The sequence below is a fragment of the Pseudomonas triclosanedens genome, assembly GCF_026686735.1.
Taxonomy (GTDB): Bacteria; Pseudomonadota; Gammaproteobacteria; order Pseudomonadales; family Pseudomonadaceae; genus Pseudomonas; species Pseudomonas triclosanedens.
This window is the reverse complement of sequence record NZ_CP113432.1, coordinates 1,993,114-2,108,456: the sequence shown is the minus strand read 5'-3', so window position 1 is coordinate 2,108,456 and position 115,343 is coordinate 1,993,114. Positions and strand designations below refer to the sequence as shown.

Below are 115,343 nucleotides of genomic sequence, written 5' to 3'. Positions count from 1 at the left end.
CCAGGGTCTTGCGCGACCAGGCTCTTGATCGCATTGAGCTGCGCATCGTAACCCTCGGACGGGCTGGGCAGCAGAATGCTGGCGGGGCCGCCGAGGCTGACGCGGTCGTCCGACAGCTCGCCTTCCAGGCCCCCCAGGTCGCCAATGCCGCCCTCGCCTCCGGCGGGCACCAGGGCCTTGCTCTTGTTGCCCGACAGGTTGTTCAGCACCGGGCGCAGCACACCGAGCACCAGCACCAGGATGAAGACGATGCCCAGCACCTGCTTGACCACATCCCAGAACCACGGCTGGGTGTAGAACGGCGGCGAAACGATCTCTTCGCCCTGCTCCGCGGCGAACGGCGCGTTGATCACGCTGACGCTGTCGCCACGGCTGGCGTCGTAGCCCACCGCATCCTGCACCAGGCGGGTAAAGCGGGCGAGCTCGTCCGCGCTCCACGGCTTGTGGCTGACCTCGCCGGTCTTCACATCGGTGATGACGCGGTCATCCAGCACCACGGCGACGGAAAGCCGGCGCAGGCGACCCTGCTGCTGCTTGGTGTAGCTCACCGAGCGGTCCAGCTCGTAGTTGCGGGTATTCTGCTGGCGCTTGTCGGTCGGGTACGGCGCCAGCTCCGGCTTGCCGGTCTTCGGATCGATGATCGGCTGGCCGTTGGCATCCTTCAGCGGCTGGCCCGGCGCCACGTAGTCGGACGGCGCGTTCTGGGTGGCCTGCTGCGGCGCGGTGGTGGGCGCCGGCGGCTGGTTGGACAGCGCACCCGGCACGCCCTGCGGGCCGTTGCTGTTCTGCCGTTCCTCATTGTTGCTCTGCTCGCTGCGCAGCGCCGGCTGGTCCGGGTTATAGGACTCGGAGGTGGACTCCACCGCGCTGAAGTCAACGTCGGCCGACACCTCGGCCTTGTAGCGGCCATTGCCCAGCACCGGTTGCAGGATGCTGTGCACGCGCTGGGTGAACAGGCCCTCCATGCGGCGCGTGTAGTCGAACTGCTTGCCGGCCATCGTCAGCTCGGACAGTTCCTGCTGGTCGGACAGCAGGTTGCCCTTCTGGTCGACGACAGTGACCTGGGACTTGTTCAGTTCCGGCACGCTGGTCGCCACCAGATTGACGATGGCCATCACCTGGCTCGGCTCCAGGCTGCGCCCCGGATACAACTCGACCAGCACAGAAGCGCTGGGCTTGCGGTCGTCGCGGACAAATACCGAACTCTTCGGAATCGCCAGGTGCACGCGGGCGCCCTTGACGTTGTTCAGGCTGGAGATGGTGCGGGCCAGTTCGCCTTCCAGGCCGCGACGGTAATTGGTCGCTTCCATGAACTGGCTGGTGCCCAGGGCTTGTTCCTTGTCGAGAATCTCGAAGCCGACGTTGTTGTCGGTCGGCGCGACGCCGGCGCTGGCGACCTTCATGCGCGCACGGCCCAGATCGTCGGCCTTCACCAGCAGCGCGCCGGAGTTGGGCTCGACTTTGTAGGCGATATCGGCGGCGCTCAGGGCCTCGACAACCTTGTTGGCGTCGACACCATTCAGGCTGCCGTACAGCGGCTTGTAGTCCGGCTGCTGCGACCACAGCACCATGCCGAAGCCGATGGCGATGCTCGCGGCCAGACCGACCAGCAGGCCGACCTGGCGCAACACGGGCATGTCCGCAAGGTTTTCGAGGAAGGCCAGGCCCAGCAACGGCTTTTTCGGTTCGCCGAGCTTGGCAGGGACCTGACTGTCTACGGTGGCTTCAGCCATGACCTGCTACCTCAGACCGGCATCTGCATGATGTCCTGGTACGCCTGGACGAGCTTGTTGCGTACCTGGGTCATGGCCTGGAAGGACACACTGGCTTTCTGCGAGGCGATCATCACGTCGGTGAGATCGACGCCGCTCTGGCCGACTTCGAAAGCGGTAGCCATGTCAGTGGCGACCTTCTGGGTGCCGTTCACCTTGTCGACCGCCTGATCGAGCATCTGCGAGAAGCTCGGCGCACCGGCTTCGGCCACTGGCGCGGCCTGCGCCCTGGACTTGGCCATCGCCTCCATTTGCATGGAGCGCATTTCCAGCAGCAGACGATTGAATTCGACACCCTGACTCATTACCTACCCCTCCGACTGGCCGCGGTTTTTTGACGCCGCGCGGCGCTTTGCACAGGAGTTTGCAACTTGGGTGCCAGGTTTCAACGATGCCGCCAATACAGGTGGAAAAGCCTCTGCGGCGGGCATTTCAGCCCCGTTGACGATACAGGAGGGACAGCCATCGACAACCAGCGCCGACGGCTATCAGACGAATGCCGGGCACACCCCATCAGGTGCTGCGTGCGCAACAAGAAAAGGCCCGCACGAGTGCGGGCCAATAAGGGGAAAGCGGCAACTATCAACTGGCGTAGAGATACGCCTCCACGTCCATGCCCGCATCGCGCATCTGCGCCAGCTTGTAGCGCAGGGTGCGCGGGCTGATGCCCAGGCGCTCGGCGGCCTCCTTGCGGCGGCCGCGCTCGCTGCGCAGGGTGTCGATGATCATCTGGAACTCGCGGCGCTTGAGGTCTTCACCCAGCGCTCCGGCCTCCTGGACGGACGGCGCCGGAATCTCGACGCTGGCCGGAACCTGCGGCGCGGCGGCAGGCGCCACGGCAGCCAGGGCTGGGCGTGGAGCCAGGCCGATCGGCGCGGCCAGACACAGGTCGGCGGCCTGGACCTGGCCGCCCTGCTGCAGAATCAGTGAACGCTGGATGGCGTTGTCCAGCTCCCGCACGTTGCCCGGCCAAGGGTGCGCCAGCAACGCGGCGCGGGCATCGGCGGAAAGGCTGACCGGCGCATGGTTCATCTTGCGCACGTACTTGGCCAGCAGGCGCTCTGCCAGCGGCAGGATATCCGCCGGACGCTCGCGCAGCGGGCGCCAGGCCAGAGGGAAGACCGAGAGCCGGTAGTAAAGGTCCTCGCGGAAACGTCCCGCCGCCACCTCGCCGAGCAGGTCACGGTTGGTGGTGGCGAGCACGCGGATGTCCAGGCTGATCGGCCGGCGCGCGCCGACGCGCTCCACCTCGCGCTCCTGCAGCACGCGCAGCAGCTTGGCTTGCAGGCCGAGCGGCATCTCGGAGATTTCGTCGAGCAGGATGGTGCCGCCGTCGGCCAGCTCGAACTTGCCGGGCTGGGCAGCAATGGCGCCGGTGAAGGCCCCCTTCTCATGGCCGAACAGCGTGGCTTCCAGCATGTTGTCGGGGATCGCCGCGCAGTTGATCGCCACGAAGGGCTTGGCCGCGCGCGGCGATTGCTGGTGGATGTACTGCGCCAGCACTTCCTTGCCGGTGCCGGACTCGCCGGAGATCAGCACCGTGGAATCGCTACGCGCGACGCGGGCAGCCAGCTCCAGCAACTGCTGGCTGGCCGGTTCGAGCGCCACAGGACCGTCACCCTCGGAACTGCCCACAGCACCCAGCGCATGGCGTGCCACCAGCTCCAGCAACGCCTTCGGCTCGAAGGGCTTGACCAGATAGTCCGCCGCGCCCTGGCGCATCGCCTCGACCGCACGATCCACCGCACCGTAGGCAGTCATCAGCAGCACCGGCAGTTGCGGGTAGCGCGCACGGATCAGGCCGAGCAACTGGTGCCCGTCCATGCCCGGCATGTTCACGTCGCTGATCACCAGGCTGAAGGCTTCCTTCTCCAGCGCCGGCAGCGCAGCCTCGGCGCAGTCGACGGCAACGAAGTCGTGCCCGCCGAGCATCAGGGTATCGGACAGGGCTTCTCGCAGAGCGCGGTCGTCTTCGACCAGCAGGACTTTGGCGGCCATGTTGTTCATTCCTCGTGAGCGATAGGGTGAGCCACGATCAGCGGCAGAATCAGGGTGGCGCAGGTGCCGCGAGCGGCGCGCGAACGCAGGCGCAGTTCGCCCTGGTGGGCCTTGGCGACGGCCTTGACCACCGCCAGCCCCAGGCCGGTGCCAGTGGTCTTGGTGGTGAAGAACGGCTCCCCCAGGCGCGCCAGGGTTTCGTCGCTCATGCCCGGGCCGTTGTCGCTGATGGACAGCCGCAGGCTATCGCCGCGGGCATACAGATGGACTTTCAGGCGCACATCGCGCCCGGCGGCCTGGATGGCGTTTTCCACCAGGTTGAGCACGGTGCCGACCAGGGTGTCGCGGTTGCACAGCAGCTCGCCGGCACGGGCGTCGCACTGCCAGCGCACGTTAAGGCCGCTGACGTGGGATTCGGCGGCGGCGCGCAGGCTGGCAAACAGTTGCGACGGAGCCAGGCGGTCGGGCAAGGGCAGCTCGCCACGGGCGAACACCAGCATGTCGCGCACCTGGCTCTCCAGCTCGTGCAGGCGTTCCTTGATGCGGCCGGCGAAGCGTTGCTGCTGCTCCAGCGGCAGCTCCTGCTCGCTCAGATGGCTGGCATAGAGCATCGCGGCGGACAGCGGCGTACGGATCTGGTGCGCCAGCGAGGCAACCATCCGGCCCAGCGCCGAGAGGCGTTCATGGCGGGCCAGTTGATCCTGCAGGCGACGGGTTTCCGTCAGGTCGTTGAGAAGAATCAGTTGGCCCGGCTCGCCGTTCAGCGAGCGGATGGCGATAGACACGCGGCGTCCGTCGCGCAGGGAAACTTCGTGGCCGTCGTCGGCACGGGGAGCGAAGCTGCGGGCGATCACCTCGCGCCAGAGCATGCCCACCAGCGGCTTGCCGAGCAGCGCGCAGGCCACCGGGTTGGCATCGCGCACCACCCCCTGGGCATCGAGCACGATGACGCCGCCGGGCAGTACGTCGAGCAGGCTCTGCAAGCGGTTGGCCAGGCGCTCCTTCTCGGCCAGTTCCTGCATGCGCTGGGCGCTGACCAGCGCCAGCTGCCCCTTCAACTCCGTAACGCGCGCCTCCAGCAGGCTGTAGGACTCGCTGAGCTGGCTGGACATCTGGTTGAACAGTGCGAAAGCCTGTTCCAGGTTCGCGCGGCTGCTCTCCTCCACCGTGCCGCTCGTTTCGACTGGGGCCTGGGAAGGAATTTCGGACTGGCGTTGGGCGACTGGCATCATGCGGTTCTCTCATCCGTCCGACGTCGTAGAACTGTCGGTCAGTTGAGTCTTAGCAAACCGCGTGCCTAAAATTTAATCGTTACATTTCAATGAGTTAGAAAAATGAGTGTGGCGGAGGCGTCAATCCTCCGCCATCTCCTCTTCGCGGCGGCTCATGCCGTACTTGCGCATTTTCTCCACCAGCGTGGTGCGGCGGATGCGCAGGCGTTCGGCGGCACGGGCGACGACACCGCTGGCATCGTCCAGCGCCTGCTGGATCAGACCCTGCTCCAGGTTGGCCAGGTAATCCTTCAGGTCGATGCCCTCGGCCGGCAGCATGGCCGGCGAGTCGAGGCCCGGCAGGCCGGCGGTGATCGCCGCGCGCTCTTCCAGTTCCTCGCGCAGGCTGCTCGCCAGTTGCTCGTCCTCGTCATCGACGTGGCGGAACTTCTTCGGCAGTTCGCCTACGCCAATCACGCCATAGGGGTGCATGATCGCCAGGCGCTCCACCAGGTTCGCCAGCTCGCGCACATTGCCCGGCCAGTCGTGACGGCAGAGCGACATGATGGCGGCGGAGTTGAAGCGAATCGATCCGCGCTTCTCGTGCTCCATGCGCGAGATCAACTCGTTCATCAGCAGCGGGATGTCCTCCACGCGCTCGCGCAGCGGGGCCATCTCGATGGGGAAGACGTTGAGTCGATAGTAGAGATCTTCGCGGAAGCTGCCGTCCTCGATCATCTTTTCGAGGTTCTTGTGGGTGGCGGCGATGATGCGCACGTCCACGTTCTGCGTCTTGTTGCTGCCGACGCGCTCGAAAGTGCGCTCCTGCAGCACGCGCAGCAGCTTGACCTGCATCGGCAGCGGCATGTCGCCGATTTCGTCGAGGAACAGGGTGCCGCCGTTGGCCAGCTCGAAGCGGCCGGCGCGGCTGGTGATGGCGCCGGTGAAGGCGCCCTTCTCGTGGCCGAACAGCTCGCTTTCCAGCAATTCCGCCGGGATCGCTCCGCAGTTGACCGGCACGAAGGGCGCATCGCGGCGCTTGGAATGGTAGTGAAGGTTGCGCGCCACCACTTCCTTGCCGGTACCGGACTCACCGAGGATCAGCACGCTGGCGTCGGTGTCGGCGACCTGCTGCATCATCTGCCGCACCTGCTGGATCGCACGGCTGGTGCCGACCAGGCTGCGGAACAGGTTGGGCTCGCGCTGGCGGCCGCGCTCGCGGGCCTGGTCGTACATCTCGCGGTAGACCTGGGCACGGTGCAGGGAATCGAGCAGCTTGTTGTAGCTGGGCGGCATCTCCAGGCTGGCCAGCACGCGGCGGCGCAGCTCTTCGGGCCAGTCGCCGGGGGCCGGCTCGCCGATCAGCAGCACCGGCAGGTATTCGTCCCAGGCCGCCAGTTGCTTGAGCAGCTCCAGCGATCCGCCCTTGCTTTCCACGCTGCCAACCAGCACGCACAGGACATCGCGGCTGCCGTTGGGTAACGCATCGACAGACTGGCGCCAGTCGCGGCTGCAGCATGAGAGTTGGTCTTCGCCGAGGAAGCCGATGATGACCGAGAGATCACGGCACCGTTCCTGGTTGTCATCGATCAGGAGAATCTTGGTTTCGCGCCACATCTTTAGCTTGTCATCCCGGGGCTTTGAGGCCGTCGTACGGCTGCTGACACGAGGCTGGCGATGGCACAATTTCCTCGTGCTCGCCAGCATTTGGCCATTAGTAAAGTCAAAAATGTGGCAAGAGTCAAATTTATGGCGTGTTTTTTTTGATGCTGCCCGACGAAGGGTGTTGACCCGGATCATGGCATTCGAACTGTGAGGCAGTTCGCACAACGCGGTGGCGGCCCGAGGGCCGCCCAGGGAAAGCTGACCCGAACGGATCAGCCGAACATCTGGTAGACCTTGGCTCCCTGGCTGGAGCGACGCACGGCGGTCAGTTCCTCGCCAATGGCGGTGCGCTGCGCGGTGCACACTTTCACCAGTTCGCCATAGAGCGCAAGCAGCTGCTCCATCGTGTCGCGCAGCGCCTGCTCGTCACGCCCGGCGTCCTGCATGGCCACCTCAACCTGCTCACGACACACGCGATCCAGTTCGCCTATGGCGTCCCAGTCCTTGTTGTGCATCGCGGCGGACAGCGCGGCGCGAGTCTCGTTCAGTTGTTGCATGGCCTGATTCATGGCTCTTCCTTCTTTCAGGCGGCGATCGCGTCCCAGCCCGATTTCACTTCGCGCAGCAGGCCCGACACCTCGTCGAGGATCGCGGTATCGCCAGTGCGATTTGCCTCCAGCAGACGCTCGGTCATGTAACCGTAGAGTCTGTCGAGGTTATACGCCAATTCGCCGCCCTGCTCCGGGTTCAGCGCCTCGCGCAGACCGCCGACGATACCGATGGCCTTGCTGATCAGTTCGCCCCGTTCGGCCAACTGGCCACGCTCGATGGCGCCGCGCGCCTGCGCCATGCGCTCCAGACCGCCCTGCATGAGCATCTGGATCAACCCGTGTGGCGACGCTTCGGCGACGCGCGACTCCAGGCTGACTTGCTGGTATTGCTTCATGGCTCTCATGGCGTACATGGCAGGCTCCTGCTGGGAATTCATCTACTGACCAAGGTATCGGCCAGTAACGCAGGAGCTTGAAGGCTTCTTGAGGATTTTTTGTCACGCCCGGCCGGCAGCCGGGCGCGACGCCAGGGCAGGCCGATCAGCTCTTGGCGAACGGCAGGCTGGCGAGCTGGCTGGTCAGGCTGGTGGTGGTCTGGGTCAGCTTGCTCACCAGCGAGTCCATCGTGTTGTACTGCTTGTACAGGCGTTCCTGCAGCGCGGTCATGCGCCGATCCAGGGCGTCCTGCTGATCGTCGACGCTGTTCAGGGTCTTCTGCAGCACGCTGCTGCGCTGGTCGAGGATACCGTTGGTGTCGGTGTAGGGCTTGAGCTTGTTGTCCAGACGGGTAGCCAGGCCCTTGTCGCCGGTGAACAGCGAGGCGACGGCTTCGAAGTTGTCGCCGACTGCCTTGTCCAGCTTGTCGTCGTCCACTTCCAGCGTACCGTCGGCCTTGGTGGTGATGCCCAGGTCGGCGAGCACGCGAATCTTGCTGTCGCTGTCGCCCTGGGTCGCGACCAGTTCGTTGCGCACGGCACTGACCAGCGAGCGTGCGCTGGCGTCACCCAGCAGCGCCCCGGTAACTGGGGCCTTGTCCTCGCCGACCTTGGTCACCTTGGTCTGCGCGTTCACGAAGCTCATCAGGGTGTTGTAGGAGTCGACGAACGCCTTGATGTTGGTCTTGACTGTCGCCTTGTCCAGGTCGACGGTCACGGTGATCGGCTTGTCGACCTCAGTCTTGGTCTTGAGGTCGAGGGTGACACCTTCGATGGCTGTCGAGACGCTGTTGGTGTCGCTCTTCACCTCCAGGCCATCCACGGTCAGCAGAGCGCTCTGGGCATGGGTGATGAAGCCGCCGTCGCCGTTGTTCTTCTGCGCATCGGTCAGCTTGGACAGGTCCGGAGCGGTGGACGGATCGAACGCCAGCTTGCTCAGCGACTGGGTACCGCCCGAGCCACTGTCGGTAACCTCGATCTTGAGGTCCTTGCCTTCGCCGGTCTTGTTGCTGGAGACCACCAGGCGCGAGCCCTGCGCATCGTTGACGATGGTGGCGGTGACGCCCTGGCTCTTGCCGGCCTTGTTGATCGCATCGCGAACGCCGGCCAGGCTGTTGTTGCTGCTATCGATGGTGATGTCGTCGAGCTTCACATCACCCAGGGAAATCTTCAGCGTGCCGCTGTTGAAGGTCGAGCTGCTGTCGGCCGGCACCGCGCCCAGCGCGATCTTGCTGGCGGCGGCCAGTTGCTCTACCTGGATCTGGTAGGAGCCGGCAACGGCTTTCTCGGTGGCGCTGCCCTTGAGCACGTCGTTGTTGGACGATGCGAAGCTGCGCGCCTGGAACTGGTTGATGGTGTTGAGCTTGCCCAGCGCGGTCTGGAAAGTGCTGATGGCACTCTTGAGCCCACCGATAGCGGTGATCTGGGTGGTGGTTTTCTTCTCCAGGGTATCGATCTGGTTCTGCTTGGGTGCCTTTTCGGCATTCACCAGCGAACTCACGATGCTGTCGATATTGAGCCCCGAACCCAGGCCGGTAATACCTGCCATCTCCCACCTCCGTCAAAAAATCATTCGCTGTCGCGCGGTTGCCCGAAATAGAGCAATTGCCGTACCAGCTTCACCAATCCCGCGTCATGCCTGGGCTTCGAACATCAGGCTGCGCATATCGTCGAGTCGAGCGGCAAGTTTCAGCACTTCCTCGGAAGGAATTTGCCGCACCACCTTGCCGGAGTCGCCATCGATGACCTTGACCACTACATCACCGGTCGTGTCGTCGATGCTGAAATTGAGATTGCGGCGTACGCCCTGCACATGCTTCTGGATATCCGACACGGCGGCGTCCAGCCGCGCGCGCGAATCGCTGCGCTCCGTCGGCTCACCCTCCCCTTCCTGCCGGCCGGCAGCGGGGGTTGCGGGGAGCGCGGGATCGCTGCGCGAGGCGCTCTTGAACGCCGAAAGCCCGGCTATGTTTCCAACGTCCATCGTTCACTCCTTCGAAAAGGCAAAAAGGAGGAAGGGTTGCCCCTTCCTCCTGTGGTCGGATCGAAGACCCGCCAACCTTTAGCGGAGCAGGCTGAGTACAGACTGCGGCAGCTGGTTGGCCTGGGCCAGGATCGCGGTACCGGCTTGCTGCAGAACCTGGTTCTTCGACAGGGTTGCAGTTTCCGAAGCGAAGTCGGTGTCCTTGATGCGGCTACGGGCTGCGTCGACGTTCTCGGAGATGTTGGTCAGGTTCGAGATGGTGTTGTCGAAGCGGTTCTGCACAGCACCGAGGTCGGCACGCTGGGCGTCGATGGCGGCCAAGGCGTTGTCGATCACGGCAATGGCGTTCTGGGCGCCATCGGCGGTAGAGATGTCGATGTTGGCGACAGTGCTCTTCTGGGCAGCGCTGGCGTTACCGAAGATCTGCGAAGCTTCGGTGCCGGTGCCGCTGACCGAGTAGGCGGTCGGCGAGTTCAACTGGACATAGCCGGTGACAGTGCTGGTGGCAGCAGTCAGCACGTCGTGGGTGGTAGCCTCGAACTTGCCGTTGGAGCCACGTACGGCCACGTCGACGGTGCCGGTACCTGTCTTGTTGCTGAAGGACACGTTCTCGCCAGTGGCGGAGGTGACGGTCAGCACGCCCTTGTCGTTCACGCTGGCGGTGATGCCGAGCTTGGAGGCGTTGGAGTTCAGCTGGTCAGCCAGGTCCTGGGTGGAGGTAACGCCTGCCAGGTTCACGGTGTTGTTGCCGACTTTCACGTCGAAGCTCAGGCTGTTGCCGGTGGTCACGTTCACAGCAGCGGTGAACTCGGTACGGGCACGGGCGGACAGGTTCGGGATGGAGCCGTCGATCTTGTCGGCGATGACCTTGGCGCTGTCGCCGTCGGCGAGCTTGATGGCCTTGGTCTGGCCGCCGCCAACGATATTGATGGTGCCCGAGGCGGTGCCGCTGGCAGAAGCAGTGCCCGCTACGGTAGCGGCAGCGGTGGCGCCTTCGCTGCCGACCTGGTAGGAGCCGATGGCGCTGGCCGAGGCGTTCTGCAGGCTGACGTCGATGGTTTCGTAGGCGTTGGAACCGACCTGGAAGCTGGAGGTGCCGAAGGAACCGTCGAGCAGCTTGCGGCCACCGAAGGTGGTGGTGTCGGCGATACGGGTCAGTTCGGCCTGCTGGGCGGACACTTCCTTCTGCAGGGCGGCACGGTCGGCGTCGCTGTTGGAGCCGTTGGCGGACTGCAGGGAGAGGTCACGAATACGCGACAGGATGTTGGTGGACTGCTGCAGGGCACCTTCAGCGGTCTGCGCCAGGGAGATGCCATCGTTGGCGTTGCGGGTGGCAACGTTCAGGCCGCTGATCTGGTTGGACAGACGGTTGGAGATCTGCAGGCCGGCGGCGTCGTCCTTGGCGCTGTTGATGCGGTTACCAGTGGACAGACGCTGCAGCGAGGTGCTCAGCGCGTTCGAGGAACCGTTGAGGTTACGCTGGGTGTTCAGGGAAGCAATGTTGGTATTGACGGTAAGGGCCATGATGGTCTCCTTCAGTGGTCCTGTTCGTTCCTGAGCTTGCGATATCTCGGCCTGCTTGCTCAGGTACCCCAAGAATTCGCATTCGTCCTTTGTATCGGCGCCCCCGCGAAGAGCTTTAGAAAAAAACAGGAAGATTTTTTTCCTCTTGCTTTTCAAGCCCTTGCATACCGCACGCGGAGGTCTTCAGGCGACTTGCCAGATCAATTTAGGCACTTGCGTACCGACATCCGGAGCATCGGCGCAGGCAACGGAATCTTTAGCCCCCAACGCACCCGGCGGCATGAAAAAAGGGACCTCACGGTCCCTTCGTTCAGTGCAACGATGTCAGTCGGGCAACCAGACCCTGGCCCAGTCGTGAAGATTCGCCCCATCGAGCATCCAGTTCCGGCGTACCGCTTCCCGCAGGGCATCGCCGGCTCGCGCGGCGGCATCCAGATCGGCGAGGTGCGCGCGGATCGCATCGACCCAGTCGCGGTAGCGGTTCTTCACCAGGGTCACCGGCAGGTCGCCTCGGTACGGCAGGATGTCGCTGCAGATCACCGGGAAGCCGAGCACACCGTATTCGAGCAGGCGCAGGTTGCTCTTGCACTCGTTGAACCGGTTCTGCTCCAGCGGCGCCAGGGCGAGATCCAGGTTCAACGACGCCAGCCGAGCCGGGTAATCGGCGATGGCCACACCCGGATGCCATTCGTGGATATAGGGCCGCAGCTTGTCGGGGCAGAGGCCGAAGAACACCCATTCCACTTCCCCGGCCAGGTCGCGAACCACATCGGCAATCAGCTCCAGATCGCCGCTATGCCCTACTCCGCCGGCCCAGCCGACACGCGGTTTGCGGCCAACCCGACGCTGACTGGAAAGCCCACCCCACCAATCCACCGGCAAGCGGTTGGGCATCACGCGGATGTCAGCATGCAGGTCGGCGAAGGCTTCCGCCAACGGCGCGGTGGAAACCACGAAGCGGTCCATCATCGATACCGCGCGACGCAACGAACGCAGCACATCCTTCGGCATCTCCTCGCGGTGCAGGTTCTTCATCGGCAGGTTGGGCAGGTAGTCGTCCAGCTCGTAGACGCGGAAGGCGCCGGTCAGGCCCCGCGTCCGCTCGATCGACGCCAACTGCGCATCCGATGTCTGCCGCTGATACACCACGACATCGGCCTCGAAACGCGCCAGCTCCACTGCATCGAGCAGGTTCTCGCTCAGCGCGCCCTCGATCAGGTCCTGGCGCAGCAGGCTCTGGAACGGCTGGCGCACACGGTAATGCCCGCAGCCGAAGTGGTCGGCGGGATAACACAGCACGCGCGGGCGCAGCGGCTGGCTGAACGGCTGCCACGCCAGGTTGCGGGTCAGCTCCACCTCGAAGCCAGCGCGGCCCAGGCTGAGGTTGCGGTTATATGCCGGGTCGCGCGCGAGCAGCGGCAACCACTTGCGGTACATCGCCTGCTGCTCGCCCTGGAAGCGCTGCGCCTTTTGCGCCTGGGTTGCCGGGTCGACGTGCTTCTGGCTCACGCTGCCCTCGTGCAGTACCTCGGCGTAGGGCGTCCATACCGCGAGATAACCGGCCTCGCGCGCTTTCAGACAGAGGTCGACATCGTTATACGAGACCTTGAAATCGACCTCGTCCATGCCCTGCACGTCATCGTAGAGGCTGCGGCGAATCATCAGGCAGGCGGCCGTGACGGCGCTGTAGTTCTGGTCCACCAGCAGGCGGTGCATGTAGCCGGGCGCGTTGTGCTCCGCGCCCATGAACGGATGGTCCGCCGGGCCATTCAGCCCCAGCACCACGCCGCCATGCTGGATGCGTCCGTCGGGGTAGTAGAGCTTGGCGCCAACCACGCCGACTTCGGGCCGCCGCGCGTGGTTGAGCAGTGCATCGAGCCAGCCGCCATCGATGATCGCGGTGTCGTTGTTCAGCAGCACCAGGTACTCGCCACGCGCCTGCCGCGCGGCGAAATTGTTCATCGCCGAGAAGTTGAACGGCTGTGGATAACGCAGCACTCGCACCTGCTCGCTATCCAGGGCATCGATACCGGCCAGCCACTGCACCGCATCTGCGTCCTGGCTGCCGTTGTCGATGATGAGCAGCTCGTAGTGCCGGTAGCGGGTCTTATCCAGCAGGCTCTCCACGCAGCGCTGCAGCAGCGGCAACTGGTCGCGGGTAGGTACGAGGATGGAGACCAGCGGCTGCTCCGGGTAGTCGTAGGTGACCCGGTTGATCATCGGCAGCACGCCCGGCTCGATGCGATGCGGCACCCCCAGGCGCTGGAGGTGTGCGGACACCACGCGCGGCACCTCGGCGACCACGCGCTCATCGGTCAGCCATTGCCCCAGGGAACGCTCGCCATGAACCAGCACTTCGGCGATGTGGCCGATGCTGTCCAGCCCCCTGGTCTCCGCCGCGCGCAGGAACAGGTCCACCGTGGCCAGACGCCCATGCTCCGGGTTCAGGCCACCCAGCTCGGACAGCGCCCTCGCGTCGAGTGCCACGCAGGCTCCGACATAGGGATAGCTGCGCAGCAGATCCAGATTGAAGTCGGGCTTGAACACCGGCGCGCTCGGCACGCCGTCCACGAGTTGGTCCTGATCGAAGTAACAGCAGGCCATGCCCGGCTCCGCCTGGGCACGCTCGGCCAGCAGCACCAGCGCATGGTCGACCAGTTGATCGCCAGCCTCCAGCAGTACCAGCCAGCCCGAAGGCGCATCCTGAAGCCCGGTGTTGATGCGTTCGACCCATTCCTCGCCCTGCGGGCAACACTCGATGGCCAGCCCGGCGACCCGCCGCGGCGCTTCCGTCAGGCCGTGCACGCGCACCGCGAGATTGAAGCCACCCTGCTGTCGGGCCAGGCTGGCGAGCGTGCGCTCCACCGCCTCGACCGCACCGTCTGCCGCGAGGATCTCGATACGGAAATCGAAGGCTGGCGCCAAGTGCTGCACCAGCGCTTCCACTGAGGGAGCGGACTCGTCCACCACGCGCTCCGCGATCCAGCGGTCGTAGCTGAAGCACGGCGCGTCGGAACGGGGCTGCGCCAGCCAGTCACGAGCGAGCATCGAGCGCTCGCCGTGGGCACGCGGCTGGTCGCCAAGTGCGGCATAGATGGCTGCGAGAACACCTGGCAGCTCCGGGTGATCCGGCGTGGCCAGGGAAACCTGCAGCGCCAGCGCATAAGCCTTGCCGGTGCCCAGCAGCGGGCGGCCGCAGTACTGCTGATCGAGTTGCAGGCAATGCCGGGCCAGACTCAACCGGGCAGCCCCCACTTCCAGCTCGTGGCCGGCAGTACCCGGCGCATGCACGAAATCGAAGATCTTCTCGATAGGCCACAGATCGATGGCGCTGAGCGCCACCATCAGCGTCTCGTAGCGCGCATTGGCACGAACGCCGTCTAGGTTGGTGATACTGCTCAGGTTGCTGTCGTGCAGACGGTACTTGACCCAGACCTCGTCGACACGCACCAGTTCGTGCCGCGCCAGCAGGCGTACCCACAGGTCGTAGTCCTCCACTGCACGCAGCTCGGAATTCCAGGCGCCCTCGGCCAGCAGTACGTCGCGGCGGGCGATGGTGGACGTCGCGCAGAGGAAATTGCCGGCGAGCAGCTCCTGGCGCATGGACGAGAAGTCCTTGTTGAACACCGTCTCCACCTGGAGCTCCCTGCCCTGCGCATCGATGGCGCCGACCCTGGAGAAGGCAGCCGCGACATCCGGGCGGCTGTCCAGCAACGCCACGCCCTGCTCCAGGCGCTGCGGCGTCGCCACGTCGTCGGCGGCCAGGAAGGAGATGTAGCGACCCCGGCACAGTTGCAGCCCCAGCCGCGCCGAGCGCGCCTGGCCGCCGTTCTGTTCGAGGAAATGCGCGCGAATCTTCTGCGGATAGCGCTCGACGTAGCGCTCGATCAACGCCCGGCTGCCGTCGGTGGAAGCGTCATCGACGATCACCAGCTCCCAGTCCTGCCAGGTCTGGGCAAGGATCGAGTCGATCGCCTCGGCAATGTAGCGCTCGTAGTTATAGGACGGGATGAAGACACTGACCGTGGGCTGACTCATGCGCTGCGCCGCTCGTAGAACTGGTGAATGACATCGACGACCCGGTCGACCTGGGCATCATCGAGATGGGAGCCCATCGGCAGGCTCAGCACGCTGGCGGCCAGCCGTTCGCTGACCGGCACCGCGCAGGCGGCCGCAGGCGTCCCCTGATAGGCAGGCTGGCGGTGCGGAGTCGTGGGGTAATGGATCAGGGTCTGCACCTCATGGGCAGCCAGGTACGCCTGCAGGGCATCGCGCTCCGCGCTGCGCACCACGTACAGATGCCACACCGGCTCCGCGCCCTCCGCGGTGGCCGGCAGCCCGAGTTCCGCCAGGCCGGCGAGCCCCTGCGCGTAGCGCGCGGCGATCTGCCGGCGACGCTGGTTCTCGGCTTCCAGCGCATCGAGCTTGACGTTGAGAATGGCCGCCTGCAGCTCGTCCAGGCGCGAGTTGCAGCCCAGCTCCTCGTGGGCATAACGCACCCGCGAGCCATAGTTGCGCAAGCGTTCCACCCGCTCGGCGAGGGCATCGCTCGCACATACCACCGCGCCGCCATCACCCAGCGCGCCAAGATTCTTGCCGGGGTAGAAACTGAAGCCGGCCATGTCGCCAAAGCTGCCGCACACCCTGCCGTGCAGCCGCGCGCCATGAGCCTGCGCGGCATCCTCCAGCACCGCCAGACCGTGGGCGCTGGCGATGTCCAGAATAGCGGGCATATCCGCGGGATGGCCGTAAAGGTGCACCGGCAGGATCGCACGGGTACGCGGCGTGATCGCGCGCTCGATCAGCATCGGGTCGAGGTTGGCGGAATGCTCGCAGACATCCACCGGCACCGGCTCGGCCCCTACGGCAGTGACCGCAAGCCAGGTGGCGATAAATGTGTGGCCGGGCACGATGACCTCATCGCCCGGCCCGATGCCCAGCGCACGCAAGGCCAGCGTCAACGCGTCCAGGCCATTGCCGACGCCTACCGCCCTGCGACCTCCGCAGTAGTTGCCGAAGGCGGCTTCGAAGGCCTGTACCTCGCGCCCGAGCACATACCAGCCGCTGTCGAAGCAGCGCTCCATCGCCGCCTTGATCCGCGACTCGTAGCGGGCGTTGATGGCGTGGAGGTCGAGGAACGCTACCTTCATGCCGGCTTGCCGAGCACATCGTGCTGAAATTCCGCGTAGTCGCGGTAGTAGTCGGCCTCGTCGAACGGTGCGGAGGCCAGCACCATACACACCGAGCCGGAGGAGAAGTTGTCGATCTCGCGCCACATCATCGGCGGGATGTACAGGCCGTAGTAGGAGCGGTTGAGGTGGTACTTGAAGCGGGTCTTGCCGTCGTCGAGCAGGATGTCGAAGCTGCCGGACATCGCGATGATCAGCTGGTGCAGCTCGCGATGGGCGTGGCCACCGCGATGGGCACCGCCCGGCACATCGTAGAGGTAGTAGACACGCTTGATGTCGAACGGCACATGGTTGCCGCCCTCGATGAAGGTCAGGTTGCCCCGCGGGTCGAGGATGCGCGGCAGGTCGATGATGCGTACGTGTTGCAAGGACATGCTCAGCCCCGCCTCAGACAATGGAATTCATGAACGATGGTGTGGGCGCCGAAGCCTTCCTTGAAGTCGATCAGCCCCTCGTTGAGGCGAAGCCCCTGGGCTTCGCTGGAAATGCCGAAGTCGAACCACGGGCTGCGGGCGAAGACATCCGAAACCAACATGGTGAACAGCAGGTCGAGGGCGCCGCTCTCGCGCCCTTGCGCAGTGGACGCAATGTATTGGGCGTGCGCCACCTGGCCGCTGTCGTAGATTACGCTGCCGGCCAGCCAGCGCTCGCCGGCGAAGCAGCCGAACAGGCGGATGGCCTGCGGGAATCGCGAGGCGAGCAGCTCGATTTCCGCCTCGCTGTGCACCGGAGCCGTGTCGTGGCGGCTGGCAAGATTCTCCCGCAGCACAGACCAGAAGCCGCGCCAGTCGGTGCTTTCACGCACCTCCAGAACCTGCTTGCGGGCCTTGCCCAGGCCACGCCGGCGACGGCTCGACAGATCCAGGTCTGCCGGTGCCAGGCAACTGCTCGGGTCGCACCGATAACGCTCTGCGCCGAAGCGGAACAGCGCATAGCGATCCTCTTCGCACGGGCGCACGTGGTAAATGGCCGGCACGCACTTGTAGCGCAGCTCGGCTACCTCCAGCGCCGACAGGCTGTCCAGCAGGCACTCGAAAATATCCATCACCTGCCGCTGCCCGGTTTCCGGCGCCAGCAGCAACCCGCCGAAGGTGAGGCCGGCATGGCTGTGCAGCACACCATCCTGGCGGTTGGCCGGCAGGATGGCGCTGATGCGCTCGTCGCCATCGACGAACAGCAGTGAGCAATCCTCGAAACGGCCGGCGTGGTAATCCATGTAGCCGCGCTGGAACAGGAACACGCCATTGCGTGCGGCACGCACGGCATCATCCCACAGGCCGCGATGCAGGCTGGCGTCATAACGGACGGCCTTCATGCGTCGTCTCGCACGGCGACGCCGATGCCGTCGCGGCCGAAGTCGTTGCCGTTGTAGAAGCAGTAGGTGCGCTGGCCCACACGCAACGCGGCGGCATACATGATCGCCTGGCTGTCCCAGCCTTCAGCCGACACATCCAGCCCCATCGCGGCATCGTCGCGCCGCCAGTCCAGGCCATCCACGGACGTTGCGAAACCCAGCCGGTAAGCCCCGAGCGATGCGCGGCGAATCGAGTAATACAGGTGGTATCGGCCTTCTTCGCGCATGACCCAGGGACGCCCGAAACCGTGTTCGTCGCGCTGGGGATCGAGCGCCATGCACAACTGGCCGGTATCGCCCCAGACAAGGCCATCGGGCGACTCCAGGTAGCGCAGTTCGTAAACCGGCATCGGCTTGCCCTGCACCTGGGTCCACTGGCTGCCAGCGATGTACCACATGCGGTAGCCGCCGGCCTCGCGCTGCACGAACGGCCCGCAGCGGAAGAACAGCTCCTTCGGGCTGCGCTCAAGCGCGGGCGTCTCGCGCCAGCGGCGCCAGGTCTGGCCGTCGTCGTCGCTCAGGGCGATACCGGTGAGCAGCCGATAGCGAATCCGCGTACCCAGCTCGAAGCCTACGTAGTACATCAGCCACTGGCCCGGTACGGGGCCAGGGACGACCGAGCACACCACCGCGCCGTTCTCATCGAAGGTACCCGGACGGCCAGCATCCAGCAGCGGCTCGGCGCAGACATGCAGTACCTGCGTGGGGTCGTCGAGCGCTACCTCGACATAGCCGGGCCGGCCGATACCCTGCCCGTCCAGGCAGGACACGTAGAGGCGGATACGATCCGCCAGCAGCACCGGGGTTGGGATCATCGCGTGGCTCACCGCCCAGTCGCCAACGCGCGGCGATGGAATCAGCCCCAGCTTGCGCCAGCGCATCAGTCCCTGACCTTGAAATAGCGGCGTGCGCTGGGACCTGCACTGCCGGGCGCAGTCTTCACCAGACTGTCCTCCTCGACATCCTTGGCCACCAGCGCACCGGCACCGATCAGGCAGTCGTCACCGATTCGGATGTTGTTCACCAGCGTGACATTGACGCCGAGGAAGCAGTTAGCGCCGATCTCGCAGAATCCCGACACCACGGCATGGGAGGCGATGAAGCAGTTGTCACCGATACGGCTGTGGTGGCCGATGTGGTTGCCACTCCACAGCACCACGTTGTCGCCAATGCCAACGAAGGGTTGCACGGTGTTGTCTTCGAAGATGAAGCAGTGCTCGCCCAGCGTCACGTTGCGCCAGAGGAAGGCGCGCGAACTGATGTAGCTGGCCGGCGTGTAGCCACGAGCCTTGGCATCGAGATACAGGCGCGTGCGCAAGCGGTTGAGCTGGGTGTAGGTGGCCGCGGCGAAGAACGCATGCTGCGCTGGCGCAAAATGCGCTTCCAGATCCTCGAACGGCACCACCGGCAGGCCGAACAGCTCTGTCTTGCGCAGGTAGTCGCGCTCCACGGTGAAACCCACCACCTCGTACTCCGAATCGTGGGTGAAGTATTCGTAGGCGATCTCGGCGAACGCGCTGTCGCCAGCGATGATCAGCTTGTGGCTCATGGCCGTGCTCCGGGGCGCTGGAACAGCAGGTCTTCACGACGGTTGGCCATTGGCAGCGAAGACGGCTGCGGCACCAGCCAGGCGTCGAAGCCGGCGGCGCGCGCACGCGCCATCAGGCCCAGAAGCACCGCATCGTCGATCCGGCCCGGCTGCAGTCGATTGAAGTGGACCTCGGGGTCTTCGTCGCGCCCGCTGTACTGGCGGTGGTAAGCCTTGCCGCTGTCGGAGGCGAGGAAGCGCTGGAGCATACCCGAACTGGGCAGGTCGCCGATCAGCAGGCGGCCACCAGGCGCCAGCAGGGCCAGTGCCTGGTCGAGGAAATCGAACGGCCTACCCTCGGCGAAGACGTACTGGAACACGCTGTAGCAGAGCACCGCGTCGAAACCGCCGCGCCAGCCATCGAGATACTCGCCCAACTCCTCGGGGAAGCGCCCCGCCACCTTCTGGCTGCCCGCCGATTCGGGCAGGGCCGCCAGCACCTCGGCGGAGTCGTTGAGCAGCAGGCGCTGCTCAAGCACCCGGGCCTGGCGTTGCATCTGCAACGCCAGCTCGCCGCAACCGGCGCCGATATCCAGCACGACTGCGGCAGGACGGTCGAGCGCCGGCAGCTTGGCGCGCACGTCGGCGAGAATCACCTGGGCAAACCCTTCGCGATACTCGTTGGGAAAGCCGATCTTCTGGTGCAGGCTCAGGTCGTCGCGCGACGCCAACTGGCGGAAGTCGTCGTAACCCAGTTGGCGATAGTCGGCGAAACGGTCCTTACTCATCGACGCTCCGCGGTACTCAGTTGAGGTAGTTGAACAGGCTCAGCCCGCTGATCTTCACGTAGCTCTGCTGTGCCGCCTGGAGGATGGTGGACTGCATCGACAGGCGCGACAGCGCTTCGGCGTAGTCCAGGTCCTGGAGGTCGGAGATCACGCCGGTGTTCACCAGCTTCACGTCGTCGATGAAGGTCTCGGTGGAGTCGATCACGTTGAGCCGCGCGCCGATCTTGCCCTGCCCGGAAAGCACCTGAGTGTTCACCGAGTCGAGGTTGGAGATGGCCACGGCGGTGGCGTCGCGGATCCGGTAGTTGCCTTCCTGGTCGTCGGTCGCGCTCGACAGTGCCTTGCGCAGGTCGGCGACCACGTTGAGCAGCCCCTTCTTCTCGGTGGACGGGTCGCGGTTGATGGTGAAGGTGTCGCCAGTCGCGGGCTTGCCATCGATCTGCACCTTCACGCCACCGTACTCGATGAAGTCGTTGGTCTGCGGGTTGTCGTCGATGGCCCCGGTCTTCAGCGGCGTGTAGCTGCCCGGCAGGGCCGGGTCGTTGAGGTCGTAGACCTCGTAGTTCTTGTCGTCGAGGAAGCGGATGCCGATGCCATCGGTGGCGGCCGGCGGCACGCTCGAGGGGAAGGTGCCGTCGTAGGCCTGCTTGTCGTTCACCAGCCCCAGCGAGATGCGCCCGGTGCCGGTGTTGGTGCCGCCACTGCCGGTGGTCACGCGGTTGACGTTGTTGGCGCTGTCGAACAGCAGCTTGCCGCTGTCGCTGATGCCGAGGAAGGTGCTACTGGCGATCTGCACCTGGCGCTGGCTCTCATCGCCCTGGTAGGTATAGGTGCCGTCCGGGTTGCGCACGAAGGGCTGGGTGTCGCCCTGGCTGCCGGAGAACAGGTACTTGCCGCTGGCGTCCTTGCTGTTTAGCAGGTTCATCAGCTCGTCCTCGCGCTGCGCGAGTTCGGTGGCCAGCGAGTTCTTGTCGGAGGAATCCTGCGCGCCGTTGCCGGCCTCGACGGCGATCTCGCGGATGCGCTGGATGACGTTGCCCACCGATTGCAGCACCGCCTCTTCGGAAGTCAGGCTGTTCTTCGCCGCCGTGATGTTCGACTTGTACTGGTCGTTGAGCGCCTGCTCCTGGCTCAGTTGCAGCAGGCGCACCGAGGCGACGGGATCGTCGGCCGGAGTGAGGATGCGCTTGCCGGTGCTGATCTGCTCCTGGGTGCGGGTGACGCTGGAGTAGTTGCGCTGCAGGCCGCTGACCGAGTTGTTGTATGCCTGGATGGTGGAAATTCGCATGGTCGAGTCCTCTATCAGCGGAACGCGCCGATCAGCGTATCGAACAGCGAGCGGGCGACCTGGATCACCTGCGCCGATGCGCTGTAGTACTGCTGGAACTGGATGAGGTTGGCCGCCTCTTCGTCCAGGTTCACGCCCGACAGCGAGTCGCGGCTGTCCTGCGCCTGCTTGAGCACGGTGATGCTGGCGTCGGCATTGTTGCGCACCTGCGCAGTCAGCGTGCCGATGCGCTCCACCAGGCCGCCATAGGCGTCGTTGAAGCTGGCGCCGGTGCTGCCGGTGCCGCCCACCGTGGCCTTGCTCTGCAACGCGGAAAGCGCCAGGGCGTTGCTGTTGTCGGAGATACCCTTGCTGTTCATGCCCAGGGTGAAGCTGTCGCCGGCCTGGGGCACGCCGCTCAAGGTGAATTCGTAGCTGTAGCTGTTGCCGGTGCCCGGGTCGGTGTAGTCCAGGCGCATGGTGTTGGTCTGCCCGGAGGTCAGCCCGGTGGTCGAGGGCGACAGGTAGCTGAGCGTCGCGCCCGGCGGCAGCGTACCGGTCAGGGAGTTGGTGGCGGCGTCGAAGCTCAGCGTCAGGCCGTTGGCGCCGAACAGATTCTGCAGGTCGCTGACCACTACCGGAGACGGGCCGTTGGTGAGCTTGGGCTGGCCGATGGCGCCCGAGCCACGGTTGTTGGTGGTGGCTTCGCTGCGCGCAGTGCCGGCGAAGGCCAACTGGTCGGCCTTGGTCAGCACCGTATCGATGTCGGCGGCGCCACGGCGGGTCGGCTGCAGGGTGAAGCCGTCGCCGGCCGGCGGCAGCGAGTTCATGGTCACCTGGAAGCCCTGGTCCGCCCCGCTGCCGTCGGCGAAGCTGAGGGTGTAGGGGCCGGTGCCGGTCACGGTGACGCTGATGGCGGCGTTGTCGCTCAGGCGGCGCGCGGTGAAGTTGCTGCCGTCGTACTCCAGGCGATAGTCACTGGCGCCCAGCTTGCTGGTGTCAGTGATGTTCAGGTTGGGGCTGACGGTGCCGGTGTTGGTGGACTGCGCCAGCACCCGCAGCGCGGTGATGGTCGGGTCGTTGATGTCACCGAACAGCTTGCTGCCCGCGTTGCCGGCCAGGTCCAGGCCCTGCCCGAGCTGTTTGTTGACGGCGTCGGCGAAGGTCAGCGCGATCTGTCCGAGCTTGTTGTACGAGGCATCCAGCGCGGTGTCGCGGTAGGCGATCAGGCCGCCCATCTGGCCGCCGGAAATCTGGTTGGTGATGGTCTGCACGGAGCTGCCGCTGACCAGTTGCACCTGGAAACGGGTCGGGTCGCTGGTGCCTGGCACCACTTGCAGGGCCGAGGTGGTGTTGCCCACGACCAGAGGCTGGCCGGTGCCGATGAACAGGTTGACGGTGTTGTCGTCCTGCGGCACCGCCTGCACGCCGATCAGCTCGGAGAGCTTGCGAATGGTTTCTTCGCGGGCGTCGATCAGGTCGTTGGGCTGGCCGCCGGCGGCCTTGGCCTTGGCGATGGCGTCGTTGTAGCTGGCCACGCTGGACGCCAGGGAATTGACCTGGTTGGCCAGCGAACCGAGCTGCTGGTTGATCAGGCTGTTCTGCTTGTCCAGTTGGTCGTACAGCGTGTTGAACGACTTCGAGATGCCCTGCGCCTCGGCCAGCAGCGCCTCGCGACCCTCGGTGGCGGACGGGTTGGCAGCGGCGGTCTGCAACGCGGCGAAGAACTTCTGCAGCGCCGGGCTGATGCCAGTAGTGGTATCGGACAGCAGCGAGTCGAGCTGCTCGATCTGGCCCTGGAAGGCGTTCAGTTCATTGGCCTGGCTGGTGGCGGTGCGCACCTGGGAGAACAGGAAGTCGCTGGCGAGCCGGCGCACGTCCACCACCTGGCTGCCCGAACCGATGTAGCCAGCACCACTGTATTGCGGGATGCCGGTCTGCTGTACCGATTGCTGGCGGGAGTAGCCGGGCGTGTTGACGTTGGTGATGTTGTGACCGGTCACCGTCAACGACGTCTGGCTGGAACGCAGGCCCGACAGGCCAATGGAAAGTAGATCGCTCATCGTTCTTGGTCCTTATCCCAGGGGCGGGGTGTCCGCCGCGGCGACCGCCTGGTACACCTGCATCTGCTTGGCGATCTGCGCGACCTTGCGCGCATAGTTCGGATCGGTGGCATAGCCGGCGCGCTGCAGTTCCTTCATGAACTGCTCGGGGCGCTCGGTGGAGCCCAGCGCGTCCGAATAGCGGTCGTTGTTCTGCAGGAAGCTCACGTAGTCGTTGAAGCTCTGCTCGAAGGAGTCGTAGGAGCGGAACGCCGCGACTTCCTTCACTTTCTTGCCGTTCTCGTATTCGCTGGTCAGCGCTCGCGCGGAGTCGCCGCCCCAACTGGAGCCGGCCTTGATGCCGAACAGGTTGTGGCTGCTGGAGCCGTCCTGGTCGCGAATGATGGATTTGCCCCAGCCGGTTTCCAGCGCGGCCTGGGCCACCAGGTAGCGCGGATCGACGCCGATGCGGTCGGCGGCCTTCTGCGCCATCGGCATCATGGTGGCGACGAACTCGTCGGCCGAGGCGAACGCCGACTTGCCCGGCGCCAATGGCGGCTGGGCGTAGCGGCGGCCGCTGACGTCCTGGGCACCGGCGGCGGCATCGATGGCGTCCACGGCGCTGGCGTAGGACCTGGCGGTCTGCCAGTCGTTGCCGGCCAGCGGACTGCCCCGCTCCGGCGCTGTCGCAGCGCCCGGCACGATGCCAGCCATCACGCGGTCGGCCAGCTTGCCCGGCAGGGCCAGGCGGCGGGCGTTGAGCAGCTTGGAGTCGTCACGGCCCTCCTGCGGCTGCGGCAAAGCCTTGCCACTGGCGTTGACGCCACTGGTGGAGGGCCAGGTGGAGGTGCTGTGGAGCTTCGAGTTGGCGCCGGCGACGTTGGCGAACGGGTTGCTCGCGCCAGCGCGCTTGCCGCCATTCATCTGCGACAACTGACGGGTCATGACGTCCGACAGACCGATGCCGTGCCCTTTGGTGGAGAGGCTCACGGACAACTGCTGGTCGTACATTTCCTGGTATTGCTTGGTGGTCGAGCTGTTCATGTAGTTGCCTTCGGCGAGTACGTCATTGGCCGAGCGCATCGACTTGAGCATCTCGTTCATGAACAGCGATTCGAATTCCTGGGCGACCTTGCGGATGTTGGCCTGGCTGTCGCGGCCGGCGCCACTCTTGAGTTGCGCCAGGCGGTTGAGGTCGGTATAGGCCCCGGAGTTGGTGCCGGAGGTACCAGCGGAAAGCAGCTTCGCGTCCATTGCAGCGCCCTCAGATCACGATCAGGTCGGCTTGCAGCGCGCCGGCCTGTTTCAGGGCTTCGAGGATCGCCATCAGGTCGCTGGGCGCGGCGCCCACCTGGTTCACGGCGCGTACGATTTCATCCAGCGTGGTGCCGGGGCCGAACTTGAACATCGGCTTGGCTTCCTGGTCAGCATTGACCCGCGAGCGCGGCACCACGGCGGTCTGGCCGTTGGAGAACGGGCCCGGCTGGCTGACGATGGGGTCTTCGGTGATGGTCACGGTAAGGCTGCCGTGGGTCACGGCGGCCGGCGACACGCGCACGTTCTGGCCGATCACGATGGTGCCGGTGCGCGAGTTGATGATGACCTTGGCTACCGCCTCGCCGCTCTGCACTTCGAGGTTTTCCAGGACCGACATGTAGTCCACGCGCTGGTTCGGGTCCAGCGGCGCGCTGACGCGCACCGAGCCGCCGTCGATGGCCTGGGCCACACCCGGACCGAGCAGTTCGTTGATGCGGTCGACGATGTGCTTGGCGGTGGTGAAGTCCGGGCGGTTGAGGTTGAGGGTCAGGCTGTTGCCCTGGTCGAAGCCGCTCGGCACCGCGCGCTCTACCGTGGCGCCGCCGGGGATACGGCCGGCCGACGGTACGTTGACGGTGATCTTGGAGCCGTCGCGGCCCTCGGCGTCGAAGCCGCCCACCACCAGGTTGCCCTGGGCCACGGCGTAGGTCTGGCCGTCGATGCCCTTGAGCTGGGTCATCAGCAGGCTGCCACCACGCAGGCTCTTGGCGTTGCCGATGGAGGACACGGTGATGTCGATGGTCTGGCCCGGCTTGGAGAACGGCGGCAGGTCGGCATGGATCGATACCGCCGCGACGTTCTTCAACTGCACGTTGCCGACGTTGGCCGGCACCTTGATGCCGAACTGGGCCAGCATGTTGTTGAAGGTCTGCAGGGTGAAGGGCGTCTGGGTGGTCTGGTCGCCGGTCCCGTCGAGGCCGACCACCAGGCCGTAGCCGATCAACTGGTTATTGCGCACACCCTGGATGGTGGCGATGTCCTTCAGGCGCTCGGCATGGGCGGCGGGCATCGCCAGCAGCACACAGAGCATCGCCAGGACATGGAAGCGGACTCTCTCCGCGATCTTTGCCAGCGCACTTCCAGAGACAATCATCGTCATCACCCTCAGAACGGGAACAGCGGGCTTAGGAAGAAGCGGTCGAACCAGCCAGGCTGGCTCGCGTCGGCGAATGCGCCGGTGCCCGAGTAGGTGATGCGCGCATCGGCCACGCGGGTGGACGACACGGTGTTGTCGGTAGCGATATCGTCGGCGCGGATCAGGCCGGCGATGCGCACCAGTTCGTTGCCGGTGTTCAGGGTCATCCATTTCTCGCCGCGCACCGCCAGGATGCCGTTGGGCATGACCTCGGCCACGGTGACGGTGACCGAACCGGTAAGGCTGTTGCTCTGCCCTGCCTGGCTATCGCCCTTGGCATCGCGGGAGCCGCCGTATTCGGCGCTCAGGCTGAGGTCGCCGCTGCCGACCGGGTTGTTGGTGGTCAGGCCGCCGCCGAACATCGAGGTCAGGCCCAGCTTGGTCTTGCTGTCCTTGGAAATGTCGGAGTTGGCTTTCTTGCTGGCCTGGGTCTTCTCGTTGAGGGTGATGGTAATGATGTCGCCGACACGGAAGGCCTTGCGGTCGCCATAGAGGCTGTTGTCGAAACCGGCCTGGTAGATCGAACCGTTGTTCTGCGCGGCAGGCATCGGGGTGCGCGGCAGCACCGGAGCGTAATAGGGGTCGTCCGGCTTCGGCGGAGGACTTACGCACCCGGCCAGCGCGGCGATGGCCAGCAGCGGAAGGAGGTGGGAACGGTTCATTTACATCTACCTCTCGGGGAGAGCGACTACGGTTTCAGCGCGGGCCCGAGGGCCCGCTATTCACTACAAGTTCTGGGTCACGAAGGACAGCATCTGGTCGGCGGTGGAGATGACCTTGGAGTTCATCTCGTAGGCGCGCTGGGTGGTGATCATGTTCACCAGTTCCTCGACCACGTTGACGTTGGAGTTTTCCAGGGTGTTCTGCTGCACGGTGCCCAGGCCATTGAGGCCCGGCGTGCCGACCTGCGGCGCGCCGCTGGAGCCGGTTTCCAGGAACAGGTTGTTGCCGATCGCCTGCAGGCCTGCCGGGTTGATGAAGTCGGCGGTCTGGATGTTGCCGATGATCTGCGGCTGCGGGTTGGCGTTGGTGGTCACGGAGACGGTGCCGTCCTGGCCGACGGTGAAGGTCTGGGTCTCGTTCGGCACGACCACCGCCGGCTCCAGCGCATAGCCGTTGGCGGTGACGATCTGACCGTCGGAATTCAGGTGGAAGCTGCCGTCACGGGTGTAGCCGACGGTGCCGTCCGGCATCAGTACCTGGAAGAAGCCGCGACCGTTGACCGCCATATCCAGCGGCTGGTCGGTGGTCTGCAGGCTGCCTTCGGTGAAGTTCTTCTGAGTGCCGACGATGCGCACACCGGTGCCCAGCTGCAGGCCGGAAGGCAGTTGGCTGTCCTGGGTGGAGTTGGCGCCCGGCTGACGTTTGATCTGGTACAGCAGGTCCTGGAACTCCGCGCGGTCGCGCTTGAAGCCCGTGGTCGAAACGTTCGCCAGGTTGTTGGAAATGGTGGTCAGGTTCATGTCCTGGGCCGAAAGACCCGTCTTGCTGACCCACAGTGCCGGAAGCATCGTCGTTCTCCTCGGGCGCCGGATTCATGGCGCCTCGATCTGGTGATTAGCTAAATTGCAAAACCCGCGCCATTGCCGCCGAATCGTCTTCGGCAGTGCGCATCATCTTTACGTGAAGCTCGAATTGGCGGGACAGAGAGAGGATCGAAGTCATCTCTTCCACCGCGTTGACGTTGCTCGCTTCGAGGAAACCCGACTCGATCCTGGCGTTGGCATCGGCCTGCGCCGCCGGCTGTCCGGGCTGCTGCTTGATGCGCACGAGGCCATCGGCGCCCTTCTCCAGTTGCTTCGGATCCGGGGTGACCAGCTTGATGCGGTCCACCTCGGCGACGACGCTGGGGTTGTCGCCCAGGCCGCGAATGCTGATGGTGCCGTCCTCGCCGATATCGATCTTTTCCTGCGGCGGCACGGCAATCGGCCCACCGTTGCCGATCACCGGCAAGCCATCGCCGGTGCGCAGCTGGCCGAGGGCGTCGATTTCCAGGCTACCGGTGCGCACGTAGGCTTCGCCGCCATCGGGAGCCTGCACGGCGATCCAGGCGTCGCCCTTGGCGGCGACGTCGAGGTCACGGCCGGTTTCCTGGAGGCTGCCAGCGGAGAAGTCGGTGGCCGGACGCTCGCTCATCGCGTAGACCCGCGCCGGGAAACTGTCGCCGAACACCTGCATCGAGCGTGCCTGCTCGAAGTCACGGCGGAAGCCGTTGGTAGAGATGTTCGCCAGGTTGTTGGCATGAGCGCGCATGGCCAGGGTGTTCTGGCTCGCTCCGCTCATCGACACATACAGCATCTTGTCCATCGAATCCTCCAGGCCCGCGCAGATTGCCGGTCGCGGGTGTCATGAAGGCTATTCAGCAAGCGCCGTGCCAGAGTCGAAAAAATCTTACAAGCTGCTGTTTTTAAAGGATTTTAAAAAAGAAAAGGCTCCCGAAGGAGCCTGTCGAGGCCGGTGGCGGCGAGGGTCTGCCGCCACCGGCAAAGGGGATTTGCCGCCCGTATCGCCGCGGCATTGCCGGCGCCCCCATTCGCCCGTGGCCTTATATAAGGTCGCGGGCAATGGCCTTAGCGCAGGTTGATGATGGTCTGGGTGACGGCGTCTTCGGTCTGGATCGTCTTGGCGTTGGCCTGGTAGTTGCGCTGCGCCACGATCAGATCCACCAGTTCGTTGGACAGGTCCACGTTGGAGGCTTCCAGCGCGCCGGACTGCAGGGCGCCGAGGGTGCCGGAGCGCGGAGTACCGATCACCGGCTCGCCGGACTCGGAGGACTGCACCCAGGAGGTCTTGCCGATCGGCGTCAGGCCCTGGACGTTGGCGAAGTTCGCCAGCACCACCTGCCCCTGCACCTTGGACTGACCGTTGGTGTAGCGCGCGAAGATGTTGCCCTGGTCGTCGATCTCCAGGCCCGAAAGCTGGCCGGTGGTGTAGCCGTCCTGGTTGACGCTGTTCACCGCGAAGGCGGTGGCGTACTGGGTCGACTTGCGCAGGTCCAGCGTGACGCCGCCAGCGTTGGCGGTGGCGCCGTTGGCGCTCCAGGTCGCCGGCGTCTTGCCGTCGGAGATCGCCGGAACCCAATCGCCCATCACCAGGGTGCCGTCGGTTGGGTTGACGCTGAAGGCGTTGCCGGTGGTGTTGTTCACCGGAGTCTGGGTCAGCAACTGGCCGGCCGGGCTGAAGGTCATGTCGACCTGGTACGGGCTGCTGCCCATGCCACTGACGGCGGCCAGGACGCTCGCGGGGGTGGCCCCGGCCGCACCGGCAGCGGCATTGGCGGCGGCAATCGCGGCAGCCGAGGCGCCAGATGCGGTGACCGCGGCGGCAACGCTTGCCGCATCGGCACCCGCTGCGCCGGCAGCGGTGGTCGCCGCGGTGATGGCGGTGGCGTCGTCGGTCGGGTTGGCCGGGTTACGGCCATCCACCAGCACGTTCATGGTCCAACTGTTCGCACCGGTCTTGGTGAAGTACTGCGTCAGCACGTGGGCATTGCCCTGGCTGTCGTAGATGTTCACCGAGGTCGAGGAGTTATAGGTAGTCGGGTCGGCAGCGTTGAACGGCGTGACCGTCGGCGTGGTGTTGGTCGAGTTCAGGTTGAAGGTCTGGGTGATCTGGGTGGTGGCCTTCGGCGCCTGGTTGGAGGTTTCGATGCGCAGGTCGCCGACCACGCCGTTCTGCAACTGCCCCTGGGCATTCACCGGATAGCCCTGCAGACGGTAGCCGTTGTTGTCGACCACGAAACCATTCTTGTCGGTACCGAAGTAGCCGGCACGGGTGTAGTTGATCGAACCGTTGTTGCTGGTGACGAAGAAGCCGTTGCCGTTGATCGCCATGTCCAGCGCGTTCTGCGTGGAATCGATGGTGCCCTGGTTGAACAGTTGCGAGACATTGGACAGCAGTACGCCGCTACCGACCGGGTTCTTGCCGGTACCCAGCACGGAGGCGGCATAGACATCGGAGAACTCCGAGCGCGACTGTTTGAAGCCGACGGTGCTGGCGTTGGCGATGTTGTTGCCGGTGGTGTTCAGGTCGCTGGAAGCGGCCTTGATGCCACTGAGTCCGATATTGAAAGACATGCTTTTCTCCTTGTCGGTGTCGCCGACTCGAATCTGTTCACGAGCTTCTGTGCGCCCATTGGGCCGCGCTGGCTCGAAGGCTCCCGGCCTGGTCCGTTACTGACCGATGATCTGCACTTTGGACAGGCCGATGCTGCCCAGCCCGGCGAGATTCAGCGTCAGCTCGCCGCCGTTCTGCCCGAGGGTCACGCTGTCGACGTTGGCCGGCAGGAAGGTGGTCAGGCCGTAGGTCTGGCCTTCGTAGTTGGTCTGCGCCTCGAACTTGTAGCGTCCAGGCGGCATGAGGTTGCCGCTGGAGTCCTTGCCGTCCCACATGAAGTTGACGTTGCCGGCGGTCTGCTGGCCCATCTCGACGCGGTTCACCAGAGTGCCCTTGTCGTCATAGATGTTGACCCAACTGTTGGCCGTGGAAATCGGCAGGGTGTAGGTGCCCTTGAAGGTCTCGGCGGTATCCACCATCGACTTGTCCGTCGGCACGATGACCTTGCGCCCCACCAGCGACGAGGCCTGCAGGGCCTGGGACGACTGGTAGTTGGAGAGGATGCTGTCCATGCTGCTGTTCAGCGACTGGATGCCTTCCACAGTACTGAACTGCGCGAGCTGGGCGATGAACTCGCCGTTTTCCTGGGGCGACATCGGGTCCTGGTTGTTCATCTGCGCCACCAGCAACTTGAGGAACTCGTCCTTGCCAAGGTTGTTCTTGCCGGTGGTGCCGCTGCTCTGGTTCTTGACCGAGTACTGATCCAGTACGGAGTTGGCGCCGTTGATGCTGCTGTTATCGATGCTCATCGTGCTTCCTCAGCGCTTACTGACCCAGGGTCAGGACCTTCTGCATCATTTGCTTGGCGGTGTTCATCATTTCCGCGTTGGTCTGGAACGCGCGACTGGCGGAGATCATGTCGGCCATCTCCTCCACCACGTTGACGTTCGGGTAGTACACGTAGCCGTTGGCATCCGCCGACGGATGATTCGGCTCGTAGCGCGGAATCAGCGAGCTCTGGTCTTCGATCACGCCCAGCACCTGCACGCCGGAGCCGGACTGGTCGGTATCGGCGAACAGCGAACCCTGGCCGCCGATGCCACCCTGGGCCTGCTGGAACATGGTGGAGAACACCGGGTGCCGCGCGCGGTAGGTCTTGTCCACGCTGGAGGAAACGGTCTCGGCGTTGGCGATGTTCGAGGCAGTGGTGTTCAGACGGGTGGTCTGGGCACTCATGCCGGTACCGGCGATGTTGAAGACACTGGCGAGCGACATGGCGATTACTCCCCGCGCAGGGCGTTCATCAGCCCTTTGAATTTGTTGTTGAGGAAGGTGAAGGAGGCCTGGAACTGCACGGAGTTCTCCGCGTAGCTGGCCTGCTCGATCTGCTCATCCACGGTGTTCTGGTCGATCGAAGGCTGGAACGGCGTGCGGTACTTCAGAACGTCTTCGCCCATGCCGAAGCCTTCGGCGGCGATGTGGCGCTCATTGGTACGAGCGGCGTTGAAGGTGCCGTGCTTCGCCTTGTCCGACTGGGCAGCCAGCACCGAAGCGAAATCCAGGTCACGCGCCTTGAAGTTCGGCGTGTCGGCGTTGGCCAGGTTGTTGGCCAGCACTTCAGCGCGCTGGGAGCGGAAGCTCAGCGCTTGCTGGTGGATACCGAGGGCTTTGTCGAAGCTGATGCTCATGGTCGCGAACCTGTTTGCCGGTGTGGGCTTGCCAACACTTCAGCAAGGTGCGTGCCAAAATATAAAATCCTTTTATTTCAATGAGTTGAGAGCAATCAGAGAGCGGCAAGGGGCGGCAAACAGCGGCAAGCGGCAACCGCTTTCCCATTGCCGGCGGCAAGCCTTGCCGCCCTTTTGCCCGGGGTGCGGCAACGCGAATCGCGCACAAAGCACGCTCCAAAGCAGCAGCGTCACGGCAGCCTGCCAGGATGACATGGAGCGGAGCGACACCCATCGAGCATCGCCCGGACCGTGCGATAGGTAGAGCAGGCGGCGGACGATGCTATCGAGGAGAGGAAAGGCAGCAGCGACCTGCCGATCACTTGGCCTTGTAGATGATGCCCGGGCTGCACTGGACCATCTGGTAATGATCCGGCAGGGCATTGAGCGCTTCGGAAGCGCCAAGGAACAGGTAACCCCCGGGTTTGAGCGTCGCATGGATACGCAGCAGGATGTCGCGCTTCACCTCGGCAGAGAAGTAGATCAGCACGTTGCGGCAGAACACCATGTCGAACTTGCCGAGAGTGGCGTAACTGTCCAGCAGGTTCAGCGCCCGGAACTCCACGCGGCTCTTGATCGCCGGCTTGACCGTCCAGCGCCCCGGCGTCTTCTGGTCGAAGTAGCGGGTCAGACGCTCCTGGGACAAGCCGCGGCCAATGGCCAGGCTGTCGTACTCACCTGCACGGCAGGCATTGAGCATGGAGCCGGAAAGATCGGTGGCGACGATCTGCACGCCAGCCTTGAGCTGGCCGAGGTTGGTCCGCTCGAACTCGTCGATGGCCATCGACAGCGAGTACGGCTCCTGCCCCGAGGAGCAGGCGGCCGACCAGATGCGCAGGCGCTGGTTCGGCGAAGCCTTGATCATCTCGGGCAGCACCCGGTTCTTCAGGACTTCGAAAGGATAGGTATCGCGAAACCACAGGGTTTCGTTGGTGGTCATCGCATCCACCACCTGCTCGCGCAACTGGCTGCGGCCCTGGACCTTCTGCACCAGTTCCCCGAGGGACTTGATGCCTTGCTGCTCCATCAACTTGTTCAAGCGGCTGGAGACCAGGTACTGCTTGTTAGCGCCCAGCAGAATGCCGCAGGTCTTCTCCAGGAAATCCCGGAACAGCTCGAAATCAGAATTGGTGGATGTCACAGATACGCCTCTCAACTCGTTGACGGTTGCCGCCAGGACGGCGGCAATCGCCTGACCGGTGCTCAAAAAAACATAGCCGAAGACCGGCTCCGGGGCGGTACCGGCACCGCCCGTCTACCCACAGCGGGCGATCAGGCCGCGCTGCCGTCCACCGCCTTGATCCGATCCGCCACGCGGGCAGCCAGATCGTCGGGACGGAACTTGGCGAGGAAATCGTCAGCGCCGACCTTCTTCACCATCGCCTGATTGAACACCCCAGACAGTGAAGTATGCAGGAGAATGTGCAGATCCTGCATGCGCGGGTCGTGACGGATTTCCGCGGTCAGCGTATAGCCGTCCATTTCCGGCATCTCGATATCCGAAATGACCATCAGCAGATCGCTACCCGGATGGCCGCCCGCCTCTACCATCTGCCGCAGGTAGTCCAGCGCCTGGCGCCCGTCGTTGAGTGCGAGAACCTCGACACCGACGGTTTCGAGGCAGCGCACCAGTTGCTTGCGCGCTACCGACGAGTCGTCCACCACAAGCACACGCTTGGTTACAGCGCGCGCCTGGGTATCGGCATCGAGCACGCCCTCGGAAATTTCCTCCGGCGTCGGCGCCACCTCGGCGAGGATCTTCTCCACATCGATGATTTCCACCAGTTGCTTGTCGACCCGCGTAACTGCCGTCAGGTAGTGGTCGCGGCCCGTGCCCTTGGGTGGCGGATGGATTTCTTCCCAGTTCATGTTGACGATGCGTTCCACCGAGTGCACCAGGAAACCCTGCACCTTGGTGTTGTACTCGGTGATGATCACGAAGCTGTTGGCGATATCACGCAGGCCTTGGCGCCCGGTGGCCATCGACAGATCGAGAATCGGAATGGTGCCGCCGCGGATGTTCGCCACACCGCGCACCACCTGGCTGGACTTGGGCATCACGGTCAGGCGCGGGCACTGCAGCACCTCTTTCACCTTGAACACGTTGATCCCGTATAACTGGCTGCCGTTCAGCCGGAACAGCAGCAGCTCGAGACGATTCTGGCCGACCAGCTGCGTACGCTGGTTGACTGAATCCATGACTCCGGCCATTGAGCCTCCCCTGCACGCAACGCCACCTGAACCATCAGGCGGCACGACCATTGCTTAACCCGTTGCATGAAGCAGGCAACGACATTTTTCCGACAGCTCCGCAGCATGCGCGCCCTCGCGGGCACGCTGCTCGCTGTAATCGGTGCGCTGACCGCCGGCCCCACCAGGGCCGAAGGCTTCACCGCGCCTGAAATCCTTATCGGCTCCACCCAGGGCTTTCTTGAGTTCAAAGTGGAAGATTATCTGCAGACCAGCGGAATCGACGCGCGCTACGAAATCGAAGTCGCGCGCATCGACCCCCGGCTGCGCCTGGCGCAGTGCGACAGGGACTTGACGCAGGCTCTGGAAAGTCCGGCACAGCCCGTTGGTCGGGTCACGGTTCGGGTCCGCTGCGACGGCAGTTCCCCCTGGACCGTATTCGTGCCGGCCACAGTGAAACTGTTCCGCCAGGTCGTCGTCACCACCCTGCCGCTCAAGCGCGACCACGTCATCGAAGCCGCCGACATCTCGCTGGTCGAACGCGACGTCGGCCCGCTGACGCAGGGCTACCTGACAGACCCGGAGCGAGTGATCGGCCTCAAGCTCCGGCGCCCCGCGACGAACGATCAGGTGCTCGCGCCGGTCTTCCTGGAGCAGGCCGAGGCGATCCGCAAGGGCGACCAGGTGGTGATCCGCGCACGAACCAGCGCAATCAACGTGGTAATGCCCGGCGAGGCGCTCTCCGATGGCGTGCCTGGCCAGCAGATCCGCGTGCGTAACCTGCGTTCGCAGCGTATCGTGAAGGCGCGTGTGGTGGAGCCCGGAGCGGTGGAAGTCAGCCTGTAGCGAGCCGGGTCTGGCATGATGGGCGCAGGCTTCACTAAACTGTGCTCGGGTGCGCAAAAAATCGGCCTAAAGTTTTCAGCCAGCCAGCCGAAAAGCTTGGCAAGCGTCCAAATACCCCCAGAGGTTTCCAACATGGTTATCGACTTCAACCGGCTGAACCCGGCCTCTACGCCAGCCACTACTGGCCGTAGCGGTGCTGCCCAGAGCGGTCGCAGCGAAGCCCCGGCCGAGTCCGCCCCCGCCAACGCCCCCGCCAAGAGCGGCGAATCGGTACAGCTCAGCGATACCGCGCAGCAGTTGCAGAAAGTCAGCGATCAACTGAAGGACCAGCCCGTGGTCGACAAGGAAAAAGTGGCCCGCATCAAGCAGGCGATCGCCGACGGCAGCTATCAGGTCGACAGTCAGAAAGTCGCCAGCAAGCTGCTCGATTTCGAATCCCAGCGCTGACTGACCGTCGCGCCGGCCAACCGCTAGCCCGTATGCCGAGCCCAAGATGCCCGATGCCCTGCTTTCCCTGATCAACGGCGACATCGACGCAGCCCACCAGTTGCTGCAGCTGATCGACGACGAGTACCAGGCGCTGCAAGCGCGCGACCTCGCGCAACTGCAACGACTGCTCGAACGCAAGGTGCCGCTGCTGCAACAGCTCGAACGCAACGGCCGCGAGCGTACCGCCCTGCTGCAGCAGGCTGGCGTCAGCGTGGATCGCCAGGGTCTGGCGCAACTTGCCGAGCGCAACGGCGATGCCGACGTACTGGCGCGCGGCGATGAACTGTCCGCCCTGCTCGACCAGTGCCAGGAAGCCAACCAGCGCAACGGCCGGATCATTCGCGCGGGCCAGGCCAGTACTGGCCGCCTGCTCGACATTCTGCGCGGGCAGGACACCCCCAATCTCTACGATCGTCGCGGCGGCTCGACCCAGAGCAGCCGGCAACGCCCGCTCAGCCAGGCCTGAGCGCTGGCCTGACGGCCAGCCTTTGGGCACAATGCCATCATCGGCATCGCGCCGAACCATTCCAATAACAACCCCGTTCTAGATGGAGAACCGCGGACCGTGGCCAACCTGTTCGTCGAGGAAAACGGCCCTCAACCACCGAAGATGCTCAAGGCTCCGGTGGAGATCCATGCCACTCTGCGGATGCTGATGGACAGCCATGATCCCCTGGTCATCACATTCGCCGACCGCAACCAGCGTTTCCAGAGCTTCGTCGTCGAGATAAACCGCGACCGCAACATCATCGCGCTGGACGAAGTCATCCCCAACGACGGCGAGCGCTTCCTGCAGAACGGCGAGCACTTCCGCGTCGAGGCGTTCCACGAAGGCGTGCGAATCGCCTGGGAGTGCAAGCAGAACGCCTACTTCTCTGAAATCGACGGCGCACGCTGCTACTGGCTGCCCGTGCCGGATGAGATGCTCTACCACCAGCGCCGTAATGCCTATCGCGCTCCGGTAAGCCAGAGCCAGCCCGTGGCGGTGGAGATCGCCGGGGAGAAGCTCAAGGCGCCGATCAAGGGCATCCTGATCGACATTTCCGCGACTGGCTGCAAGATCCGCCTGGAAGGCAATGCCGCCGAGCGCCTGCAACCGGGGCAGATCTACGAGCAGTTCACCGCGCGCCTGCCGTTCGGCGCCGTGACCCTGGAAGTGGAGCTGCGCCACGTCCACTTCGAGGACAAGGTCGGCTACAGCTTCGCCGGGCTGCGCTTCACCCAGGTCAGCGGCCTGGTGCAGCGCAACATCGAGCGCTTCGTCTACCAGTTGCAGCGCGAAGCACGGCGCTTCGAGAAGGACGAGCTGTTCTAGGGCATCCCGTCAGGCGGCAGCACGCTTTCAATCAGGCATCCAACCCGGCCAACGGGAAAGGAAAGCGCCACGCCGGGATAGTCCGGAGCCACCACGAAGTACGAAATGCTTGCGGTGCCACGCTCAAAATCGAAGGCAACCTGAGTCAGGTCAAAGACCTATTCATCGGTGTGGCGCTGCGCAAGACTGTCCAGAATCCTGTCGACCAGCCGCTTCTAAAGATTGTCGGTCCCGAGGAAGGCCAGCAGGGTGTTATCCATTCCACATCCCGTACGCAGCCATCGGGCACCTTACGCCGGCCTGCTTTCCTCTTCCGCCTCGGGCGCCGACGCCGGTGCTTCGTTGCCCTTCATCTGCTCCTCCACGGTCTGGTCCGCCACGCGCGGATCGAGTGCTGCGGAGAGCGGCGAACTCGCCAGGCTGTCCGGCGTCGCCACATGCTTGACCGGTGCCTCATCGACCCGGTGCACGCCACTGACCTTCTCCGGGCGCACGCGCCAGATGAGGATCAGCGAGCAGGCGCAGACGAAGGCGTAGAGCATGTTGGCGCCCAGCAGCTTCATCAGCGCGCCGGTGACCAGCGGGCCGATACAGGCGCCGACGCCAAAGGTCACCAGCAGCATGGCAGTCAGCGAAACACGCCGGTCGCCCTCGACATGGTCGTTGGAAAACGCCACCGCCAGCGGGTAGAGCGTGAACTGCACCAGGCAGACGATGAACCCCATCGGCAACAGCAGCGCCAGGGTGAGGTCCGGCAGTGGTAACACCGGCCAGATCGCCAGTGGCAGCGCCACCAGCAACAGGAGGATCGCCGCGTTACGAATCAGCGCGGCGCGATCGAAGCGGTCAGACAACCAGCCCAGCGGCCACTGCACCAGCAGGCCGGCAAAGATGCAGCCGCCCATGAACAGGCCGACCTGCTCGTTGGACAGGCCCTGGCGGGTGGCATAGAGCGGCGCCAGGCCGTAGAAGGAACCGATCACCAGGCCGGAGACCAGCACGGTAGTCAGCGATTGCGGTACGCGCGTGATGAAGAAGCGTGGCTCCAGCGGCGCCGGACGCAGCGGCGCGGGGTGGACCTTGTGGGTGATCGCTACCGGCACCAGCGACAACGCGAAACTCAGGGCAATCATCATCGGCAGTTCCTGGCCCAGCGTGGGGTGCACCACCAGCACCAGTTGGCCGGCGACCAGGCCGAGGTAGGACGCCACCATGTAGCCGGCGAACACCGCGCCGCGCTGGCGGGCTTCGGCCTGCTCGTTGAGCCAGCTCTCGATGACCATGTACTGGCACATCATCCCCAGGCCGATCAGCGTCCGCAGCACCAGCCAGCTCGACAGCCAGGGCAACAGGCCGATGCCCAGCACCGCCGCGGTAACCATGCCGCCACAGGCGACGTAGGCGCGGATGTGTCCGACGCGGGCGATCAGGCGGTGGCCTATCTTGCCGCCCAGCACCAGCCCCAGGTAATAGGCCGCCATCATCGCCCCGACCCATAGGCCGTCCACTTTCTCTTCCGCCAGCCGCAAGGCGAGATAGGTACTGAGCAGGCCGGATCCGGTCAACAACATCACGGTGGCGAAATACAGCGCGCGGAAGGCAGTGAAAATCCGGTGCATCGGACCTCCTGGTCCAGAACGGTTCCGGGCGCGGCTGGCGGCGCCCGAACAGCGGAAAGCGGGACGTGCGAATCACACCTTAGAGCCTGTCGGACGGCGCGTCGAGGGGCCTGCCGGGCCTGGAACAGAGGGGGGCGCGAAGCGTATTGCGAAGCATCCTGAAGGATGACGGCGGGATGAGCGAGGATGCCGGAGAAATACCCGCCGATCGCAGCCGCACCGCAATTTCGGCGCGGCTGCATCGGCGTGCCCGCGCGCAGATCAGGCCTGTGCGGCCAGCACGCGGCGCTCCCACGGGGTGATTTCGTCGAAGTAGCTGGTCAGCTCCATCGACTTGGTCGCCAGGTAGCCATCGATGAACTCGCTGCCGAATACTTCGCGCGCCAGTTCGCTGCGCTTGAGGCGCTGCATGGCATCGTACATGGTGCACGGCAGCAGCAACTCATCGGGCACCTCGAACTCGCCCTGGATCGCCGCCGTCGGCTCCAGTCCGCGTTCGATGCCGTGCAGGCCGGCAGCCAGGCTGGCGGCGATGGCCAGGTAGGGGTTGGCATCGGCGCCGGCCAGACGGTTCTCCACTCGGCGAGCCACTGGTGCGCTGGCCGGAATGCGCAGGCCGGCGGCACGGTTATCGTGGGACCAGCAGGCATTGTTCGGCGACGCGTACGGATGGCACAGGCGCTGGAAGGAGTTCACGTTCGGCGCGAACAGCAGGGTGAAGTCCGCGAGGCACGTCTGCTGGCCACCGATGAAATGACGGAACGCCGGCGTGGCATCGCCGCTGGCATCGGTGAAGATGTTGCGGCCTGCGCCGTCGACGATGCTCTGGTGGATGTGCATCGAGCTGCCCGGCGTATGCGCCAGCGGCTTGGCCATGCAGACCACGATCAGCCCGTGCTTGAGCGCCACTTCCTTGAGCAGGTGCTTGAACAGGAAGGTCTGGTCGGCCAGCAGCACCGGGTCGCCATGCAGGAAGTTGATCTCGAACTGGCTGGTGCCCATCTCGTGCATGAAGGTGTCGCGCTCCAGGCCAACGGCCTCCATGCAACGGTAGACGTCCTGGAAGAACGGACGCAGGCCGTTGTTGGACGACACGCTGAAAGCCGAGTGGCCAATCTCCCGGCGACCATCCGAACCCAGCGGCGCCTGGAACGGTTCGTTGGCGTCGGGGTTGGGAGCGAAGACGAAGAATTCCAGCTCGGTGGCCACCACCGGGCTCCAGCCGCGCTCGGCGTAGCGTGCCAGCACCCGCTTGAGCAGGCCGCGAGTGGACAGGCCGGAGGGTTTGCCGTCGAGCTCCACCGCATCGCAGATGGCGAAGGCACGCGGCTCGTCGCTCCAGGGGAGGCGATGGATCTGGGTCGGCTCGGCGATCAGTGCCAGATCGCCATCGTCGCTACCGTAGAATCTCGCGGGCGGGTAGCCGCCCATGATGCACTGCAACAGCACGCCACGTGCCAGTTGCAGGCGGCGGCCGGTGAGGAAACCTTCGCCGGTCATCACCTTGCCACGCGGCACCCCGTTGAGGTCGGGGGTGACGCACTCGATCTCTACCACTCCAGCCAGACGTTCGGCGAGTGGGCTGTCTAGATCGCTACTCATGACTTCTTATCCTTGTTCTTCGTGCCCTGCTAACAGGACGCCGCGCGAGGTGCGCGAGCCCGTACAAAATACGCACCACGCGTTCGATATTTCAAGCACTCATGGAGCAAAGCCATCGCGGCATAGGGGTTCGAAACATCAAGGCTGACCCAGCCGGGCGACAACGGCGCACGAAGAGGTTTTCCTGCAATGGCAGGGCGCATGCCGCGATCAAGCCCTTCCCCTCGACGACCCTACTCGCGCATCGCATTCCAGCTTTGGCTTTGAAGGCTTCGCGAGAAACGCGCGAGCGCTCCCCCACTCAATAGTCATCCCGCTTGCGAAACGCCCAGCGCCCCGCCAGCCCGGTGAAGCTCGCCACAAGCACCACGAGAATCCAGAACCCCTCCGGGTCGCTGGAGAATGGAATGCCGCCGACGTTCATGCCGAAGAAGCCCGCGATGATGTTGATCGGCAGCGCCAGCACCGTCACCACGGTCAGGGTGAACAGTGTGCGGTTGCTCTGCTCGTTGATCTTCGCGGCGATCTCCTCCTGCAGCAGCTTGATCCGCTCGCCGAGGGCGGTCAGGTCGCTGATCACCAGGGAGAACTCCTCGGTGGCCTCGCGCAGTACCCGCACATCGTCATCCTGCAACCATTCGGGCGGGCGATTGAGCAGGCGCATCAGCGATCCCGGCTCCAGCGCCAGCAGACGTTGCAGGCGCACCAGCACGCGGCGCATGGCGCCGAGGTCGGCGCGGTTATCGGAAAGCCGCGACGAGAGCAGTTGGTCCTCGATGCGGTCCACGCTGATGCTGGTATCGCGGACGATGCGGGTAAGAATGTCGCCCTGGTCGCGCAGCAGGTGCACCAGCAGTTCCAGCGGCGAGAGAAAGCACTCCCCGCGCTTGACCGACGAGCGCAGCGTATCCACCGAACGCAGCGGCTGCGCGCGGGCCGTCACCAGGAGGCGGCCACGGGCGCAGACCCAGAGCGTGGCGACATCCGAGGACATGCGGCTGCTGAAGTCGAACACCACGTCGTTGACCACCGCCAGCAGCGCGGAGTCGACATGCTCGATGCGGGTGGAACGCGACCCTTCGCGCAGGGTTTCGAAGAAGTAGTCCGGCAGCTCCAGGTGCGACTTCATCCAGCGCTCGCAGGCCGCGTGCGCGAGATTCAGGTGCAGCCAGAGGAACTCATCCTCGGCTCGCGGCTGCTGCAAGCGCTGCAGCGCGGTGGGCGAGTCGATTTCCAGACCCGGCTGGCCGGGACGAAAACTGAAGCCATAGAGCAAGCCGAACAGGTCGGAATCCTGGTGGCTCCGGACGATGCTGTGGTTCATGGGACTCCGCTGAACCTGGAATGTCTGACGCAGGGCGAATGACCGCTTGCGGTCATCCGCCGTGGCGGATGAAGCGCTCCACTTCATGCGTCCTACGAAAGCCGAATCGCCCTTCCGGTGTTAACAGAACCCGGTGAACGGCAGATGACAACCTTGTGGCAGCCTCAGCCGAACAGCCCGGCGATGGTCCGCTCGCCCAGCGCCGGCCCTACGCTCATGCCCACGCCAGTGTGCATCAGCACCGCGGTGACGCCGTCCGCCGCGCGCAGCACCGAGAACGGCCCCGGCCCGCGCGAACCGTAGACTCCCTGCCAGCGCTCGACCACTTCGACGCGCATGCCCAGGGTGTCTTCGGCCAGCTCCAGCATCAGCCGGTCGACGAACTCGGCGTTGAACGGCACCGCGTCACTGCCGTAGTGGTGCGAGTCGCCGATGATCAGCTCGCCGTGCGGCGTCGGGCTGATCAGCAGATGGATGCCCTGCTCTTCCAGCTCTGGAGTATCGCGGCGAATCTGCGCCCGGATCGCTTCGGCCTCTGGCAAGTCGGCGAAGGCGCCGTAGTGCACGCAGCTCAGGCCGGTAAGCACCGCGTGACCCAGGCCGAAATCGACCTGCGGACGCGCACGCAGCATCTGCAGGCGGCACACCTGCGGCTCCAGCGGCGCGATGGCCTCGGCCAGCAGGGTCTGGTAGTCGTGCCCGGAGCAGACGATCACTTGCCCTGCGGTGAAGGTGCCCTCGGTGGTGCGCAGCGTGCCGCTATCGACATCGCGCACCAGGGTAGAAAAATGGAACTGCACGCCGAGCTCGCGGCGCAGGTATTCGATCAGGCTCGGCAGCGCCTCGCGGGAATACAACTGCTGGTCGTCGAGCCCCAGCAGCGCCGCGCGGTGATGGCGGAAGCGGCCCTGGTAGAGGTCGTTCAGCGCGCTGCCGCGCCTCAGCTCAACGTTATATCCCAGCGCTGGTGCACGACCGGCACAGAAAGCCTCCAGCAACGCTTCCTCCGCCTCGGTACGGGCAAACAGCAACGAGCCGTTGCGCCGCAGGGAGAACCCGGCGCCTTGCGCCCATTGCGCCCAGATCGGCCGGCTGGCGCGCGCCAGGTCTGACATCACGCCCGGCGGCTGGCCGGTTACCAGCGCCTGGCCGAAGTTGCGCACCGAGGCGCCCAGCGGCGTCGCGGTGCGCTCGAATACGCGCACGCGAAGGCCGCGGCGGGCAGCGGCGTAGGCATGGGAAAGTCCGAGGATGCCGGCGCCGACGATGGCGACGTCGCAGTGGGTCTGGGTCATGGGGAATCCTTCTTGCGAGGTGCCTTCGCGCAGCCGGCGACGGCATGCGCGAAGGTCGAACGATGTGGCCGCTCCGGCACGCGGGTGGTGCCGGGGCGGCACCCTCCTCCGTGGCGAAGGAGGGTTCACGCGCTTACTGCTGCGCGACCTTTTCCGACTTGCCGTCGTAGCGCTTGCGCCACTCGGCGAGGATGCTGTCGCGGTTCTTCGAGGCCCAGGCGAAGTCGTTCTTGATCAGGCGCTGCTCGTAGTCGGCCGGCAGTTCGGTCTGCGGCTTGGCGATGCCCGGCTGGGCCAGCACGGCGAAGTTTTCCTTGTACAGCTCCATCGCTTTCGGGCTGGCGGAGAAGTCGGCGAGCTTCTTCGCCGCGGCCTCATGCTGAGTCCCCTTGATGATGCCGGTAGCTTCGATTTCCCAGCCCAGGCCTTCCTTCGGCAGGACGATATCCAGTGGAGCACCCTGGCGCTTGAGCTGCACGGCCGGGTACTCGAAGGATATGCCGATCGGGAACTCGCCGGCGGCGGCGAGCTTGCAGGGCTTGGAGCCGGAGTGAACGTACTGGCCTATGTTCTCGTGCAAGGCATCCATGTAGGCCCAGCCCTGCTTCTCGCCGAAGGTCTGCAGCCAGGCGGAGACGTCGAGGAAGCCGGTGCCGGAGGAAGCCGGGTTCGGCATCACGATCTTGCCCTTGTACTCGGGCTTGGTCAGGTCCTGCCAACTGATCGGCTTCTCCAGGCCCAGCTTCTCGGCCTCCACGGTGTTGAAGCAGATGGTGGCGGCCCAGACGTCCATGCCCACCCACGCCGGCGGATTGGCCGGGTCGCGGTAGTTCTTGCCGATGGCGTCCAGGTGCTTGGGCGCGTATTTCTCCAGCATGTCCTGCGCATCGAGGATGGCCAGACTGGAAGCGGCCAGGCCCCACACGGCGTCAGCTTGCGGGCGGTCCTTCTCGGCCAGCAGCTTGGCGGTGACGATGCCGGTGGAGTCGCGCACCCACTTGATCGTGATGTCCGGGTTCTCGGCTTCGAACGCCTGCTTGTAGGCGGTCAGCTGTTCCGGCTCCAGGGCGGTGTAGACGGTCAGCTCGGTGTCGGCGGCATGGGCCTGTGCAGCGAAACCGGCAACTACGGCGGCCGCGAGGGCAAGACGTTTGAACATGTGGAGCTCCTTTATTCATTGGCCCCCGCGTTGGCGGGGATGGCGATCGGTGCAACGTTGAAGTTCAGGTTCGGTGCGGCAGGTGAGGCGCGGCGCAAGTGCAACGCAGGAATCTTCGGGCGATCACTTCCTCCAGGCCTGGGAGCGGCGCAGCAAGCCTCGCGAGGCAGCGGCCAGCAGCAACGACACGGTGGCGGAGGTGAGCAGGATCAGGGTCGACATGGCTGCGGCGCCGCCGACGTTGCCGGAGTCGTCCATGTTCAGCACGGCGACGGCGGCAAGGATGGTGTCCGGGTTGTAGAGGAAGATCGCCGCCGACACCGTGGTCATCGCCGAGACGAACAGGTAACGGATGATGTCCAGCAGTGCCGGCAAGCAGATCGGCACAGTGACGCGCAGGTAATGGCGCCACAGCGGCATTTTCAGCGACAGCGCGGCGGCTTCGAACTCGCCGTCGAGCTGGCGCAGCGCGGCGGTGGCGGTCATCTGTGCGGTGGTCAGGTAGTGGGCGATGGTGCATACCACCAGCAGCGCCATGCTGCCGTAGAAGACGTGCAGCGGATTGCTCGGCAGGTTGAAGAAGAACACGTAGCCAAGGCCCAGCACGAGGCCGGGCACGGCCATCGGCACGAAGCAGAGCATGCGCAGCAATTGGTTCAGCCACTGCTGCTCGCGGGTTTTCTCGATCAGGTAGGCGCCGGTGAAGATCACCGCGCTGCCGATGATCGCGGTGCAGGTGGCCATCGTCAGGCTGTTGCGGTAGGCCAGCCAGCCACCGCCGGCGGTGGCGTCGAAATCGTAGTGGCGCAACGACAGCGACAGGTTGTAGGGCCAGAATTTCACCAGCGAGGAGTACACAGCCATGCCCAGCACACCCAGCAGCACCGCGCAGATCAGTACCACGATGGCCAGGAAGGCAGCATCGCGGCGGCGCGACGGCCTGGGATGGTAGACCTGCGCGCGACCGCTCATGGCCTCGCGCTGACGCAGGCGCAGCCAGGTGTCCACGGCAAAGCTGAGCAGCGCCGGCAGCAGCAGGATCATGCCGATCTGCGCGCCGCGTCCGAACTGCTGCTGGCCAACCACCGCCTTATAGGCTTCCAGCGCCAGCACCTGGTAGTCGCCGCCAACCACCACGGGCACGCCGAAATCGGTGATGGTCAGGGTGAACACCAGGCAGAAAGCGGCGAACACGCCCTGCCGCGACGCCGGCCAGGTGATGCTGCGGAATGCCTTGAACGGGCTGGCGCCCATGCTCGACGCCGCATCGAACAGGCGCGCGTCGGCCAGCGATAGTGCCGACAGCAGGATCATCAGCGCGTGGGGGAAGGTGTAGATGGCCTCGCCCAGGACGATACCCCAGAAGCCGTAGATGTTGTCCGGTACCCAACTGCGCAGCAGGCCCTGGTTGCCGAACAGGTAGATCAGCGCAATGCCCGGCAGCATCGACGGCGCCAGCAGCGGCAACAGCGAAATGCCGCGCCACAGCCCCTTGGCCGGAATCAGCGTGCGTTGCAGCGCGTAGGCGAAGGCATAGGCCGCCGGCACCACGATGCCGGCCACGCTGAGCGATACTTTCAGGCTATTGCCCAGCAGCCAGTGGAAGTTGTCGCTGCGCAGCAGTTCGCCCATCGCGGCCAGCCCGCCGCCCTGCCCCGCCGCACTGCTGAAACCGCGCCAGAAGATCGCCAGCAGCGGCAACAGGATCGCGAGGATGAGCAGGACCAGCAGCAGCCACTTGCCGCCGCGCACGAACAGACGATCACCCAGATCGCCACGAAGCCTGCCGGCGGACAGCGCCGGACTGCGATTCACCACGGCCTCCATCTCAGGCGAACACCTGCAGGCTGCGCGGCGGGAGCGATACCCAGATATCCGGCGTGCCCAGGCGCGGCATGTCTTCGGGCGCCAGTTCGGCGAGCAGTGGATGGCCGGGCAGTTGTTCCAGCTCGAAGCTCATTCGGCAACGGTTGCCGAGGAAGGTGATCTCGCGGATCTGCGCGCGGAACAGGTTTTCCTGGTGCACGGCAGGGTTCACGCTGATCGCCTCCGGGCGGCAGAACAGCCGGCCCGAGGCGCTCGCCGCCTGATTGTGCAGGCGCAGGCTGAGGCTGCCGACGCGGGCATGTCCGTCGCTGGCGCGCTCGAACGGCAGCCAGTTGCCCTGGCCGACGAACTCGGCGACGAAGGGAGTGCTCGGTGTGCTGTAGATCTCCTGGGCGGTACCGTACTGCTCGATGCGACCGTGGTTCATCACCGCGATGCGGTCGGCCATCAGCATGGCTTCGTCCTGGTTGTGGGTCACCATCACCGTGGTGATGCCCAGGCTCTTCTGCAGTTGCCGCAGTTCACCGCACAGGTGCTCGCGAACACGGGCGTCCAGCGCCGACATCGGCTCGTCGAGCAGCAACAGCGACGGGCGGGGCGCCAGCGCACGGGCCATCGCCACGCGCTGCTGCTGGCCACCGGAAAGCTGGCCAGGATACTTCTTCTCGCTGCCGGAAAGGCCGACCAGTTCGAGCATCTCGCCAACACGGCGGCGCGCTTCATCCTTGCTGGCATTCGCCAGGCCATAGGCGATGTTCTGCTCGACGGTCAGGTTGGGAAACAGCGCATAGGACTGGAACAGAATGCCGTAGTCGCGCGCCTGTGGCGGCAGCAGCGAGACGTCACGCTCGCCCAGGTGCAGGCTGCCTTCGTCCTGGCGCTCAAGGCCGGCGATGCAGCGCAACAGCGTGGTCTTGCCGCAGCCGGAGGGTCCGAGGAGGCAGACCAGCTCGCCAGCCTTGACGTCCAGCGACACACCGTCGAGGGCGACGAAACTGCCGAAGCGCTTGCGGATGTGGCGCACGCTGAGCGGCGTGCCGGCGATGGTCTGGAACATGGCGATACCTCGTGTTCTGTGGTCCACACCGGAGTGGCCGGTGTGAATTGACGAGGTCCATGCTAGGGAGCGATTACGACGACACTATTTCCATGACGAAAACTGCACCGATAGATCCATAGGCAGATTTTGGTATCGGGGTGAAATTTTTTGCGAATGATCGAGCGGTTTGCCCTGCGCCGGACGGCTGGCGCGGCTGGCCTCGATGCGGGGCTGATCACGGGCGAAGTTCGCTCCAGCGAAAGCCATGCCTACCGGAAACGAAGCTGGCCGTGGGATGGGGCCTGCGACAGACGGCTACAGGCTCGATGGGTATCGCTTCGCTCCACCCATCCTACGAACCTGCCAGGGCGGTTGCTTCTACGGCTGCGCCAGTGCCAGGAACGCACTGGGCAGGCGTGCCTGGCGGCGGTCCTTCAGGCAGTAGAGGTACTCGTCGATCAGGCTCGCGCCGTTGATCTCCAGCACGCACAGTTGCGGGTTATCCGGCACTTCCTGGCGGGCGATGATGCTGACGCCCAGGTTGCGGATCACCGCTTCGCGGATCGACTCACGGCTGCCGATCTCCAGCATCGAGGCCGGCACCACTCCCGCTTTGCGCAGCATTGCTTCGGTGAGCTGGCGGGTGGTGGAGCCGGCTTCGCGCATCAGCAGGCAGTGGCTGCGCAGGTCGCCGAGGACAACGGACTGCTGGAGCGCCAGCGGATGGCTGCGGTGCACCGCCAGCACCAGTGGATCGCTGCCCAGCACCACGCGGGTCAGGCGGGCGTCATCGACCTGCTGCGACGAGGCGGCGAGATCGACCCGGCACTCGCAGAGCGCCTCCAGCACCTGCTGCGAATTACCGATCTCCACCGACACTTCGATCTGCGGATAGCGCTCGCGGAAGGTCTTGATCAGCCCGAGCACATAGTAAGGAGAGGTTGCGCCGATCCGCAGGGCGCCCTGCATCTGCCCACAGTTGCGCAGGTAGAACTCGATGTCCGCCTCCTGCTGGAGCAGCGCCTCGACCATCGGCAGCAGGCGCGCACCCTCGTCGCTCAGGGTCAGGCGGCGACCGCCACGGTAGAACAATTCTACCGCGTACTGGCTTTCGAGATTGCGTACCTGGGTCGTCACGGTGGGCTGGCTCAAGCCGAGCTTCTTCGCCGCCGCCGTGATGCTGCCCAGCTTCGCCACCCGGTAGAAGGCTTTCAGTTCCGCACTCAGCATCCGCTGGACCACCCATCAGAAATAATCATCAACATTTTCGGGCGATGCCGGCAAACCGGCGCCAGCCCTTTGGCCGCGGAAGGCATGGCTGCGTCGCGGCAAATTCCATAAAGGTCAACCAACCTGACCTGGATCACTGGCACCGGGGCATCGTGCTGGACAGTCCGGGCATCAGCGACTTTCATTGCCCAAGGTGAATTCCCACACGGAACACCTGACGCGCCCCCACAAGGGACGCCCACGGAGCAATGATGAGATACAAAGTCACTATGGTCTTCGGGACACGCCCCGAGGCGATCAAGATGGCCCCTCTTGCGCGAGTACTGCGCCGCACCCCGGAAATCGAGCTGCGCATCTGCTCCACCGGCCAGCATCGCGAGATGCTACAGCAAGTGCTGGACTCCTTCGAACTGGAGGTGGACGAGGACCTCGACGTGATGACCCAGGGCCAGACGCTCAACGGCCTGGCGCTGCAGATGATGTCGCGCCTGGATGACAGTTACGACCGGCATCGCCCGGACATCGTACTGGTCCACGGCGATACCACGACCAGTTTCATCGCCGCCCTCACCGCCTTCCACCGACAGATTCCGGTGGCCCACGTCGAGGCCGGACTGCGCACCGGCAACATCCGCCAACCCTGGCCGGAAGAGGCCAACCGCCGGCTCACCGCAGTGATCGCCGACCTGCACTTCCCGCCGACCAGGAGAGCCCGCGACAATCTGCTGCGCGAAGGCGTGAGCATCGACCACATCGAAGTCACCGGCAACACGGTGATCGACGCGCTGCTGTGGATGCGCGAGCACCTGCACGAGACGCGCTGGACGCCCGCAGCCGACTCTCCGCTGGCGCAGTTCGCCAACGACCGCCGCCTGGTGCTGATAACCGGCCACCGGCGGGAGAACTTCGGCAAGGGGTTCGAACGCATCTGCCTGGCCCTCGCCGAACTGGCGAAGCGCTTCCCCGATGTGGACTTCGTCTACCCGGTGCACCTCAACCCGCAGGTCCAGCAGGCGGTCTACGGCATGCTGTCGGACAAACCCAACATCCATCTGATCGCCCCGCAGGACTACCAGAACTTCGTCTGGCTGATGGACCGCGCCTACTTCATCCTCACCGACTCCGGTGGCATCCAGGAAGAAGCGCCGGCGCTGGGCAAGCCGCTGCTGGTGCTGCGCCGTGTCACCGAGCGGCCGGCTGTGCTGGAAGGCGGCACCGTGGTGCTGGTAGGCACGAACACCGCCCGCATCGTCAGCGAGGCCAGCCATCTGCTCAACGACGATGAGGTCTACGAGCAGATGAGCCGGGTATTCAGCCCCTATGGCGACGGCCACGCCAGCGAGAAGATCGTCGCCCGGCTGCTGTCCTGGTTCGGAGAAAACCGCACGGATAGCGAGGTCGAATGAGTCTCGAACTGGTCGACATCCTTGCCTATGTCCTGTTCGCGCTGAAGTACCTGGCAATCGCCCTGGCCGCGCTGATGTTCCTGCTCGGCCTGGACGACCTGTTCATCGACCTCGTCTACTGGGGCCGCCGGCTGGTCCGCGTCTTCCGCATCTACCGCAGGTTCGACCGCGCCGACGAGGAACGCCTGTTCGCCGAGCCGGAGAAGCCGCTGGCGATCATGGTGCCGGCCTGGAACGAGGTCGGCGTGGTGGGCGAGATGGCGCGCCTGGCCGCCTCCACCCTGGATTACGAGAACTACCAGATATTCGTCGGCACCTATCCCAACGATCCGCAGACCCAGGCGGACGTGGATGCCGTCTGCCTGCATTACCCCAACGTGCACAAGGTGGTCTGCGCCCGCCCCGGCCCCACCAGCAAGGCCGACTGCCTGAACAACATCATCGACGCCATTCTGCGTTTCGAAGCCGATGCGAAAGTGGAGTTCGCCGGCTTCATCCTCCACGACGCCGAGGACGTGATCTCGCCCCTGGAACTGCGGCTGTTCAACTACCTGCTGCCGGCCAAGGACCTGATCCAGATTCCGGTGTACCCCTACGCCCCGGAGTGGACCGGTTTCACCGCCGGCCATTATGTCGACGAGTTCGCCGAGAACCACGGCAAGGACGTTCCGGTGCGCGAGGCGCTGACCGGCCAGGTACCCAGCGCAGGGGTCGGCACCTGCTTCAGCCGCCGTGCCATCGCTGCGCTGCTGGAAGACGGCGACGGCATCGCCTTCGACGTGCAAAGCCTCACCGAGGACTACGACATCGGCTTCCGCCTGAAACAGAAAGGCATGAAGTGCATCTTCGCCCGCTACTCGGTCAGCGACCCGAAACTGGCGCTGAAGTCCACCTGGGTGCCAGGCATGGACAGGCGCTTCTCCCAGGTCATCTGCGTGCGCGAACACTTCCCGCGAACCTGGCAGCATGCGATCCGGCAGAAGTCGCGATGGATCACCGGCATCGTCTTCCAGGGCACGCGAAACCTGGGCTGGAGCCGCAAGGCCATGCTCAACTATTTCCTCTGGCGCGACCGCCGGGGGCTGATCGCCTATCTGCTGAGCTTCCTGGTCAACCTGCTGTTCCTGGTGCTGATCACCATGTGGCTGATCACCAGGCTGTCGCCCAATGCCTGGCACTTTCCCTCGATCCTCGAAGGCAGCCAGTTGCTGGTGGTGCTGCTGTATCTCAACGGTTTCATGCTGCTCAACCGGCTGTTCCAGCGCTTCTGGTTCGTCACCCGCTTCTACGGCATCTTCGAGGGGCTGCTGTCGGCGCCGCGGATGATGTGGAGCAACTTCGTCAACTTCTTCGCCAATCTGCGTGCGTTGCGGCAGGTAATGGAAATGGGCGATTCGCGGCGCGTGGCCTGGGACAAGACCACCCATGAGTTCCCCGCCCTCGCCGGCCCGCAGCGCACGCCGCTGGGCCAGCGCCTGAAGGAGCAGGGGTTGATCAGCGAAGAGCAGTTGCAAGCCGCGCTGACCAACCCGGTGCGCCGCCGCCTCGGCCGCGAACTGCTGCTGCGCGGGTTGATCAGCAGCACCCAACTGGTCGCCGCCCTGGCCGAGGAGCTGGACGAGGAATGGGCACCGCTCAACCCCTTCACCCTCGACCCGAAACTGATCGAGGCCCTGCCGCGCAAACTGGCGCTGCGCTATGCCGTGCTGCCGGTGGCGGTCGACGGCGACGTCCTGATCCTCGCCAGCGAGCAGCAGATCAGCCAGGTCTCCCTCGGCGCCATCAGCCGCCAGCTCCAGCGCCCGGTACGCGGCCGCCTGGCGCCACAGGGACGCGTGACCCTGGGCTTGCGCTACTGGTACGGCGGACGCCACCACAGTGAGGAAACCCGCACCATCCTCGACATCCTCAAGCGGCATCAGGGCGATGACGCACTGATGGAGCGCATCTGCGGCCACCTGGTGCTGTTCGGCACCTTGCTGCAGGTGCGCGGCAAGGTGCCGTCGACCCTGTTCAACCAGGCCCTGATCGACTTCGACCCCGAACAGGACTCGCTGGGCGAGCATCTGGTCAAGCGCGGCATGATTACCCAGGAAGTGCTCGACGGCGCCCTGGAGGAACAGGCCAGCGAACAGCATGAGGCCTATCGCATCGCCCGGGAGGCCGCGTGAAACTGCAACAACCTCTCGTCTTGAGCCTGGTGCTGGCAACCCTTGCAAGCCCCACGCTGTATGCCACCGAGCAACTCACCGAGTTCCAGCGCTTCCGCAGCTATCCCTTCCTCGACAAGGGCTACAAGGAAGCCAGGAAGAACAACTGGGCGGAGGTGGAACGGCTGATGCGCCACCTGCTCGGCCGCGTGCCCAACAACAACGAGGCCCGGGCCCTGCTGGTGCAGGCGCTGGCCAGGCAGCAGCGCTACGATGACGCCGAGAAGGAAGCCCGGGCGCTGGCCGGCACCGAGGAAGGTGCTAACGCGTTGGCCGAGCTACGCATGGACCTGATCGAGAACGGCCCACCGCCCGAAGCCCAGGTCAACCAGTGGCTGGCGCACACCAGCGACGTCAACCAGCGCGTGCGGCTATGGCAAGCCTACAGCCTCAAACTGGGCCAGACCCAGGGTGCGGCCAAGGCCCTGGAGTGGCTGGGTACGGTGCCGCACGGCAACGACGAACGCGTACTGCGCGAAGCTCGCGCCAACTGGGCCGAACAACTGCGCGACTGGGACACCACCATCGCCCAGCTCGCCCCGCTGGCAGCCAGCCGACAACTCAGCAAGGACGACTGGCGACGGCTGGCCAACGCCTATGCCCAGCGCCTGGACGAGAAACCACTGGAGCAACTGCTGCTGCAGGCTCCCGACCCGGCCTCCGCACGTCAGGCGCGGTTGGCGCTCATCGACCGCGCCATCGCGGTGGACCATACCGAGGTTGCCAAGCGCTGGATGCAGGGGCTGCCGGAGCAGGATCAGCGCGATCCGAAACAACAGGCGCGACTGCTGGAACTGGCGCGGCACAGCGACGATGTCCCGCTCGTGGGCAAGCTCAGCGATGAGTTGGAGCGCCCATGCCTGGAAACCGCCGAATGGCTTTCGCGCCATGACCAGGACGAAGCACTGCGCAGGCTCCGCCAGTGCAAGCCCCAGGATGACCCGCAGACCTGGCTGGTACTGGCCCAGCGCCTGAACGCCACAGACCTGCTGGAGAACACCCGGCTACCCGAGCCGTGGGATGCCCGCCGCCGCGCACAACTGATCGACACCTGGCGCGCCCAGGGCCGCAGCGACCTGGCGCTGGCCTGGTTGGCACGCCAGCCGCAGACGCCGGAGACTGTCCGCCAGCGTGCCGAACTGCTGCAATCCCGAGGCCGCACCGGCGAGGCGGCGGTGCTGTGGGAACAACGCTACCGGCAGACCGGCGATCTCAAGGCATTGGACCAGGCTAGTTACCTGGCCCTCTCCGCCGGTCGCAACGAGCACGCCCGGCAACTGCTGGAAGGCGCCTACGACCGGCGCGGCGGCAACCTTCCGCCCGCGCTGATCGAGCGCCTGGCCGGCATCCACGCCCGCAGCGACACGCCGCTCAACGTCACGCGTATCGAGTCGCTGCTGGCCAGGGCCGGCCCGGGTACACGCGGACAGTTGCTCGGCCGTCTCGCCGAAGCCGGCCAGTGTGACGCGCTGCAACGCTATCTCAGCCCAGCCCCCAGCAGCCCCGGCGAGCTGCGCGCCCTTGGCCGCTGCGCCATGCCGGCGCGCCCCGGTGAAGCGGTGGTGTATTACCAGGCGGCAGTCGCCCAAGGTGACCGGGACAGCCAGCTCCCGCTGGCCTACGCGCTGGAAGCGGCGGGCGATCCGGCTGGCGCCCTGCGCATCTTCGACACGCTGCCCGCCAGCCAGCTCAACGACAACGCCCGCCTGACCGCCAGCCGCGCGGCGCTGCTCACCGACGACAACGCGGCAGCCGAGCGCTACTGGCAACAGGCAAGCAAGAACAGCGCGGATGACTGGGCGCTCGGTGCCACCATCGCCGATGCCCGTGGCGACTATGCCGAGGCCCTGGCCCGGCACCGCCAGGCGCTGGCGCACGAGCCCAATGGCCAGCACTTCTACAATGCCGCGGCAAGTGCGCAGAAAGCCGGCGACCGCGAGCAGAACAAGGCATGGCTGGCCGAGGCGGTGCGCCTCGAACCGAACAACCCGCGCTTCCGTGCCGACTACGGCATGCGCCTGGCCGGTACCGACACCCCGGAGGAGCGCCGCACGTCGATCCCCTATCTGGAGCGAGCCACCCGCGACTACCCCGAGGACTACCGCCTGGGCGAAACCCTGGCCTGGCGCTACGACGAGGCCGAAGACAGCTTTGCCGCGCGCCGCGAGTTGCGCAGAGTCATCGACCTGGAGCAGAACCCGGTCGCCGGCGACGATGACTATGGCAGCCTTGAAGCCCGGCGTTTTCGCCAGCGCCGGGCACATCAGGTCCTCTCCCAGCGTGACAACCTGACCATCGCCAGTACCTGGTCGCCCGCTGGCGTCTCGACCAACGACTTCAGCCGCCTGCAGGACGACGGTACTCTCCATAGCGGCAGCCGCCGCCGCGCACAGTCGCAGAACGTCCAGATGGCCATCTGGGACCATGCCCTTGGCGATGAACCAACCCGCGACGGCACCAGCCTGTCGGTCTATGGCCGCGCGCTGGTCGGCGGCGACGAGCGCGACCGCTACGGGCGCTACGTCGCCACCGGCCTGGGCCTGCGCTACAAGCCCCTGAGCGACTACAACCTCAACCTGTACAGCGAGCTGTACAAGCAGAACTCCCTGGACGAAGGCTGGGACGGCCTGCACCTCCACGACCTGCTGTCCCCCGACAAGGTCAACGAAGGCATCCGCGATCACAAGCGCGACGGACGGACCTCCACCGACTTCCTGCTGCGCGCTACGGCCTCCTTTCTTGACCAGGGCGAGTACCGCAACGACTGGCGCGTGGACGAAAGCCACTGGGGCGAGCGCTTCCTCTACCTCGACTACGCCTGGTGGACCCATGCCGGCGACCACCAGTGGGTATCGCGCTATCAGCAGGGCCACGCCTGGAAGCTGCCCACATCGACGCCTCAGACGTTCATGCCGTACGGCTTCGGCGAGTTTTCCACCCAGGACCCGGGCAACGACTGGCGCCAGGACCTGCGCAGCGGTGTCGGCCTGCGCTGGCAGTACTGGTATGGTGACGACCGTTACAACGCCTATCGCGCCCACGTTACCGTGCGCACCGAGTATCAGGTGGGCCTGGCCGGCAACCTTTACGAGAAGGCCAATGGCTGGCTGGTCGGCCTGGAGGTGAACTTCTGATGCGCCGCCTGCTGGTCGCCCTCGCCCTGTTGTTCGTCATCGCGCTCCCGGCCCAGGCCGACGAGCGCCTGTTCTACCAACCGCTGAACGTGGACGCCGCACTCACTCCCGCACAATGGCAGGCGCTGTGGAAAGCCAGCGCGGCGCAGGGCGCGAAGACAGTCATCGTGCAATGGACCGCCTATGGCGACTCCGACTTCGGCGGCCCGGACGGCTGGCTCGCGCAGTCGTTGAAAAGTGCCCAGGCCCAGGGCTTGCAACTGGTGCTCGGCCTGTACATGGACCCGGCCTATTACCAGCGCCAGGGCGAGCTGGACACCCCCGGCCTGGAAAGCTATTGGCAGCATCAGTTGAGCCGTTCGCTCAGCCAGCAGCGGCGGCTGCGCGAACACTGGAAACTGCCGGTAAGCGCCTGGTACCTGCCAATGGAGCTGGACGACTGGCACTTCCAGGACAGCGAACGCCGCCGGGCGCTGCAGCGCCAACTCAGGGACTTCGCCCGCCAACTGGACGCGCCGCTGCAACTGAGCGCCTTCAGCGGCGGCAAGCTGGCGCCGCAGATCTATGCCGACTGGCTCGGCGGAATCGCCGCACAGGGCATTCAGGTCTGGTGGCAGGATGGCTCCGGCACCGGCACGCTGCCGCCGCTGGTGCGCCAGGCCTATGCCAACGCCCTGCCCTGCTCTGTGGGCATCGTGCGCGAGGCGTTCCGCCAGACCAGCACAGCCGGCCAACCATTCCGCGCCGAACCGGCCACGCCATCGAGCGTGTCGACCGGCTGCCATGCCAGCGCGGTATTCGCCTTGCGCTATCGTCCCTGGGGCAAGATCCTGCTGGACAATCAGCGAGCCCGAGCCACGCCCTGAACTCGGTCGTGCCTTCCCTGCGCGCGCGTGCGACGACGCGTCGCGCGGGGTACACGAGTTCGGCTATTGTCGCGCGAGCGATCCCACACTCGCACAGGGCGGTTCATGTTCAAAACGATCGAATCCGAAGTACTGAAGCAGCGCATTTCGAACGAGCTGCGAACCGAGTTCCTCCAGCACGATTTCGAGCGGCTTCACAGCTTCAGCATGCTGGTGCTCTACGTCAGCATCTGTATGTGGTTCCTGCTCGACCTGATCGTCAGCTTCCAGGCCGGCCAGGGTTTCAGCTACATCTCGGTGCTCTACCTCGCGGTCTTCGCCGCCCTCGCCGCCCTTGCGGCCCTGACCCGCAAGGCACGGCACTTCTATGTGATCAACCTGTTGTTCGTCATCACTTTCGGACTGGGCGCGCGCATGGTGATCGAAGGGCTGCCCAATAGCCTTCGTCCCGCCTGGCTGGTGATCGCCGCCTCGACCGTGCTCTACAGCGCCACAGCGATGCCGCTCAGCCGGCCGGCGTTCTTCTCGGTTCTGGCGGTGACCTGGGTTCTACTCAATCCGTTGCTTGGCGATGTCCCCGACTTTGACGAGCGCCGCAGCCTGCTGGTCTGCTACCCGCTGTTCATCAGCGCGCTGTCGGTCTACATCTTCCACCACCTGCACAACGCCAAACTGTACAACTATGCGATGGCGCGGCTGTTGCTGGACCAGGCTTACCTCGACGCACTCACCGGCATCCCCAACCGCCGCTCATTCATGACCCGGGTCACACGCAGGCTGAACGAGGACACCAGCACCGAGCGCTACCTGGCAATGGTCGATATAGATCATTTCAAACGGGTAAACGACGCTTACGGCCACGACATCGGCGACGAGGTGCTGACTCGCGTTGCGCAGAAGATCGAGAGTGAGCTGGGCGAATTCGAGATCGCCCGCCTCGGAGGAGAAGAGTTCGGCATCTTTCTCTGGGGAATGACAGCCGAGGAGGCCCAGGTACGCATGGAAAGACTGCGCAGCGCCACCGCCGCGCTACCCGGAAAGCCAGCAGTCACCATCAGCCTGGGACTCGCGCACCTGACCGTGGACAGCACGCTAAGCCAGATGCTGATCAAGGCCGACCGGGCGCTGTACGACTCGAAGCACAATGGCAGGAACCGGGTGACCTATGCCCCCTGAAACGAAAAAAGGCCCGCTGATGCGGACCTTGGCATGCTGGTGTCCCGGAGAGGGGTCGAACCTCCAACCTTCCCCTTAGGAGGGGGACGCTCTATCCAATTGAGCTACCGGGACACGGTCGGGCGGCATGTTAACCATCGACGACGAATTTGTCATGCCGCTGCCACCACTCGAGTCCATAATTTTCCCAACAAAGGGGGAATTGCCGTGAACAGCAACGCACCGAGCCACGAAGCGACACCCGACTCGCCGTTCGCCACCTTCGACGTGCGCGTCGCCACGCCGGACGACGCCCCGGCCCTCGCACCACTGCTGCAACAACTGGGCGCCCACGATCCGCGTCCCGACACCGCGCTGCTCGCCCTCGAATTGGGCAATCAGCGCCCGAGCCGAGTAACGCTGGTTGCCGAGCGCGACGGCAACCTGCTGGGCACCTGCACCCTGCACCTCATCGAGCACATTGCCCACGGCTTCGCACGTTCGGCGATCCTCGAAGACATGGTGGTGGACAGCCGCGCACGCGGCCAGGGCGTCGGCCAGGCGCTGATCCGGCGCGCGGAGGAATGGGCGCGCGGCTGGAACTGCTACAAGCTCGCGCTATCCAGCCATCAGGACCGGGAGATGGCCCATCGTTTCTACGCGGCGATGGGGTTCGCACCGCACGGCGTAAGCCTGGCGCTGCACCTGGACTGAGCGGGCTCAGCCAGCCTCTGCGGTGGGGCCGTCGAGCAAATCGAGCAGGTTGCGCACCGTGATATCAAGCGAAACCGAGTTATCCAGCTCTACTAGCGGCCCAGGCAAGCCGGCGGCAAAATGCGCATTGCGCGCAAGGCGCGCCTCGATCTGCGCCGGAGTCTCCCGCCCGCGCGCAACCAGGCGCGCGCGCAAGACATCCGGCGCAACCCGAAGCAGCACGGCGACGAGATACGGATAGCGCTCCCGCGCTTTCGGCAGGTACTTGCGCGAACCGTTGACCAACACGTCATGTCCGCCGGCCAGCCAGGTGTCGATTTCCAGTGGAATGCCATAATGGAGGCCATTGGCACGCCAGCTCATGGCGAACGCGCCGCCCTGCTCCAGGCGCTCGAACTCCTCCACGGTCACCGACTGCGCATCCTCGCCCCGCGCCTCCGCCGAGCGTGTGATGACCCGCCGCGCAATGCGGCACCCCCTGGCAAGCAACGGCTCAGCAGCAGCCAGCAACAGGCTGTCCTTGCCGGAGCCGGAAGGGCCCATCAGGTAAATGAGTCTGCCTGGAGTCATGACACTCTCTGGGCCGGCGGCTCGGCGCTGATTCGTTTGTGTGTCCGCAATTACGAATAATACCGCCAGCGATCGGAAGAATCGCCCGCCGAATCATCCCAATCCATGATCCACCTCTGCCCGCGAGGGGCTCGTTGTGCCATCATGTGTGTCCGCAATGGAATGCCCTCCGAACACTTTGCCCGATGAACCGCGGCGCCCGTAACAATTCGTCTACGCTGTCTGCATTGGGCATTTCCTCAAAAATCCCAACGAAAGAAAGGTCTGCCGAGAGCGTCGCATTTCGGACGATTGGTGCTGGCATTTAGCCTTCACTCGCGCCACAATATGTCGCAGAATTGACGTCAAGTTATTGATGATTTTTCTCAAAATCGCTGATGACGCGCTGAACGGCCAACGGAAAACGCTGTCAAAGGGCCTGAACAATCGCTGACCCCTGGCATCGGCCTCCCTGACTTACAGGTTTAATGTATGCGCCCACTGAAACAGGCAACCCCTACCTACTCCAGCCGCACCGCTGACAAATTCGTCGTACGTCTGCCCGAAGGCATGCGCGAGCGTATCGCTGAAGTCGCTCGCAGCCACCACCGCAGCATGAACTCCGAGATCATCGCGCGTCTCGAGCAGAGCCTGCTTCAGGAAGGTGCGCTGCAGGATAATCTCGGCATTCGCCTGGACAGCCCGGAACTGAGTCTGCACGAGCGCGAGCTGCTGCAGCGCTTCCGCCAACTGACCCATCGCCAGCAGAATGCGCTGATCGCCCTGATCGCGCATGATGCCGAAATGGCTCAGAACGACGCCTGAGTCGTCTACAGCACGAAAGAGCCGGCCTTGAGCCGGCTTTTTCGTGCCCGGAACTTCCCCAAGCCAACAGATTCCAGGTACAAAAAAGCCGCCTCGCGGGCGGCCTTTTCGGCGGGACGGACTACATCAGGAACAACGTAGCCAGCCCGAGGAAGATGAAGAAACCACCGCTATCGGTCATAGCGGTAATCATCACACTGGAGCCCATTGCCGGGTCGCGCCCCAGGCGCAACAGCGTCATTGGGATCAGCACGCCCATCAACGCCGCCAGCAGCAGGTTTAGGGTCATCGCACCGGTCATCACTGCGCCCAGCTCCCAGTTGCCGTAAAGGTAGAAGGCAACCAGGCCGATCACCCCGCCCCACACCAGGCCGTTCACCAGCGCCACGCCAAGCTCCTTGCGCAGCAGGCGGTTGGCGCTGTTGACCTGCACCTGATCCAGCGCCATCGCGCGCACGATCATGGTGATAGTCTGATTGCCGGAGTTACCGCCAATGCCTGCCACAATGGGCATCAGCGCTGCGAGAGCCACCAGCTTCTCGATCGAGCCTTCGAACAGGCCGATGACCCGCGAAGCGATGAAGGCGGTGATCAGGTTGGTCGCCAGCCAAGCCCAACGGTTTCGCACGGACTTCCAGACTGAGGCAAAGATATCTTCCTCCTCCCGCAGACCGGCCATGTTGAGCACTTCGGTCTCGCTCTCCTCGCGGATAAGGTCGACCATCTCGTCGATGGTCAGACGACCGATGAGCTTGCCGTTCTTGTCCACTACGGGCGCAGAAATCAAGTCGTAGCGCTCGAAGGCCTGGGCGGCGTCGTAACCGTCCTCGTCCGGAGTGAAGGTCACCGGATCCGTGGCCATGACTTCGGCCACGTCCTTGTCAGGATCATTGACCAGCAGGCGCTTGATCGGCAACACACCCTTGAGCACACCGTCGTAGTCGACCACGAACAGCTTGTCAGTATGACCGGGCAGCTCCTTGAGGCGACGCAGGTAGCGCAGCACCACTTCCAGGCTAACGTCGTCGCGGATGGTAACCATCTCGAAGTCCATCAACGCACCGACCTGATCCTCCTCATAGGACAGCGCCGAGCGCACTCGCTCGCGCTGCTGCGCATCGAGGCTTTCCATCAGCTCATGGACTACGTCGCGCGGCAACTCCGGAGCCAGGTCGGCCAGCTCGTCGGCATCCATCTCCTTGGCGGCGGCGAGAATTTCGTGATCGTCCATGTCGGCGATCAGGGTTTCCCGTACGGCGTCGGATACTTCGAGGAGGATATCGCCGTCGCGCTCGGCCTTTACCAACTGCCAGACTGTCAAACGGTCATCCAGAGGCAGCGATTCGAGGATATGGGCGATGTCTGCCGGGTGCAGCTCTTCAAGCTTGCGCTGCAGTTCGGCAAGGTTCTGGCGGTGCACCAGATTTTCAACGAGATCGTGATGCTGGCCTTCCTGACGATGAGTCAGATCTTCCACCAGCTTGTGCTTGTGCAGCAGGTCGACCACCTGGTTGAGGCGGTCCTGCAAGCTTTCCTGCGGCTTTTTGGCTTCTACTTCGGTCATAGCACGCTCCACCCCCAGTGGCAGAACGCGCCAGAGGGGATCAATACATCAGGTCGTGTGTACGCAATCGGGGTTCTGAGTAACTACTGGGTAAGTCCATGGTGGTGTCCCATGCGCCCATCGAGGGCAGATGTGGGAAATAATAACACTCCGGTGTGCGGGACGCGTTACAAAATCGCGGCTAGAACAACCGCTTGCGCTTGAAAGCTCATTACCGGGTCATTGCAGGTTCGACGCACGAATAGTCTGACAAGACACCCAGCCCAACCCTACAAACAAACCCGTTAATCTGGGAGCGAGGCCTGTCATGGAGGACCCAGCATGCGCCCAGGAATCGCGTTCCTGACCCTGTTCATTATGTTACCGACGAGTGAAGCAGCCACCGTGTTCCGCTGCACTAACGAGGCAGGGAAAATAACCTTCAGCCAGTATGGCTGCACACCGAACCAGCATCAGAACATCCAGGAGGCCTTCAACCCCTCCCCTGGCACCGGAACTCCGGTACCGATGGCCAAGGTCAAGCCTGCAAGCGGTCCCGCGACTCGCCCAAAGGGCGGGCACGGCAAGAGCAACGAAGTAGTAGTCGTTGGAGAGCACCAGAACGAGTGCGGCAATCGCGTTGTCGGAGGCGAGCGGCGCAAGGCGATCATCGAGGGCAGGATCAAGGCTGGCATGACCAGAAGCGATGTGGAGAGCGCGCTGGGCAGGCCTGACACTATAAGCCAGCAGAACGGCAGCACGCATTTCCACTACAAGGCCGACAAGCAACGTGGACGTGGCGCGCGCACGGTCTCCTTCGACGAGGACGGCTGCGTGATAGGCAAGAAGAAACGCTAGAAAATCGACGCAAAAGAAAAAGGGCCTGCATTTCTGCAGGCCCTTCGTATATTGGCGCACTCAGGAGGATTCGAACCTCCGACCGCTCGGTTCGTAGCCGAGTACTCTATCCAGCTGAGCTATGAGTGCGTCGTCGGTGCAGTTTAACCAGATTCACCAACTGGTTGCAGCAAGCCAGGCATCTGCCCTTCTGCCACTGAAGCCTCGCTTTCGCGTTGCCTCGCATATGGCGCACTCAGGAGGATTCGAACCTCCGACCGCTCGGTTCGTAGCCGAGTACTCTATCCAGCTGAGCTATGAGTGCGCTGATGAGGGCGCAAATTCTAGTTTCATGCGCTTTCTTTGTCAACATGATTTTTCAATCATTTCAGACACTTACGTATCTGGACATGCGCATTGCAACTAGGAGTTGCAATGGCGGAGAGGGGGGGATTCGAACCCCCGACACCCTTTTGAGGTGTACTCCCTTAGCAGGGGAGCGCCTTCGGCCACTCGGCCACCTCTCCGCAACACGGGGCGCATGATATCCATGTTTTCCCCGTTTGCAAAGAAAAATTTTAGAAAAATTAATGGTTTGGTTCTTGGTCTTTCTCTTTCTGGATCCGCTGGTAGATCTCTTCACGGTGCACAGCAACTTCCTTCGGCGCATTCACGCCGATTCGCACCTGATTTCCTTTAACGCCCAGCACAGTCACGGTGACGTCGTCACCCACCATCAGGGTCTCTCCGACCCGGCGAGTCAGAATCAGCATTCCTTTCTCCTTACGTATTACGGATAAACAGTCTGCAAAAAAGAAATGGTGGCAGATTCGTATAGATCAAGTGCACGAACCCTTCACCCAAGTATTGACCAGTCCTGTCGGAAAGAAAGTTCCTACTGGGCAGTCAAAAACGACAAAAGGCGCGGATTAGCCGCGCCTTTCGAATTCGACTCCCCTCACTCGCCCTGTCGGGCCGGGGCGTCCAGCTCAAATGCCGTGTGCAGAGCACGTACCGCCAGTTCGAGGTACTTCTCTTCGATAACCACGGAAACCTTGATCTCGGAGGTGGAGATCATCTGGATATTGATCGATTCCTTGGCCAGCGCTTCGAACATACGGCTGGCAACGCCCGCATGAGAGCGCATGCCAACGCCGACAATGGAAACCTTGGCGATGTTGGTGTCGCCGGAAGCTTCACGCGCACCGATGTTGGCGGCGGTCTGCTTGAGGATTTCCAGAGCACCCTGGTAGTCGTTGCGGTGCACGGTGAAGGTGAAATCGGTGGTGTTATCGTGCGAAACGTTCTGCACGATCATGTCGACTTCGAAATTGGCAGCGCTGATCGGACCAAGAATCTTGAAAGCAACGCCGGGAGTATCCGGTACGCCACGGATGGTCAGCTTGGCTTCGTCGCGATTGAAGGCGATGCCGGAGATGATCGGCTGTTCCATGGATTCCTCTTCATCAAGGGTAATGAGGGTGCCCGGACCCTCCTGGAAGCTGTGCAGTACGCGCAGCGGGACGTTGTACTTGCCGGCGAACTCCACCGAGCGGATCTGCAGCACCTTGGAGCCGAGACTGGCCATTTCCAGCATCTCTTCGAAGGTGATCTTGTCCAGGCGGCGAGCCTGCGGCACTACGCGCGGATCGGTGGTGTAGACACCATCTACGTCAGTGTAGATCTGGCATTCGTCGGCCTTCAGCGCCGCCGCCAGGGCCACACCGGTGGTATCGGAACCGCCACGGCCGAGCGTGGTGATGTTGCCGTGTTCGTCGACACCCTGGAAGCCAGCGACCACGACCACGCGACCGGCCTTGAGGTCAGCTCGGATATTGGCATCATCGATGCTCAGGATGCGTGCCTTGGTGTGAGCGCTATCGGTCAGGATGCGGACCTGATTACCGGTGTAGGACACAGCCGGCACGCCCCGCTTCATCAGCGCCATGCTCAGCAGGGCAATGGTCACCTGCTCGCCAGTGGACACCATGACGTCCAGTTCGCGCAGAATCGGCTGATCCATGATCTGCTTCGCCAGACCAATCAGGCGGTTGGTCTCGCCGCTCATGGCGGATACCACTACGACGATGTCGTCGCCCGCTTCCCGGAACTTCTTCACCTTCTCGGCCACCTGCTCGATTCGCTCGACGGTGCCGACGGAGGTGCCTCCAAACTTCTGTACGATCAAAGCCATTTCAAAAGCCGCCTGATTCCTGAAGGGCGCCCATTAAACATGCGTCAACGCATGCTGCCAAGGCTCGCCGGACGCGCTGCGAGCCACGGTTTTCAGGGCCTCAGCGGCCCTGTTCCACAAAAGTACGGGCCAGCGCCAAGGCTTCGTCCAGCTTGCCGGCATCGGTGCCGCCGCCCTGGGCCATGTCCGGGCGGCCGCCGCCTTTCCCGCCCACGGCCGCTGCGGCCTGCTTCATAAGATCGCCAGCCTTGAGCCTGGAGGTCAGGTCCTGGGTAACACCCGCGACCAGCACCACCTTCTCTTCGAACACCCCTCCAAGCAGGATCACGCCGCTGCCGAGCTTGTTCTTCAACTGATCGACCAGCGCCAGCAGCGCCTTGCCGTCCAGGCCGTCGAGGCGCGAAGCCAGAACCTTGACCCCGTCCACGTCAACGGCGGAGCCGGCCAGATCATCGCCCGCCGCGCTGGCGGCCTTGGCCTTGAGCTGCTCCAGCTCCTTTTCCAATTGGCGGTTGCGCTCGATCAGGCTGGAGAGCTTGTCCAACAGGTTGTCACGGCTGCCCTTGACGAGGCCGGCCGCTTCCTTGAGCTGCTCTTCCGCACCATTGAGATACGCCAGCGCCGCTGCGCCGGTGACCGCCTCGATACGGCGCACGCCGGAAGCCACGCCACCTTCGCTGGTAATCTTGAACAGGCCGATATCGCCAGTACGGGAGACGTGGGTACCGCCGCACAGTTCGACGGAGAAGTCACCGCCCATGCTCAGCACGCGCACCTGATCACCGTACTTCTCGCCAAACAGCGCCATTGCCCCCTTGGCCTTGGCGGTGTCAATGTCGGTTTCCTCGGTCTCGACCTTGGAGTTCTTGCGGATTTCGGCGTTGACGATGTCTTCCAGTTGCTTCAGTTGCTCGGGCTTGATCGCCTCGAAGTGGCTGAAGTCGAAACGCAGGCGCTGGCTGTCCACCAGGGAGCCTTTCTGCTGGACGTGATCACCCAGTACCTGGCGCAACGCGGCGTGCAACAGGTGAGTCGCGGAGTGATTCAGCGCGGTGGCCTGGCGTACCGAGCCGTCGACTTCGGCCTTCACGGCCGCACCGACGTTCAGGCTGCCCTGGGCGACCACGCCGTGGTGAAGGTGTGCGCCGCCCGCCTTGGTGGTGTCGCGCACGTCAAAGCGCACACCGGCACCGGCCAGGTAGCCGCTGTCACCGACCTGGCCGCCCGACTCGGCGTAGAACGGAGTCTGGTCGAGGACGACTACACCCTCTTCGCCTTCGGCGAGCTGTTCGACGGCCTTGCCGTCCTTGAATAGCGCGATGATCTGGCCTGCGCCGGAAATCCCCTGGTAGCCGAGGAAGCGGGTATCGCCGTCGACCTTCACCAGGCTGTTGTAGTCCATGCCGAAGGCGCTGGCAGAGCGCGCACGCTCGCGCTGGGCCTCCATCTCGCGCTCGAAGCCCTCCTCGTCCAGGGTCAGGCTGCGCTCACGGGCGATATCGTTGGTCAGGTCCACCGGGAAGCCATAGGTGTCATACAGCTTGAACACCACATTGCCCGGAATGACGGTGCCTTTCAGTTCGGCGAGATCCTGTTCGAGTATCTTCAGGCCCTGCTCCAGGGTCTTGGCGAATTGCTCTTCTTCTGTCTTGAGCACGCGCTCGATGTGTGCCTGCTGCTGCTTGAGCTCGGGGAAGGCTCCCCCCATCTCGCCTACCAGCGCGGCCACGATCTTGTGGAAGAAGGTGCCCTTGGCGCCCAGCTTGTTGCCGTGGCGGCAAGCGCGGCGGATGATGCGGCGCAGTACGTAGCCGCGGCCTTCGTTGGACGGCAGCACGCCGTCGGCAATCAGGAAGCCGCAGGAACGGATATGGTCGGCGACCACTTTCAGCGACGGCGCGTCGTCGTTGGCGCAGCCGATAGCTTCGGCGGAAGCCTTCAGCAGGCTCTGGAACAGGTCGATCTCGTAGTTCGAGTGGACATGCTGCAGCACTGCGCTGATACGCTCCAGGCCCATACCGGTATCCACGCTCGGCGCCGGCAGCGGGTGCATGACGCCGTCCGCAGTGCGGTTGAACTGCATGAAGACGTTGTTCCAGATCTCGATGTAGCGGTCGCCGTCTTCTTCCGGCGAGCCGGGCGGGCCACCCCAGATATCGGCGCCGTGGTCGAAGAAGATTTCGGTGCACGGGCCGCACGGGCCAGTGTCGCCCATCGCCCAGAAGTTATCCGAGGCGTAAGGGGCGCCCTTGTTGTCGCCGATGCGCACCATGCGCTCCGCCGGAATGCCGACTTCCTTGGTCCAGATGTCGTACGCCTCGTCATCGCTGGCATAGACGGTGACCCAGAGCTTTTCCTTGGGCAGGTTCAGCCATTTTTCAGAGGTCAGGAATTCCCAGGCGTAGGTGATCGCGTCGCGCTTGAAGTAGTCGCCGAAGCTGAAATTGCCCAGCATTTCAAAGAAGGTGTGGTGGCGCGCGGTGTAACCGACGTTTTCCAGATCGTTGTGCTTGCCGCCGGCACGCACGCATTTCTGGCTGGTGGTGGCACGGGTATAGGCGCGCTTTTCCAGGCCCAGGAAGCAATCCTTGAACTGGTTCATGCCTGCGTTGGTGAACAGCAGGGTCGGGTCGTTCGCCGGAATCAGCGAACTGGACGCTACGCGGGTGTGCCCCTTCTCTTCGAAGAAGCGGAGGAAGGCTTCACGGATTTCAGCGCTTTTCATAGGTTCTTCCACGGAAAAATGCGGCCACGAATCGCCGGCAAAGGGCCGCATTATATCGGCCCCGCATCAAGGTTGTAGTGTCTTTGCGCGATAGTTAACGCCCATCGCGCAATATTTGCTGTCAGGATCGACGAAAGGCGGCAAAAGCTTCGACAATACCGGGAATGTCCGCACTTTTCACATCGAGATGGGTAACCAGGCGCAAGCGCGCCGCCGGGCTGACGCGGATGCCACGCTCGAGGAGATGGGCCGCCAGGGCCGACGCCTGCCCCCCGGCATCGACGTAGACCATGTTGGTCTGCACCGGCTCGATGGAATAACCCAGTTCGGTGAGGCCACGCCCCAGTGCCTCGGCGTTGGCGTGATCCTCTGCCAGTCGCTCAACCTGATGATCCAGTGCATAGAGCGCAGCCGCTGCCAGGCCGCCGGCCTGGCGCATGCCGCCTCCGACCATCTTGCGCAGCCGGCGCGCGCGGCCGATCACCTCGGCGTCGCCACACAGCACCGACCCCACCGGTGCGCCAAGGCCCTTGGACAGGCAAACAGACACGGAATCGAAGTGGCGGGTAATCTCGCCAGCATCGACGCCCAGCTTCACCGCCGCGTTGTACAGGCGAGCGCCATCCAGATGCAGCGCCAGCCCGCGACGCAGGGTCAGCTCGCGCGCGGCGGCCAGGTAGGTCAGCGGAAGCACCTTACCCTGCATGGTGTTCTCCAGCGCCAGCAGGCGGGTACGAGCGAAGTGGAAGTCGTCCTGCTTGATCGCCGCCTCGACTTTGTCCAGGTCCAGCGAACCGTCGGCATCGCCGTCAATGGGCTGCGGCTGGATGGAACCCAGCACCGCGGCGCCGCCACCTTCATATTTATAAGTGTGCGCCTGCTGACCGACGATGTACTCGTCACCCCGGCCGCAATGAGCCATCAGGCCGAGCAGGTTGCTCATGGTGCCGGTCGGCACGAAGAGAGCGGCAGCGAAGCCCAGGCGCTCGGCCAGGGTTGCTTCCAGGCGGTTGACGCTCGGGTCTTCGCCATACACGTCGTCGCCCAGCTCGGCCCGCGCCATCGCTTCGCGCATACCGGCGGTGGGCAAGGTCACGGTGTCACTGCGAAGGTCGATGAAAGACATGGCGGGCTCCCTGGCATCAGGCGGAAAGAGCCGATGCTAAGCGCTCGCCACCGGGGAAACAAGGCGCACGAAGGTCGTGCGCCCGTGAGCCTCAGAGCTCGGTTGGAACCACCAGAATGCCAGCCCGCAGACCGTTCTTGACCCTAGGGTTTGGAAAGATGATTCGCGCACCGCGCTCTTCGACGATCCAGCGTGTACCGCCGATATCTTCGGCAAGCAGGTAGCCCTGGTCGAGCTCGGTGAAATTATCCACAGCATCATCCAGATGCAGGCGGAAATGGTCGCTGTGCTTGATTACTTCACGGGATACCGCGAAGAGCTTGAGACCATCGAGCGGCGCGCCATCGTCGGTCGGCTCGTCGCCGCGAATCAGCGCCTGCAGCATGATCTCCAGACGGTCGAGGTTGACCGCCTGGTTCTGCCCGAACGGCCGCGCCTTGCCCAGTTCCAGGGTGAACGCCTCGGCGCCCAGGCAACTATAGGTGTAGGCACTGAAGGTAATGCCCGGTTTGCTCTGCAACAGCACTGCATCGATCCCGGCGCTACGCAGGCGGGCCAACTCATCGCGGGAATGCTCGCGTCCCTCGCTCCACGGATAGAGCGCGAATTGCTCGATCTTCGAACCTCGGATGGCCGTATGCAGGTCATAGTGCAGGCGAGGCCGCTCCGCACGAGAGAAGAACGCCGCGGCAAGGCGCTCCAGTTCGGCGGCGCGCAGGGCCTCGTTACCGCTGCCGTCCTCGTGACGCCCGCAGAACAAGCGGTTGATGTCCTGCTCCAGATACCGCTCGCCACGGCGCATGGCTTCGGGGTTACCGAGCAGGAACAACACCCGCGAGGCAGGCTTCAGCTCGCCACGGGCAATGCGCTGCAGGAGACGATCGAGCAACTCGATGGGCGCAGTCTCGTTACCGTGGATACCCGCCGACAACAGCAGATCGCGACCGTTGTCGCGAGCGACGGTCGGCGTGATCTCCAGGGCGCCTTCGGCAAGCCAGTGCAAGCGCGTGCCATCCGCCGTCAACTGGATTTTTTCCGTCGGCTCACGGCCGGCGAGGGTCAGTTCGAGCAATTTGCCCAGAGCTAGCATGCGGACGCCTCCATCGCACCAGACGGCCGCACACGGCCGTGGGTTCCGCGGTCAGTGGTGATGATCACACCCACAGTCTGGACCATGTTCATGGACTTCGGCAGCCTCCAGCTCCAGGCTCAGGCCCAACTGGTTCACCGCCTGCGGGCGCACCACCAGCAACGGTATCTCGACGTCATCCTCGTGCGAGTCGGCGTAGATCACCAGGCCGCCCTTGCCGTCGGCTTCCAGCCACAGCTCACGTCCCTCCAGGCGGATGGCCAGGCGCGCGGTGTGGGTCTCGCGGCGCTCGCCCTTGGTGTCTTCGAGAATCAACGGGAGGCTTTCGGTCATGTCAGTCACCTGACCCGCTCAATGCCTCGCCGAGCGCAGCTCAGGCGAGGCAAGAACAGGCGAAAGAGCGCAGTTTACGCGCTGTAAATGAGCATCTTGAGCCTGTTCCTAACGCTGCATGAGCAAGCGCAGGCAGGCAGTGGGCCGGTCATCAGTTCTGCTGGAACGGATAAACCGAGCCCAGTTTAAGGATCTGGCTCAATTCATCCAACGCCGTCCGGCATTCGATGAGCAATTGCGGGTCGGCCAGGTCGGCTTCGGACAGGCGATCGCGGTAGTGCTTGTCGACCCATGTGACCAGGGTGTCGTGCAGGGTCGGGGTCATGATGACGCCCGGATTGACCGCCGCCAGCTCCTTGTCGCTCAGCGCCACGCGCAGGCGCAGGCAGGCGGGGCCTCCGCCGTTCTGCATGCTCTGCTTGAGGTCGAACACCTTCACCTCGCGGATCGGGCCATCCTCGGCGGTCAGGCGCGACAGGTATCTCCAGACGCGCTCGTTCTTGCGGCACTCTTCGGGGACGATCAGAAGCATGTTGCCATCGGCGCGGGTCAGCAACTGGCTGTTGAACAGATAGGACTTCACCGCATCCTCGACCGTAACCTGGTCACGCGGCACGCATACGGCCCGGAAGCGACCGCCACGGCGGCCCAGCTTGTCGTGCAGTTCGGCCAGCACGCGCTCGGTGTCGAGGAAGGCATCCTCATGGTGGAACAGCACTTCGCCATTCCCCACCGCGATCACGTCATTGTGGAACACGCCCTGGTCGATCACCGCCGGGTTCTGCTGGGCGTAGACCACACCGTCGTCGCTCAGGCCGTGCAGGCGGGCGACAGCCTGACAGGCTTCCAGGGTCTGCCGCGCCGGGTAGCGCTGCGGAGCCGGGAAGCGGCTGTCGAATGCGCTGCGGCCGAAGACGAAGAACTCCACGCCGGCTTCGCCGTAGGACTTGCAGAAGCGCGTATGGTTGGCCGCCCCCTCGTCGCCGAACTGCGAGACCGCAGGCAGCGCGGCGTGATGGGCGAAGTATTTCTCGTCGTTGAACATCGCCGCGAGGATGCGGCTGGTCTGCGGATGCTCGATGGAACGATGGAACTTGCAGTTCAGGTTGGCTGCGGTGAAGTGCACGCGCCCATCGGCGGTGTCCGCGCCAGGACTGACAGTGGCGGCGTTGGCGGTCCACATGCAGGATGCCGAACTGACCGCGGCGAGCAGCGGCAGGGCTTCCCTGGCAGCCTTGGCGATCACCTCGGCATCGCTGCCGGAGAAGCCCAGGGCACGCAGCGAGGCAACCGCCGGGCGCTCCTGCGGGGCGAACACACCCTGCTTGAAGCCCATTTCCATCAGCGCCTTCATCTTCGCCAGGCCCTGCCTGGCCGCTTCGCGCGGGTTGGACGCGACCTGACTGTTGCTCTGCGAGGCCACGTTGCCGTATGACAGGCCGCCGTAGTTGTGCGTCGGTCCGACCAGACCGTCGAAGTTCATTTCATAGGCGGTCATCACAGGCTCACTCCCGGGGTCAGGGTTGCAGGCAGGCTCAGGCTGTCGCTTTCCAGCGAAGCGACCGGGTACGCGCAGTAATCAGCGGCGTAATAGGCGCTCGGGCGATGGTTGCCGGAGGCGCCGATGCCACCGAACGGCGCGCTGCTGGCGGCGCCGGTCAATTGTTTGTTCCAGTTGACGATGCCGGCGCGGCTTTCAATGAGGAAGTCTTCATAGCGCTCGCGGGAATCCGACAGCAGGCCGGCAGCCAGGCCGTACTGGGTGGCGTTGGCTTCGCGCACGGCGGCGTCGAAATCGACGTAGCGGATGACCTGCAGCAGCGGGCCGAAGAACTCTTCGTCCGGGCGCTCGGCGACGGCGGATACGTCGAGGATGCCCGGAGTCAGCAAGGCGGCGGTGTCCAGCGGCTGGGTCATCGCCAGCAGGGGCTTGGCGCCCCTGGCCAGCAGTTGCTCCTGCGCCTTGATCAGTTGCTGCGCGGCGGCGAGCGAGATCACCGCCCCCATGAAGGGCGCGGGCTGCTCGTCGAAGCGCCCGACCTTGATGGTCGAAGCCACAGCCACCAGGCGTTCGATCAGCGCATCGCCCCAGGCGCCCTGCGGCACCAGCAGGCGGCGCGCGCAGGTACAGCGCTGGCCAGCGGAAATGAAGGCGGACTGGATGATGGTGTAGACGGCGGCGTCGACATCCTTCACTTCATCCACGATCAGCGGGTTGTTGCCGCCCATCTCCAGCGCGAGGATCTTCTGCGGGCGGCCGCCGAACTGGCTGTGCAGCAGGTTGCCGGTGCGGCTGGAGCCGGTGAAGAAGAGGCCGTCGATGTCGTCGTTGCCGGCCAGCGCCACGCCGGTGTCCCGGGCGCCCTGCACCAGGTTGATCACGCCGGCGGGAATGCCCGCCTCGATCCAGGCCTGCAAGGTCAGCTCGGCGACCTTCGGGGTCAGCTCGCTGGGCTTGAATACCACGGCATTACCCGCCAGCAGGGCCGGCACGATGTGACCGTTGGGCAGATGGCCGGGGAAATTGTACGGGCCGAATACGGCGACCACCCCGTGGGGCTTGTGACGCAGCACGGCGGTGGCATCGGCCAGAGGACCGCTCTTCTCGCCGGTACGTTCGCGGAACGCCTGGATCGAGATGGCGACCTTGTTGACCATGCTGGTCACTTCGGTGGCGGCTTCCCACAGCGGCTTGCCGGTTTCCTCGCCGATTGCGCGGGCCAGCTCTTCGGAGCGGCCCTTGAGGGCAGCAGCGAAGCGTTCCAGCACAGCGATGCGCTCTGCCAGCGGGCGACGGGCCCAGGCCGGGAAGGCGTTGCGCGCAGCTCCGACGGCGCAGGCAACCTGCGCGGCCGAAGCGGCACGGCCACTCCAGACCACGGCCTGGCTGACCGGGCAAAGCGACTCCAGCGGCTCGCCGTCGCCCGCCAGCCACTGGCCGGCAATATAGTGGGTATTCATCATCAGGCTCCCCTGACGCCTCTCGGCGTCAGCTGCGTTTTCCGGAGAGAGGCACCGCGCGGACTGAAGCCCCGGCGGACAGGCGCAAGCGCTTGGCGGTCTGCGCGTCGACCACCAGCGAGCCGGCGGCCACCCGCGCCGGGGCCGCGGTGATACGGCAGTCCTCGCGCTTGCGGTTGTGGATAAGGAAAGGCTCGGCATCATCGCCCGGCGTACCGATGGCCAACACCAGGTTCTGGCTGTCGGCAATCGGGCGGATCTTGTCGGTCGGCGCCTCGATGGCAGGGCCGGCGTCGAAGATGTCGACATAGCCCTGGTAGCTGAAACCTTCGGCCTTGAGCATGGCCAGCGCCGGCTCGGTATCGGGGTGCACGCGCCCAATGACCGAGCGCGCCTCCTCCGACAGGAAGCAGGTGTAGAGCGGGAACTTGGGCATCAGCTCAGCGATGAAGGACTTGTTGCCCACGCCGGTCAGATAATCGGCCTGGCTGAACTCCATCTTGAAGAAGTGCCTGCCCAGGCTTTCCCAGAACGGCGAGCGGCCGTCGGCATCGGACATGCCGCGCATTTCGGCGATCACCTTGTCGCCGAACAGCTCGCGGAATTCGGCGATGAACAGGAAGCGAGCCTTCGACAGCAGGCGACCGTTCAGCCCGGTGCGGTGATCGGCGCGCAGGAACAGCGAACACAGCTCGGACTGTCCGGTGAGGTCGTTGGCCAGGAACAGCGTGGGAATCTCACGGTGAATACCCAGCTCCTGGGACGCGCTGACGGTGAGGCCGACGCGGTAGTTGTACCAGGGCTCGCGGAGGCCGACCGCACCGGCCACGGCGGAAATGCCCACGACTTCACCGTTGTCGTCCTCCAGGACGAACAGGTAGTCGGCGTCAGCGCGCTCGGCCTCGCCACGGAAAGCCTTCTCGGCCCAGTCGACGCGATGCTGCAAGCGCTGCTCGTTGGCCGGCAGAGTAGTCAGGCCGGTGCCGGTGCTGCGCGCGAGATTGAACAGGGCCGGAAGGTCGGCGCTGGTTACGGGACGGACAATCATGCTCTTTCCCCTCAGATCGCGACCAGACGCACGCTGGCGCCTTCGCCAACGCCCAGGACGTCGGCGGCTTCCTGGTTCAGGGTCACCGGCTTGCCGGGAGCCCAGTCAAGTTCGACGACAATGGCGCGAAAATCCTGCAACTGCCCGTTAGTGATCAGATAGCCACGATTCCCCTTGGCGCCCTCTCCGATGCGCACAGGAACCTGCCGGCTCTGGGCGATAGAGCGGATGCTGGAGGTCCGCGCGTGCAGGGTCGGCCCGCCGTCGAAGATGTCGATGTAGTTGTCGGACTCGAAACCGTCGCGCATCAGGATGTCGAAGGTGATCTGCGCGCGCGGATGGACCTGGCCCATCGACTCCTGCGCCTCATCCGGCAGCAGCGGCACGTAGATCGGGTAATGTGGCATCAGCTCGGCGAGGAAGGTACGGCTCTTGAGGCCCGAGAGCTTCTCCGCGGCGCTGTAGTCGAGGTCAAAGAAATTGCGCCCGATGGCGTTCCAGAACGGCGACTGGCCCTGGTCATCGCTGTAGCCGACGATCTCCACCACCACCGCGTCGGCGAAACGCTCCGGATGGCTGGCCATGAACAGCAGACGGCCACGGGAGTTCAGCTCGGCGACCGGAGTGTTCACCAGGTCGCGCTCGACGTAGAAACTGGTCAGCAGGCTGTTGCCGGTAAGGTCATGGCACAGCGAGAGGACGTGAATCTTGTTGTGGATCTTCAGCTCACGGGAGGCATGAACGAAGGTCTCGTTGCGGAAGCTGTAGAACGGCTCGGAGAACCCGGCGGAGGCCACGATCGCCGAGCAGCCGACCAGGCGGCCGTTGGCTGTGTCTTCGAGCACGAAGAAATAGCTTTCCTCGCCATTGAAACTCACCTCGGCGGCGAACGACGCCTCCGAGGCGAGAATCTTGTCTTTCAACCGTTCCGCGTCGTCCGGCAGCGACGTGACGCCGACCGGGCTGTCCGCGGCTAGACGCTGCACCTGTTGCAGGTCGGCCACTTGGGCGGGGCGCATCACCAGCATGGCGTCACTCCTCTAACCAGACAAAGTTTCGTGATTCTTGGGCGCAACACAGCCTGTGCCGCGCAAACCAGGGCATTCGGAGAACCGGCCGAAGATTGTCCGGCCGGATCGAACGGCGAGGTACAGACCCCGCCGATCCAGCTTAGCCGGAGGCTGTCAGCCGCGGGTCAGCTTGGCGATGGCGCGCTCAAGGCGATCCAGGCCTTCATCGATATCGGCATCCGGGATTACCAGGCTGGGCGCGAAACGCACCACGTCCGGGCCGGCCTGGAGCACCATCACCGCCTCTTTCTCGGCAGCATTCAGCACGTCCTTGGCCTTGCCCTTCCAGGCATCGGCCAGTACCGCACCGATCAGCATGCCCATGCCACGAACCTCGGTGAAAATGCCGTACTCGGCGGCAAGCTTCTGCAGGCGGCCCTTGAAGCGCTGGTGCTTGTCCTTCACGCCCTGCAGCACTTCCGGGGTATTGATCACGTCGAAGGCGGCGCCGGCGACAGCGCATGCCAGCGGGTTGCCGCCATAGGTGGTACCGTGGGTGCCAACCACCAGATGCTCGGCGATCTTCGCGGTAGTGAGCATGGCGCCGATAGGGAAGCCGCCGCCCAGGCCCTTGGCGCTGGAGAGGATGTCAGGGGTCACGCCGTAGTACTGATGGGCATAGAGATAGCCGATCCGGCCGAAGCCGCTCTGCACTTCATCGAAGATCAGCAGCGCATTGTTCTCGTCGCAGAGCTTGCGCACACCTTCGAGGTAGGCCTTGTCGGCCGGCAGCACGCCACTCTCGCCCTGTACCGGCTCAATGATCACGGCGCAGGTCTTGTCGGAAATGGCGGCTGCCAGCGCCTCCAGATCGTTGAACGGAATGTGGGTGATGCCCTGCACCTTCGGACCGAAACCGTCGGAGTACTTGGCCTGGCCACCGACATTGACGGTGAACAGGGTACGACCGTGGAAGCTGTTGATCATAGAAATGATCTCGTACTTCTCGGGGCCGTGGACGTCATGGGCATAGCGACGCGCCAGCTTCAGCGCGGCCTCGTTGGCCTCGGCGCCGGAATTGGCGAAGAACACTCGCTCGGCGAAGGTGGCGTCGATCAGCTTCTTGGCCAGGCGCAGGGCGGGCTCGTTGGTGAACACGTTGGAGACGTGCCAGATCTTGCCGGCCTGTTCGGTCAGCGCCTGCATCAGCGCCGGATGACCGTGCCCCAGGGAGTTGACCGCGATACCGCCAGCGAAGTCGATCAGCTCTCGGCCATTCTGATCCCAGACTCGGGAACCCTCGCCACGCACCGGAATGAAGACAGCCGGCGAATAGTTGGGAACCATGACTTGATCGAAGTCGGAGCGTTGGACCTGAGCTTGCGGAGCGGACATCGGTGTTCTCCTGCCTGGTTGAGGCGGCTATCGATGAATGGATTGTAGGGACGATCAACGGGCCGGCATTGCCGCCATGCGACAACTTGTTATAGCGCCAACACACGGATTGCCGAGGCTTACGGAAATGCGACAGAAAGCATCGGGAAGGCGCAGTGTAAGGCCTGCGGCGAAGCTGGAATACTTGCGGCACGAGAAAATCTACCGCACGCCAACTGCCAAGCCAGCACTCACTACCTACGGATGGAAAAACCATGCTGATCAATGGAATCGAATACGGGATTCAATTCGCCTCCGACATAAACCCACGAGACGGGCTTGGACTGGAGTGCTGCATCAACAATGTGCCGATTCTGGAAATATTCCGGGACGACGAAAACAAACGATACGTCGTGAACCTATTTCAGCAAGACGTTCCGCTGGAAGTCCTCGAAGCCCTCATCCCCACCGCACGGGCAGAATTGGGCGATTTCGTACCGTAGGCAGGTCATCGTCGTAGGGCGCATAACGCGCCAGCGTTATCCGCCGTGGCCACAGAGACAGCCGGAAAGAGGCACTGTAGGAGCGAGCCGTCAGCCGCGCTCGGCGACCACCTGGGGCGCTTCGGCGATGCCCAGGCCGCGGCGCTGGTTGCGGTCTTCGCGCGGAGTCACGCCGAAGAAATTGCGATAGGCGCTGGAGAAGTGCGGGCCGCTGGAGAAGCCGCAGGACAGGCCGATCTGGATGATCGACTTGCTGGTCTGCATCAGCATCTGCCGCGCGCGATTCAGGCGCAGCTCCAGATAGTACTGGCTGGGCACACGGGTCAGATACTGCTTGAAGATGCGCTCCAACTGGCGGCGCGAGACACAAACGTGCTGAGCGATCTCGTCGGTGGTCAGCGGCTCTTCGATATTCGCCTCCATCAGCAACACCGCCTGGGTGAGCTTCGGGTGACTGGAGCCGAGGCGATTCTTCAGCGGGATACGCTGGCGCTCGGACCCTTCGCGGATGCGCTCCACCACCAGTTCCTCGGACACCGCGCCAGCCAGCTCCGCGCCATGATCGCGGGAGAGCACGGCCAGCAGCAGGTCGAGCACCGCCATGCCGCCACAGGCGCTCAGACGGTCGCGATCCCACTCGAACAGATGATTGGTGGCGATGACCCTGGGGTAACGCTCGGTGAAATCGTCGTGCCAGCGCCAGTGCACGGCGGCGCGGTAGCCATCGAGCAGGCCGAGCTGTGCCAGCGGGTAGATGCCGGCGGACAGCGCACCGATACTCACGCCATTGCGCGACAACTGCTTCAGCGCCCCAGCCAACGGCGCGGACACCGCCTGCGGCACCTCGTCGGCGACCAGGAATATCCGCTGGCACTGCTCCAGCACACCATTCCAGGCCTGCCCCGGCAGACGCCAGCCGTCCGCCTCGGCGATCGGCTCGGCGCTCATGAACACCGGATCGTAGAGCGCCTCCGGGTGCAGCCGGCGGGCGACCCTCAGGGCCTCCTCGGCCAGCGCCAGTGTCAGCGCCCGCGTATGCGGCCAGAGGAGAAATCCGATGCGTTGTGCAGTCATGCGGCTAGATCACCAGGCGACGATGACAGACAGCTTACTTCAAGCTGCCGGAAAGGAACTGCTTGAGGCGTTCCGATTGCGGATTGGCCAGGACTACCTTCGGGCAGCCCGCCTCCTCCACCAGCCCCTTGTGCAGGAACACCAACTGGTTCGACACCTCACGGGCAAAGCCCATCTCGTGGGTCACCACCACCATCGTGCGACCCTCCTGGGCCAGATCCTGCATCACGCGCAGGACTTCGCCGACCAGCTCGGGGTCCAGTGCGGAAGTCGGTTCGTCGAACAACATCACTTCCGGCTCGACCGCCAGCGCCCGGGCAATGGCCACGCGCTGCTGCTCGCCGCCGCTCATATGGGCCGGATAGGCATCCTTGCGGTGCGCCACGCCGACTTTCGCCAGGTAGTGCTCGGCCTTTTCCAGCGCCTCTTTCTTCGGAACGCCCAGTACGTGGACCGGCGCCTCGATGACGTTCTCCAGCGCACTCATGTGCGACCACAGATTGAAGTGCTGAAACACCATCGACAGTCGCGAGCGCATGCGCTGCAACTGCCTGGCATCGGCAGCCTTGAGCGCGCCGTCCTTGTTCGGTATGAGCTTGAGCTCTTCGCCGTTGAGCAGGATCTTGCCGGCGTGCGGCTGCTCCAGCAGGTTGATGCAGCGCAGGAAGGTACTCTTGCCCGAGCCGGAGGAGCCGATGATGCTGATCACGTCGCCCGCTTTCGCCGCCAGCGAGACGCCCTTGAGCACCTCGTGATTGCCATAGCGCTTGTGCAGGTCCTGGATTTCCAGTTTGTACATGGTGTCGGTTCTCGAATTCAGTCGTTGATCAGCCGGCCCTTGCGGAACGGCTCACGCCCGGCCACCTTGGCCAGCCAAAGTCCCGGCTGGGCGTAGCGCCCACGCTCGATGGCGAACAGCACGCCGGAAGTACCGGCGCTAACGGTGCTGACCTTGTCGTTCAGCGGGTCGACCACCTCGAACAGCGCGTCGCCCTTCTCCACCCACTCCCCTGCCCTGCGCAGGAAACTCACCACGCCGGCATGGGGTGCGTAGAGGTATTCGGTGCCTTCGAAGGGCATGCCTTCGCAGCATTCGCCCGGGGGCGCCGGCCAATCACCGGCGATCAATCCCTGTTCGGCGAGGAAGCCGAGGATGGCTTCAGCGTTGGCCTGCGCCTGGTCGACACGGGTATCGCCCACACCACCCAGCTCGACAGTGGTCGCCAGGCACGCCAGCGGAATCGCCGCCTGCGGATAGGCTTGTGCCAAACGCAGCCAGGGCAGGGAACAGGATTCGTCGAAGGAACTGCCACCGGAATCTTCGGCAAGCAACGCCACGCCGGCTTTCAGGCGCGCTGCGAGAGACTTCCAGCGCGGCCAGTGCTGCGGAATCGCGTAGACGTGAATGGCAGCGTCGAAGTCGCAATGCAGGTCGAGCACCACCTCGGCATCGCAGGCGTGGCGCAGCAGGATGCGCTGCATGCCCTGCAGCTCGGAAGGCGCCGGCGGCAACGCGTCAAGACCATCACGCATGGCCTGACGGATCAGCTCGACGTTGGCTGCCTCGTCGGTGCCCAGCTTTTCGCCAACGCGCTCAGCCACCAGGGCCGAAAGCTCGACGAAGTCGCGATTGAAGTTCTTCCCACTGCCGAACTCGAAACGCCCAAGATGGCTGGCCTGCAGGGTCTGCCCCAGGCCGATGGGATTGGCCACCGGCACCAGTTCGACGATGCAGTTGAGTTGCCCGCGCGCCTCAAGATCGGCCAGACGCTGCTTCAACTCCCATGCGGTACGCATGCCCGGCAGCTCGTCGGCATGCAGGCTGGACTGGATGTAGACCTTGCGCGCCCCTTTGCCATAGCGGAACACGCTAAGGCGGCGCTCGCTGCCAAGACTGCCCCAGGGCAGCAGATGATCGATGCGCTCCACAGTCGTCTCCTCAGTGCTTGCGCGGCGCGAGATAAGCCAGCCAACGGCGCTCGGCCAGCTTGAACAGGCGCACCAGGGTGAAGGTCATGACCAGGTAGAACACACCGGCGGTGATGAACGCCTCGAATGGCAGGTAGTACTGCGAGTACACGGTGCGCGCGGCGCCAGTGATGTCCACCAGGGTGACGATGGAGGCGAGGCTGGTGGTCTGCAGCATCATGATCACTTCATTGCTGTACTGCGGCAGTGCACGGCGCAGCGCCGACGGCAGCAGGATGCGGCGATACATCTTGATACGCGACATGCCCATCGCCTTGGCCGCCTCGATCTCGCCGTGAGGCGTGGCTTTCAGGCTGCCGGCGAGGATCTCTGCGGTATAGGCGCTGGTGTTGATGGCGAACGCGGCACAGGCGCAGAAGGTGGCATTGGACAGCAGCGGCCACAGCGAGCTTTCGCGCACCGCCTCGAACTGGGCCAGGCCGTAATAGATGAGGAACAGCTGCACCAGCATCGGGGTGCCGCGGATCACGTAGGTGTACAGCCAGGCCGGCAGGTTCACTGCCGCATTCTTCGAGCAGCGCATCAGAGCCAGTGGCACTGCCGCTACCAGACCGAAGAACAGCGAGATGGCCAGCAGCTTGAGGGTCACCAGCAGACCGCTGAAGTAGAGCGGCAGGCTGTCCCATATGACGGAAAAGTCGAACATCACGATGGCTTCCTCTGACTCAAAGCTCGGCGACTTTCACGCCGACCGAATAGCGGCGTTCGAGCATGCGCAACAGCACCAGGGATACACTGGTCACCACCAGGTACAGCGCCGCCACGGCCAGGAAATAGGTGAAAGGTTCACGAGTGGCGTCCGAAGCCTGCTTGGCCTTGAACATCATGTCCTGCAGGCCCACCACGGAGATCAGCGCAGTAGCCTTGACCAGCACCAGCCAGTTGTTGGTGAAGCCGGGAATGGCCAGGCGGATCATCTGCGGCACCTGGATGCGGAAGAACACCTGAAGCGGGCTCATGCCGTAAGCGAAGCCGGCTTCGCCCTGCCCTTTCGGGATGGCCATGAAAGCGCCGCGGAAGGTCTCGGACAGATAGGCGCCAAAAATGAAGCCCAGGGTGCCGACACCCGATGCGAAGGGGTTGAGGTCGATATAGTCGTCATAGCCGACCATCGGCGCGATCCAGTTCACAGCCGCCTGGCCGCCGTAGAAGATCAGCAGGATAAGCACCAGATCCGGTACGCCACGGATGACGGTGGCATAGAGGTCGCCGCACCAGGCCAGCCACTTCACTGGCGACAGGCGGATGGCCGCACCGAGCAGGCCCAGCGCGATCGCCAGAGCCATCGAAAGCAACGACAACTGAAGCGTCAGCCAGGCACCATCGACGATGGTGGCTCCGTAGCCATTGAACATATTTTCGCACCTCGTGAAACCGGACGCCGCCCGCACCCACGCGGACGCTGCAGAGCGAGCGCGCCATGCGCGGATCACTCCCAATAAAAAAGTGGCACAAACGTCAGGGAATCACCCGGGTTTGCGCCACTTTCTGGACGTTGATCAGTTCTCGCCGTAGACGTCGAACTTGAAGTACTTGTCCTGCACTTCCTTGTACTTGCCGTTGGCACGGATGCCGGCGATGGCTGCGTTGAATTTCTCGGCCAGGGCGGTATCGCCCTTGCGCACAGCAATGCCGGCGCCACCACCGAAGTACTTCGGATCGTTGTATTCCGGGCCTACGAAGGCATAGCCCTTGCCGGCGTCGGTCTTGAGGAAGCCGTCATCGAGGTTGACCGAATCAGCCATGACCGCATCGAGGCGTCCGGAGACTAGGTCCATGTTGGCTTCCTGCTGGGAGTTGTAGCGCACGACTTCGATACCGGCCGGAGCCAGGACATCGGTGGCGTAGCGGTCATGGGTGGAAGCGCGCAGGACGCCGACCTTCTTGCCCTTGAGATCGACCAGCGGGTCGTTCAGAGAGACGCCTTCCTTCATCACGAAGCGCGCGGGGGTGTGGTAGTACTTGTTGGTGAAGTCGACGGACTTCTTGCGCTCGTCGGTAATGGTCATGGACGAGAGGATCGCGTCGATCTTGCGGACTTTCAGCGCCGGGATCAGGCCATCGAACTCCTGCTCGACCCAGGTGCACTTGACCTTCATCTCTTCGCACAGGGCGTTACCGATATCGACGTCGAAACCGGCGAGTTTGCCGTCGGGAGTCTTGAAGGAGAAAGGTGGATAACCGGCTTCGATGCCGATGCGGACCGGCTTGTCGTCAGCGTGGGCAACCAGGGAAAGCGCGGACAGGGCCAGCGCACCGAGAAGTGCAAACTTCTTCATCAGTAACTCCTTCGAGGGTAGGACTTCGATTGGCAGGAGAAAGGGGTTGGCCCAGGCTGCCCGTGCAGAAGTGAAGGTTGTTGTTTTCTGCGCATCGCCGGCGTCTTTCTCGTGGAAAAGCACGCCTACCGGGGTGAGCGGCATTCTAGCGACAGCCCCTGAGCGGTTATTTCTTCAATGCGACAAGTAATTATAGAAGCGCCTGAGAGTGAGCCCCGGCGGCTTGACGGCGCGGATTTTACGTGATCCGAAAGCAAGTAGTAAAACCTAATTTACTAGCAGTATTCAGGCCAATTATTGATTGAGTCAGACTCTACGCGACCTCCAGCGAATAAGTTCATTTGGATGCCGGTAAAAGCACGCACCAGATCTGAGCGAATTGTTTCCTAGCGCCCCATATTGTTGCACCGCGGTGTTACTGGGGAGCACATCACTACACGCCGGCCTGACGCGCAAAAAGAAAAACGCCCCGACTAGCGGGGCGTTTTCACAAGGCGGCGGATCAGGCGGCGCACATGGACTGATGTGTCTCGACCAGATGCTGAACCACGCCCGGATCGGCCAGGGTGGAAATGTCACCCAACGAATCGTATTCGGCCGTGGCGATCTTGCGCAGGATGCGTCGCATGATCTTGCCCGAGCGGGTCTTCGGCAGGCCTGGCGCCCATTGGATCACGTCCGGCGTGGCGATCGGACCGATTTCCTTGCGCACCCAGGCCTTGAGCTCCTGGCGCAGTTGCTCGCTGGACTCCACATCGGCATTCAGAGTGACATAGACATAGATGCCCTGCCCCTTGATGTCGTGCGGCACGCCAACCACCGCGGCTTCCGCCACCTTCGGGTGAGCGACCAGCGCACTCTCGATCTCGGCTGTGCCCATGCGGTGGCCGGAAACGTTGAGTACGTCATCCACGCGGCCGGTGATCCAGAAATAGCCGTCCTCGTCGCGACGGGCACCGTCGCCGGTGAAGTACATGCCCTTGAAGGTCTTGAAGTAGGTATCGACGAAACGGTCGTGATCGCCGTACAGGGTGCGAGCCTGTCCCGGCCAGGAGTCGAGGATCACCAGGTTGCCCTCGGTGGCGCCCTCCAGGATATTGCCGAGATTGTCCACCAGCGCCGGTACGACGCCGAAGAACGGTTTGGCGGCGGAGCCAGGCTTCATGGCGTGAGCACCCGGCAGCGGGGTCATCAGACAGGCGCCGGTCTCGGTCTGCCACCAGGTGTCGACGATCGGGCAACGGGACTGGCCGACTGTCTCGTAGTACCACTGCCAGGCTTCCGGGTTGATCGGCTCGCCCACCGACCCCAGCAGGCGCAGGCTGGAGCCATCGGCGCCGGCCACCGCCGCCTTGCCCTCGGCCATCATGGCGCGAATGGCAGTCGGTGCGGTGTAGAGGATATTGACCTTGTGCTTGTCGACGATCTTGGCAACGCGGGTGATGTCCGGGTAGTTCGGCACGCCCTCGAACAGCACGGTGGTCGCGCCGTTGGCCAGCGGGCCATAGACGACGTAGCTGTGCCCGGTGACCCAGCCGATATCGGCGGTGCACCAGAAGACTTCGCCCGGACGGTAATCGAACACGCGCTCATGGGTAAGCGAGGCGTAGACCAGGTAACCGCCAGTGGTGTGCAGCACACCCTTGGGCTTTCCAGTGGAGCCTGAGGTGTAGAGGATGAACAACGGGTCCTCGGCCCCCATTTCCTTCGGTGCGCAGGTGGAGCCGGCAACCTTCATCAGGTCCTCGAACCACACGTCGCGGTGCTGGTTCCACTTGATGTCCGCACCGGTGCGCTTGCAGACGATGAGCTTCTGCACGCTGCTGGTTTCGGGGTTGGTCAGGGCGTCGTCGACATTGGCCTTGAGCGGCGTCTTCTTGCCGCCGCGCACACCTTCGTCAGCGGTGATCACCACCTTGGAGCGACAGTCGATGATGCGGCCGGCCAGGGCTTCGGGAGAGAAGCCGCCGAATACCACGGAGTGGATCGCGCCGATCCGGGCGCAGGCCAGCATGGCGACCACGGCTTCCGGAATCATCGGCATGTAAATGGTTACCACGTCGCCGCGATGCACATCCTGGCCGCGCAGGGCATTAGCGAACTTGCAGACCTGCTCGTGCAGTTCGCGATAGGTGATTTCCTTGTGATCCGCCGGATCGTCGCCTTCCCAGATGATCGCGACCTGGTCGCCGCGCTCGGCAAGATGGCGGTCGAGGCAGTTATAGGAAAGGTTCAGGGTGCCATCGGCGAACCACTTGATGTCGACGTGGTGATCGTCGAAGGAGGTCTGCTTGACCTTGGTGAACGGCTTGATCCAGTCGATCCGCTGGGCCTGTTCGCGCCAGAAGCCATCGGGGTTGACCACCGACTGCTGATACAGCTTCTTGTAGGTGGCTTCGTCGGTCAGAGTATTGGCGGCCACCTCGGGGCGCACGGGATACACGGATGCCGCAGTCATGGCGTTCTTACCTCGGTCGGGAGTGTTGTTTTTGTTGCCGTCAGTTGTAACGGCGACACCCTCCCCTAACCATTCGACCAAGGTATTACCAATTCGCAGCCAGGCTGATAACCGCTATCGGCGCGGCTTTGGGCGGGTTTTCCAGAAATGTCCCGCCCTTGCGCGAGGTCAGTCGGCGCGCGGTCGACCGCCATGTTCGACCATCATCCGCTCGTGCTCTTCGAGCATGCCGGGCACGCAATCGCGCAGGAATTCCACCCAGGTGCGGATCTTCGCGTCGAGGTACTGGCGCGACGGATACAGCGCGTAAACGTTCAAGTGGAACAGGCTGTAATCCGGCAGCACGCGGACCAGGCTGCCGTTCTTCAACCCCTGCACCGCCGAGTACACCGGCAGCGCACCGATACCCATGCCGGCAATGATCGCCTCGGTCATCGCATCGGCGGTATTCACCTGGAAATGGGTCTGGTTGATGCTGACCATCTCCTGCCCTTGCGGTCCCTCGAACAGCCAGCGGTCCAGCGACATCACCGAGTTCACCAGGCGCAGACAGCGGTGCTCCGCCAGCTCCGCCGGTCTGTTCGGGAAGCCGTGGCGCGCCACGTATTCTGGCGAGGCGCAGAGTACGCTGTAGGTCTTGCCGATACGCTTGGAGACGAAGCCCGAATCCGGCAGCTCCGGGGCGATGACCACGGAGATGTCGTAGCCTTCGTCGAGAATGTCGGTGATCCGGTTGGCCAGCGTCAGGTCGAAGCTGACCTCGGGATAGATCTCGCAGTACTGCGAGATCGCCCTGATCAGATAGTGCTGGCCGATGCCGGTCATGGCATGCACCTTCACCTTGCCGTGCGGCCGGGCGTGGGCGTCGCCGGCTTCGGCTTCGGCCTCCTCGATGTAGCCGAGAATCTGCTGGCAGCGCTGCAGATAGCGCTGGCCGGCTTCGGTCAGCGCGATACGGCGGGTGGTGCGGTGCAGCAGGCGGGTGCGCAGGTGCGCTTCGAGTTTCGCCACCGTCCGCGAGACGTAGGCGGTGGTGAGGTCCATGCGCTGGGCGGCGGCGGTGAAGCTGCCGGTTTCGGCGACACAGACGAAAGCACGCATGTTGTGCAGCAGGTCCATCATTTCTCCTGAGAGCCTGTCTACGCCACGGCGGGCGGCCTCTGCAACGACGCTCGACAGAGCAACGTCTTGTTACAGATTCATGACAGGCGGCGAATTGTCGCACAGTTGTCGCACCGGGATTATTGTTCTTTCAGGTAACAATAATTCGCCCATCCGTCAGCTTATCCTGCCTCAGGCGCACTTCTAGAATCGCCAGCCCCAACGCGGTCTCCCGCAACACCCCAGGACTAGCAGCCGTGCTCCGCCTTTCGTGCAACGTGCTTCCACCCCTTCGCTCCACACTCCAGCTACAGGGTCGCCAAGGCCCGAACCATCCCGACCAGCGCCCGCCGAGTTAAGCCCGATGAGCAGTCTATCCGTGCGCCTGCCCAAGGCTGCCGCGCTGCGCTTCGCCCTGTCCGACTGGGCGCATACCGACGGCGTCGCCTGGATGTTCATCCTCAAGACGCTGATCACAGCCTTCACCGCGCTGTGGCTGGCCTATCGCCTGGAGCTGCCGCAGCCCAACACGGTGCTGGTGAGCGCCTTCATCGTGCTGCAGCCGCAAAGCGGTCAGGTGCTGGCGAAAAGTTTCTATCGCATCCTCGGCACCCTGACCGGGTTGACGGTGATGGTTACCTTGATCGCCCTGTTCGCCCAGGAGCGGGTGCTGTTCCTGCTCTGCGTGGCAATCTGGGTCGGTCTGTGCACCGCTGGCGCTGCGCGCTACCGGGACTTCCGCGCCTATGCCTGCCTGCTCGCCGGCTACACCGCGGTGATGATCGGCATTCCCGCCACCCTGCACCCCGAAGGCGCCTTCATGCAGGCGCTGTGGCGGGTAATCGAGATCACCCTGGGGATTCTCTGCACCGGCGTGGTCAGCGCCATCGTCCTGCCACAGACCAGCACCGCCGCCCTGCGCAATGCCCTCAACACCCGCTTCGGCGATTTTGCCGGGCTGGCCAGCGCCGGCCTCAACGGCACGCTCGACCGCGAACGCTTCGAGCAGGCCAGCGCACGCATCGCGGCCGAGGTAGTAGGGCTTGAGAGCCTGCGCAACGTCACTGCCTTCGAAGACCCGCACATGCGCCTGCGCAGCGGTCGCCTGGCGCGGCTGAACAGCGAGTTCATGCAACTGACAACACGCTTCCATGCCCTGCAGCGCCTGCTCGACCGCCTTCGCCAACGCCAGGCCAGCAACGTACTGGAAGTGCTGATGCCATGCCTGATCGATGTCAGTGAACTGCTCGCCAGCTGGCATGGCCGACCACTGAGCGAAGCCGATGCCGAGCGCCTGTCAGTGCAACTGGAACTGTGCAAGCACCACCTCATGCCGCGCATCCGCGAGGCCCGCGCCACGCTCAGCCACACCTGCCCGCGCGACGCCGACCAGATGGACTTCGAGACCGCCGCCGAGCTGCTGTACCGCTTCACTGACGACATGCACAACTACGCGCAGACCCACGCCTCGCTGGCTGCGCACAAACATGAGCGCGAGCAGTGGAAGGAGCGTTTCACTCCCAAGGCCAACGCCCTGGCTGCAGCCGTCGCCGGATTTCGTTGTGCGCTGCTGGTGATTGTCGGAGGAGTGTTCTGGATCGCGACGTCCTGGCTGAGCGGCGCCACTTTCGCGCTGACTTCCGTACTGATCGCCGCCCTCTCCTCCGCTTCCCCCACCCCCAAGCGGCTGTCGCTGCAACTGACGCTGGGCACTCTGCTCGGCGCAACGCTGGGATTCATCCTGACCTTCCGCGTGCTGCCGCATATCGACGGCTTCCCACTGCTGTGCTTCGTGCTCGCGCCGGTATTCGCCCTCGGTGCCTTCCTGATCACCCGGCCACAGTGGAGCGGTTACGGCGTCGGCCTGCTGGTGTGGTTCTGCATCGCCTCGCTGCCAGCCAACCTGGCGCGCTACGACGCCTATACATTCATAAATGAATACCTGGCGATGCTGCTGTCGATGGGCATGGCGGTAATTGCCGCGATCGTCATCCTGCCACCCAACCGCCCGTGGCTTTGGGAACGCCTGGAAGCCGAGCTGCGCCTGCGTGTGGTGCGGGTCATCAGCGATCCGCTGAAGGGCCTGTCGTCCGGCTTCGAAGGCGGCACGCGGGATCTGCTCAACCAAGCCTATGGATTATCCACAGGCCGCCCGGACGTGCAGCGCCGGCTGTTGCGCTGGACCTTCCAGGTGCAGGAGATCGGTCTGTCGATCCTCGAATTGCGCCGGGAGCAGGAGGCGTTGCCGAACGAGCCCTGGTACGCCGAGCGTATGCCGTGGCGGCGAGCGATCCGCGCCCTGGGACGCTCGCTGATCCGGTTGTTCATCCAGCCCAGCGAAAGCAACCGCCTGCGCGCCCTGGCGGCAGTGGAGCACGCCATCCACGCGACACGCACCACCGACGACCGCAGGCCGCCACACTTCGATTCCTCGCCGCTACGACGCGTGTGCAGCTACCTGCACTTCATCCGCACCTCGCTGCTCGATCCGCAGTCGCCACTGCGCGATTGATGCGCACGCGGCGCTCGTTTCCCACGAGCGGACTCCGTCCGCAAGAGCCCGCGACGAGTCGATCACGGCTGAACCCGATCCTGCGCTGCACCGGCGCGATTCGCGGGCAGGTTCCCACGAAAGTCTCGCCCACCCGGGCTGATGCCAGCCTACGAACCGCCGGGACAACCGCTCCAGCACAGGCCAGCACGAAGCAGGTTTCCGCAGGAGCGGTCCCTAGCCGCAACGCCCCTCGGAATTCGCCCCGCCAGCATGCGTCACCCTGCCACGCAGCCCACTCGGAAACCCGCACCGTTGCTCGATTGTTGTCTCTGAGTACGAAGTATTTGTGGCGTCCGGATATATGACTGGGTTCAACAGAATCCTATTATTTCCGTGCTGTTACAGCGCGCGCCGCAACACCAACCAAGACCCGTAAATCTTTCCCAAAAGCTTCCCGACGGAGCCATCGGCTCAGCGTTACGGCCAGGTCATGTCCGGACGCCGGGAACAAGGCAGGTAAATTCATGAAAGCTGTAGTCATCCTGGCCCTGGCCGGTTTCTCTTCGCTCGCTCTCGCGGAGCAGGCGAATGCCGGCGACCAGGCGCAAAGCGCGGCCGTGGAGCAGTACACCTACGACATGAAACTGGACGTCGCTCATGTGATTTCCACCACCGACGTCTCCAACCAGTGCGGCATCGTGCCGGCCCGCATGACCTACGAAGACTCCCAGGGTCAGCGCCACACCGTCGAGTACCAGGTGTGGGGCAACGGCTGCACCGGCGGCTAAGCGACTTGTGCGTTCCCGCCGCGGCCCACGCAGCCCCGGCGGGAATGCCACTCTCCTTACGGCTGCAAGGCCGCCTTCGCGATGTTGCGACTGTGCGAGCCGAAGTGCCGGATCAATTGCAGAATCTGCTCGTCCAGTTGCTCATCATGGCGGAACGGCTCCGGCGAGTTCCCCGCACTGAAATCTCCCGCCGGCACCTTCCGGCCCTCCAGCCAATGGCCGATGGCTTCATCGAACGCCGCAGCGTGGGCATGAGACTCGCCCGCCACCACGTCGCGCAGATATTCCGTGGAGTACGGCGGATAACCGCCATCCCCGCTCGTATCCGCGTAGGCCGCCAAAAGCGACGACTGTCCGCCTTGGCGCAATGTCTCGCGCAACCAGTCGATCTGGTAACTCTCGACACCGGTATGCCGGTCCGCCACGCGCTGGATCGCGGTCTGCTTGTCGGCATCGAAACCGGCCATCGCCTTCACCGCGGTCCATAACATGCTGGTGGTGGTCTCCCCCGGCAGCGGTGTGGAGTGGTATGGCTGGGTCATGTCCTGGATGTAGTGCATCGCCCAGCCGAGGAACCGGTAGCCCCAGTAGGGATGGCCCTTTTCGAAGGCGAAGCGCGACAGCCCGTAGAACTGGTATGCACGCCATTCCGGCCAGTTGCGCTTAAGGTATGGCGCACCGGCGAAGATGATTGCGTCCTCGTGGTAGAAGCCCATGTGGAATGGCGCCTGGGAGCTGAACTCGTAGCGCGGATCGCCGAACGGCTGTGTACCGAAGCCGTAGAGCTGGCCGACTTCGCCCGGATTGTCGCTGAACAGGTTGATATCATGACCGAAGTCCGGCTCATCGGCGGCGCTGGCCAGCACATCGATGGCTGGCACCTTTTCGCCGGCCTGCAGTTGCAGGAAGCGCCACTGGTTCCACCCCGAGAGATTGCGGAACACCAGTACCTGCGCCGGCCTGAGTGCCACATGCCCCGGCAGATCGCCACCCGGCGGCGGCTGGACGGCAGTGGCCAGCTTGATGTCGGGGTTCAGGCGCAGAGCCATGAGGAATGCCTTGCGTAGGTCGTCGCGGCCATCGAGGCTCAGGCGCAGGCTATCCGGGCGCGCCGGGTACTCACGGAAGTGCTCGCGGGCATATGCCTCCTGTGTGTCCAGCAACTCCACCAGGCCAGCGCGCTGTTGGGTCAGGAAGCTCTCCAGCGGCTCCACCTCGACCTCGGGCGCCTGCACCACCGCAGGCAACTGACGGAGGGAGATGTAACTGCCCAGCGTGTGATTGGACCAGGCCCAGAGACTTTGCGGCACGGCAAGCAGCCCCAGCAGCAGGCAGGAAAACAATCGCTTCATCGGCTCTTCGCTCTTATTGGCAATACGGGTATGAAATATCCGAGAAGCCTACCAATCCCCCGCTGGCAGAACACTGTCGAAGATGGCCAGCGCGAGTCACGGATAACGCCACGAGGGTGGTCCGCTGGCGTCCTGTTGCAGCCCAGCCGATCGGGCCGCGCGGCAAAATCTCGACGGACCCTAATCGACATCAATGGCGCGAACGCTTCCAGCCACTACACTTCCCCGGCATGGAAAGCACCGGCAGCGCGTTCGCCGGTCACTCGCGTAAAAGGGCGTTCCCATGCTGCAGTCCGTTTCACCCAAGCACGACCTCCCTCTCAAGCCCGATCCTGCCGAACCCCGTAGCGGCGTACTCGCCCCCTTCAGCATCGCCGCGTTCCGCATCATCTGGATCTGCAACCTGTTCGCCAACCTGGGCACCTGGGCACAATCGGTCGCCGCCGCCTGGGTGGTCACCGAGGCTCACGCCAGCCCGCTGATGGTAGCGATGATCCAGGTCGCGTCGGCGTTGCCGCTGGTGCTGCTGTCGATCATGTCCGGGGTGCTGGCGGACAACCACGACCGCCGCAAGATCATGCTGGTCGGGCTGTCCGTCGAGCTGTCCGGTGCCGCGCTGGTGACGCTGCTGGCATTCATGGGTTATCTCGACCCGCTGCTGCTGATCGTGTCGATCCTCTGGCTGTCGCTGGGCAGCTCGATCACCATCCCCGCCTGGCAAGCGGCGGTGAACGAGCAGGTGCCTGCCCGCATGCTCGGCGATGCCGTGCTGCTCAATAGCGTCAATTACAACGTCGCCCGCGCGGTCGGCCCGGCCATCGGCGGCCTGCTGCTCTCGGCCACCGGGCCATCCTGGGTGTTCCTGTTCAACTGCCTGTGCTACGCCGCGCTGATCTGGGCCATCTGGCAATGGCGCCGCGACGTGCCCAAACGCACCCTGCCACCGGAGCACATCTTCGAAGGCGTTATCGCCGCGCTGCGCTTCACCCAGTACTCCAGTGTCACCCGCCTGGTAATGCTGCGCTCGGCGGTGTTCGGCCTCTCCGCCAGCGCCATCTGGGCGCTGCTACCGCTGCTAGCGCACCGTAACCCGGACGGCAATGCGTCGGTGTACGGTTACATGCTTGGCGCGCTCGGCCTGGGCGCCATCATCGCCAGCACGGCGGTGAGCAAGGCGCGCAAGTGGATCGGCAGCAGCAGGCTGATCAGCTTCTCGGCCGCCATCCTGGCTCTGGTGATGCTGACCCTGGGCTGGGTCGATAACCTCTGGGTAATCTTCCCGGCGCTGATCATCGGCGGCAGTTGCTGGATCGCCGCGGTTGCGACCTACAACTCGGCGGTACAGATACTGGTGCCGGACTGGGTCAAGGCAAGGGCTCTGGCGCTGTATCAGACAGCGATCTATGGCGGCCTCGCAGCGGGCTCATTCCTCTGGGGGCACTTCGCCGAGACAATGGGCGTGCAGGGTGCGCTGATCGCCGCCGGCTGCCTGCTTCTGGTCTCGGTTGCGCTGTTGTACAACTCGCGGCTGCCGGAACTCGACTCTGCCAGTATCGCCCGCGCTCCGGTCGGCCTGCCGGGGCAGCCGACCTTCGTATTCAACCCCGAGCGTGGCTCGGTGCTGGTGTCCATCGAGTACCGGATCCCCGCCGAGCGCACCCGCGACTTCGTCCGCGCGGCCAAGCCGTTACGCCGTCTGCGCCTGCGCAACGGTGCGGAGCGCTGGGCGCTGTATCGCGATGTGAGCAATCCGGAAATCTGGCAGGAGATGCTGCTGGTGGACAACTGGATCGGCCACCTGCGCATGCTCGATCGCATGACGATCGAAGACAAGACAATCATCGACAACGTCACCAGCCTGCACGTGGGCGACTCGCCGCCTGTAATCCGGCATGGCGTGAGCTACGAATCGGGCAGCTACGAGGCGCCGCCGGAGACACTGGGCTAGCAGCGCAGAAACGACAACGCCTCCCAGTGGGAGGCGTTTCTGGTTGGGCGAGCCAGTTAGTGCGAAAAGGTCACTCCGCTGCCAGCTTCTTGCGCTTGAGAGGCGCCATGCCGTCCTGGCTCACCACCTTCGACGGGCCGGATTTCGGCTTGGCAGCGGGCTTCTTCTTGGCCGGCGACTTGCTGCCAGTCTTCTTCGCGTCGTCCTTTTTCTTCTTGGTACCGGCAGCCTTGCCGGACGCCTTGACCTTCTTCGGCCCCTTGTAGGTGCCCTTGAGCTCCTTGATGACCCGCAGCTCGAAGCGCAGTTTGAGGTATCGCTCGATGCTCGACATCAGGTTCCAGTCGCCATGACCGACCAGGGAAATCGCGGTGCCCGAGGCACCTGCGCGGCCAGTGCGACCGATGCGATGCACGTACTCGTCGCCACGGCGCGGGATGTCGAAGTTGATCACCAGATCCAGGCCATCGACGTCCAGGCCACGGGCGGCCACGTCGGTAGCGACCAGGATTTTCACTGCACCCTGCTTCAGACGCTCGATCGCCAGCTTGCGGTCCTTCTGGTCTTTCTCGCCGTGCAGCACGAACACCTTGTGGCCGGCGGCGATCAGGCGTCCGGTCAGGCGGTCGGCAGCAACGCGGGTATTGGTGAAGACGATGGCCTTATCGAAGGTTTCGTTGGCCAGCAGCCATTGCAGCAGCGCTTCCTTGTGCGCGACGTCGTCGGTCAGGATCACTTGCTGGCTGACGTCTTCGTTCAGTTCGCTGACACGGTTGAGCTGCAGGTTCTCCGGCTCACGCAGGACCTTCTCGACCATTTCATGCAGGCCGCTGCCGCTGGTGGCGGAGAACAGCAGGGTCTGGCGCTCGGCCGGGCACTGGGCGGCGAGCTTGAGGACGTCTTCGGAGAAGCCCATGTCGAGCATCCGGTCTGCTTCATCGAGCACCAGTACTTCCACATCGCCCAGCGGCAGGTTACCGGCGTTGAACTGTTCGTTCAGGCGGCCTGGAGTGCCGATGATGATTTCCGGGTTCTTGCGCAGGCGCGCGCCCTGCACCTTGAAGTCTTCGCCGCCGGTGATCAGGCAGGCCTTGATGAAGGTGAACTGGGCGAAGCGCTCGACTTCCTTGAGCGTCTGCTGGGCCAACTCGCGGGTCGGCAACAGGATCAGCGCGCGGGCACCGCTCTTGGGCCTCTCCTCGGACAGCAGGCGGTGCAGCAGCGGCAATACGAACGCGGCAGTCTTGCCGCTGCCGGTCTGCGCCGTCACCCGCAGATCGCGTCCTTCCAGGGCCTTCGGAATAGCCGCGGCCTGGACCGGCGTGGGCTCGGTGAAGGACAACGAATCGAGCGCCTTGAGCAGGCGTTCGTGCAGGGCGAATTGGGAGAACAAGGCAGACCTCGATATCACATGAAGACCAAATAGCTGCATAGCGTAACGGTTGGCGCGCCCGAACGCAGGTTTTATTCACCGGCGGCCTTGAGTTTCGCTGCCTTCCGGAAGAACAGGCCTGAGGACACGAACAGCATCCGCCGACATCTGCCGCTACAATGCCGCGCTCATTCCGACCGCCACGGCCGGAGCTTCGCGGCTAATCTGTAGCCCCCGCAACACGCGCCACCCCGCACTGGCGCCCCGATCCAAAGGAAGTTGACCGCCTATGGACTTTTCCTCGCTGCTCACGACTCTCCAGGACTACTGGGCCATTCTCGACCGACACCCCCTGATCAGCGCGGCCCTCGGCCTGGGCGTGCTGCTTAGCCTGGCCTGGCTGCTCGGCCGCCTGGCGCGCTTTCTACTCCAGCGCGTAGCCGACCTGCTCGCCCGGCAGCCAGCACTGAGCTGGGTCAGCGACCTGCGCAATAACCGCGTCTTCATGCGCCTGGCGCAGACAGTGCCCTCGCTGGTGGTGCAGTTCGGTCTCGCGCTCATCCCCAACCTGACGGGCCGGCCCGAGACATTCCTGCGCAACCTGGCGCTGGCGATCACCGCATTCTTCCTGCTACTGGCGGTGAGCGCACTGCTCGACGCCCTGCTGGACATCTATGCGCGCACCGAACACGCCCGCACGCGCTCGATCAAGGGCTATATCCAGTTGGCCAAGCTGTTCCTGTTCGTCTTCGGCGGCATCATCATCGTCTCCATCCTGATCGACCGCTCGCCGATGCTGCTGCTTTCCGGACTGGGGGCAATGTCCGCGGTACTGCTGCTGGTTTACAAGGACACCCTGCTGAGCTTCGTCGCCAGCGTACAATTGACCAGCAACGACATGCTCCGCGTGGGCGACTGGATCGAGATGCCACAGGTAGGCGCCGACGGTGACGTGGTGGACATCACCCTGCACACCGTCAAGGTGCAGAACTTCGACAAGACCATCGTTTCGATCCCCACCTGGCGCCTTATGTCCGAGTCGTTCCGCAACTGGCGTGGCATGCAGCAGTCCGGCGGGCGACGGATCAAGCGCAGCATTTACATCGACTCCAGCCAGGTACGCTTCCTCGACGAAGCGGAGTCGCAGCGACTGACAGGCGTTCGTCTGCTCACTGACTACCTGCAGCGCAAGCACGGCGAGCTGGCCGACTGGAACAGCGCCAACGCAGGCACCGCTCCGCTCTCCGCCAACCGCAGGCGACTGACCAACATCGGCACCTTCCGCGCCTACGCCGAGGCGTATCTGAAGGCTCACCCGGATATCCACCCCCACATGACCTGCATGGTGCGCCAGTTGCAGGCGACTTCCGAGGGTGTGCCACTGGAAGTGTATTGCTTCACCCGAACGACCAGTTGGCTGGACTACGAGCGGATTCAGGGCGACATCTTCGACTACCTGCTGGCGGTCCTGCCGGAGTTCAGTCTGGGCGTCTACCAGCAACCCAGCGGCCAGGATCTGCGCAGCGGCATAGCCGGCCTGATACACGATGGCTCGCAGGACAAGGCCCGGCAATCGCCGATCGATACCGAGCAGCCGGCCTGACCGGAGGGGCAGCAGCGGTTGCCGCTGGCCGACGCCTCAGGGCGGTGCCATTCTCAATCCAGGCGCGCCGAGCGGGCGCGCCTAGCAGGAGAACGCCATGCCACCCGTCCTCATCTACTACGTAGCCGCCAGCCTGGACGGCTACATCGCCCGTCCCGACGGTAGCGTCGATTGGCTGCAAGGCTACGATGGCTCGGGCGACGATCACGGCTACGATGCCTTCTACGCCAGCATCGACGGCCTGCTGATGGGGCGTGCCACCTACCTGCAATGCCTCGGTTTCGGCGCCTGGCCATACCCAGGCAAACCGACGGTCGTCATGACCCGCTCCAATCACCTTCCACAGGCAGCCCCCCAGGTCGAGTTGCTGCACTGCCCGCCGAGCGAAGCGCTGGAAACCCTGCTGGCAAAGGGCTGCAAACGCATCTGGCTAGTCGGCGGAGGTAGTCTGGCCGGCAACATCCTCGCAGCCGGATTGCTCGGCGAGGTAATTGTCAGCATCATCCCGCATCTGCTCGGCGCCGGCATTCCACTGTTCAGCGTCGGGCTGGAGCAGCGCCTTCAACTGCTGGAGCAGCGCAGCTTCCCCAGTGGCATCGTGCAGATGCGTTACCAGGTTCTCAAGGAAACCCCTTCGCCATGATCACCATCGCCGCCGCCTGTCTGCTCGATGACACCGGACGCCTGTTGCTGGTACGGAAACGAGGTACTCACGCCTTCATGTTGCCCGGCGGCAAGCATGAGACGGGAGAAACACCGGTACAGGCACTGCTGCGCGAACTGCAGGAAGAACTGGACCTGCGCCTGGAGGAAAACGCGTTGAAGCCACTGGGGCGCTTCCAGGCCGATGCGGCCAACGAACCGAATATGCGAGTCGACGCCCATGTGTTCGTCGCGACGCTCCCCCACCCGGTTCAGCCCGCCGCCGAGCTGGAGGAGCTGGCCTGGCTGGATACCGCCAGCGACTATCCACAGAACCTCGCACCCTTGCTGCGCGAGCAGGTTCTTCCCGCCCTGCTCCAGCACCTGGGCTGACTTCAGGCCAGCACGAGAATCTGCATTTCGTCGGGTTTTCCTCCGCCGTACCGCATCGCACCTGGCTTTCCGTCATTCGCGGCGCCACATCGCGCGCACGCCCTCAGCCCCCATCCCATAGGGCTTCCAGCTATAAGGTCGAACCGTGACCAACGCGTCTGAACACATGTCACGGCCACTCCGACAAGTCACACAGCGACTATCAGAATCGACGGACGGTAAAAACTGTCATGAAAAGTCGTTCAGAATGCGTGGAATTTTTGAGCGGACCAAGGGAAACCACGCCGCAGAGCAACGGCGATCCAGCGGAGTCTGGGTGACATCAACCAGCAAGAAGACATGCCGAATGCGTAGTACCCTTTTGACATGCCTTTCCATAGGCTTGGCGACCCTCTTGGCCGCCACCGAGGCTAACGCCTCTAACAAGATTTCACGCACCTACCAACCCGCGCCAGTCGACTTGCGCGTTCCGGTTCAGGGCAGTGCACTGCTGACCTTCAACTCGAAAACCGTAAAACCGGCCAAGAGCGAAGCGCATCAGGTAACTCAACGTGCCTTCAGCATGATCGGAACGCCGTACCGCTGGGGGGGCAGTTCGCCCAAGCGCGGCTTCGATTGCAGCGGCCTGGTCAATTACGTTTTCCAGAACGTCGATGAAGTAGACCTGCCGCGTACCGCGCGCGAGATCTACAACATGCGGGAAAACCCGAAGATCGAGCGCACTGACCTACAACCGGGCGACCTGGTGTTCTTCCGAATCCACAACCGCCGCAATGTCGACCATGTCGGCATCTATGTCGGCGACAACCAGTTCGTGCATGCCCCGCGCCGTGGCCAGAAGGTTCGCGTCTCCGATCTCAACGGCGATTACTGGAAGCGTCACTACCTCGCAGCCAAGCGAATCCTGCCGGAAACCCTGGCGAAGGCCGATCTACCCGGCCGTCGCTACGAGTAACGTCGCGGCGCTTCCTCCCACGGGGGAAGCGCCCGCCCCCTCAAAGCCTGCGACGCGCCTGCCGGCGCAGCAACCGGGCACTGTCCCAGCCGGTCAGCAGTACGGCGATCCAGATCGGCCCGTACGTCCACAACTGCGCCGGCTGGAACGCCTCGCCCAGAAACAGCACAGCGACGGCGAACAACAGCACCGGCTCGACATAGCTGAGAATTCCGAATAGCCCCATCGGCAGCAGCCGGCTGGCCGCCATCATGGCGCCGAACGCCAGCGCGCTGATGAGCCCGAGCAGGGGTAGCAACGCCCATAGCCGGGGCGTTTCCATCAGCATCCTCCCGCTGCCGGTCAGCCAGAGCGCAAGGAGCGCGAACGGCAGCAGTACCAACATCTCGAACACGAACCCCGATAGCGCGTCCACGCCCATCTTGCGGCGCAGCATGAAGTACGGTGGATAACCCAATGCGGTGATCAGGGTGAACCAGGAGAATGCGCGAGTCAGCCACAGCTCGTGCAGTACGCCAAGGGCCGCGAAGGTAACTGCAATGGCCTGCAACGGGGTGAGCCGCTCGCCGTAGAATACCCGGCCGCACATAACCATCGTCAGCGGAAGCAAGAAATATCCCAGAGATAGCTCAAGCGTTCGCCCGATCATGGGCGCCCAGATGAATACGCCCCACTGGACCAGCATCATCGCTGCCGTAAGCGGGAAACACGCGAGCAGCCACGGCTCACGCAACAGGCGCCGCCAGGAGTCACGCAGCACTCCGCCCTGGCGGGTGAACCACACCAGCAGCAACACCATCGGGATCGACCACAACACCCGATGCGCGATCACCTGAACGCTGGTCAGCGGTTCGAGCGCATGAATGTAGCCAGGCAGGGTCACGAACAGCAATGATGACGCCAGGGACAGCGCCACGCCACGTCCGGAAATTCTCACGAACGGCGCTCCAACGGCCGGCGGCGCAAACCCAGTCGATTGACTCCCAGCGAAGCCACGATTACCGCGCCTCCCAGAGCCAGTCGCGGCAGATCGGCGTGCTCGTTCCAGATCAGCAGATTGATCAACAATCCCACCGGCACATGCAGGTTGTTCATCACAGCCAGCGTACCGGCATCCACCAGCGTGCCGCCCTTGTTCCACCAGAACTGCCCGAGCGCCGTCGCCAGCAGCCCCATCCAAACCAGCACCCCCCACTGCAGTCCAGTGCTCGGCAACTTCTGCGGATTTCCAAACAGCAGCCAACCCGGCAGCGCCACCAGCAGTGCGCCAACGAAGAAATAGCCGAAACGACGAAACTGCGGGATATCCGAGGGATAGCGCTGCACCAGATGTTTGTAGAACACCTGACCCGCGGCGAAGGTGGCATTGGCCAGTTGCAGCAGCAGGAAACCTTCAATGAAGTCACCGCTGATGCCGTCATAGCGAATGATCCCTGCGCCAAACACGGCCACGAGAGCCGCCAACAAGGCCCAGGCGTTGAAACGACGGTTCAGCACATCGTCAATCAGCGCGACATGCAGCGGCGTCAACACGGTGAACAACAGAACCTCGGGAACCGTCAGGACGCGGAAGCTCTGATAGAGGCAGACGTAGGTGATGCCGAACTGCAGGGCTCCCACCAGCATCACACCTGCCACGAAGCGCGGATTCACCCCGCGCCAGCGGGTCAGCGGCAGGAAAACCAGGCCAGCGAGCACAACACGGGTGAGTACGGCGAAATAACTATCGACCTGTCCGGCAAGGTATTCGCCGATCAGGCTGAAAGAAAACGCCCAGAGGACGGTAACGAAAAGCAGGTATGGCATGGACGCGAGGACCGGAAGGGGACGAGCAAAGTAACGCCAGGTGCCAGATGGAGAAAAGCTCTGCGCGCCCGCCGCTTAAGAAGCACGGAAATGAAAAAGGGCGACCGAAGTCGCCCTTTTCCTTGGATGAGGAAGCAGGGATTAGCCCTGGTTCTCCATCTGAGCACGGATCAGGTCACCGATAGTGGTCGGACCAGTGCTTTCTGCGTCTTGCTTGCTACGCAGTTCTTTCATCGCATCCTTCTCATCATCAACGTCCTTGGACTTGATGGAGAGGCTGATGACGCGGCTCTTACGGTCGATGCTGATGATCTTGGCTTCGACTTCTTCGCCTTCTTTCAGAACGTTGCGAGCGTCTTCAACGCGGTCACGGCTGATTTCGGAGGCTTTCAGGATGCCTTCGATTTCGCCGCCCAGGCTGATGACAGCGCCCTTGGCGTCAACTTCCTTCACGGTACCGCGAACGATGGTGCCCTTCTCGTGCATCGAGGCGTAGTTGGAGAACGGATCGTCTTCCAGCTGCTTGATGCCCAGGGAGATGCGCTCACGCTCCGGATCAACGGAGAGGATGACGGTTTCCAGCTCGTCGCCCTTCTTGAAGCGGCGAACGGCTTCTTCGCCAACTTCGTTCCAGGAAATGTCGGACAGGTGAACCAGACCGTCGATGCCACCTTCCAGACCGATGAAGATACCGAAGTCGGTAATCGACTTGATGGTGCCGGAGATCTTGTCGCCCTTGTTGAAGCGGCCGGAGAAGTCTTCCCATGGGTTGGACTTGCACTGCTTGATGCCCAGGGAAATACGACGACGCTCTTCGTCGATGTCCAGAACCTGAACTTCCACTTCGTCGCCAACCTGAACGACTTTCGACGGGTGGATGTTTTTGTTGGTCCAGTCCATTTCGGAGACGTGTACCAGGCCTTCCACGCCCTCTTCCAGCTCGGCGAAGCAGCCGTAGTCGGTGAGGTTGGTGACGCGGGCCATGACGCGGGTGCCTTCCGGGTAACGAGCCTTGATAGCAACCCATGGGTCTTCGCCCAGTTGCTTCAGACCCAGGGATACGCGGTTGCGCTCGCGGTCGAACTTCAGAACCTTGACATCGATCTCGTCGCCAACGTTGACGATTTCCGACGGATGCTTGATACGCTTCCAGGCCATGTCGGTGATGTGCAGCAGACCATCGACGCCGCCCAGGTCAACGAACGCACCGTAGTCGGTGAGGTTCTTGACGATACCTTTGACCTGCTGGCCTTCCTGCAGGGATTCCAGCAGAGCTTCGCGCTCGGCGCTGTTCTCGGCTTCCAGGACACTGCGACGGGAAACGACAACGTTGTTGCGCTTCTGGTCCAGCTTGATGACCTTGAACTCGAGCTCTTTGCCTTCCAGGTGAGTGGTGTCGCGCACCGGACGCACATCCACCAGGGAGCCCGGCAGGAACGCGCGGATACCGCTGACGTCGACGGTGAAACCGCCTTTGACCTTGCCGTTGATGACGCCCTTGACCACTTCGTCAGCGTTGAAGGCAGCTTCCAGAACCAGCCAGGATTCTGCACGCTTGGCTTTTTCGCGGGACAGCTTGGTCTCACCGAAGCCATCTTCAACCGCGTCCAGCGCAACGTGGACTTCGTCACCCACCTTGATGGTCAGCTCGCCCTGTTCGTTGTAGAACTGCTCGACCGGGATGACGCCCTCGGACTTCAGGCCGGCATGAACGGTAACCCAGTCACCGTCGATGTCGACCACGATGCCGGTGATGATTGCACCCGGCTGCATGTCGAGGGATTTCAGACTTTCTTCAAAGAGTTCTGCGAAGCTTTCGCTCATGTCTATACCTGTAGTCAAAGGCTTGTAAGCCCGATTCCGCGCCACCAGCGAACACGGTCAAGTGATGAAAAAGAAGCCAGCAGGATCAAGACTGGTATCCTGCCGGCCCCCTGTTGCATCCGCCGAAGCGGATGCTCCACATTCAGATTTTAAGGAAACGCTTCGCTCAATATGGGCGAAACCCTCCCGATACAAGGTCTGGAATGGTAGCAACGACCTTCACACACGTCAATTGCGTTCACCCCCTCGCTGCCAGATGCGCTGCAGCCTGCGCAACGGCGAGGTCAGGAATATGACAAGGCTATCGCGCAATATGCGGCAACACGCTCCGATCCGCCTGGCCTCAGCCAACTGCATGGAGAGCTCCAGCCCCTGCTCCTCCAGACGTTCGCGTTCCGAACGGTACCAGCTCAGTGCTGACTCCCTCTCCGCAAGCATTGTCCCAAGCCCAGCCAACTCATTCTCGAAACGGTCGTGTTCAAGGCTCCAGGCGGCCTCACGCTCGCTGGCCGAGCATTCAAGTGCTGCGACCTTGCTCCGCAGCTCTTCCTGCCCGAGTTCTGCGCACTTGTTCTCAGCCAGACGAGACTGCCAGTTGGTCCATAACTCGATATCCTGGCGCCCACAATGCCGCAACAGCGGCCAGAGCGACTGAAAGTCCTCAATTACCTTGGCAAGCGCTCCCCCTCCGCTGTCGAAACACTTGCCTTCGACCAGATCACGCAGCAGAACGTAGAGCCGCACCAAAGCTGGGAAACTGTCCGGATGCGCTTCCAGGTCCGCCACGACGAATTCACTATGGCGCAACTCATGTTCAACCACCTCATTCATGAAGCGATCCAGCGCCACCTGATCCACTGCCAGCCCTATTCTGGTTGCAATTTTGCTCAATACTGGTCGAGGCGAATCAATCAAATCGTCGTAATCAATGACGATTGCCCGCCCGCTCAGCGCGAACGGCAGAGTCCGATACATATGCTCGTACCAGAGGAGTAGACATTTGGCGTCAGGAAACCCGTCCCGCGCCTTCAGAGACGCCGCCACACTCAGTGGATTACGCAGTGGAATCACATAGTCGACGGCATCGCTCTGCGCCTCCAGAATTGGCGCCCAGACACCCATAAGCCGTGGCATACGAGGATCCTTGATCCCGAACACCGAGTGCGCCTGAAGGCGTTGTTCCAACAATTGGGCCAAACGCACTTGCAACTCAGCGCAGTGCGGCATCGACAGCAAAAGCTGCTCATCGAACCCCAGGCTCGATGAAAAGCCACCAAGTACGCCATACAGTTCGTCATTGAGGGCGATTATGTCCTCATCTTCCCAGAACCCCTTGGGATTATCCGATCTCGGCGCAATCAGACGGTCGCCATACTCCACTCCCAGGCACTCCAGAGCCGCAGATAACAGGCTTGTACCAGAGCGGTGCATGCCCAGCACGACAACCACACGACTCATGCACTCCCCCTGGAGCGGCGGCGCCATACTTCTGCGACTTGCCAACCGAGCGAGTACAGGTAGAGCACTCCCTTCAGAATCACCGGCAATGGCGCAGCCCTGAGCAGTACACGTCCCAACGCTCCTCGCCTCATGGCGCGCAGCAACCGCCAGCAACACCACTGCCATTGGAGATGAGCAGCCGCTCGACATTCACTAGAGGATCTCACCGTACCTGTAGCAACGCCTCCTTCCTCCAGCGCCTGCCCCACAAGCTCCGTCAAACGGTTCTCGAAATGAAGGCGGTTAAAGGAGTCGACAATTCGACGCCTGGCATTAACGCCCATCTTGCACAAAGCCTGACGATTACCAAGCAATAACGTCAACGCTTCGCAATAGGCCTGCACCTGATCGAACTCATCAGGATCGATCAACACGCCACACCCTGGCCCGACGAGTTCGGCTTGTCCTCCAGCCCGGGCGCCAACGATTGGCAGCCCGCAAGCCATTGCCTCGTACAACACCAGCGCGATGCCTTCGGCCTGTGACGGCAGGAAGAACAGATCCGCCATCTGCATCGCCCCTCTCAACCCAGCATCGTCTAGCCAGCCGAGCATGCGTACCCGCTCGCTCAAACCAAGTTTCTGGAACCGTAACTCCATATGGCTGGCCATCTCTCCATCACCAGCCACCAGAACAACGAAGTCCGCTCCCAGGCGCTTGAGCCGAGCCATGCAGTCGACGAACAGGTCGGGTCGCTTCTGCCGGCACAAGCGACCAGCGAAGAGAATGACAGGCACATCCGTCGCAACTCCGAACCGCTGACGGCCCATAGCTCTGGCAACGGCACACGGCCGCCAGATTGCACTGTCGACGAACCAGTGCAATACGTCGATCTTGCCGACATCGACGCTCCGCGTGGCCATCCACTGTTTCAGGTGACTGGAGACGACCCAGTGCCTTGCAAGCAAAGAATCATTCCGAACGGCAATCGCCGGGAAGCCGCCTCCGCTCCAAGCCTCCTCCATATGGTTCAATGCGACCCAGGGCGCAGGCACGTCCCCTATATCCAATCTGGAGAGCAGCTCATAGCCGGCCCGACTATTGGATAGCAAAACCAGGTCAGGCCGACGGCTCGCCAGTAAGTGACGCAAAAATCCTCGCAGGGTCTGTGGAGCTAGAAACCAGGGCGCGATGAACACATCTGCGCCAAGTTCACGGAATCGGTGTGCCCATCGGTGTTCACACTCCAGTGTCGCCAATATGGTGATCGTCCACCCTCGCGAGCGTAGGCATCGTGCGATATCCAGATTGCAGCGATCCGCGCCTCCCGGCTCCAGCCAAGGCACGACCATCAACAATTGCCGCCTAGGGTTGCCTACCACCCACCTACCGACAACATGCCTCCCGCGCAGCCAATGACAATCGGCCACGCTATTGATGCCGTGCGCGGATAATCGCCAAGGCTGTCCGACAACATACTGGTACCCCGCGCGGCTCACTCTCAAGTGAGAACGGAAGAACCACAGTGCCTGCTCGATCGCCAGTTGATCCAAACCCTCGACCGCGCGATCCAGACATAATTTCGCCTCGTACCCCCACAAACGCTCGAACATAGCGATGAAACGTGGCTCGGCGGAGTAGATGACTCGTCGATCATTGCGCAAAGATTCTGGTGCACGCTCCGCTATCAGCAGCCAGCACCAGTGAGGCATGGTCTGCGTCCGCAAGAATTCAGCAATGGCGTCCAGTTCGACCTCAGCCAGAGGCTTTCGCGTTACGACAAGCACCACGCCATCAGGCTCAGACATTCGAGACCCCCTCCGGCCTCAACGCACAAACCACCCGCCGAGTCATCCAAAAGTTTTCGACGAAAGCCGACCAGTGGCGGCGATCAAGCAACCACGGGAGTCGATAGATCAGGTCAGCGCGCTGCACGAGCCAAGCCGGCAACCTAGCAGTGTGTTCCACGACCACCTGCAGCGACACACCCGACGGCAATGACTCAATAGCGTCACGGGACGGCGTCGTCTCACCGGCATGCAGATGCAGCAGATAGACACCGGATTCAGGAGATCCGTACTGGGTCGGACGGGACAGGTTGAGCAACGGGCTAACCACTGGGCGCGATACTTGCCGTCTCCGCAACTCGCGGCGCCAGGCCCGGTCACTGAAGAATACGGGGTGATGTCGCCGCAACTGGCTGTGCATCTCCCAAGCTCGCTGATTCGCCTGGCGCAAGCGCGTAATACCGTGCCGGCGATAAAAATGCAGCGGCTCGGGAATCACACGCCCCCGAATACCTCGAGTAGCCAGGCGAATCCAGAAATCCCAGTCCTCGTAGAGACAGTCCTTTCGCTCCGCGTACCCACCTACCGCAAGCCAATCGTCTCTTCGGAATATCGCTGCTCCGCCCAAGTGATTCACGAAACGCAGCAATTCGATGTCGAGGTTCTCGGTCCTGCACAACCTCTGCTCATCACCAAAGAGCTGCAACCAACTGTATGCCAGCCCAACCCCGCTGTCGGCCTCAAGCAGGAGCAGGCACTTCTCGAAGTAATCGGGAGCAAGATAGTCGTCAGCATCCAGGCAACAGATGTAGCGCCCCCTCGAGCGAGCGATGCCTGCGTTACGAGCGCCACCCGGTCCCGCATTAACCTGTCTTAGCAGCGGAATCCCCACCCACTTTGCCAATCGATTCAGCGCACGAATCGTTCGGAGATCACTCGACCCATCGTCGACAATACAAACTTCGAAATCCTGAAAGGTCTGACGCGCAAGACTACGCAGTGCATCGATTACAAACTCCCCGTCATCGAAGCACGGTATCACCACACTCAGTAATGGGCGCTGTCTCGTCCAGAGCATGCCATCACATACATCCATACTGGACTGCTTAACTATCATTGGCGCCCCCAGCCAATACCGCCGCAGTATCCGAGCCAGTACTCCCACAAAGCGACCGATAGAGAAAAATCGCCATCCATCGCTTGTTCTCGCCATTCGCAATCCATTCATTCCCGTCGAGGACATGGCCAGTATCCCGGCAGTTGTTCCATCTGCTGCAGGAAAGCCTGGTATCCATGCCTTGCAACCAGTAATGCCTGCGCATGTTTCACTTTTTCGGACGCCTCGTCGGGATTCGTCAATACATGGCGAATGACCTCGACGAATGCCAATGCTCCCGCCTCTGGCTCAAGAGGGAAACCACGTGAACTATCGATCAGCTCGCCGATCCCTCCCACTACAGCAGCAACTACAGGCAAGCCTGATGCGGTCGCTTCCAGCAGTACATTCGGCAACCCGTCATAGGCCGATGTATAAAGAAACAGCGCATAGTCATCGTCCGCCGCTATCTTGGAAAAATCGTCGTATCGTCCATGCAGGCAGACGTTGGGCAACTGCCCCAAGCGCTCCACTACCCCGCAATCATCAGCATCCGACTCGCCATAGACTTCGAACTGAACGTCAGGCATACGCCTGGCAATCTCCAGCAACAAGCTTGGTCGCTTCTGAGATACAAGTCTGCTGGCCCATAGAACCTTGCGGCCAACCGTTGATGTACGCCTTACCTCAATGCATACCGGGAAGTAGACGGTGTGCATCAGCTCAGAAGGCATTCCATCACGCCAGCGCAAGGCATCGATAAAGGCAGTATTGTCGGAAATCACCCCATCGAGATGCTTCCACACCTTTGGCAGGAACTCGGTGGCATATCCGCAACGCACACCATAACGGTCCAGATCATCACAATAGAGGCTTGCGAACAGACGCTTTCCGCTACTACGCAGAGGCTTGCCGAAACTTTCGAACAGTTGCCACCCCAGATGCGAATTGATCAGATGGAGGGTTGTGGCAGGGCTCTGCAGGAGCAGACGCAGCAATACCAAGCGCCGATCATCATCGCTGGCCTGTCGTGATAGCTGACCGAACTCGACGACACGAACCTGCTGGGGGAATCGATGGCTCCACGGAGAAACCACATCGCGCGTCAGAACCACCGTCACACGTAGCCCTCTGGCGACGCAAAGCTGCACGTGATGAAGTGTTCCCAAGTCCGACCCGCCACGCATCATATGCGGAGCCAGAAAGATAATGTCCGGCTCAAAGGTCACGAAATCGTCCAGCATGTCCTGGTACAAATGTGCAGCGTAGGTATCCTCTGGAGAACTCCAGGTATGAAACTTGGCCAGCACTTCGGGAGTGGGATAGATCGCCGGCTCAATGTGCGCGAGCGCGCGCATCTCGTCGATGATCCAGTCCGGCACCTTCGCCGGATTGTGCAGCGCGCCTAGCGCCGCTGAAGAGATCGACGGATACAACTCAGGAAACCACCGGTACTTCAAGCGGTCACAGAGCAGCACAAAGTGCTGCATCTGTTGCTCAGTCAGATAGTTCCGTAGGAAGCGTATACCTCGGTAATAGTTACGGCGCGCAACCCGGGTCAGCCAGCGTTTGAACTCCATGCTCCTACCCATGAGAAATCAGTGCCTCCAGAGCTTCGACGAGAAAAAAGGCCCGGGCTGCAACACCACCTGCTGAGCAGTGGCATCTCTCTGCCTTGATTGGGTGACCTTCTGTCGATAGAACAGTGCCGTTCCCGGGGCAGTGGTATGCCGTATCCCCTGCGCTAGCACCGCCAAGCTCCAGTCCCAGTCTTCGTAACCGAAACCACTCGTGGCCATCTGTGAGCCGCGATACGGACACGCCAGGAAGACCTCACGGGGAGCAATCACTGTAGACACCCACAAGTGATGCTTGAAGCAGCTCTCGAGTTGGCCTTCCCCTATCAGTTGATCGCTGAGCCTTCCCATTCCCCAAGCGGAGCCGAACACGACGAGATAGTCCGTATGCACCACGACCTGTGGATATCTTCTCAACATACCGAGAGACTCGACGACCCAATTGGCACTGCAGTAGTCATCTCCATCAAGAATGCCCAGATAAGATCCTGAGGCGGCGTCGATACCGGAGTTGCGAGCGATAGCCGGATCGCTATGCCGAGTGGCCAGGCAGACATCGGATCGGCGCAACACCGGGTGACTACGGACGATGCGACCTGTATCGATATCAGCGCTATCCAGCACCGCTACCAGTTGCATGTTGATGCCAGCGGCCTCAGAGACACGACGCAATCTTTCGAAGCCCAGCAACGACCAATGCGCCAGATGGGCCTCCGCATGGAAGGTCATCACTATGGATACGATGTCACGTCCCATGTCAGCCCCTCACTCCATAGTGATGATCGAAAAAGCGGCTTGGACGTACGACTGCCTGTCGATCATTCATATCAACCAGCATCGAGTCGTGCTTGCGCCGATAAAAAAAGGCGGTCCTGCTAGCAACCGTATGCAGTCGCCCCGACGCGATGACCTCCAACCCCCAATGCCAATCCTCATAGCCAAAGCCCGTTTGTCGCACCCGCGTCGCTTGGTACGGAATTTCCTCGAAGATGGATCTGCGCGCGAACACAGCCGAACCCCAGTGATGGGACTTGAAGCAGTTCGCAAGTTCGAATGAGTCATCAGCGACCTGATCGATTACACGCCCAACCGACTGGATCGCACCATGAGAAACGATATATTCGGGGTGAATCACTACACGATCGCCGCAAGCGCGAGCCACAGCCAGCGCCCGTGTCAGCCAGTTGGCACTGCAATAATCATCTCCATCCAAATACGCTACGTAGCGGCCTCTCGCATGGGGGATCCCTGCATTTCGCGAAAGACCTAGATCTGCATGCGATACCTCGATCGCTTGGTCACAAGCCTCAAGTGCGACGTGCCCGGTGACAATCTTCCGAGTATCCGTATCCGCGCAGTCGAGAACCGCCACCAACTGCACAACGATTCCCTGAAGATAAGCAACTGCGCGCATACGCTGGAACGCCAGAAGACTCCACTGAGCAAGAACTCCTTCTGCATGGAAATTCATGATCATGCTGATGTCAGTCATCCAGGGCGCCTCTTCTTAGAAACTTGTCAAGCAGGCGGAAATGATCAAACGAATCCAACATTCACCTCATAGGACATATTGCAGCCGCTCTGCCATTTCACAAAGCACACCGGCGACAAGCTCCCGCTGAGGCGCATCCATTCGCCCCGCGCAGCGCAACGGTCGTAACTCCGGTAAGGGAGCATCAGTCATAAGGAGTTCGGCCATCGCGTGAGGGGCACGCATGAAGTCCTCATATCGGAGCCATCGCACTCGGTTGCCGGCATCAAGCAGTTGTGTCACCAGAAACCGCCACCACAACGCCCGGCGAACAGGCAGGCACTCTGTCGCTGCGATCTCTCGCAATGCTGCTTTTTGACAACCGGTCATGCTCGGATCGTCCAGCCCACCAAATGGCTGCGCCTCCACATCGGCTAGACGCAAGTGGTCGAACGTAGCCTCCCAGGATGCAAGACTGTCGTATGGGTGACGTACAAGAGCTACAACACGAGCATCAGGCATGACGCGGAGCAGCGACGGCAGCCGAGAGAGATACGCCAGCGTGTTTTTGGTTCCAAGCGTAAAACCTGGACCACGGATAGGAGCAATGTATGGAGCCGCAATATTCGGCTCACGCGCGGTGTCACTCACCAAGCGTCCATCAACATGTTTATTCATCACCGGGCGCCCAGCAGTTACCTCACGACGCAAATTCGCATATAGGTGTGGAAGCCCCCAGGGAGAATAAGCATCGGAGAGAGCCTGAAAAATCTCCGCCGGCTCATTGATAATGACTGTCTGGAGTCGCTCCGAAAGCACACGGCACAGAAAACTGGTACCGCTCCGCGGGGGGCCGGTAATTATCAGATTCTCTCCGGCATATTCTCCATGACAACGCATCAGCACACGCATGTCATCCAGAACCGGCTTCCAGTTGGCAAACTTCGATAGCACCTCACCAAGCTCCGGCCAGCGCATCTGTAGCATGTAAAGATCACGGAGAATCGATGGCTCCCGCGAAAGCACGGACGGGTCATGGTAATGGCAGAAGTACGGAGTTCGATCAGCAGGTAGTGGCTTCAGATGCAACGGGTAGTTGTAGCGCTCGCAGAGTACCTTTACAGAAAGCCTCATGTATGCAGCGGCAATAGGCAATGACAATTGATCCAGCCAGGGCCATCGATACTCGACCTCGGGCTCGACAGCAATTCGTTGCGCTATCTCAAGCCACTGCGTCGAGAAATCGGCAGCATTTCGAAGCCACATGAATCCAGCATTGAAGTAAGGAGGCATTAACTCCCCAGAAACGCTGGCAATTACTCGCAACAGAGGGACGTCCATCCCCCAAAGGGAGTAAAGGTGCTTCCAGAATCCTGTCGAAGTAGGCACCAAAGCCATATCAGCAGGCTTAAAGGCCGCACTGTATGAGTGAAACTCAGAAAAATCCGGACAACTCATGCAATACATATCGCTGTCCAGAAACAGCGACGCCCTGTCGTCTCGGCCTAATGACAATGCAGAAAACTTGTTCCCTATTGGATAGCTCGCCCCAAAGACATTACATATAAGCCTAAGTGTCACCTGCAAGCGACTAAAAAGCCGTAAAGAAGAAGGACTTAGTTCACCCCAAACCATACTCGGAACTGCAACAGCCGCCACGATAGGAAAGCCAAAGCCAAGGCGAGCCCTCAGCGTGGCTGCAAGAAGCGCAGCCTTAGCCTCCAAGTCTCCGCCATGCACAACAAAGATGATCTCTGGGAGATCACCAGCAGCTTCACTTGCGAATATAGAGGAGGAATTCATGAAAAAGACAGAACCTCAATTGTTCCATGCAGATTGACTACAGCATCGAATTTCTTCTGTGGGCTTTCAACACGAAAAGTCAAAGCACCAACTTTCTTGTCAATCGAACAAAAAGCGCCTTCAGATACAGCATCATCAAGCCGAACTGTAACTGCATAGGTACCGTCCTGAAGGTCAGCAATAAAACCAAAGCGAACCTGAAAAAAACCATTACAACCCACTACCAAGTCGCAGCCCAACTGCGAATTATTTATGGCATATAGATTGTAGCCCCTAATATCCCTGACAACCAAAGTAACTCTAGGCCGAAGAACCGACTTGGATATTTGTGCAACCACATCAACATGCACATACTCACCAGAGACAAAAAATCCTCTACCCCCTCCATCACCTGCTAACACAGCACTAATTATCTGCCCCGCTTCACCTGATAAATCTTGTGACTCCCTTGCAGTTCCAGAGGGGGCACCAACTGAGGAGAAAAACAACTTCGAAGCACTATCTCTTTGATACTCCTCACAACCTGACTCACAGTCTCCATCGAACACAAGACGTCCAGACCGTAAATACAGAACTCTTTGACAATAGGATTTCACCAACTGCAAATCATGGGAAACCAAAATCACCGTGACGCCACGACTCAACAACTGATCCAACCTACTCAAACATTTGAACTGAAACTCTGCATCTCCAACTGCCAACGCCTCGTCCACAACAACAATGTCCGCATCGACATGAGCGGCAACTGCAAACGCCAAGCGCACAATCATTCCGCTAGAATATGTCTTAACAGGCCTATCAATAAAATCTTCGATTCCAGAAAAATCTATTATCGACTCAACACGACTCTTGACATCAGACGAACTCAACCCAAGCAACTTGGCGGTAAACTCTATATTTCTTCTTCCCGTCTCTTCGACATCAAAACCAGCGCCCAACTCTAAAAGCGCAGCTACTCGTCCACTCCGACCAACCCAGCCGAAATTTGGAGATAGAGTTCCAGCAATCATCTGCAGTAATGTTGACTTACCACTACCATTCCGCCCAATCACCCCCACGACCTCTCCGCGATATATATCAAAACTAACATCGCGAACTGCCCAGAATTCTCTTTGGAGGTTTATTTTTCCTGCAAACAGTGAATACAGAAAACGTCTACCAGGGCTATCGAATACCTGAAAGCACTTTCCAACCCGAACAGCACGAACAGCAACACCAGAACTATCAAGCATCACCTTAAACACCTGAAAGCTAAAAAACCGCCATCACCATTTCGTTTATTTCGCGAACATCAAATCTCAATTCGGCCAGCCGTCTACTCTGGCGCCCCATTTCAACTATAAGTTCCGGCTCAGCTATAAATCTTTCCATTGCGCGAGCTATGCTTTCCGGACTACGGATCGGAACCAGAAATCCGTTAACTGTATCCTCAATACTTTCGCGACACCCAACAGAGTCCGTTGTTATTACCGGACGACCACTTGCCATAGCCTCTTGAATAGACCTAGGAATACCTTCTCGATAATAGGACGGATGGACAAGCACACTAGTTTCTGCAAGCCAGGGGCGTACATCGGCAACATGACCAACCCAAGTAACAAGCCCTTCCTCGCCCCATGCCTTTAGATCTTCTATGCCAATAGAGCCTGGATTGACATCGACATCACCAACTATCAAAAAAACCACCTCAGGGTGCTTATTTTTAATAATTCTTGCCGCAGAGACAAAATCGATCACACCCTTCTCGCGAAGCAATCGACCCAAGAAAGTAAATACCACAGGAGAAACAACTGGAGTCTGCTCATTGAACCTATCCAGATCCAAACCTATGCCGGGTAATAGAATTGCCTTCTCTGCCCTAACGAGACCACCACCAACAAACAATGAGTAGTCATCCCTATTAAGCAAAAACACTCGAGAAGAAAAGCTAAGACTAAGTCGGTAGAGAAAACTAATAAACTTCCTAAGTATAACCCGGCGGGTAGACCCAACCCCATCAGCATAGACATAACCAGCCCCCTCAATGAAGGAGTAGATACTGTCGACTCCTGAGAATCTCGCGGCCAAACCTCCATAAATTACAGGCTTAGTGAAATAACTCAGCACTGCATCTATTTCAAGATCACGGATAGCTCTAACCAACCCCAAGACAGTCCTTATTGCTTGGATTGGGTTCACTCCCACCCGATCCATTTCGACACTGACAGGAATCGCTCCAATTTCCTTGACCGCTCGTACTAACTCATCATTGTAATCAGGAGCAAAGGCAAAGACCATGACACCACTAGATACGATATCTTTAATCAACTCTCTACGAAAATTAACAATAGAGAAAGCTTGATTGGAAACTACGGCCATTCTCCTAAACTTCATCTCACCATGACCTCAAGCTAACACCATAGAGCAAAATACAAACAAGGAAAGAGGCGACAAAAGCCGCCTCTTTCAATTCATCAGAACTATTTATTAGTTACGATTATTGCCAGCCTCATGATTCACGGTAGTAGACGGACCTGAATTACCATTAAAGTTACCCTGAGTAGTGGAGGTCATATTCACCAGAGTGCCGTTAGGAGTACGGATGAGCCCCAGGGCCTCACAGGTTGGGAATTCACCTTCCATGATCAGACGTGCACGACCGTTAACGCCATTCCAGTCATTGCCATTCACGCCAAACGCACTGGCAACCTCTTTGACACTGTACACACCGGTCTCGTGCGCCTTAAGCGTGGCTTTACCGCTGCTATCTACGATGTAGGCACTTCCGGTAGCCGGATAACGCTTGCCATTCTGGTCATAGAGAACACCACGAACCTTACCGGAGCGGCCATCATCGCTGGTATTTGTCAAGCGAACGAAGAAGGCATCCTGATTATTTCCGGCTGGCAGGTTGAACAAACTCGCAACACAGCTACTTTTCCAGAAGTGGTCGATCTGCCCACCATTAATAACGCGGTCTACATAACGGACGTTACCGAAGTCAACGCGCAACGGACCAACATTGAAGGTTTGCTGGGCAGCCATTGCGCTGGTACCGCTGGCAACGGCGCAGATGTTATAGGTTTGGTTGACATCCGCATTCTTGAGTTCCACCGACAGTTTCGCTACTCCATCGGATCCGGTTGCTTTAGTAATAGCGGCGGCATCCCACGAATATGCAGCGGTAGTATTGCCGTTGGCATACGAGGAACAACTATTGTTCACCAGAGCGATAGAAGATACGCCCGCGAAGTTACCAGAGATATAGCTGGAGATTTTATCACTGCCGTTGAAGCCGAAGATGTTACGACCATCTTCGTTCAGTACATCGGGGTTGACCCCCAGGCGAATAGATCCAAGCCTCTGGAAGTTAGCACCGTAGTTCGCGGGGTCGCTTGCACCAGCCTGAACCGAGACGTTCGGGTCGAAGTTCTTGTCCTGATTGGCCAGGTTCAACGAGTTCAGAACCTGATATGAACCCCAGCTATTGGTATTCAGTACATCCCAATAGACGGCAGGAAGCGAGGTAAAGACAAGGAACGGAGCCGCCGAGTCGTTATTGATCGCATTCAGTGCGTTGGCACCTGTAGTGGTATCCAACTGAGCCGATACGGTCACCTCGAAACGACGCTCGTTCAGCGGATCACTCAGCAGACTGACATTTGGGTTGAAGGACTGAGCTACAAATGTAGCATCGCCCTGCAACGCAGCACGCAAATGGTCAATCTTCGCAGGTGCGGAACTGGTGGAACCATTGGTGCGGAACAGGAAGTGAACAATGCCGTGAGCCGGGTTGGCTACAGATGCCTGTTGGATCTCTGCCGCACCAGCGGCGTCCAGAGTCAGGCTCAGGGTGTTGATGCCAATACCGGAGGTGATAGTGAAGCCGGTACCGGCAGGGAGGGTACCGATTTGGATCTGGTTAGCCGAGATGACATTGGCAAACTGGGCTACGGTACGATCCAATGTCAGCTTAATGGTATGCCCCACAGCCGCGTTGACTGCCTTGGCAGGATCAATTGCGTAGTCCAAATCAGGCAGATCGAACTGGGTGCTTTCGGAAAGGTTGCCAAAGATCTCCTGGGCGATGGTGATGTTCGCCGCGCGGCTTCCATAGCTTGCACCGGTTTCAATACTGGAGCCGGGCACATAATTTGCCTGCCCCGAAGCATACTGATTGATTTCACCCGGAGAGTTCTGGGTAACAGACGCGTTGGAGCTTGCACCAACGATGATATTAACCACACCGGCATTTGCAGCACCAGCAAACATTGCGGAAGCAATGGCGGCGCCCAGCAGAGTTTTCTTCAACATATTAAGGTTAACTCCAGTATTTCGACTAGTCATGTATATTTCGCCAGCACCAATCCGCCGACGCGCAACATCTCGTTCCCCACAAGTCGAGCTGTGAAACCCACTCGATCCGAGATTTCATCAAGACTCGCAGCTGGCCAACTGCCAACCCTTCCATCTCGAAATCAACCCGGACTCAGGAGAGAAATGTCATTTTTATCACTCACCACCAAATCCCACTGGATCGGAGCAACATAAAATCAACGCCAGTACTGCACATCGATTCCACTGGCTTTATACCGTCGACCGGAGCGATCAAACAACTTACTCACCACATCAAAATGAAAACAAAGAAATAACCTACCTGTACATGTAAAAATTCCTACAAGCAACCACCAAGTAGAACCTCACCAGAACTCCAGGCAGTTTATCCCAGCCACAAAAAAGGGGCCGAAGCCCCCCCTTAAAAAGACCAGCCATAGATAATCTTCAGCCACACGAGCCTGGAACCTTGCTGCAACCGAGACCAGGTTCAACCATCTGGCGGAGTTTTTCTGTTATTTCTCTTGCATCCTCAGCCCCTTCGATTATGTACGGCTGAATCAACATAACAACTTCACTTTTAGATTTATTGGAATTTCTTGCACCAAACAGATATCCGATGCCTGGTATATCCTTGAGAAATGGAACCCCATCGTTTCCATCATCGCCATTCTCACGAATCAACCCCCCCATAAAGATGGACCCTCCACTTTGTAACGTCAGGGCCGTCTCCAAGGAAGTCCTGGTTATACTAGGCGTCAAGCTTCCCGTTGATCCTCCACTACCTCCACCGCCATTCGCACCAGAGGAGCTAACTTCCTGACTTACCGTCAGATCCACTCGGTTATTCGAATAAATAACTGGCGATACATTCAGGATTACCCCTGTAGACCGGTAGGAAATACTCTGAAGAATGTTGGAAGTCCCTCCAGTACTACTATTGTCATTCTGCTGCCCAGTGACTACTGGAATATCCGTACCAACATTGATATTTGCCTGCTCACCGCTCTTAACCATTACACGGGGAGTCGCAAGAATTCTGGATCGAGAGTCCGTTGCCAAGGCATTCAGGGCGGCCATCGCTCCACCCGCCGTATTGATCATATATGTGAAACCGGTCTTCGAATTACCTGAGATTTCCCTGGAAAAGCCAGGGCCACTATCCGCATGCCCATCCAGAAATGCCCAGGAAAATCCGACGCTCTGGTTGTCTACCAGGTCTACGCTGGCAATAGTGACCTCAATCAGAACCTGTCGTGCCGGCTTGTCCAATTGACGAAGCAGCGGCTGCATCTGTTGCCACACTCGCCCTGGTCCACGGAACAGAATGGCGTTGCGGTTTTCATCTTCGACGATCGTACCGCTGCCAGCCACACTGGAGGCCAGGCTGTCCATCAGCGAGCCACTCTCCCCGCTACCTAACAAGGCTTGCGTCCCTGCCAGCCGCAGAAGTGGTGACAATCCGGAAGAGCCATTGCCCCCCCCCATATCAGAGTTTCCACGATCCTGGGGGGAACGGAACGGCGGAGGGCTATTGGCCGAAGCACGACGGGAAGCCCCCCCGGCCAAATCGGGTGTCAGGCCGTAGGCTCCTCCAGGAGCGTTCAGCCCCGACACCAATGAGCGCAACGATTTTGCAAGCTCACTGGCTCGCGTATTGCGCGCCTCATAGAAGAACAACCCCTCTCTCTCCGAGCCATCACCTTCACCGACCGCACTAGTCAACGGAGCGCGATCAACCTGCCCCGCCCAATCCCTCACAAGATTCAATAGCGCTTGCTGGCTAGAAAAGACGATCAGGCCGTTGGAGCTTTCCAGAGGAACCAGAACAACGCTGCCAGATGCCTCGCCGATGCCCACGCTATAACCCTGGGCCGCGAGCAGCTCTTTCAGTTGCTTGGCCAGACTTTCGGACGTAATGAATGCCGGGTCGATACGAAGGCTGTTCTGCCCCCTCATGAATGGCCTATCCAGCAACTCGACGGCCTGAGCCGCCTGACTGACGATCGATGACATCCCTTTGAGCATCAATCCGCCGCGTGCGCCGTCGGCATTGGCATTCAGACCGGATTTTTCGTATGCACTGTTCAGCCAGGGGATGACATCCTTGGGATCAACGTTGTGCAGGGGAACAAACTGGAAGACAGGCCTATACGAAATCGGCACGTCCGGCCTTGCGTCACCACTGATGAGTATTGGTGGCTCATCAGGGCTCAACCCCAGTTGCTTGATCTGGAACCTAAGTACACCACCCTGCCTGGCAATCTCGATCCCGTAGTTGGTCATGACCTGAGAAGCAATGTTGTATACCGTCTGCCGGGTCTGAGACTGTTGCAGCCGCAACGTGACGCGATCTGTCTTGTTCTTCAGTGCATTGTCTATTTCAAACGGCAGCCCTAGCACGTTACCGAATACTTCGTTGATGAACGCCGGGAGTGTTACATCTTCTACATTCACCGTGATATCTGCTGCCTTGTCATCCAGCACGAGCCGATCCGTCCTGTCGACCAATCCCCCGGTAGGTACCCTTTCAGGTGCAGGTGTGGCGGCTATCGTCGGCCCTCTGGATAAACCAGAGCCGCTCACCGAGGCGCTCTCGCGACCATTGCCTACCGTACTCTCGTCGGCTCTCGGCTTTTCCGCAGACGCCACCAACGGCGATGGGAAGGAAAGTGACTCGGTGGTACAACCGGCGTTGACAGCCAGGCACAAGGCAAGCAGCAATGCTTGTGGGGGGAATGGGGGAAAAGCCTTATT

Annotated in this window: 96 protein-coding genes and 4 tRNA genes (3 of these 100 cut by a window edge); 20 read left to right on the top strand and 80 right to left on the bottom strand. The window is 62.5% G+C overall.

What is annotated here, in order from left to right:
* From fliF to OU419_RS09765, 30 genes are all read right to left on the bottom strand, one after another.
* On the bottom strand, nucleotides 1-1,733 hold the 5' portion of the coding sequence (gene fliF, locus OU419_RS09910; protein ID WP_254471995.1) for a flagellar basal-body MS-ring/collar protein FliF. It extends 46 nt beyond the left edge of the window; the window shows 1,733 of its 1,779 coding nt (coding positions 1-1,733); it begins with the start codon at nucleotides 1,731-1,733; the stop codon falls past the left edge of the window.
* An 11-nt stretch (nucleotides 1,734-1,744) separates the two neighbouring features.
* Nucleotides 1,745-2,077: a flagellar hook-basal body complex protein FliE gene (gene fliE / locus OU419_RS09905; RefSeq protein ID WP_254471994.1), complete on the bottom strand. Its 333-nt coding sequence runs from the start codon at nucleotides 2,075-2,077 to the stop codon at nucleotides 1,745-1,747.
* A gap of 277 nt (nucleotides 2,078-2,354) precedes the next feature.
* On the bottom strand, nucleotides 2,355-3,770 hold the full coding sequence (gene fleR / locus OU419_RS09900) for a sigma-54-dependent response regulator transcription factor FleR (protein WP_254471993.1): 1,416 nt from the start codon (nucleotides 3,768-3,770) through the stop codon (nucleotides 2,355-2,357).
* Between the two features lie 5 nt (nucleotides 3,771-3,775).
* Nucleotides 3,776-5,002, bottom strand: a complete 1,227-nt coding sequence (locus OU419_RS09895; RefSeq protein ID WP_254471992.1) for a sensor histidine kinase — start codon at nucleotides 5,000-5,002, stop codon at nucleotides 3,776-3,778.
* Between the two features lie 120 nt (nucleotides 5,003-5,122).
* The gene (locus tag OU419_RS09890; RefSeq protein WP_254471991.1) at nucleotides 5,123-6,598 is read right to left on the bottom strand and encodes a sigma-54 dependent transcriptional regulator; all 1,476 of its coding nucleotides are present in this window, start codon (nucleotides 6,596-6,598) and stop codon (nucleotides 5,123-5,125) included.
* 260 nt (nucleotides 6,599-6,858) lie between these two features.
* On the bottom strand, nucleotides 6,859-7,155 hold the full coding sequence (locus OU419_RS09885) for a flagellar protein FliT (protein WP_254471990.1): 297 nt from the start codon (nucleotides 7,153-7,155) through the stop codon (nucleotides 6,859-6,861).
* Between the two features lie 14 nt (nucleotides 7,156-7,169).
* The gene (fliS, locus tag OU419_RS09880; RefSeq protein WP_254471989.1) at nucleotides 7,170-7,550 is read right to left on the bottom strand and encodes a flagellar export chaperone FliS; all 381 of its coding nucleotides are present in this window, start codon (nucleotides 7,548-7,550) and stop codon (nucleotides 7,170-7,172) included.
* A 127-nt stretch (nucleotides 7,551-7,677) separates the two neighbouring features.
* Nucleotides 7,678-9,120 carry a flagellar filament capping protein FliD gene (fliD, locus tag OU419_RS09875; protein ID WP_254471988.1) on the bottom strand — a complete coding sequence of 481 codons (1,443 nt, stop codon included), beginning with the start codon at nucleotides 9,118-9,120 and terminating at the stop codon, nucleotides 7,678-7,680.
* An 84-nt stretch (nucleotides 9,121-9,204) separates the two neighbouring features.
* Nucleotides 9,205-9,555 (bottom strand): flagellar protein FlaG, encoded by a 351-nt coding sequence (locus OU419_RS09870; RefSeq protein WP_254471987.1) that lies wholly within the window; start codon nucleotides 9,553-9,555, stop codon nucleotides 9,205-9,207.
* A 78-nt stretch (nucleotides 9,556-9,633) separates the two neighbouring features.
* Entirely contained in the window at nucleotides 9,634-11,079 is a 1,446-nt protein-coding gene (locus tag OU419_RS09865) for a flagellin (RefSeq protein WP_254471986.1), read from the bottom strand.
* A gap of 324 nt (nucleotides 11,080-11,403) precedes the next feature.
* On the bottom strand, nucleotides 11,404-15,117 hold the full coding sequence (locus tag OU419_RS09860; protein ID WP_254471985.1) for a glycosyltransferase: 3,714 nt from the start codon (nucleotides 15,115-15,117) through the stop codon (nucleotides 11,404-11,406).
* Nucleotides 15,114-16,229 carry a DegT/DnrJ/EryC1/StrS family aminotransferase gene (locus OU419_RS09855; RefSeq protein ID WP_254471984.1) on the bottom strand — a complete coding sequence of 372 codons (1,116 nt, stop codon included), beginning with the start codon at nucleotides 16,227-16,229 and terminating at the stop codon, nucleotides 15,114-15,116. The genes OU419_RS09860 and OU419_RS09855 overlap by 4 nt, the downstream gene beginning before the upstream one ends.
* Nucleotides 16,226-16,642 carry a sugar 3,4-ketoisomerase gene (locus OU419_RS09850; protein ID WP_254471983.1) on the bottom strand — a complete coding sequence of 139 codons (417 nt, stop codon included), beginning with the start codon at nucleotides 16,640-16,642 and terminating at the stop codon, nucleotides 16,226-16,228. The genes OU419_RS09855 and OU419_RS09850 overlap by 4 nt, the downstream gene beginning before the upstream one ends.
* A gap of 2 nt (nucleotides 16,643-16,644) precedes the next feature.
* The gene (locus OU419_RS09845) at nucleotides 16,645-17,583 is read right to left on the bottom strand and encodes a GNAT family N-acetyltransferase (protein WP_254471982.1); all 939 of its coding nucleotides are present in this window, start codon (nucleotides 17,581-17,583) and stop codon (nucleotides 16,645-16,647) included.
* Nucleotides 17,580-18,503, bottom strand: a complete 924-nt coding sequence (locus OU419_RS09840; RefSeq protein ID WP_254471981.1) for a glycoside hydrolase family protein — start codon at nucleotides 18,501-18,503, stop codon at nucleotides 17,580-17,582. The genes OU419_RS09845 and OU419_RS09840 overlap by 4 nt, the downstream gene beginning before the upstream one ends.
* Nucleotides 18,503-19,171, bottom strand: a complete 669-nt coding sequence (locus tag OU419_RS09835) for an acetyltransferase (RefSeq protein WP_254471980.1) — start codon at nucleotides 19,169-19,171, stop codon at nucleotides 18,503-18,505. The genes OU419_RS09840 and OU419_RS09835 overlap by 1 nt, the downstream gene beginning before the upstream one ends.
* Nucleotides 19,168-19,938 carry a class I SAM-dependent methyltransferase gene (locus OU419_RS09830; RefSeq protein ID WP_254471979.1) on the bottom strand — a complete coding sequence of 257 codons (771 nt, stop codon included), beginning with the start codon at nucleotides 19,936-19,938 and terminating at the stop codon, nucleotides 19,168-19,170. The genes OU419_RS09835 and OU419_RS09830 overlap by 4 nt, the downstream gene beginning before the upstream one ends.
* Nucleotides 19,939-19,954: 16 nt before the next feature.
* The gene (flgL, locus tag OU419_RS09825) at nucleotides 19,955-21,226 is read right to left on the bottom strand and encodes a flagellar hook-associated protein FlgL (protein WP_254471978.1); all 1,272 of its coding nucleotides are present in this window, start codon (nucleotides 21,224-21,226) and stop codon (nucleotides 19,955-19,957) included.
* A 14-nt stretch (nucleotides 21,227-21,240) separates the two neighbouring features.
* A complete protein-coding gene (gene flgK / locus OU419_RS09820; RefSeq protein ID WP_254471977.1) occupies nucleotides 21,241-23,268 on the bottom strand; it encodes a flagellar hook-associated protein FlgK in 2,028 nt (675 codons plus the stop codon).
* A 12-nt stretch (nucleotides 23,269-23,280) separates the two neighbouring features.
* A complete protein-coding gene (gene flgJ / locus OU419_RS09815; RefSeq protein ID WP_254471976.1) occupies nucleotides 23,281-24,501 on the bottom strand; it encodes a flagellar assembly peptidoglycan hydrolase FlgJ in 1,221 nt (406 codons plus the stop codon).
* Nucleotides 24,502-24,511: 10 nt separating this feature from the next.
* Nucleotides 24,512-25,594, bottom strand: coding sequence for a flagellar basal body P-ring protein FlgI (locus OU419_RS09810; RefSeq protein ID WP_254472206.1), 1,083 nt, complete (start codon nucleotides 25,592-25,594; stop codon nucleotides 24,512-24,514).
* 74 nt (nucleotides 25,595-25,668) lie between these two features.
* Nucleotides 25,669-26,361, bottom strand: a complete 693-nt coding sequence (gene flgH / locus OU419_RS09805; RefSeq protein ID WP_254471975.1) for a flagellar basal body L-ring protein FlgH — start codon at nucleotides 26,359-26,361, stop codon at nucleotides 25,669-25,671.
* Between the two features lie 63 nt (nucleotides 26,362-26,424).
* Nucleotides 26,425-27,210 carry a flagellar basal-body rod protein FlgG gene (gene flgG, locus OU419_RS09800; RefSeq protein WP_254471974.1) on the bottom strand — a complete coding sequence of 262 codons (786 nt, stop codon included), beginning with the start codon at nucleotides 27,208-27,210 and terminating at the stop codon, nucleotides 26,425-26,427.
* A gap of 46 nt (nucleotides 27,211-27,256) precedes the next feature.
* A complete protein-coding gene (gene flgF, locus OU419_RS09795; protein WP_254471973.1) occupies nucleotides 27,257-28,006 on the bottom strand; it encodes a flagellar basal-body rod protein FlgF in 750 nt (249 codons plus the stop codon).
* A gap of 263 nt (nucleotides 28,007-28,269) precedes the next feature.
* Nucleotides 28,270-29,775 (bottom strand): flagellar hook protein FlgE, encoded by a 1,506-nt coding sequence (locus OU419_RS09790; RefSeq protein WP_254471972.1) that lies wholly within the window; start codon nucleotides 29,773-29,775, stop codon nucleotides 28,270-28,272.
* A 96-nt stretch (nucleotides 29,776-29,871) separates the two neighbouring features.
* Nucleotides 29,872-30,564 (bottom strand): flagellar hook assembly protein FlgD, encoded by a 693-nt coding sequence (flgD, locus tag OU419_RS09785; protein WP_254471971.1) that lies wholly within the window; start codon nucleotides 30,562-30,564, stop codon nucleotides 29,872-29,874.
* 16 nt (nucleotides 30,565-30,580) lie between these two features.
* Nucleotides 30,581-31,030: a flagellar basal body rod protein FlgC gene (flgC, locus tag OU419_RS09780; RefSeq protein WP_254471970.1), complete on the bottom strand. Its 450-nt coding sequence runs from the start codon at nucleotides 31,028-31,030 to the stop codon at nucleotides 30,581-30,583.
* Nucleotides 31,031-31,035: 5 nt separating this feature from the next.
* The gene (gene flgB, locus OU419_RS09775) at nucleotides 31,036-31,443 is read right to left on the bottom strand and encodes a flagellar basal body rod protein FlgB (RefSeq protein WP_254471969.1); all 408 of its coding nucleotides are present in this window, start codon (nucleotides 31,441-31,443) and stop codon (nucleotides 31,036-31,038) included.
* 358 nt (nucleotides 31,444-31,801) lie between these two features.
* The gene (cheR, locus tag OU419_RS09770) at nucleotides 31,802-32,623 is read right to left on the bottom strand and encodes a protein-glutamate O-methyltransferase CheR (RefSeq protein ID WP_254471968.1); all 822 of its coding nucleotides are present in this window, start codon (nucleotides 32,621-32,623) and stop codon (nucleotides 31,802-31,804) included.
* A gap of 131 nt (nucleotides 32,624-32,754) precedes the next feature.
* Entirely contained in the window at nucleotides 32,755-33,693 is a 939-nt protein-coding gene (locus OU419_RS09765) for a chemotaxis protein CheV (RefSeq protein WP_254471967.1), read from the bottom strand.
* Between the two features lie 66 nt (nucleotides 33,694-33,759).
* Here OU419_RS09765 and flgA point away from each other — a divergent pair, with 66 nt between their 5' ends.
* The 4 genes from flgA (at nucleotide 33,760) to OU419_RS09745 (ending at nucleotide 36,322) form a co-directional block, all read left to right on the top strand.
* Entirely contained in the window at nucleotides 33,760-34,518 is a 759-nt protein-coding gene (gene flgA / locus OU419_RS09760; RefSeq protein WP_408004935.1) for a flagellar basal body P-ring formation chaperone FlgA, read from the top strand.
* Nucleotides 34,519-34,650: 132 nt separating this feature from the next.
* Nucleotides 34,651-34,965 (top strand): flagellar biosynthesis anti-sigma factor FlgM, encoded by a 315-nt coding sequence (gene flgM / locus OU419_RS09755; protein WP_254471965.1) that lies wholly within the window; start codon nucleotides 34,651-34,653, stop codon nucleotides 34,963-34,965.
* A gap of 46 nt (nucleotides 34,966-35,011) precedes the next feature.
* Nucleotides 35,012-35,473: a flagella synthesis protein FlgN gene (locus tag OU419_RS09750; RefSeq protein ID WP_254471964.1), complete on the top strand. Its 462-nt coding sequence runs from the start codon at nucleotides 35,012-35,014 to the stop codon at nucleotides 35,471-35,473.
* 144 nt (nucleotides 35,474-35,617) lie between these two features.
* Nucleotides 35,618-36,322, top strand: coding sequence for a flagellar brake protein (locus OU419_RS09745; RefSeq protein WP_254472205.1), 705 nt, complete (start codon nucleotides 35,618-35,620; stop codon nucleotides 36,320-36,322).
* Between the two features lie 290 nt (nucleotides 36,323-36,612).
* On the opposite strand, the gene OU419_RS09740 is transcribed toward OU419_RS09745, so the two are convergent.
* The 8 genes from OU419_RS09740 to OU419_RS09705 all read right to left on the bottom strand — a co-directional run bounded on the left by OU419_RS09740 (nucleotide 36,613) and on the right by OU419_RS09705 (nucleotide 47,417).
* Nucleotides 36,613-37,941, bottom strand: a complete 1,329-nt coding sequence (locus tag OU419_RS09740; RefSeq protein WP_254471963.1) for an MFS transporter — start codon at nucleotides 37,939-37,941, stop codon at nucleotides 36,613-36,615.
* A gap of 261 nt (nucleotides 37,942-38,202) precedes the next feature.
* On the bottom strand, nucleotides 38,203-39,441 hold the full coding sequence (locus OU419_RS09735; protein ID WP_254472204.1) for a glutamine synthetase family protein: 1,239 nt from the start codon (nucleotides 39,439-39,441) through the stop codon (nucleotides 38,203-38,205).
* A 403-nt stretch (nucleotides 39,442-39,844) separates the two neighbouring features.
* On the bottom strand, nucleotides 39,845-40,867 hold the full coding sequence (locus tag OU419_RS09730; RefSeq protein ID WP_254471962.1) for a transporter: 1,023 nt from the start codon (nucleotides 40,865-40,867) through the stop codon (nucleotides 39,845-39,847).
* A 164-nt stretch (nucleotides 40,868-41,031) separates the two neighbouring features.
* Entirely contained in the window at nucleotides 41,032-42,162 is a 1,131-nt protein-coding gene (locus tag OU419_RS09725) for a TIGR03364 family FAD-dependent oxidoreductase (protein WP_254471961.1), read from the bottom strand.
* Nucleotides 42,163-42,295: 133 nt separating this feature from the next.
* Nucleotides 42,296-43,321, bottom strand: a complete 1,026-nt coding sequence (locus OU419_RS09720) for a putative 2-aminoethylphosphonate ABC transporter substrate-binding protein (RefSeq protein WP_254471960.1) — start codon at nucleotides 43,319-43,321, stop codon at nucleotides 42,296-42,298.
* A 123-nt stretch (nucleotides 43,322-43,444) separates the two neighbouring features.
* Complete coding sequence (locus tag OU419_RS09715; protein ID WP_254471959.1) at nucleotides 43,445-45,148, bottom strand: putative 2-aminoethylphosphonate ABC transporter permease subunit; 1,704 nt, start codon at nucleotides 45,146-45,148, stop codon at nucleotides 43,445-43,447.
* A gap of 1 nt (nucleotide 45,149) precedes the next feature.
* Nucleotides 45,150-46,205, bottom strand: coding sequence for a putative 2-aminoethylphosphonate ABC transporter ATP-binding protein (locus OU419_RS09710; protein WP_254471958.1), 1,056 nt, complete (start codon nucleotides 46,203-46,205; stop codon nucleotides 45,150-45,152).
* 360 nt (nucleotides 46,206-46,565) lie between these two features.
* Nucleotides 46,566-47,417, bottom strand: a complete 852-nt coding sequence (locus OU419_RS09705; RefSeq protein ID WP_254471957.1) for a LysR family transcriptional regulator — start codon at nucleotides 47,415-47,417, stop codon at nucleotides 46,566-46,568.
* A gap of 251 nt (nucleotides 47,418-47,668) precedes the next feature.
* Between OU419_RS09705 and wecB the strand changes: the two genes are divergently transcribed.
* The 5 genes from wecB to OU419_RS09680 all read left to right on the top strand — a co-directional run bounded on the left by wecB (nucleotide 47,669) and on the right by OU419_RS09680 (nucleotide 56,209).
* Nucleotides 47,669-48,823 carry a non-hydrolyzing UDP-N-acetylglucosamine 2-epimerase gene (gene wecB, locus OU419_RS09700; protein WP_254471956.1) on the top strand — a complete coding sequence of 385 codons (1,155 nt, stop codon included), beginning with the start codon at nucleotides 47,669-47,671 and terminating at the stop codon, nucleotides 48,821-48,823.
* Nucleotides 48,820-50,994, top strand: coding sequence for a cyclic di-3',5'-guanylate-activated glycosyltransferase NfrB (nfrB, locus tag OU419_RS09695; protein ID WP_254471955.1), 2,175 nt, complete (start codon nucleotides 48,820-48,822; stop codon nucleotides 50,992-50,994). The genes wecB and nfrB overlap by 4 nt, the downstream gene beginning before the upstream one ends.
* Complete coding sequence (locus OU419_RS09690) at nucleotides 50,991-54,167, top strand: NfrA family protein (RefSeq protein ID WP_254471954.1); 3,177 nt, start codon at nucleotides 50,991-50,993, stop codon at nucleotides 54,165-54,167. The genes nfrB and OU419_RS09690 overlap by 4 nt, the downstream gene beginning before the upstream one ends.
* Nucleotides 54,167-55,033: a DUF4434 family protein gene (locus OU419_RS09685; protein WP_254471953.1), complete on the top strand. Its 867-nt coding sequence runs from the start codon at nucleotides 54,167-54,169 to the stop codon at nucleotides 55,031-55,033. Before OU419_RS09690 ends, OU419_RS09685 begins: the two co-directional genes overlap by 1 nt.
* A gap of 105 nt (nucleotides 55,034-55,138) precedes the next feature.
* On the top strand, nucleotides 55,139-56,209 hold the full coding sequence (locus OU419_RS09680; RefSeq protein WP_254471952.1) for a GGDEF domain-containing protein: 1,071 nt from the start codon (nucleotides 55,139-55,141) through the stop codon (nucleotides 56,207-56,209).
* A gap of 37 nt (nucleotides 56,210-56,246) precedes the next feature.
* Here the strand turns inward: OU419_RS09680 and OU419_RS09675 are convergent.
* Nucleotides 56,247-56,323, bottom strand: a tRNA-Arg gene (locus tag OU419_RS09675).
* Between the two features lie 93 nt (nucleotides 56,324-56,416).
* Between OU419_RS09675 and OU419_RS09670 the strand changes: the two genes are divergently transcribed.
* The gene (locus OU419_RS09670) at nucleotides 56,417-56,902 is read left to right on the top strand and encodes a GNAT family N-acetyltransferase (protein WP_254471951.1); all 486 of its coding nucleotides are present in this window, start codon (nucleotides 56,417-56,419) and stop codon (nucleotides 56,900-56,902) included.
* Between the two features lie 6 nt (nucleotides 56,903-56,908).
* Here OU419_RS09670 and phnN read toward each other — a convergent pair whose 3' ends face one another.
* Nucleotides 56,909-57,472, bottom strand: a complete 564-nt coding sequence (gene phnN, locus OU419_RS09665; protein ID WP_254471950.1) for a phosphonate metabolism protein/1,5-bisphosphokinase (PRPP-forming) PhnN — start codon at nucleotides 57,470-57,472, stop codon at nucleotides 56,909-56,911.
* Nucleotides 57,473-57,943: 471 nt separating this feature from the next.
* Here phnN and amrZ point away from each other — a divergent pair, with 471 nt between their 5' ends.
* Nucleotides 57,944-58,276: a transcriptional regulator AmrZ gene (gene amrZ / locus OU419_RS09660; protein ID WP_015476477.1), complete on the top strand. Its 333-nt coding sequence runs from the start codon at nucleotides 57,944-57,946 to the stop codon at nucleotides 58,274-58,276.
* Between the two features lie 121 nt (nucleotides 58,277-58,397).
* Here amrZ and mgtE read toward each other — a convergent pair whose 3' ends face one another.
* On the bottom strand, nucleotides 58,398-59,840 hold the full coding sequence (mgtE, locus tag OU419_RS09655; protein WP_254471949.1) for a magnesium transporter: 1,443 nt from the start codon (nucleotides 59,838-59,840) through the stop codon (nucleotides 58,398-58,400).
* A gap of 321 nt (nucleotides 59,841-60,161) precedes the next feature.
* Here mgtE and bamE point away from each other — a divergent pair, with 321 nt between their 5' ends.
* Complete coding sequence (gene bamE / locus OU419_RS09650) at nucleotides 60,162-60,677, top strand: outer membrane protein assembly factor BamE domain-containing protein (RefSeq protein ID WP_254471948.1); 516 nt, start codon at nucleotides 60,162-60,164, stop codon at nucleotides 60,675-60,677.
* A gap of 52 nt (nucleotides 60,678-60,729) precedes the next feature.
* Here the strand turns inward: bamE and OU419_RS09645 are convergent.
* The 14 genes from OU419_RS09645 to OU419_RS09580 form a co-directional block, all read right to left on the bottom strand.
* Nucleotides 60,730-60,806, bottom strand: a tRNA-Arg gene (locus OU419_RS09645).
* 98 nt (nucleotides 60,807-60,904) lie between these two features.
* A tRNA-Arg gene (locus OU419_RS09640) sits at nucleotides 60,905-60,981 on the bottom strand.
* Nucleotides 60,982-61,092: 111 nt separating this feature from the next.
* A tRNA-Ser gene (locus tag OU419_RS09635) sits at nucleotides 61,093-61,183 on the bottom strand.
* A 60-nt stretch (nucleotides 61,184-61,243) separates the two neighbouring features.
* Nucleotides 61,244-61,429: a carbon storage regulator CsrA gene (gene csrA / locus OU419_RS09630; RefSeq protein WP_003085981.1), complete on the bottom strand. Its 186-nt coding sequence runs from the start codon at nucleotides 61,427-61,429 to the stop codon at nucleotides 61,244-61,246.
* A 185-nt stretch (nucleotides 61,430-61,614) separates the two neighbouring features.
* Nucleotides 61,615-62,850, bottom strand: coding sequence for an aspartate kinase (locus OU419_RS09625; protein ID WP_254471947.1), 1,236 nt, complete (start codon nucleotides 62,848-62,850; stop codon nucleotides 61,615-61,617).
* Between the two features lie 100 nt (nucleotides 62,851-62,950).
* Complete coding sequence (gene alaS / locus OU419_RS09620; protein ID WP_254471946.1) at nucleotides 62,951-65,575, bottom strand: alanine--tRNA ligase; 2,625 nt, start codon at nucleotides 65,573-65,575, stop codon at nucleotides 62,951-62,953.
* 121 nt (nucleotides 65,576-65,696) lie between these two features.
* The gene (ltaE, locus tag OU419_RS09615; protein ID WP_254471945.1) at nucleotides 65,697-66,701 is read right to left on the bottom strand and encodes a low-specificity L-threonine aldolase; all 1,005 of its coding nucleotides are present in this window, start codon (nucleotides 66,699-66,701) and stop codon (nucleotides 65,697-65,699) included.
* Nucleotides 66,702-66,792: 91 nt separating this feature from the next.
* Nucleotides 66,793-67,791, bottom strand: a complete 999-nt coding sequence (gene astE, locus OU419_RS09610; RefSeq protein WP_254471944.1) for a succinylglutamate desuccinylase — start codon at nucleotides 67,789-67,791, stop codon at nucleotides 66,793-66,795.
* 51 nt (nucleotides 67,792-67,842) lie between these two features.
* Nucleotides 67,843-68,124, bottom strand: a complete 282-nt coding sequence (locus OU419_RS09605; RefSeq protein WP_254471943.1) for a GTPase — start codon at nucleotides 68,122-68,124, stop codon at nucleotides 67,843-67,845.
* 151 nt (nucleotides 68,125-68,275) lie between these two features.
* Nucleotides 68,276-69,622, bottom strand: coding sequence for an N-succinylarginine dihydrolase (gene astB, locus OU419_RS09600; RefSeq protein ID WP_254471942.1), 1,347 nt, complete (start codon nucleotides 69,620-69,622; stop codon nucleotides 68,276-68,278).
* A complete protein-coding gene (gene astD, locus OU419_RS09595; RefSeq protein WP_254471941.1) occupies nucleotides 69,622-71,088 on the bottom strand; it encodes a succinylglutamate-semialdehyde dehydrogenase in 1,467 nt (488 codons plus the stop codon). The genes astB and astD overlap by 1 nt, the downstream gene beginning before the upstream one ends.
* 25 nt (nucleotides 71,089-71,113) lie before the next feature.
* Nucleotides 71,114-72,133: an arginine N-succinyltransferase gene (gene astA, locus OU419_RS09590; RefSeq protein WP_254471940.1), complete on the bottom strand. Its 1,020-nt coding sequence runs from the start codon at nucleotides 72,131-72,133 to the stop codon at nucleotides 71,114-71,116.
* An 11-nt stretch (nucleotides 72,134-72,144) separates the two neighbouring features.
* Entirely contained in the window at nucleotides 72,145-73,161 is a 1,017-nt protein-coding gene (gene aruF / locus OU419_RS09585) for an arginine/ornithine succinyltransferase subunit alpha (protein WP_254471939.1), read from the bottom strand.
* Between the two features lie 156 nt (nucleotides 73,162-73,317).
* The gene (locus tag OU419_RS09580) at nucleotides 73,318-74,538 is read right to left on the bottom strand and encodes an aspartate aminotransferase family protein (RefSeq protein ID WP_254471938.1); all 1,221 of its coding nucleotides are present in this window, start codon (nucleotides 74,536-74,538) and stop codon (nucleotides 73,318-73,320) included.
* A gap of 254 nt (nucleotides 74,539-74,792) precedes the next feature.
* On the opposite strand from OU419_RS09580, the gene OU419_RS09575 reads away from it, so the two are divergent.
* Nucleotides 74,793-75,020, top strand: coding sequence for a hypothetical protein (locus OU419_RS09575; protein WP_254471937.1), 228 nt, complete (start codon nucleotides 74,793-74,795; stop codon nucleotides 75,018-75,020).
* Nucleotides 75,021-75,110: 90 nt separating this feature from the next.
* Here the strand turns inward: OU419_RS09575 and argR are convergent, their stop codons facing one another.
* The 8 genes from argR to OU419_RS09535 all read right to left on the bottom strand — a co-directional run bounded on the left by argR (nucleotide 75,111) and on the right by OU419_RS09535 (nucleotide 83,939).
* Nucleotides 75,111-76,094, bottom strand: coding sequence for a transcriptional regulator ArgR (gene argR, locus OU419_RS09570; protein ID WP_254471936.1), 984 nt, complete (start codon nucleotides 76,092-76,094; stop codon nucleotides 75,111-75,113).
* Nucleotides 76,095-76,128: 34 nt separating this feature from the next.
* Entirely contained in the window at nucleotides 76,129-76,893 is a 765-nt protein-coding gene (gene aotP / locus OU419_RS09565) for an arginine/ornithine transport ATP-binding protein AotP (RefSeq protein ID WP_254471935.1), read from the bottom strand.
* Nucleotides 76,894-76,910: 17 nt separating this feature from the next.
* Complete coding sequence (locus tag OU419_RS09560; RefSeq protein WP_254471934.1) at nucleotides 76,911-78,023, bottom strand: succinylglutamate desuccinylase/aspartoacylase family protein; 1,113 nt, start codon at nucleotides 78,021-78,023, stop codon at nucleotides 76,911-76,913.
* Between the two features lie 10 nt (nucleotides 78,024-78,033).
* Entirely contained in the window at nucleotides 78,034-78,732 is a 699-nt protein-coding gene (locus tag OU419_RS09555; RefSeq protein WP_254471933.1) for an ABC transporter permease, read from the bottom strand.
* A 16-nt stretch (nucleotides 78,733-78,748) separates the two neighbouring features.
* A complete protein-coding gene (locus OU419_RS09550; protein ID WP_254471932.1) occupies nucleotides 78,749-79,438 on the bottom strand; it encodes an ABC transporter permease in 690 nt (229 codons plus the stop codon).
* A 144-nt stretch (nucleotides 79,439-79,582) separates the two neighbouring features.
* The gene (locus OU419_RS09545) at nucleotides 79,583-80,362 is read right to left on the bottom strand and encodes an ABC transporter substrate-binding protein (RefSeq protein WP_254471931.1); all 780 of its coding nucleotides are present in this window, start codon (nucleotides 80,360-80,362) and stop codon (nucleotides 79,583-79,585) included.
* A gap of 502 nt (nucleotides 80,363-80,864) precedes the next feature.
* A complete protein-coding gene (acs, locus tag OU419_RS09540) occupies nucleotides 80,865-82,820 on the bottom strand; it encodes an acetate--CoA ligase (RefSeq protein WP_254471930.1) in 1,956 nt (651 codons plus the stop codon).
* Between the two features lie 168 nt (nucleotides 82,821-82,988).
* The gene (locus OU419_RS09535; RefSeq protein WP_254471929.1) at nucleotides 82,989-83,939 is read right to left on the bottom strand and encodes a LysR family transcriptional regulator; all 951 of its coding nucleotides are present in this window, start codon (nucleotides 83,937-83,939) and stop codon (nucleotides 82,989-82,991) included.
* Between the two features lie 346 nt (nucleotides 83,940-84,285).
* Here OU419_RS09535 and OU419_RS09530 point away from each other — a divergent pair, with 346 nt between their 5' ends.
* Nucleotides 84,286-86,433, top strand: a complete 2,148-nt coding sequence (locus tag OU419_RS09530) for an FUSC family protein (protein ID WP_254471928.1) — start codon at nucleotides 84,286-84,288, stop codon at nucleotides 86,431-86,433.
* Between the two features lie 506 nt (nucleotides 86,434-86,939).
* On the top strand, nucleotides 86,940-87,203 hold the full coding sequence (locus tag OU419_RS09525) for a DUF2790 domain-containing protein (protein ID WP_254471927.1): 264 nt from the start codon (nucleotides 86,940-86,942) through the stop codon (nucleotides 87,201-87,203).
* A gap of 56 nt (nucleotides 87,204-87,259) precedes the next feature.
* On the opposite strand, the gene OU419_RS09520 is transcribed toward OU419_RS09525, so the two are convergent.
* Complete coding sequence (locus OU419_RS09520) at nucleotides 87,260-88,555, bottom strand: phospholipase C/P1 nuclease family protein (RefSeq protein WP_254471926.1); 1,296 nt, start codon at nucleotides 88,553-88,555, stop codon at nucleotides 87,260-87,262.
* Between the two features lie 283 nt (nucleotides 88,556-88,838).
* On the opposite strand from OU419_RS09520, the gene OU419_RS09515 reads away from it, so the two are divergent.
* Complete coding sequence (locus tag OU419_RS09515; RefSeq protein ID WP_254471925.1) at nucleotides 88,839-90,503, top strand: MFS transporter; 1,665 nt, start codon at nucleotides 88,839-88,841, stop codon at nucleotides 90,501-90,503.
* Between the two features lie 70 nt (nucleotides 90,504-90,573).
* Here OU419_RS09515 and OU419_RS09510 read toward each other — a convergent pair whose 3' ends face one another.
* On the bottom strand, nucleotides 90,574-91,911 hold the full coding sequence (locus OU419_RS09510) for a DEAD/DEAH box helicase (protein ID WP_254472203.1): 1,338 nt from the start codon (nucleotides 91,909-91,911) through the stop codon (nucleotides 90,574-90,576).
* 253 nt (nucleotides 91,912-92,164) lie between these two features.
* Between OU419_RS09510 and OU419_RS09505 the strand changes: the two genes are divergently transcribed.
* The 4 genes from OU419_RS09505 (at nucleotide 92,165) to OU419_RS09490 (ending at nucleotide 95,468) form a co-directional block, all read left to right on the top strand.
* A complete protein-coding gene (locus OU419_RS09505; protein WP_254471924.1) occupies nucleotides 92,165-93,478 on the top strand; it encodes a mechanosensitive ion channel family protein in 1,314 nt (437 codons plus the stop codon).
* Between the two features lie 97 nt (nucleotides 93,479-93,575).
* Nucleotides 93,576-94,121: a dihydrofolate reductase family protein gene (locus OU419_RS09500; RefSeq protein ID WP_254471923.1), complete on the top strand. Its 546-nt coding sequence runs from the start codon at nucleotides 93,576-93,578 to the stop codon at nucleotides 94,119-94,121.
* Nucleotides 94,118-94,513, top strand: a complete 396-nt coding sequence (locus tag OU419_RS09495) for an NUDIX hydrolase (protein ID WP_254471922.1) — start codon at nucleotides 94,118-94,120, stop codon at nucleotides 94,511-94,513. Before OU419_RS09500 ends, OU419_RS09495 begins: the two co-directional genes overlap by 4 nt.
* A gap of 346 nt (nucleotides 94,514-94,859) precedes the next feature.
* The gene (locus OU419_RS09490; protein WP_254471921.1) at nucleotides 94,860-95,468 is read left to right on the top strand and encodes a C40 family peptidase; all 609 of its coding nucleotides are present in this window, start codon (nucleotides 94,860-94,862) and stop codon (nucleotides 95,466-95,468) included.
* A 40-nt stretch (nucleotides 95,469-95,508) separates the two neighbouring features.
* On the opposite strand, the gene rarD is transcribed toward OU419_RS09490, so the two are convergent.
* Nucleotides 95,509-96,405 carry an EamA family transporter RarD gene (gene rarD / locus OU419_RS09485; protein ID WP_254471920.1) on the bottom strand — a complete coding sequence of 299 codons (897 nt, stop codon included), beginning with the start codon at nucleotides 96,403-96,405 and terminating at the stop codon, nucleotides 95,509-95,511.
* Nucleotides 96,402-97,274 carry a carboxylate/amino acid/amine transporter gene (locus OU419_RS09480; RefSeq protein ID WP_254471919.1) on the bottom strand — a complete coding sequence of 291 codons (873 nt, stop codon included), beginning with the start codon at nucleotides 97,272-97,274 and terminating at the stop codon, nucleotides 96,402-96,404. Before OU419_RS09480 ends, rarD begins: the two co-directional genes overlap by 4 nt.
* A gap of 141 nt (nucleotides 97,275-97,415) precedes the next feature.
* Nucleotides 97,416-99,098, bottom strand: coding sequence for a 30S ribosomal protein S1 (rpsA, locus tag OU419_RS09475; RefSeq protein ID WP_254471918.1), 1,683 nt, complete (start codon nucleotides 99,096-99,098; stop codon nucleotides 97,416-97,418).
* Nucleotides 99,099-99,326: 228 nt separating this feature from the next.
* Complete coding sequence (locus OU419_RS09470) at nucleotides 99,327-100,556, bottom strand: sulfotransferase family protein (RefSeq protein ID WP_254471917.1); 1,230 nt, start codon at nucleotides 100,554-100,556, stop codon at nucleotides 99,327-99,329.
* The gene (locus tag OU419_RS09465; RefSeq protein WP_254471916.1) at nucleotides 100,553-102,346 is read right to left on the bottom strand and encodes a glycosyltransferase family 4 protein; all 1,794 of its coding nucleotides are present in this window, start codon (nucleotides 102,344-102,346) and stop codon (nucleotides 100,553-100,555) included. Before OU419_RS09465 ends, OU419_RS09470 begins: the two co-directional genes overlap by 4 nt.
* Nucleotides 102,339-103,568 (bottom strand): glycosyltransferase family 2 protein, encoded by a 1,230-nt coding sequence (locus OU419_RS09460; RefSeq protein ID WP_254471915.1) that lies wholly within the window; start codon nucleotides 103,566-103,568, stop codon nucleotides 102,339-102,341. Before OU419_RS09460 ends, OU419_RS09465 begins: the two co-directional genes overlap by 8 nt.
* The gene (locus OU419_RS09455) at nucleotides 103,550-105,001 is read right to left on the bottom strand and encodes a glycosyltransferase family 4 protein (protein WP_254471914.1); all 1,452 of its coding nucleotides are present in this window, start codon (nucleotides 104,999-105,001) and stop codon (nucleotides 103,550-103,552) included. The genes OU419_RS09460 and OU419_RS09455 overlap by 19 nt, the downstream gene beginning before the upstream one ends.
* An 18-nt stretch (nucleotides 105,002-105,019) precedes the next feature.
* Nucleotides 105,020-105,754: a glycosyltransferase family 2 protein gene (locus OU419_RS09450; protein WP_254471913.1), complete on the bottom strand. Its 735-nt coding sequence runs from the start codon at nucleotides 105,752-105,754 to the stop codon at nucleotides 105,020-105,022.
* Between the two features lies 1 nt (nucleotide 105,755).
* Nucleotides 105,756-106,490 (bottom strand): glycosyltransferase family 2 protein, encoded by a 735-nt coding sequence (locus OU419_RS09445; protein ID WP_254471912.1) that lies wholly within the window; start codon nucleotides 106,488-106,490, stop codon nucleotides 105,756-105,758.
* A gap of 66 nt (nucleotides 106,491-106,556) precedes the next feature.
* Nucleotides 106,557-108,272, bottom strand: a complete 1,716-nt coding sequence (locus OU419_RS09440; protein WP_254471911.1) for a sulfotransferase — start codon at nucleotides 108,270-108,272, stop codon at nucleotides 106,557-106,559.
* Complete coding sequence (locus OU419_RS09435) at nucleotides 108,269-109,504, bottom strand: ABC transporter ATP-binding protein (RefSeq protein ID WP_254471910.1); 1,236 nt, start codon at nucleotides 109,502-109,504, stop codon at nucleotides 108,269-108,271. Before OU419_RS09435 ends, OU419_RS09440 begins: the two co-directional genes overlap by 4 nt.
* Nucleotides 109,505-109,523: 19 nt before the next feature.
* Nucleotides 109,524-110,630 (bottom strand): glycosyltransferase family 4 protein, encoded by a 1,107-nt coding sequence (locus OU419_RS09430; RefSeq protein ID WP_254471909.1) that lies wholly within the window; start codon nucleotides 110,628-110,630, stop codon nucleotides 109,524-109,526.
* A gap of 108 nt (nucleotides 110,631-110,738) precedes the next feature.
* Nucleotides 110,739-112,565 (bottom strand): hypothetical protein, encoded by a 1,827-nt coding sequence (locus tag OU419_RS09425; protein WP_254471908.1) that lies wholly within the window; start codon nucleotides 112,563-112,565, stop codon nucleotides 110,739-110,741.
* Nucleotides 112,566-113,033: 468 nt separating this feature from the next.
* A protein-coding gene (locus OU419_RS09420) for a type II secretion system protein GspD (RefSeq protein ID WP_302328952.1) crosses the window boundary here: on the bottom strand, nucleotides 113,034-115,343 show its 3' portion. Its footprint extends 12 nt past the window's final position; 2,310 of the gene's 2,322 nt are visible here — the last part of the coding sequence; its start codon lies off the right edge, out of view; the stop codon is at nucleotides 113,034-113,036.
* Nucleotides 115,339-115,343: the final stretch of a hypothetical protein gene (locus OU419_RS09415; RefSeq protein ID WP_254471906.1), read on the bottom strand. Its footprint extends 478 nt past the window's final position; the window shows 5 of its 483 coding nt (coding positions 479-483); its start codon lies off the right edge, out of view — the gene reads right to left on this strand; its stop codon occupies nucleotides 115,339-115,341. The genes OU419_RS09420 and OU419_RS09415 overlap by 17 nt, the downstream gene beginning before the upstream one ends.

Excerpts from the sequence above, each read along its gene's own strand:
- OU419_RS09845 (WP_254471982.1), bottom strand. The coding sequence starts at position 17,583 with ATGAAGGCCGTCCGTTATGACGCCAGCCTGCATCGCGGCCTGTGGGAT.
- OU419_RS09500 (WP_254471923.1), top strand. The coding sequence starts at position 93,576 with ATGCCACCCGTCCTCATCTACTACGTAGCCGCCAGCCTGGACGGCTAC.
- OU419_RS09885 (WP_254471990.1), bottom strand. The coding sequence starts at position 7,155 with ATGAATCAGGCCATGCAACAACTGAACGAGACTCGCGCCGCGCTGTCC.
- OU419_RS09495 (WP_254471922.1), top strand. The coding sequence starts at position 94,118 with ATGATCACCATCGCCGCCGCCTGTCTGCTCGATGACACCGGACGCCTG.
- OU419_RS09440 (WP_254471911.1), bottom strand. The coding sequence starts at position 108,272 with ATGAATTCCTCCTCTATATTCGCAAGTGAAGCTGCTGGTGATCTCCCA.
- OU419_RS09525 (WP_254471927.1), top strand. The coding sequence starts at position 86,940 with ATGAAAGCTGTAGTCATCCTGGCCCTGGCCGGTTTCTCTTCGCTCGCT.
- OU419_RS09535 (WP_254471929.1), bottom strand. The coding sequence starts at position 83,939 with ATGGACCTGCTGCACAACATGCGTGCTTTCGTCTGTGTCGCCGAAACC.
- OU419_RS09465 (WP_254471916.1), bottom strand. The coding sequence starts at position 102,346 with ATGTCTGAGCCTGATGGCGTGGTGCTTGTCGTAACGCGAAAGCCTCTG.
- OU419_RS09725 (WP_254471961.1), bottom strand. The coding sequence starts at position 42,162 with ATGACCCAGACCCACTGCGACGTCGCCATCGTCGGCGCCGGCATCCTC.
- OU419_RS09715 (WP_254471959.1), bottom strand. The coding sequence starts at position 45,148 with ATGGAGGCCGTGGTGAATCGCAGTCCGGCGCTGTCCGCCGGCAGGCTT.
- wecB (WP_254471956.1), top strand. The coding sequence starts at position 47,669 with ATGAGATACAAAGTCACTATGGTCTTCGGGACACGCCCCGAGGCGATC.
- acs (WP_254471930.1), bottom strand. The coding sequence starts at position 82,820 with ATGACTGCGGCATCCGTGTATCCCGTGCGCCCCGAGGTGGCCGCCAAT.
- OU419_RS09530 (WP_254471928.1), top strand. The coding sequence starts at position 84,286 with ATGAGCAGTCTATCCGTGCGCCTGCCCAAGGCTGCCGCGCTGCGCTTC.
- astA (WP_254471940.1), bottom strand. The coding sequence starts at position 72,133 with ATGATTGTCCGTCCCGTAACCAGCGCCGACCTTCCGGCCCTGTTCAAT.
- OU419_RS09545 (WP_254471931.1), bottom strand. The coding sequence starts at position 80,362 with ATGAAGAAGTTTGCACTTCTCGGTGCGCTGGCCCTGTCCGCGCTTTCC.
- OU419_RS09685 (WP_254471953.1), top strand. The coding sequence starts at position 54,167 with ATGCGCCGCCTGCTGGTCGCCCTCGCCCTGTTGTTCGTCATCGCGCTC.
- OU419_RS09810 (WP_254472206.1), bottom strand. The coding sequence starts at position 25,594 with ATGCTCTGTGTGCTGCTGGCGATGCCCGCCGCCCATGCCGAGCGCCTG.
- OU419_RS09460 (WP_254471915.1), bottom strand. The coding sequence starts at position 103,568 with ATGTCCTCGACGGGAATGAATGGATTGCGAATGGCGAGAACAAGCGAT.
- OU419_RS09435 (WP_254471910.1), bottom strand. The coding sequence starts at position 109,504 with ATGCTTGATAGTTCTGGTGTTGCTGTTCGTGCTGTTCGGGTTGGAAAG.
- OU419_RS09605 (WP_254471943.1), bottom strand. The coding sequence starts at position 68,124 with ATGACCGAAAGCCTCCCGTTGATTCTCGAAGACACCAAGGGCGAGCGC.
- OU419_RS09765 (WP_254471967.1), bottom strand. The coding sequence starts at position 33,693 with ATGGCCGGAGTCATGGATTCAGTCAACCAGCGTACGCAGCTGGTCGGC.
- flgJ (WP_254471976.1), bottom strand. The coding sequence starts at position 24,501 with ATGGACGCGAAGCTGCTTTCCGCTGGTACCTCCGGCACCAACTCCGGG.
- OU419_RS09705 (WP_254471957.1), bottom strand. The coding sequence starts at position 47,417 with ATGCTGAGTGCGGAACTGAAAGCCTTCTACCGGGTGGCGAAGCTGGGC.
- OU419_RS09745 (WP_254472205.1), top strand. The coding sequence starts at position 35,618 with ATGCTCAAGGCTCCGGTGGAGATCCATGCCACTCTGCGGATGCTGATG.
- astE (WP_254471944.1), bottom strand. The coding sequence starts at position 67,791 with ATGCTAGCTCTGGGCAAATTGCTCGAACTGACCCTCGCCGGCCGTGAG.
- OU419_RS09740 (WP_254471963.1), bottom strand. The coding sequence starts at position 37,941 with ATGCACCGGATTTTCACTGCCTTCCGCGCGCTGTATTTCGCCACCGTG.
- flgC (WP_254471970.1), bottom strand. The coding sequence starts at position 31,030 with ATGTCGCTCGCCAGTGTCTTCAACATCGCCGGTACCGGCATGAGTGCC.
- flgG (WP_254471974.1), bottom strand. The coding sequence starts at position 27,210 with ATGCTTCCGGCACTGTGGGTCAGCAAGACGGGTCTTTCGGCCCAGGAC.
- OU419_RS09720 (WP_254471960.1), bottom strand. The coding sequence starts at position 43,321 with ATGTTCAAACGTCTTGCCCTCGCGGCCGCCGTAGTTGCCGGTTTCGCT.
- OU419_RS09480 (WP_254471919.1), bottom strand. The coding sequence starts at position 97,274 with ATGCCATACCTGCTTTTCGTTACCGTCCTCTGGGCGTTTTCTTTCAGC.
- OU419_RS09680 (WP_254471952.1), top strand. The coding sequence starts at position 55,139 with ATGTTCAAAACGATCGAATCCGAAGTACTGAAGCAGCGCATTTCGAAC.
- OU419_RS09750 (WP_254471964.1), top strand. The coding sequence starts at position 35,012 with ATGCCCGATGCCCTGCTTTCCCTGATCAACGGCGACATCGACGCAGCC.
- OU419_RS09625 (WP_254471947.1), bottom strand. The coding sequence starts at position 62,850 with ATGGCTTTGATCGTACAGAAGTTTGGAGGCACCTCCGTCGGCACCGTC.
- OU419_RS09870 (WP_254471987.1), bottom strand. The coding sequence starts at position 9,555 with ATGGACGTTGGAAACATAGCCGGGCTTTCGGCGTTCAAGAGCGCCTCG.
- phnN (WP_254471950.1), bottom strand. The coding sequence starts at position 57,472 with ATGACTCCAGGCAGACTCATTTACCTGATGGGCCCTTCCGGCTCCGGC.
- OU419_RS09450 (WP_254471913.1), bottom strand. The coding sequence starts at position 105,754 with ATGGGACGTGACATCGTATCCATAGTGATGACCTTCCATGCGGAGGCC.
- fliD (WP_254471988.1), bottom strand. The coding sequence starts at position 9,120 with ATGGCAGGTATTACCGGCCTGGGTTCGGGGCTCAATATCGACAGCATC.
- argR (WP_254471936.1), bottom strand. The coding sequence starts at position 76,094 with ATGACTGCACAACGCATCGGATTTCTCCTCTGGCCGCATACGCGGGCG.
- flgK (WP_254471977.1), bottom strand. The coding sequence starts at position 23,268 with ATGAGCGATCTACTTTCCATTGGCCTGTCGGGCCTGCGTTCCAGCCAG.
- nfrB (WP_254471955.1), top strand. The coding sequence starts at position 48,820 with ATGAGTCTCGAACTGGTCGACATCCTTGCCTATGTCCTGTTCGCGCTG.
- OU419_RS09850 (WP_254471983.1), bottom strand. The coding sequence starts at position 16,642 with ATGTCCTTGCAACACGTACGCATCATCGACCTGCCGCGCATCCTCGAC.
- OU419_RS09550 (WP_254471932.1), bottom strand. The coding sequence starts at position 79,438 with ATGTTCAATGGCTACGGAGCCACCATCGTCGATGGTGCCTGGCTGACG.
- OU419_RS09515 (WP_254471925.1), top strand. The coding sequence starts at position 88,839 with ATGCTGCAGTCCGTTTCACCCAAGCACGACCTCCCTCTCAAGCCCGAT.
- OU419_RS09835 (WP_254471980.1), bottom strand. The coding sequence starts at position 19,171 with ATGAGCCACAAGCTGATCATCGCTGGCGACAGCGCGTTCGCCGAGATC.
- fliE (WP_254471994.1), bottom strand. The coding sequence starts at position 2,077 with ATGAGTCAGGGTGTCGAATTCAATCGTCTGCTGCTGGAAATGCGCTCC.
- OU419_RS09830 (WP_254471979.1), bottom strand. The coding sequence starts at position 19,938 with ATGAGTAAGGACCGTTTCGCCGACTATCGCCAACTGGGTTACGACGAC.
- OU419_RS09730 (WP_254471962.1), bottom strand. The coding sequence starts at position 40,867 with ATGAACCACAGCATCGTCCGGAGCCACCAGGATTCCGACCTGTTCGGC.
- OU419_RS09895 (WP_254471992.1), bottom strand. The coding sequence starts at position 5,002 with ATGATGCCAGTCGCCCAACGCCAGTCCGAAATTCCTTCCCAGGCCCCA.
- ltaE (WP_254471945.1), bottom strand. The coding sequence starts at position 66,701 with ATGTCTTTCATCGACCTTCGCAGTGACACCGTGACCTTGCCCACCGCC.
- flgH (WP_254471975.1), bottom strand. The coding sequence starts at position 26,361 with ATGAACCGTTCCCACCTCCTTCCGCTGCTGGCCATCGCCGCGCTGGCC.
- OU419_RS09860 (WP_254471985.1), bottom strand. The coding sequence starts at position 15,117 with ATGAGTCAGCCCACGGTCAGTGTCTTCATCCCGTCCTATAACTACGAG.
- OU419_RS09520 (WP_254471926.1), bottom strand. The coding sequence starts at position 88,555 with ATGAAGCGATTGTTTTCCTGCCTGCTGCTGGGGCTGCTTGCCGTGCCG.
- OU419_RS09470 (WP_254471917.1), bottom strand. The coding sequence starts at position 100,556 with ATGAGTCGTGTGGTTGTCGTGCTGGGCATGCACCGCTCTGGTACAAGC.
- fliS (WP_254471989.1), bottom strand. The coding sequence starts at position 7,550 with ATGTACGCCATGAGAGCCATGAAGCAATACCAGCAAGTCAGCCTGGAG.
- csrA (WP_003085981.1), bottom strand. The coding sequence starts at position 61,429 with ATGCTGATTCTGACTCGCCGGGTCGGAGAGACCCTGATGGTGGGTGAC.
- flgF (WP_254471973.1), bottom strand. The coding sequence starts at position 28,006 with ATGGACAAGATGCTGTATGTGTCGATGAGCGGAGCGAGCCAGAACACC.
- OU419_RS09445 (WP_254471912.1), bottom strand. The coding sequence starts at position 106,490 with ATGACTGACATCAGCATGATCATGAATTTCCATGCAGAAGGAGTTCTT.
- bamE (WP_254471948.1), top strand. The coding sequence starts at position 60,162 with ATGCGCCCAGGAATCGCGTTCCTGACCCTGTTCATTATGTTACCGACG.
- fleR (WP_254471993.1), bottom strand. The coding sequence starts at position 3,770 with ATGGCCGCCAAAGTCCTGCTGGTCGAAGACGACCGCGCTCTGCGAGAA.
- flgM (WP_254471965.1), top strand. The coding sequence starts at position 34,651 with ATGGTTATCGACTTCAACCGGCTGAACCCGGCCTCTACGCCAGCCACT.
- OU419_RS09890 (WP_254471991.1), bottom strand. The coding sequence starts at position 6,598 with ATGTGGCGCGAAACCAAGATTCTCCTGATCGATGACAACCAGGAACGG.
- flgB (WP_254471969.1), bottom strand. The coding sequence starts at position 31,443 with ATGAGCATCAGCTTCGACAAAGCCCTCGGTATCCACCAGCAAGCGCTG.
- astB (WP_254471942.1), bottom strand. The coding sequence starts at position 69,622 with ATGACCGCCTATGAAATGAACTTCGACGGTCTGGTCGGACCGACGCAC.
- aotP (WP_254471935.1), bottom strand. The coding sequence starts at position 76,893 with ATGTACAAACTGGAAATCCAGGACCTGCACAAGCGCTATGGCAATCAC.
- OU419_RS09855 (WP_254471984.1), bottom strand. The coding sequence starts at position 16,229 with ATGAAGGTAGCGTTCCTCGACCTCCACGCCATCAACGCCCGCTACGAG.
- OU419_RS09840 (WP_254471981.1), bottom strand. The coding sequence starts at position 18,503 with ATGCGCTGGCGCAAGCTGGGGCTGATTCCATCGCCGCGCGTTGGCGAC.
- OU419_RS09455 (WP_254471914.1), bottom strand. The coding sequence starts at position 105,001 with ATGGAGTTCAAACGCTGGCTGACCCGGGTTGCGCGCCGTAACTATTAC.
- flgA (WP_408004935.1), top strand. The coding sequence starts at position 33,760 with ATGAAGCAGGCAACGACATTTTTCCGACAGCTCCGCAGCATGCGCGCC.
- OU419_RS09735 (WP_254472204.1), bottom strand. The coding sequence starts at position 39,441 with ATGACCGGCGAAGGTTTCCTCACCGGCCGCCGCCTGCAACTGGCACGT.
- rpsA (WP_254471918.1), bottom strand. The coding sequence starts at position 99,098 with ATGAGCGAAAGCTTCGCAGAACTCTTTGAAGAAAGTCTGAAATCCCTC.
- OU419_RS09580 (WP_254471938.1), bottom strand. The coding sequence starts at position 74,538 with ATGTCCGCTCCGCAAGCTCAGGTCCAACGCTCCGACTTCGATCAAGTC.
- OU419_RS09575 (WP_254471937.1), top strand. The coding sequence starts at position 74,793 with ATGCTGATCAATGGAATCGAATACGGGATTCAATTCGCCTCCGACATA.
- flgD (WP_254471971.1), bottom strand. The coding sequence starts at position 30,564 with ATGAGCATCGATAACAGCAGCATCAACGGCGCCAACTCCGTACTGGAT.
- OU419_RS09430 (WP_254471909.1), bottom strand. The coding sequence starts at position 110,630 with ATGGCCGTAGTTTCCAATCAAGCTTTCTCTATTGTTAATTTTCGTAGA.
- OU419_RS09710 (WP_254471958.1), bottom strand. The coding sequence starts at position 46,205 with ATGTTCCAGACCATCGCCGGCACGCCGCTCAGCGTGCGCCACATCCGC.
- aruF (WP_254471939.1), bottom strand. The coding sequence starts at position 73,161 with ATGCTGGTGATGCGCCCCGCCCAAGTGGCCGACCTGCAACAGGTGCAG.
- OU419_RS09505 (WP_254471924.1), top strand. The coding sequence starts at position 92,165 with ATGGACTTTTCCTCGCTGCTCACGACTCTCCAGGACTACTGGGCCATT.
- OU419_RS09790 (WP_254471972.1), bottom strand. The coding sequence starts at position 29,775 with ATGTCTTTCAATATCGGACTCAGTGGCATCAAGGCCGCTTCCAGCGAC.
- OU419_RS09425 (WP_254471908.1), bottom strand. The coding sequence starts at position 112,565 with ATGTTGAAGAAAACTCTGCTGGGCGCCGCCATTGCTTCCGCAATGTTT.
- amrZ (WP_015476477.1), top strand. The coding sequence starts at position 57,944 with ATGCGCCCACTGAAACAGGCAACCCCTACCTACTCCAGCCGCACCGCT.
- flgL (WP_254471978.1), bottom strand. The coding sequence starts at position 21,226 with ATGCGAATTTCCACCATCCAGGCATACAACAACTCGGTCAGCGGCCTG.
- mgtE (WP_254471949.1), bottom strand. The coding sequence starts at position 59,840 with ATGACCGAAGTAGAAGCCAAAAAGCCGCAGGAAAGCTTGCAGGACCGC.
- astD (WP_254471941.1), bottom strand. The coding sequence starts at position 71,088 with ATGATGAATACCCACTATATTGCCGGCCAGTGGCTGGCGGGCGACGGC.
- OU419_RS09865 (WP_254471986.1), bottom strand. The coding sequence starts at position 11,079 with ATGGCCCTTACCGTCAATACCAACATTGCTTCCCTGAACACCCAGCGT.
- OU419_RS09490 (WP_254471921.1), top strand. The coding sequence starts at position 94,860 with ATGCGTAGTACCCTTTTGACATGCCTTTCCATAGGCTTGGCGACCCTC.
- alaS (WP_254471946.1), bottom strand. The coding sequence starts at position 65,575 with ATGAAAAGCGCTGAAATCCGTGAAGCCTTCCTCCGCTTCTTCGAAGAG.